109 protein-coding genes, 1 pseudogene and 1 riboswitch (2 of these 111 only partly in view) are annotated in these 113184 nt (G+C 71.1%); of the genes and pseudogenes, 75 read left to right on the top strand and 35 right to left on the bottom strand.

The window, feature by feature from the left end:
- Positions 1-629, top strand: the 3' portion of a protein-coding gene (map, locus tag DEJ28_RS16795; protein WP_502866936.1) for a type I methionyl aminopeptidase. 151 nt of this gene lie to the left of the window's left edge; only the last 629 of its 780 coding nucleotides appear in the window; its start codon lies off the left edge, out of view; it ends in the stop codon at positions 627-629.
- Between the two features lie 155 nt (positions 630-784).
- On the opposite strand, the gene DEJ28_RS16790 is transcribed toward map, so the two are convergent.
- Positions 785-2059, bottom strand: a complete 1275-nt coding sequence (locus DEJ28_RS16790) for an LCP family protein (protein WP_111116983.1) — start codon at positions 2057-2059, stop codon at positions 785-787.
- 304 nt (positions 2060-2363) lie between these two features.
- Here DEJ28_RS16790 and infA point away from each other — a divergent pair, with 304 nt between their 5' ends.
- From infA to DEJ28_RS16740, 10 genes are all read left to right on the top strand, one after another.
- On the top strand, positions 2364-2585 hold the full coding sequence (gene infA / locus DEJ28_RS16785; protein WP_017885509.1) for a translation initiation factor IF-1: 222 nt from the start codon (positions 2364-2366) through the stop codon (positions 2583-2585).
- A gap of 70 nt (positions 2586-2655) precedes the next feature.
- Positions 2656-2772, top strand: a complete 117-nt coding sequence (rpmJ, locus tag DEJ28_RS16780) for a 50S ribosomal protein L36 (RefSeq protein ID WP_111116933.1) — start codon at positions 2656-2658, stop codon at positions 2770-2772.
- Between the two features lie 181 nt (positions 2773-2953).
- The gene (gene rpsM, locus DEJ28_RS16775; RefSeq protein WP_058728274.1) at positions 2954-3328 is read left to right on the top strand and encodes a 30S ribosomal protein S13; all 375 of its coding nucleotides are present in this window, start codon (positions 2954-2956) and stop codon (positions 3326-3328) included.
- Positions 3329-3337: 9 nt separating this feature from the next.
- A complete protein-coding gene (gene rpsK, locus DEJ28_RS16770) occupies positions 3338-3736 on the top strand; it encodes a 30S ribosomal protein S11 (RefSeq protein WP_017885507.1) in 399 nt (132 codons plus the stop codon).
- A gap of 205 nt (positions 3737-3941) precedes the next feature.
- On the top strand, positions 3942-4937 hold the full coding sequence (locus tag DEJ28_RS16765; RefSeq protein WP_022906362.1) for a DNA-directed RNA polymerase subunit alpha: 996 nt from the start codon (positions 3942-3944) through the stop codon (positions 4935-4937).
- 68 nt (positions 4938-5005) lie between these two features.
- The gene (rplQ, locus tag DEJ28_RS16760; protein ID WP_111116932.1) at positions 5006-5593 is read left to right on the top strand and encodes a 50S ribosomal protein L17; all 588 of its coding nucleotides are present in this window, start codon (positions 5006-5008) and stop codon (positions 5591-5593) included.
- Between the two features lie 107 nt (positions 5594-5700).
- Complete coding sequence (locus tag DEJ28_RS16755; protein ID WP_111116931.1) at positions 5701-6819, top strand: FUSC family protein; 1119 nt, start codon at positions 5701-5703, stop codon at positions 6817-6819.
- A gap of 39 nt (positions 6820-6858) precedes the next feature.
- Positions 6859-7263: an ArsR/SmtB family transcription factor gene (locus DEJ28_RS16750; protein ID WP_111116930.1), complete on the top strand. Its 405-nt coding sequence runs from the start codon at positions 6859-6861 to the stop codon at positions 7261-7263.
- Between the two features lies 1 nt (position 7264).
- Positions 7265-7753, top strand: coding sequence for an SRPBCC family protein (locus DEJ28_RS16745; protein WP_111116929.1), 489 nt, complete (start codon positions 7265-7267; stop codon positions 7751-7753).
- A gap of 50 nt (positions 7754-7803) precedes the next feature.
- The gene (locus DEJ28_RS16740) at positions 7804-11034 is read left to right on the top strand and encodes an AfsR/SARP family transcriptional regulator (protein WP_111116928.1); all 3231 of its coding nucleotides are present in this window, start codon (positions 7804-7806) and stop codon (positions 11032-11034) included.
- Here the strand turns inward: DEJ28_RS16740 and DEJ28_RS16735 are convergent.
- Both DEJ28_RS16735 and DEJ28_RS16730 read right to left on the bottom strand, forming a co-directional pair.
- On the bottom strand, positions 11003-11836 hold the full coding sequence (locus DEJ28_RS16735) for an ABC transporter permease (protein WP_181433824.1): 834 nt from the start codon (positions 11834-11836) through the stop codon (positions 11003-11005). The two genes, DEJ28_RS16740 and DEJ28_RS16735, sit on opposite strands and share 32 nt — an antisense overlap.
- Entirely contained in the window at positions 11833-12822 is a 990-nt protein-coding gene (locus DEJ28_RS16730) for an ATP-binding cassette domain-containing protein (RefSeq protein ID WP_111116927.1), read from the bottom strand. Before DEJ28_RS16730 ends, DEJ28_RS16735 begins: the two co-directional genes overlap by 4 nt.
- Before the next feature lie 172 nt (positions 12823-12994).
- Here DEJ28_RS16730 and truA point away from each other — a divergent pair, with 172 nt between their 5' ends.
- From truA to glmM, 6 genes are all read left to right on the top strand, one after another.
- Positions 12995-13918 (top strand): tRNA pseudouridine(38-40) synthase TruA, encoded by a 924-nt coding sequence (gene truA / locus DEJ28_RS16725; protein WP_258368219.1) that lies wholly within the window; start codon positions 12995-12997, stop codon positions 13916-13918.
- Positions 13915-14661: an MBL fold metallo-hydrolase gene (locus DEJ28_RS16720; RefSeq protein WP_111116926.1), complete on the top strand. Its 747-nt coding sequence runs from the start codon at positions 13915-13917 to the stop codon at positions 14659-14661. The genes truA and DEJ28_RS16720 overlap by 4 nt, the downstream gene beginning before the upstream one ends.
- 153 nt (positions 14662-14814) lie before the next feature.
- Positions 14815-17583 carry an ExeM/NucH family extracellular endonuclease gene (locus DEJ28_RS16715; protein WP_111116980.1) on the top strand — a complete coding sequence of 923 codons (2769 nt, stop codon included), beginning with the start codon at positions 14815-14817 and terminating at the stop codon, positions 17581-17583.
- 431 nt (positions 17584-18014) lie between these two features.
- The gene (rplM, locus tag DEJ28_RS16710) at positions 18015-18461 is read left to right on the top strand and encodes a 50S ribosomal protein L13 (RefSeq protein WP_071292521.1); all 447 of its coding nucleotides are present in this window, start codon (positions 18015-18017) and stop codon (positions 18459-18461) included.
- A gap of 38 nt (positions 18462-18499) precedes the next feature.
- On the top strand, positions 18500-18985 hold the full coding sequence (gene rpsI, locus DEJ28_RS16705) for a 30S ribosomal protein S9 (protein ID WP_111116925.1): 486 nt from the start codon (positions 18500-18502) through the stop codon (positions 18983-18985).
- Between the two features lie 22 nt (positions 18986-19007).
- The gene (gene glmM, locus DEJ28_RS16700) at positions 19008-20381 is read left to right on the top strand and encodes a phosphoglucosamine mutase (protein ID WP_111116924.1); all 1374 of its coding nucleotides are present in this window, start codon (positions 19008-19010) and stop codon (positions 20379-20381) included.
- A 242-nt stretch (positions 20382-20623) separates the two neighbouring features.
- On the opposite strand, the gene coaA is transcribed toward glmM, so the two are convergent.
- A complete protein-coding gene (coaA, locus tag DEJ28_RS16695) occupies positions 20624-21568 on the bottom strand; it encodes a type I pantothenate kinase (RefSeq protein WP_111116845.1) in 945 nt (314 codons plus the stop codon).
- A gap of 110 nt (positions 21569-21678) precedes the next feature.
- Positions 21679-22164 carry a glutathione peroxidase gene (locus DEJ28_RS16690; RefSeq protein WP_111116844.1) on the bottom strand — a complete coding sequence of 162 codons (486 nt, stop codon included), beginning with the start codon at positions 22162-22164 and terminating at the stop codon, positions 21679-21681.
- A gap of 70 nt (positions 22165-22234) precedes the next feature.
- On the opposite strand from DEJ28_RS16690, the gene glmS reads away from it, so the two are divergent.
- The 5 genes from glmS to tsaE are packed head-to-tail and all read left to right on the top strand — an operon-like array spanning position 22235 to position 27230.
- The gene (glmS, locus tag DEJ28_RS16685; RefSeq protein WP_111116843.1) at positions 22235-24082 is read left to right on the top strand and encodes a glutamine--fructose-6-phosphate transaminase (isomerizing); all 1848 of its coding nucleotides are present in this window, start codon (positions 22235-22237) and stop codon (positions 24080-24082) included.
- A gap of 7 nt (positions 24083-24089) precedes the next feature.
- Complete coding sequence (locus DEJ28_RS16680; protein ID WP_111116842.1) at positions 24090-24464, top strand: holo-ACP synthase; 375 nt, start codon at positions 24090-24092, stop codon at positions 24462-24464.
- Positions 24461-25564 carry an alanine racemase gene (gene alr / locus DEJ28_RS16675; protein WP_111116841.1) on the top strand — a complete coding sequence of 368 codons (1104 nt, stop codon included), beginning with the start codon at positions 24461-24463 and terminating at the stop codon, positions 25562-25564. Before DEJ28_RS16680 ends, alr (DEJ28_RS16675) begins: the two co-directional genes overlap by 4 nt.
- Entirely contained in the window at positions 25561-26724 is a 1164-nt protein-coding gene (alr, locus tag DEJ28_RS16670) for an alanine racemase (RefSeq protein ID WP_181433811.1), read from the top strand. The genes alr (DEJ28_RS16675) and alr (DEJ28_RS16670) overlap by 4 nt, the downstream gene beginning before the upstream one ends.
- Positions 26721-27230 carry a tRNA (adenosine(37)-N6)-threonylcarbamoyltransferase complex ATPase subunit type 1 TsaE gene (tsaE, locus tag DEJ28_RS16665; RefSeq protein WP_111116840.1) on the top strand — a complete coding sequence of 170 codons (510 nt, stop codon included), beginning with the start codon at positions 26721-26723 and terminating at the stop codon, positions 27228-27230. The genes alr (DEJ28_RS16670) and tsaE overlap by 4 nt, the downstream gene beginning before the upstream one ends.
- 115 nt (positions 27231-27345) lie before the next feature.
- Here the strand turns inward: tsaE and DEJ28_RS16660 are convergent, their stop codons facing one another.
- Positions 27346-29283 carry a glycoside hydrolase family 43 protein gene (locus DEJ28_RS16660; RefSeq protein ID WP_181433810.1) on the bottom strand — a complete coding sequence of 646 codons (1938 nt, stop codon included), beginning with the start codon at positions 29281-29283 and terminating at the stop codon, positions 27346-27348.
- Positions 29284-29458: 175 nt separating this feature from the next.
- On the opposite strand from DEJ28_RS16660, the gene tsaB reads away from it, so the two are divergent.
- The 4 genes from tsaB to DEJ28_RS16640 all read left to right on the top strand — a co-directional run bounded on the left by tsaB (position 29459) and on the right by DEJ28_RS16640 (position 32583).
- The gene (tsaB, locus tag DEJ28_RS16655) at positions 29459-30094 is read left to right on the top strand and encodes a tRNA (adenosine(37)-N6)-threonylcarbamoyltransferase complex dimerization subunit type 1 TsaB (protein ID WP_111116838.1); all 636 of its coding nucleotides are present in this window, start codon (positions 29459-29461) and stop codon (positions 30092-30094) included.
- Entirely contained in the window at positions 30091-30642 is a 552-nt protein-coding gene (rimI, locus tag DEJ28_RS16650) for a ribosomal protein S18-alanine N-acetyltransferase (protein ID WP_111116837.1), read from the top strand. The genes tsaB and rimI overlap by 4 nt, the downstream gene beginning before the upstream one ends.
- A complete protein-coding gene (tsaD, locus tag DEJ28_RS16645; protein WP_111116836.1) occupies positions 30629-31684 on the top strand; it encodes a tRNA (adenosine(37)-N6)-threonylcarbamoyltransferase complex transferase subunit TsaD in 1056 nt (351 codons plus the stop codon). The genes rimI and tsaD overlap by 14 nt, the downstream gene beginning before the upstream one ends.
- Positions 31685-31770: 86 nt before the next feature.
- Positions 31771-32583 (top strand): DUF4190 domain-containing protein, encoded by an 813-nt coding sequence (locus tag DEJ28_RS16640; RefSeq protein WP_111116835.1) that lies wholly within the window; start codon positions 31771-31773, stop codon positions 32581-32583.
- A 66-nt stretch (positions 32584-32649) separates the two neighbouring features.
- Here DEJ28_RS16640 and DEJ28_RS16635 read toward each other — a convergent pair whose 3' ends face one another.
- Positions 32650-33852 (bottom strand): class I SAM-dependent methyltransferase, encoded by a 1203-nt coding sequence (locus DEJ28_RS16635; RefSeq protein ID WP_111116834.1) that lies wholly within the window; start codon positions 33850-33852, stop codon positions 32650-32652.
- Positions 33853-34012: 160 nt separating this feature from the next.
- Here DEJ28_RS16635 and groES point away from each other — a divergent pair, with 160 nt between their 5' ends.
- The gene (groES, locus tag DEJ28_RS16630) at positions 34013-34309 is read left to right on the top strand and encodes a co-chaperone GroES (protein ID WP_110824204.1); all 297 of its coding nucleotides are present in this window, start codon (positions 34013-34015) and stop codon (positions 34307-34309) included.
- A 220-nt stretch (positions 34310-34529) separates the two neighbouring features.
- Positions 34530-35492: an EamA family transporter RarD gene (rarD, locus tag DEJ28_RS16625; protein WP_111116833.1), complete on the top strand. Its 963-nt coding sequence runs from the start codon at positions 34530-34532 to the stop codon at positions 35490-35492.
- A 197-nt stretch (positions 35493-35689) separates the two neighbouring features.
- Here the strand turns inward: rarD and DEJ28_RS16620 are convergent, their stop codons facing one another.
- Positions 35690-37021, bottom strand: coding sequence for an ABC transporter substrate-binding protein (locus DEJ28_RS16620; protein WP_111116832.1), 1332 nt, complete (start codon positions 37019-37021; stop codon positions 35690-35692).
- A 275-nt stretch (positions 37022-37296) separates the two neighbouring features.
- Here DEJ28_RS16620 and DEJ28_RS16615 point away from each other — a divergent pair, with 275 nt between their 5' ends.
- Positions 37297-38097, top strand: a complete 801-nt coding sequence (locus tag DEJ28_RS16615; RefSeq protein WP_111116850.1) for an SDR family oxidoreductase — start codon at positions 37297-37299, stop codon at positions 38095-38097.
- 166 nt (positions 38098-38263) lie between these two features.
- On the opposite strand, the gene DEJ28_RS16610 is transcribed toward DEJ28_RS16615, so the two are convergent.
- On the bottom strand, positions 38264-39136 hold the full coding sequence (locus DEJ28_RS16610) for a hypothetical protein (RefSeq protein WP_111116831.1): 873 nt from the start codon (positions 39134-39136) through the stop codon (positions 38264-38266).
- A 167-nt stretch (positions 39137-39303) separates the two neighbouring features.
- The gene (gene guaB, locus DEJ28_RS16605; protein ID WP_111116830.1) at positions 39304-40806 is read right to left on the bottom strand and encodes an IMP dehydrogenase; all 1503 of its coding nucleotides are present in this window, start codon (positions 40804-40806) and stop codon (positions 39304-39306) included.
- A gap of 265 nt (positions 40807-41071) precedes the next feature.
- Here guaB and DEJ28_RS16600 point away from each other — a divergent pair, with 265 nt between their 5' ends.
- The 7 genes from DEJ28_RS16600 to DEJ28_RS16570 all read left to right on the top strand — a co-directional run bounded on the left by DEJ28_RS16600 (position 41072) and on the right by DEJ28_RS16570 (position 49247).
- Complete coding sequence (locus DEJ28_RS16600) at positions 41072-42490, top strand: branched-chain amino acid ABC transporter permease (RefSeq protein ID WP_258368201.1); 1419 nt, start codon at positions 41072-41074, stop codon at positions 42488-42490.
- 11 nt (positions 42491-42501) lie between these two features.
- Positions 42502-43488 carry a branched-chain amino acid ABC transporter permease gene (locus tag DEJ28_RS16595; RefSeq protein ID WP_111116828.1) on the top strand — a complete coding sequence of 329 codons (987 nt, stop codon included), beginning with the start codon at positions 42502-42504 and terminating at the stop codon, positions 43486-43488.
- Positions 43481-44368, top strand: coding sequence for an ABC transporter ATP-binding protein (locus tag DEJ28_RS16590; protein ID WP_111116827.1), 888 nt, complete (start codon positions 43481-43483; stop codon positions 44366-44368). The genes DEJ28_RS16595 and DEJ28_RS16590 overlap by 8 nt, the downstream gene beginning before the upstream one ends.
- The gene (locus tag DEJ28_RS16585; RefSeq protein WP_258368200.1) at positions 44365-45204 is read left to right on the top strand and encodes an ABC transporter ATP-binding protein; all 840 of its coding nucleotides are present in this window, start codon (positions 44365-44367) and stop codon (positions 45202-45204) included. Before DEJ28_RS16590 ends, DEJ28_RS16585 begins: the two co-directional genes overlap by 4 nt.
- A gap of 359 nt (positions 45205-45563) precedes the next feature.
- Complete coding sequence (locus DEJ28_RS16580) at positions 45564-45746, top strand: hypothetical protein (protein WP_111116826.1); 183 nt, start codon at positions 45564-45566, stop codon at positions 45744-45746.
- 416 nt (positions 45747-46162) lie between these two features.
- Entirely contained in the window at positions 46163-47284 is a 1122-nt protein-coding gene (locus tag DEJ28_RS16575) for a GuaB3 family IMP dehydrogenase-related protein (protein ID WP_111116825.1), read from the top strand.
- A 58-nt stretch (positions 47285-47342) separates the two neighbouring features.
- Positions 47343-49247: a glycerol-3-phosphate dehydrogenase/oxidase gene (locus tag DEJ28_RS16570; RefSeq protein WP_111116824.1), complete on the top strand. Its 1905-nt coding sequence runs from the start codon at positions 47343-47345 to the stop codon at positions 49245-49247.
- Between the two features lie 102 nt (positions 49248-49349).
- Here DEJ28_RS16570 and DEJ28_RS16565 read toward each other — a convergent pair whose 3' ends face one another.
- Positions 49350-49853: a hypothetical protein gene (locus DEJ28_RS16565; RefSeq protein WP_146248904.1), complete on the bottom strand. Its 504-nt coding sequence runs from the start codon at positions 49851-49853 to the stop codon at positions 49350-49352.
- 75 nt (positions 49854-49928) lie between these two features.
- On the opposite strand from DEJ28_RS16565, the gene DEJ28_RS16560 reads away from it, so the two are divergent.
- The 5 genes from DEJ28_RS16560 to guaA are packed head-to-tail and all read left to right on the top strand — an operon-like array spanning position 49929 to position 54733.
- Positions 49929-50459, top strand: coding sequence for a cation:proton antiporter regulatory subunit (locus DEJ28_RS16560; protein WP_071292493.1), 531 nt, complete (start codon positions 49929-49931; stop codon positions 50457-50459).
- 6 nt (positions 50460-50465) lie between these two features.
- Positions 50466-51917, top strand: a complete 1452-nt coding sequence (locus tag DEJ28_RS16555; protein ID WP_111116822.1) for a cation:proton antiporter — start codon at positions 50466-50468, stop codon at positions 51915-51917.
- Between the two features lie 5 nt (positions 51918-51922).
- Positions 51923-52699 (top strand): SURF1 family cytochrome oxidase biogenesis protein, encoded by a 777-nt coding sequence (locus DEJ28_RS16550; RefSeq protein ID WP_111116821.1) that lies wholly within the window; start codon positions 51923-51925, stop codon positions 52697-52699.
- Between the two features lie 10 nt (positions 52700-52709).
- Positions 52710-53156 (top strand): DUF3817 domain-containing protein, encoded by a 447-nt coding sequence (locus DEJ28_RS16545; protein WP_111116820.1) that lies wholly within the window; start codon positions 52710-52712, stop codon positions 53154-53156.
- Positions 53153-54733, top strand: coding sequence for a glutamine-hydrolyzing GMP synthase (gene guaA, locus DEJ28_RS16540; RefSeq protein WP_111116819.1), 1581 nt, complete (start codon positions 53153-53155; stop codon positions 54731-54733). The genes DEJ28_RS16545 and guaA overlap by 4 nt, the downstream gene beginning before the upstream one ends.
- A gap of 605 nt (positions 54734-55338) precedes the next feature.
- Here the strand turns inward: guaA and DEJ28_RS16535 are convergent.
- Positions 55339-56202, bottom strand: coding sequence for a Bax inhibitor-1/YccA family protein (locus DEJ28_RS16535; RefSeq protein WP_111116818.1), 864 nt, complete (start codon positions 56200-56202; stop codon positions 55339-55341).
- Between the two features lie 31 nt (positions 56203-56233).
- Positions 56234-57301, bottom strand: coding sequence for a DUF817 domain-containing protein (locus DEJ28_RS16530; RefSeq protein ID WP_111116817.1), 1068 nt, complete (start codon positions 57299-57301; stop codon positions 56234-56236).
- A gap of 109 nt (positions 57302-57410) precedes the next feature.
- Here DEJ28_RS16530 and DEJ28_RS16525 point away from each other — a divergent pair, with 109 nt between their 5' ends.
- Together DEJ28_RS16525 and DEJ28_RS16520 are read left to right on the top strand one after the other, a co-directional pair.
- The gene (locus DEJ28_RS16525) at positions 57411-58421 is read left to right on the top strand and encodes a glycerophosphodiester phosphodiesterase family protein (protein WP_111116816.1); all 1011 of its coding nucleotides are present in this window, start codon (positions 57411-57413) and stop codon (positions 58419-58421) included.
- 12 nt (positions 58422-58433) lie between these two features.
- Positions 58434-60905, top strand: coding sequence for an ATP-dependent helicase (locus DEJ28_RS16520; RefSeq protein WP_111116815.1), 2472 nt, complete (start codon positions 58434-58436; stop codon positions 60903-60905).
- Between the two features lie 5 nt (positions 60906-60910).
- On the opposite strand, the gene DEJ28_RS16515 is transcribed toward DEJ28_RS16520, so the two are convergent.
- The 5 genes from DEJ28_RS16515 to DEJ28_RS16495 all read right to left on the bottom strand — a co-directional run bounded on the left by DEJ28_RS16515 (position 60911) and on the right by DEJ28_RS16495 (position 64965).
- Positions 60911-61555, bottom strand: a complete 645-nt coding sequence (locus DEJ28_RS16515) for a pyridoxal 5'-phosphate synthase (RefSeq protein ID WP_111116814.1) — start codon at positions 61553-61555, stop codon at positions 60911-60913.
- A 46-nt stretch (positions 61556-61601) separates the two neighbouring features.
- Positions 61602-62426: an oxygenase MpaB family protein gene (locus DEJ28_RS16510; RefSeq protein WP_258368198.1), complete on the bottom strand. Its 825-nt coding sequence runs from the start codon at positions 62424-62426 to the stop codon at positions 61602-61604.
- A complete protein-coding gene (locus DEJ28_RS16505; protein WP_146248903.1) occupies positions 62423-62755 on the bottom strand; it encodes a hypothetical protein in 333 nt (110 codons plus the stop codon). The genes DEJ28_RS16510 and DEJ28_RS16505 overlap by 4 nt, the downstream gene beginning before the upstream one ends.
- Positions 62756-62841: 86 nt before the next feature.
- Positions 62842-63129 (bottom strand): hypothetical protein, encoded by a 288-nt coding sequence (locus tag DEJ28_RS16500; protein ID WP_111116812.1) that lies wholly within the window; start codon positions 63127-63129, stop codon positions 62842-62844.
- A gap of 210 nt (positions 63130-63339) precedes the next feature.
- Complete coding sequence (locus DEJ28_RS16495; RefSeq protein ID WP_111116811.1) at positions 63340-64965, bottom strand: RecQ family ATP-dependent DNA helicase; 1626 nt, start codon at positions 64963-64965, stop codon at positions 63340-63342.
- Positions 64966-65259: 294 nt separating this feature from the next.
- On the opposite strand from DEJ28_RS16495, the gene sucC reads away from it, so the two are divergent.
- The 11 genes from sucC (at position 65260) to DEJ28_RS16440 (ending at position 77664) form a co-directional block, all read left to right on the top strand.
- The gene (sucC, locus tag DEJ28_RS16490; protein ID WP_111116810.1) at positions 65260-66426 is read left to right on the top strand and encodes an ADP-forming succinate--CoA ligase subunit beta; all 1167 of its coding nucleotides are present in this window, start codon (positions 65260-65262) and stop codon (positions 66424-66426) included.
- A gap of 15 nt (positions 66427-66441) precedes the next feature.
- Positions 66442-67329, top strand: coding sequence for a succinate--CoA ligase subunit alpha (gene sucD, locus DEJ28_RS16485; RefSeq protein ID WP_111116809.1), 888 nt, complete (start codon positions 66442-66444; stop codon positions 67327-67329).
- 139 nt (positions 67330-67468) lie between these two features.
- A complete protein-coding gene (locus tag DEJ28_RS16480) occupies positions 67469-67795 on the top strand; it encodes an ArsR/SmtB family transcription factor (protein ID WP_111116808.1) in 327 nt (108 codons plus the stop codon).
- Positions 67792-68289, top strand: a complete 498-nt coding sequence (locus tag DEJ28_RS16475) for an SRPBCC domain-containing protein (protein ID WP_111116807.1) — start codon at positions 67792-67794, stop codon at positions 68287-68289. Before DEJ28_RS16480 ends, DEJ28_RS16475 begins: the two co-directional genes overlap by 4 nt.
- A 57-nt stretch (positions 68290-68346) precedes the next feature.
- Positions 68347-70485, top strand: coding sequence for a cell division protein PerM (locus DEJ28_RS16470; RefSeq protein WP_111116806.1), 2139 nt, complete (start codon positions 68347-68349; stop codon positions 70483-70485).
- A 42-nt stretch (positions 70486-70527) separates the two neighbouring features.
- Complete coding sequence (purN, locus tag DEJ28_RS16465) at positions 70528-71121, top strand: phosphoribosylglycinamide formyltransferase (protein WP_111116805.1); 594 nt, start codon at positions 70528-70530, stop codon at positions 71119-71121.
- Entirely contained in the window at positions 71118-72740 is a 1623-nt protein-coding gene (gene purH / locus DEJ28_RS16460; RefSeq protein ID WP_111116804.1) for a bifunctional phosphoribosylaminoimidazolecarboxamide formyltransferase/IMP cyclohydrolase, read from the top strand. Before purN ends, purH begins: the two co-directional genes overlap by 4 nt.
- Positions 72741-72951: 211 nt before the next feature.
- Positions 72952-73137 (top strand): hypothetical protein, encoded by a 186-nt coding sequence (locus DEJ28_RS16455; RefSeq protein ID WP_146248902.1) that lies wholly within the window; start codon positions 72952-72954, stop codon positions 73135-73137.
- A gap of 322 nt (positions 73138-73459) precedes the next feature.
- Entirely contained in the window at positions 73460-75283 is a 1824-nt protein-coding gene (locus tag DEJ28_RS16450; protein ID WP_111116802.1) for an ABC transporter ATP-binding protein, read from the top strand.
- A gap of 92 nt (positions 75284-75375) precedes the next feature.
- On the top strand, positions 75376-77184 hold the full coding sequence (locus tag DEJ28_RS16445) for an ABC transporter ATP-binding protein (RefSeq protein ID WP_111116848.1): 1809 nt from the start codon (positions 75376-75378) through the stop codon (positions 77182-77184).
- 54 nt (positions 77185-77238) lie between these two features.
- A complete protein-coding gene (locus tag DEJ28_RS16440) occupies positions 77239-77664 on the top strand; it encodes a DUF805 domain-containing protein (RefSeq protein WP_111116801.1) in 426 nt (141 codons plus the stop codon).
- Positions 77665-77726: 62 nt separating this feature from the next.
- On the opposite strand, the gene DEJ28_RS16435 is transcribed toward DEJ28_RS16440, so the two are convergent.
- Both DEJ28_RS16435 and DEJ28_RS16430 read right to left on the bottom strand, forming a co-directional pair.
- Entirely contained in the window at positions 77727-78089 is a 363-nt protein-coding gene (locus DEJ28_RS16435; protein WP_349774937.1) for an MGMT family protein, read from the bottom strand.
- A 2-nt stretch (positions 78090-78091) separates the two neighbouring features.
- Positions 78092-78547, bottom strand: a complete 456-nt coding sequence (locus DEJ28_RS16430) for a GNAT family N-acetyltransferase (RefSeq protein ID WP_111116800.1) — start codon at positions 78545-78547, stop codon at positions 78092-78094.
- A 97-nt stretch (positions 78548-78644) separates the two neighbouring features.
- On the opposite strand from DEJ28_RS16430, the gene DEJ28_RS16425 reads away from it, so the two are divergent.
- The 9 genes from DEJ28_RS16425 to DEJ28_RS16385 all read left to right on the top strand — a co-directional run bounded on the left by DEJ28_RS16425 (position 78645) and on the right by DEJ28_RS16385 (position 90869).
- On the top strand, positions 78645-79886 hold the full coding sequence (locus DEJ28_RS16425; RefSeq protein ID WP_111116799.1) for an ROK family transcriptional regulator: 1242 nt from the start codon (positions 78645-78647) through the stop codon (positions 79884-79886).
- Positions 79887-80293: 407 nt separating this feature from the next.
- Positions 80294-81133: a PhzF family phenazine biosynthesis protein gene (locus tag DEJ28_RS16420; protein WP_111116798.1), complete on the top strand. Its 840-nt coding sequence runs from the start codon at positions 80294-80296 to the stop codon at positions 81131-81133.
- Positions 81134-81255: 122 nt separating this feature from the next.
- Positions 81256-82611, top strand: a complete 1356-nt coding sequence (locus tag DEJ28_RS16415; protein WP_111116797.1) for an extracellular solute-binding protein — start codon at positions 81256-81258, stop codon at positions 82609-82611.
- Positions 82612-82720: 109 nt separating this feature from the next.
- Complete coding sequence (locus DEJ28_RS16410; protein WP_111116796.1) at positions 82721-83671, top strand: carbohydrate ABC transporter permease; 951 nt, start codon at positions 82721-82723, stop codon at positions 83669-83671.
- On the top strand, positions 83671-84570 hold the full coding sequence (locus DEJ28_RS16405) for a carbohydrate ABC transporter permease (RefSeq protein WP_111116795.1): 900 nt from the start codon (positions 83671-83673) through the stop codon (positions 84568-84570). The genes DEJ28_RS16410 and DEJ28_RS16405 overlap by 1 nt, the downstream gene beginning before the upstream one ends.
- 93 nt (positions 84571-84663) lie before the next feature.
- Positions 84664-87807 (top strand): alpha-mannosidase, encoded by a 3144-nt coding sequence (locus DEJ28_RS16400; protein ID WP_111116794.1) that lies wholly within the window; start codon positions 84664-84666, stop codon positions 87805-87807.
- Positions 87808-88144: 337 nt separating this feature from the next.
- Positions 88145-89110: a hypothetical protein gene (locus DEJ28_RS16395; RefSeq protein WP_111116793.1), complete on the top strand. Its 966-nt coding sequence runs from the start codon at positions 88145-88147 to the stop codon at positions 89108-89110.
- 156 nt (positions 89111-89266) lie between these two features.
- Positions 89267-90016: a histidine phosphatase family protein gene (locus tag DEJ28_RS16390; protein ID WP_111116792.1), complete on the top strand. Its 750-nt coding sequence runs from the start codon at positions 89267-89269 to the stop codon at positions 90014-90016.
- Complete coding sequence (locus tag DEJ28_RS16385) at positions 90006-90869, top strand: NAD(P)H-hydrate dehydratase (RefSeq protein WP_111116791.1); 864 nt, start codon at positions 90006-90008, stop codon at positions 90867-90869. The genes DEJ28_RS16390 and DEJ28_RS16385 overlap by 11 nt, the downstream gene beginning before the upstream one ends.
- Positions 90870-91009: 140 nt before the next feature.
- Here DEJ28_RS16385 and DEJ28_RS16380 read toward each other — a convergent pair whose 3' ends face one another.
- A complete protein-coding gene (locus DEJ28_RS16380) occupies positions 91010-91447 on the bottom strand; it encodes a YdeI/OmpD-associated family protein (protein WP_111116790.1) in 438 nt (145 codons plus the stop codon).
- 217 nt (positions 91448-91664) lie between these two features.
- On the opposite strand from DEJ28_RS16380, the gene DEJ28_RS16375 reads away from it, so the two are divergent.
- Genes DEJ28_RS16375 through DEJ28_RS16360 form a run of 4 tightly spaced genes read left to right on the top strand, consistent with a single transcriptional unit; the run spans position 91665 to position 95729 of the window.
- On the top strand, positions 91665-92810 hold the full coding sequence (locus tag DEJ28_RS16375) for an ABC transporter substrate-binding protein (protein WP_111116789.1): 1146 nt from the start codon (positions 91665-91667) through the stop codon (positions 92808-92810).
- 5 nt (positions 92811-92815) lie between these two features.
- Positions 92816-93751, top strand: a complete 936-nt coding sequence (locus DEJ28_RS16370) for an ABC transporter permease (RefSeq protein WP_258368196.1) — start codon at positions 92816-92818, stop codon at positions 93749-93751.
- Between the two features lie 38 nt (positions 93752-93789).
- Positions 93790-94662, top strand: a complete 873-nt coding sequence (locus DEJ28_RS16365; RefSeq protein ID WP_111116787.1) for an ABC transporter permease — start codon at positions 93790-93792, stop codon at positions 94660-94662.
- On the top strand, positions 94659-95729 hold the full coding sequence (locus DEJ28_RS16360) for an ABC transporter ATP-binding protein (RefSeq protein WP_111116786.1): 1071 nt from the start codon (positions 94659-94661) through the stop codon (positions 95727-95729). The genes DEJ28_RS16365 and DEJ28_RS16360 overlap by 4 nt, the downstream gene beginning before the upstream one ends.
- A gap of 144 nt (positions 95730-95873) precedes the next feature.
- Here the strand turns inward: DEJ28_RS16360 and DEJ28_RS16355 are convergent, their stop codons facing one another.
- Positions 95874-96353 (bottom strand): NUDIX hydrolase, encoded by a 480-nt coding sequence (locus DEJ28_RS16355; protein ID WP_111116785.1) that lies wholly within the window; start codon positions 96351-96353, stop codon positions 95874-95876.
- A 61-nt stretch (positions 96354-96414) separates the two neighbouring features.
- Here DEJ28_RS16355 and nagB point away from each other — a divergent pair, with 61 nt between their 5' ends.
- Complete coding sequence (gene nagB, locus DEJ28_RS16350) at positions 96415-97200, top strand: glucosamine-6-phosphate deaminase (RefSeq protein ID WP_111116784.1); 786 nt, start codon at positions 96415-96417, stop codon at positions 97198-97200.
- Positions 97201-97218: 18 nt separating this feature from the next.
- Here nagB and DEJ28_RS16345 read toward each other — a convergent pair whose 3' ends face one another.
- Positions 97219-98406 (bottom strand): MalY/PatB family protein, encoded by a 1188-nt coding sequence (locus tag DEJ28_RS16345; protein ID WP_111116783.1) that lies wholly within the window; start codon positions 98404-98406, stop codon positions 97219-97221.
- 4 nt (positions 98407-98410) lie between these two features.
- Positions 98411-98992, bottom strand: a complete 582-nt coding sequence (locus DEJ28_RS16340; protein WP_111116782.1) for a TetR/AcrR family transcriptional regulator — start codon at positions 98990-98992, stop codon at positions 98411-98413.
- An 83-nt stretch (positions 98993-99075) separates the two neighbouring features.
- On the opposite strand from DEJ28_RS16340, the gene DEJ28_RS16335 reads away from it, so the two are divergent.
- Positions 99076-100239, top strand: coding sequence for an SDR family NAD(P)-dependent oxidoreductase (locus tag DEJ28_RS16335; RefSeq protein WP_111116781.1), 1164 nt, complete (start codon positions 99076-99078; stop codon positions 100237-100239).
- Complete coding sequence (locus DEJ28_RS16330; protein ID WP_258368194.1) at positions 100236-101036, top strand: G5 domain-containing protein; 801 nt, start codon at positions 100236-100238, stop codon at positions 101034-101036. The genes DEJ28_RS16335 and DEJ28_RS16330 overlap by 4 nt, the downstream gene beginning before the upstream one ends.
- A 136-nt stretch (positions 101037-101172) precedes the next feature.
- Here the strand turns inward: DEJ28_RS16330 and DEJ28_RS16325 are convergent, their stop codons facing one another.
- Both DEJ28_RS16325 and DEJ28_RS16320 read right to left on the bottom strand, forming a co-directional pair.
- Positions 101173-101562 carry a tautomerase family protein gene (locus DEJ28_RS16325; protein ID WP_111116780.1) on the bottom strand — a complete coding sequence of 130 codons (390 nt, stop codon included), beginning with the start codon at positions 101560-101562 and terminating at the stop codon, positions 101173-101175.
- A gap of 9 nt (positions 101563-101571) precedes the next feature.
- Complete coding sequence (locus DEJ28_RS16320; protein ID WP_111116779.1) at positions 101572-102270, bottom strand: TetR/AcrR family transcriptional regulator; 699 nt, start codon at positions 102268-102270, stop codon at positions 101572-101574.
- A gap of 97 nt (positions 102271-102367) precedes the next feature.
- On the opposite strand from DEJ28_RS16320, the gene DEJ28_RS16315 reads away from it, so the two are divergent.
- From DEJ28_RS16315 to DEJ28_RS16305, 3 genes and pseudogenes are all read left to right on the top strand, one after another.
- Positions 102368-103033 carry an NADPH-dependent F420 reductase gene (locus DEJ28_RS16315; protein WP_258368193.1) on the top strand — a complete coding sequence of 222 codons (666 nt, stop codon included), beginning with the start codon at positions 102368-102370 and terminating at the stop codon, positions 103031-103033.
- 1 nt (position 103034) lies between these two features.
- A pseudogene (locus DEJ28_RS18085) lies at positions 103035-103133 on the top strand (hypothetical protein); the annotation flags it as partial.
- A gap of 124 nt (positions 103134-103257) precedes the next feature.
- Complete coding sequence (locus DEJ28_RS16305) at positions 103258-103626, top strand: SDR family NAD(P)-dependent oxidoreductase (RefSeq protein WP_258368192.1); 369 nt, start codon at positions 103258-103260, stop codon at positions 103624-103626.
- A gap of 39 nt (positions 103627-103665) precedes the next feature.
- Here the strand turns inward: DEJ28_RS16305 and DEJ28_RS16300 are convergent, their stop codons facing one another.
- The 8 genes from DEJ28_RS16300 to clpS form a co-directional block, all read right to left on the bottom strand.
- Positions 103666-104658, bottom strand: coding sequence for an IS481 family transposase (locus tag DEJ28_RS16300; RefSeq protein WP_284180737.1), 993 nt, complete (start codon positions 104656-104658; stop codon positions 103666-103668).
- A gap of 121 nt (positions 104659-104779) precedes the next feature.
- Positions 104780-105958, bottom strand: a complete 1179-nt coding sequence (nagA, locus tag DEJ28_RS16295) for an N-acetylglucosamine-6-phosphate deacetylase (protein ID WP_258368028.1) — start codon at positions 105956-105958, stop codon at positions 104780-104782.
- Positions 105955-106362, bottom strand: a complete 408-nt coding sequence (locus tag DEJ28_RS16290; RefSeq protein ID WP_111115350.1) for a YrdB family protein — start codon at positions 106360-106362, stop codon at positions 105955-105957. Before DEJ28_RS16290 ends, nagA begins: the two co-directional genes overlap by 4 nt.
- Positions 106363-106370: 8 nt before the next feature.
- Positions 106371-107240 (bottom strand): formyltetrahydrofolate deformylase, encoded by an 870-nt coding sequence (purU, locus tag DEJ28_RS16285; RefSeq protein WP_502866935.1) that lies wholly within the window; start codon positions 107238-107240, stop codon positions 106371-106373.
- A 78-nt stretch (positions 107241-107318) separates the two neighbouring features.
- Positions 107319-108632, bottom strand: coding sequence for an MFS transporter (locus DEJ28_RS16280; protein WP_258368030.1), 1314 nt, complete (start codon positions 108630-108632; stop codon positions 107319-107321).
- Positions 108633-108818: 186 nt separating this feature from the next.
- Positions 108819-109244 carry a MarR family winged helix-turn-helix transcriptional regulator gene (locus DEJ28_RS16275; protein ID WP_111115348.1) on the bottom strand — a complete coding sequence of 142 codons (426 nt, stop codon included), beginning with the start codon at positions 109242-109244 and terminating at the stop codon, positions 108819-108821.
- A gap of 111 nt (positions 109245-109355) precedes the next feature.
- Entirely contained in the window at positions 109356-109832 is a 477-nt protein-coding gene (locus tag DEJ28_RS16270; RefSeq protein ID WP_111115347.1) for a DUF2017 family protein, read from the bottom strand.
- Positions 109829-110128 carry an ATP-dependent Clp protease adapter ClpS gene (gene clpS / locus DEJ28_RS16265; protein WP_111115346.1) on the bottom strand — a complete coding sequence of 100 codons (300 nt, stop codon included), beginning with the start codon at positions 110126-110128 and terminating at the stop codon, positions 109829-109831. The genes DEJ28_RS16270 and clpS overlap by 4 nt, the downstream gene beginning before the upstream one ends.
- A gap of 37 nt (positions 110129-110165) precedes the next feature.
- Positions 110166-110251: riboswitch (ZMP/ZTP riboswitch) on the top strand.
- 111 nt (positions 110252-110362) lie between these two features.
- On the opposite strand from clpS, the gene glyA reads away from it, so the two are divergent.
- Together glyA and DEJ28_RS16255 are read left to right on the top strand one after the other, a co-directional pair.
- Positions 110363-111625 carry a serine hydroxymethyltransferase gene (gene glyA, locus DEJ28_RS16260; protein ID WP_111115365.1) on the top strand — a complete coding sequence of 421 codons (1263 nt, stop codon included), beginning with the start codon at positions 110363-110365 and terminating at the stop codon, positions 111623-111625.
- 20 nt (positions 111626-111645) lie between these two features.
- Positions 111646-112557 carry a bifunctional 5,10-methylenetetrahydrofolate dehydrogenase/5,10-methenyltetrahydrofolate cyclohydrolase gene (locus DEJ28_RS16255; protein WP_502866959.1) on the top strand — a complete coding sequence of 304 codons (912 nt, stop codon included), beginning with the start codon at positions 111646-111648 and terminating at the stop codon, positions 112555-112557.
- Positions 112558-112748: 191 nt separating this feature from the next.
- Here the strand turns inward: DEJ28_RS16255 and galK are convergent, their stop codons facing one another.
- A protein-coding gene (galK, locus tag DEJ28_RS16250; RefSeq protein WP_111115345.1) for a galactokinase crosses the window boundary here: on the bottom strand, positions 112749-113184 show its final stretch. Its footprint extends 701 nt past the window's final position; the window shows 436 of its 1137 coding nt (coding positions 702-1137); its start codon lies beyond the right edge, outside the window; it ends in the stop codon at positions 112749-112751.

The raw sequence follows: 113184 nt of genomic DNA, 5'->3' as shown, positions 1-113184 counted from the left end.
ACCACCACACGTTGTGCGTGTCGGTGAACGACGAGGTCGTGCACGGGATCCCGGGCGACCGGGTCCTGCAGCCGGGTGACATCGTCTCGGTGGACGCCGGCGCCGAGGTCGACGGGTGGAACGGCGACAGTGCGTTCACGATGGTGGTACCTGGCGGTGACGCGGGCCTGACAGCAGCACGCCAGACGCTCTGCGACACCACCGAGCGCGCGCTCTGGCACGGCATCGCCGCGCTCGCGCACACGAAGAACCTGCACGAGGTCGGTGCCGTCATCGAGGACGCCATCGACGAGACGGGTGCCTGGGGCATCGTCGAGGACTTCACCGGACACGGCATCGGCCGGTCCATGCACGAGGACCCGCCGGTCTTCAACTACCGCGTGCGCGGCGCGGGTCCCGCGGTGAAGCCGGGTCTCGTGGTCGCGATCGAGCCGATGGTCACCGCCGGGACGATCGACAGCTCGACGGACGACGACGACTGGACGGTCCGCACGCTGGATGGTTCCGACGCGGCGCACTGGGAGCACAGCATCGCGGTCCACGCGGGCGGCATCTGGGTGCTCACGGCCACCGACGGTGGCGCTTCGGGCTTGGCCCCGCTGGGTGTGACGCCCGTCCCGATCCCGTAGGTCGCGCCTCCAGGCCCGTCCTCCCTGCCTGGAGGCACGGCGCGCGCCCGCCCCGTCGGCCCGGCCACGCGCCGGGCTCACGACCATCCCCGCGGTCCGGTCCGGACGTCCGCCCACCGTCGTGTCCGGTCGGCCGGGCCCGTCGGCCCGGACGATCAGTTGCCGACGGAGCAGGTCTGCTCGGAGGCGCTCTGTCCGGTGATGGACGAGGGGAGCGGCGTCGTCGTCGGCGTCGCGGCCGAGGTGCCGGTACCGGTCGCCGTCCCGGTGGACGTGCCGGCGGACGAGGAACCTGTGGACGATCCGCTGCTCGACGCCCCCGAGGACGGTGCGGTCGTCGCGGTGCCGGTCGACTCCTCCGAGGCGCGACCCGTCGAGGAGTCGCTCAGCGAGGTCTTCTGGTCGTTCTGCAGCGCGACGTTGAGCGTGTGTGCGGTGTCCTGGTCGACGATGACCCGGGCACTGTCAGCGGGGTCGTCGGCGACGGGGTACTGCACGAAGAGCATGTTCGCAGTGCTCATGCCACGGAGTGCTCCGGCGAGGCCGACGAGGGTGCGGGCCTGGGCGAGTCCGTCCGAGAGCGTCATGTTCGACAGCGCGGCACCGGCCAGCTTGTACAGCGTGATCGGGTTGGACAGCGTGCCGTCCGAGGTGACCTTGCGGAGCAGGGCCGACAGGAACACCTGCTGCGAGCTGATCCGCGCGAGGTCGCTGCCGTCACCCACACCGTGGCGCGTGCGGAGGAAGGCGAGGGCGTCGGACCCCTCGAGGTTGTGGGACCCGGCCGTCAGGTGCAGGCCGGTGTAGGTGTCGTTGATCGGGTCGGCCACGCAGACGTCGACGCCCCCGAGCGCGTTCGACATCTCGATGACGCCGTCGAAGGTGATGAGTCCGGCGTACGGGATGCTCAGGCCGGTCAGGTTCTCGACGGTGTCGACGACGCAGGAGACGCCGCCGTTCCCGAGCGCGGTGTTGAACTGGGCCGAGGTGGCCGCCGGGTACGTGGTGCCCGTCTCGGGGTTGGAGCACGCCGGGATCGGCACCATGAGGTCGCGCGGGAAGCTGATCGCGGTCAGCTGCTGGTGGTCCTGCGAGATGTGGATGAGCATCGTGACGTCGTTGCGGGCGCCCTGCACGTCGTCGGCGGAGTCGAACTGCCCGACGCGGGTGTCACTGCCGATGAGGAGGATGTTCGCGCCGCCCTTGATCGCCGTGATGTCGGCGGTCTTCGCGGTGCTCTGGTCGTCGGTGCTCAGCTGCACGGTCTTCGGCGCGCTGGCGAGCTGGGCGCCGGCGATGGCGGCGACGCTCGTGCCGCTGACGAGGACGACGGCGAGGGCGGACGCGACGATCGACGCCAGCGTCGTCCATCCGCGGCGGCGGGGGAGCCGGCCGTGTCGGGCGAGCGGTCGTCGGGTGGCGTCGGGCACGTGGTCTCCGTTCGAGGGTCCGGCTCGGGTGGGAGCGGCCGGACGGTTCAGCGAGGTCACGCTAGGGTCCGGTGACTGGTGACGGCCCAGAACGTGCCGTCAAAGCACTGTGGAACACTCAGACTGCCCGGGGCGGCGCGCTCCGGGAAGCCCCAAACGTGGGGACTTCGCTGTCTCCACTTGGCAATCCTGGGTCTATCACATAAGATCGATCTTTGGTGTGCCATGCCTTCTTGGCGTGGCGCCCGACCCGCAGACCGGCTCGGGGATCACACCGGTAATCCAATCAAGCGACAGTGAGGCTATGGCCAAGAAAGACGGCGTCATCGAGATCGAAGGCTCGGTGCTCGAAGCTCTGCCCAACGCGATGTTCCGCGTTGAGCTGACCAACGGACACAAGGTCCTCGCGCACATCTCCGGGAAGATGCGCCAGCACTACATCCGCATCCTCCCTGAGGACCGCGTGATCGTGGAGCTGAGCCCGTACGACCTGACCCGCGGCCGGATCGTCTACCGCTACAAGTGATCCGCGAGCTGGAAAGGAACGGCTCGGCAACCCTGCCGAGCACGAAGCCAGCGAGCACGAGGAACGAACAATGAAGGTCAAGCCCAGCGTCAAGCCCATGTGCGAGCACTGCCGTGTCATCCGCCGCAAGGGCCGCGTCATGGTGATCTGCAAGAGCAACCCGCGTCACAAGCAGCGTCAGGGCTAGTCCCGCACTGCCTGATGCGGATCGCCTCCGGGCGGCCTGCGCAGGAACCACAACTGAACACCGAAAACGCAGTACCAGAACCCTGGTCCGGCTCCGGCCGACACCAGGGGGACACCTCGGGTCGGAGGCCCGAGCACCGGTACTGCGCCACACCTCCATCGACAACAGGAGCAGCCATCACATGGCACGTCTAGCAGGCGTCGACATCCCGCGCGAGAAGCGCGTGGAGATCGCACTCACGTACATCTACGGCGTCGGCCGTACCCGCGCGGTCCAGGCACTCGCCGAGACCGGTATCTCCGGTGACATCCGCGTCAAGGACCTGACCGACGACCAGCTCGTCGCCCTCCGTGACTTCATCGAGGGCAACTTCAAGGTGGAGGGTGACCTCCGCCGTGAGGTCGCCGCCGACATCCGCCGCAAGGTCGAGATCGGTAGCTACGAGGGTCTTCGCCACCGTCGTGGTCTCCCGGTGCGCGGTCAGCGCACCAAGACCAACGCGCGTACCCGCAAGGGTCCGAAGCGCACCGTGGCAGGCAAGAAGAAGGCTCGATAGGAGACCCCGATGGCTACCCCCAAGACTGCCGCGCGCAAGCCGCGCCGCAAGGAGAAGAAGAACGTCGCTGTGGGCCAGGCCCACATCAAGAGCACGTTCAACAACACGATCGTCAGCATCACCGACCCCTCGGGTGCCGTCCTCAGCTGGGCGTCCTCGGGAGCCGTGGGCTTCAAGGGTTCGCGCAAGTCGACGCCGTTCGCGGCGCAGCTCGCCGCCGAGTCCGCTGCGCGTCAGGCGCAGGAGCACGGCGTCAAGAAGGTCGACGTCTTCGTGAAGGGTCCGGGTTCGGGCCGCGAGACCGCGATCCGCTCCCTCCAGGCCGCTGGCCTCGAGGTCGGCTCGATCAACGACGTCACGCCGCAGGCGCACAACGGGTGCCGCCCGCCCAAGCGCCGTCGCGTCTGACGCGAGGAGCAACCGGCCGCGCCCTGCTCGTCCCCTGATCGGATCCACTCCGACGGGGCCGGGCAGGGCCCGCGGCCATTCCTGGTCGTTCGATCGCGCACATCAGTGCGCGTGATCACAACTCAACAGACCCGTCGGGGCCCGGCTGGCCCCGTCGTACCGCCAAGTGTCATATAGCGGACACTTCGCCGAAAGGAATCCCACAGTGCTCATTGCACAGCGCCCCACCCTGACCGAGGAAACGATCTCCGAGTTCCGCTCGCGCTTCGTCATCGAGCCGCTCGAGCCGGGCTTCGGCTACACCCTCGGCAACTCGCTGCGCCGCACGCTCCTCTCCTCGATCCCCGGTGCGGCTGTCACCAGCATCCGCATCGACGGCGTCCTCCACGAATTCAGCACCGTTCCCGGTGTCAAGGAAGACGTCACCGAGATCATCCTCAACATCAAGAGCCTGGTCGTCTCCAGCGAGCACGACGAGCCGATCACGGCGTACCTGCGCAAGCAGGGTGCCGGTCAGGTCACCGCTGCGGACATCTCCGCGCCGGCCGGCGTCGAGATCCACAACCCGGACCTCGTCATCGCGACCCTGAACGACACCGCGCGCTTCGAGCTCGAGCTGACGATCGAGCGTGGCCGTGGCTACGTCTCGGCGACCCAGAACCGCTCGGAGTTCAGCGAGGCCGGTCAGATCCCGATCGACTCGATCTACTCCCCGGTCCTCAAGGTCACCTACCGCGTCGAGGCGACGCGTGCCGGTGAGCGCACGGACTTCGACCGCCTGGTCGTCGACGTCGAGTCGAAGCCGGCCATCACGCCGCGCGACGCCATCGCATCGGCCGGCCGGACGCTCGTCGAGCTGTTCGGGCTCGCCCGTGAGCTCAACACGGCGGCCGAGGGCATCGAGATCGGCCCCGCGCCGGTCGACGCGGTGCTCTCGAACGAGCTGCAGACCCCGATCGAGGACCTCGACCTGTCGGTCCGCAGCTACAACTGCCTCAAGCGGGAGGGCATCAACACGGTGTCCGAGCTCGTCGCCCTGTCGGAGACGCAGCTCATGAACATCCGCAACTTCGGTCAGAAGTCGGTGGACGAGGTCAAGGACAAGCTCACCGAGCTCGGCCTGTCCCTCAAGGACACCGTCCCCGGATTCGACGGCGCCCACTTCTACAGCGGGTACGACGAGGACGAGTCCAACAACTGACCTCGCGCTCACGCGCAAGCGTGCCGCTGACGTAGCGCGCACAACTCTTTCACCACTGGAGAACTGACATGCCGAAGCCCACCAAGGGCCCCCGCCTCGGTGGCGGCCCCGCCCACGAGCGCCTGCTCCTGAGCAACCTCGCCAACGCCCTGTTCACGCACGGTCGCATCACCACCACCGAGACGAAGGCCAAGCGCCTCCGTCCGGTCGCCGAGCGGCTCATCACGTTCGCGAAGCGCGGCGACCTGCACGCTCGTCGTCGGGTCATCGCCGCCCTCCGCGACAAGTCCGTTGTGCACACGCTGTTCACGGAGATCGCTCCGCAGGTCGCCGACCGTCAGGGCGGCTACACCCGCATCACGAAGCTCGGTTTCCGCAAGGGCGACAACGCTCCCCTCGCGTCGATCGAGCTCGTCCTCGAGCCGGTGTCGGGCACGCCCGCGCCGGTGACGCGCAACGCTGCTCCGGCCGCCGCTGCGCCGGTCGAGGAGCCTGCCGCCGACGAGACCAGCACCGACGAGACCAGCACCGAGGAGGCCCCGGTCGAGGAGACCGAGACCACCGAGGAGTCCGCTCCGGTCGCCGAGGAGTCCGAGACCGAGGCTGCTGCCGAGGTCGAGGAAGACGCTGCTGCGAAGTCGGACGACAGCAAGTAGTCCGAACACCACCACGAGGAAGCCCCCGCGACGCACGTCGCGGGGGCTTCCTCGTGTTCCGGGGATGCGTCCCGTATCCTGTCCGGCCGACACGACGAGAGGAACACATGCCCTTCGAGCACGTCGCGGGGGTCGGTACCCGGATCTGGCGGTGGAGCCGGACCTCGGGGACCCAGCCACGCCTGCTGCACGCCGGCAAGGCCGCCGCCGCCGCGGTGATCGCCTGGTTCGTCGCCCGGCACGTCCCCGGTGTCGCAGCCGAGTACCCGTACTACGCACCGCTCGGCGCCGTCGTGGCGATGCAGACGACCGTGTTCGCCGGGATCCGGAGCGGGGTGCAGACGCTCGTGGGGATCGGCCTCGGGATCCTCATCGCCGGGTTCACGATGTGGGTGGGGGACCCCGGGTTCCTCGCGGTCGCGCTCGCGGTCGGCATCGGGGTGCTCGTGGGCGGCTTCCGCGTGCTCGGGGAGGGCAGCTCGTGGGTGTCGACGGCGGCGTTGTTCGTCCTGCTCGTCGGCGGCGCGCATGCCGAGGGGTACTCGCTCGGGTACCTCGTGCAGATGGCCGTCGGGGTCACGGTCGGACTGCTCGTGAACTTCCTCGTCTTCCCGCCGCTGCACTTCTGGGACGCCGAGCACCGCATCGACGCGGTGAACGAGGTCCTCGCTGACCACCTGGACGGGCTCGCGAACGTGCTCGAGGAAGGCAAGCGCGACGAGAAGGCGTGGGACCACCAGCAGGACCGGCTCGACCGGGCGATCGCCGACGTGCGTTCCCGGGTGTCCATCGCGCACGAGAGCAGACGGCTCAACCCCCGCGGCGCGCTCCGGGGGTCGCGTGCACGGCTGCAGAAGGACGGGGCACGCTTCCGGGCGCTCGAGCGGGTGGCCTGGTACACGACGGACCTCACGGAGCTCGTCGCACGGTCCGGGCCGGTGTCCGAGGGGCTCGGGCGACCCGACCCGGCGTTCGCGGAGCCGTTGTCGAAGGCGATGCGGCAGATCTCCCGGGTGATCCGTGGCGACAGTCCGGAGGAAGCGGGCGACGATGCCATCGCGGAGGTCGAGCGGGCGCTCGACGCCTCGCGCGAGAACCCCTCGCACGTGGCGGTGACCTCCGCGGCGCTCGTCGCGCTCCGGGGCATCGTCGAGTCGGAGCGCCGTGCGACGAGCGACCTCGACACCCGGACCGGCCCGTCGGCGCACGGACGCGCACGGGACTGACCGTCGATTTCTATAACGCTTAGGTTATAGACTGGCGACGTGCACGCATTCGACGTCCTCGGTGACCCGGTCCGTCGACGGCTGGTCGAGCTCCTCGCCGAGGACGACCACACCGCCGGCGCACTGACGGACGTCATCGCCGGAGAGTTCGGCATCTCCCAGCCCGCGGTCTCCCGACACCTCCGGGTCCTGCGCGAGGCCGGGTTCGCGTCCGCTGCACCTCGTGGGACGTCGCGTGTGTACCGGCTGGAAGCCCGCGCGGTCGACGAGCTCGACCACGCCGTCGAACGGTACCGCGCGCTCTGGCGGCAGCGGCTCGACGCCCTCACCACCGAGATCGCCCGCGGCCGCCGCCAGCGACCGGATGCGCCGCGGCCCGAGCACGACGCAGCACCATCCGACGCAGCACCATCCGACGCAGCACGACACGACGAGGAGTCATGACATGCGCACCACCGACGGCACCATCGAGGACTCACCGACCGGCGGGTACCTCCTCCGGTTCGCCCAGACCTACCCGACCACGCCCGAGGACCTCTGGGACGCGGTGACCGACCGCGCGCGGCTCTCGCGGTGGATGGCACCGTACGAGGGTGACCTGCGGCTCGGGGGACGCTGGCTCGCGCGGTACGACGACGGGACCGCCTTCACCGAGGGCACCGTCACGGCGTGCGATCCGCCGCGGTCGTTCACGACCACGTGGCAGGCGCGCGGTGAGGACGAGACGACGGTCGTCCTGACGGTCGCAGCCGTGCCGGACGGGGCTGCCCTCCGACTCGAGCACGACGGCGTCGCGAGCCGGAACTACGGCGCCGGCTGGCACACCTACCTCGAGTTGCTGGAGCTCGACCTCGCCGGCGACCTCGACGGGATCGCGGCGTTCGACTGGGACGCGCGGTACGCCGAGCTGCAGGCCCGCTACCGGGCGGTCTGAGGCCGGTCCGCGCGGTGTCCGACCGGCATCGCCGTCCGTAGACTCGCACTGTGCCCGAGCAGCCCCGCGTCGCCGTCCTCGGACCCGTGACGGTCGCGGGCCCCTCGGGGTTGCCGACGCCCGTCCCCGGGGCCCTCGCGCGGTCGTTCCTCACCGCGCTCGTGCTCGCACGCGGGCACGCCGTGACGACCGAGGCGCTCATCGACGAGCTCTGGCCGGCCGACCAGCCCCGCGGCGCCCGTGCCGCCCTGCAGACGCTCGTGTCCCGACTGCGGCGGACCCTGGCGGACGGCGTCGTCGTCTCCACCAGCACCGGGTACGCACTCGGGTGCGACCCCGACGACGTCGACCTCGCACGCGCCGAACGCTCGGCGGCGGACCACGCGGCACCGGACGTCGTCCGCGCTGCGCTGGACCTCTGGCGGGGGACGCCGGGCGACGACGTCGACGGCGACCTCGGCGACGCGCTCGCCGAACGGGCCGCCGCTGCCCGGCGCGCGCTCCGCCGGTCGCTCGGCACGGCGCTCCTCGACGCCGGCCACGCCGACGAGGCCGTGGACGTCTGGACGACGGAGGCCCAGGCGAACCCCTTCGACGAGGTCGCCGTCGCCGGGTGCATGCACGCGCTCGTCGCCGCGGGACGCACCGCCGAGGCGCTCGCCGTCTTCGCCGCGCACCGCGACCGTCTCGTGGACGAGCTCGGTGCGGATCCCTCCGCCGACCTGGTGCGCCTGAACGCCGACCTGCTCCGTCGATCGGCTGCCGACACCGGGCGGGCCCGCCGCATCGGCCTCCGGGCAGCGCCGAACGCGCTGGTCGGGCGGCAGGACGACGTCGACGCGGTCACGGACCTGCTGTCCCGGAACCGCCTCGTGACGATCCTCGGCGCGGGCGGGCTCGGCAAGACCCGTCTCGCGCAGGCGGTCGCCGCCGACGTGCCGGCGACGTGCGGTGTCGTCGTGTTCGAGTTGGCTCCGCTCGCCGCCGAGGACGTCGTCCCCGCCCTCGGGGCACTGCTCGGGATCGCCGAGTTCCGCTCCGCGCGGTCCCTCCGTGACGTCGTGGTCGCCGACCTGCGGAGCCGGGTCGTCCGAGCGCTCGCCGACGGTCCGACCCTGCTCGTGCTGGACAACTGCGAACACCTCGTCGACGCCGTCGCCGCGATCGCCGCCGACCTGCTCGCCGCCGCCCCGGAACTCCGGATCCTGACGACGTCGCGGTCGCCGCTCGCGATCGCCGGCGAGGCCGTGGCGCCCCTCGCGCCCCTGCCGGTCGAGGCCGACGGCGCTGCGGTCCGGCTGTTCACCGAGCGCGCCCGGGCAGCACGACCCGGTGCCGTGCTGCCCGTCGACGCCGTCCGCCGGATCTGCACCAGGCTCGACGGGTCGCCGCTCGCGATCGAGCTCGCCGCCGCGCGCATCCGCGGCATGAGTGCCGCCGACATCGAACGACGGCTCGACGACCGGTTCGCGCTGCTCCGGGGCGGCGACCGCAGCGCTCCGGAACGGCACCGCACCCTGCTCGCCGTCATCGAGTGGAGCTGGCGGCTGCTCGACACGGGAGCGCAGGACCTGCTCACCCGGCTCGCCCTGTTCCCGGACGGCCTCGCCGTCGACGCCGTCGAGGCCGTGGCCGCGCCGGACCGACGGGACGACGCGCTGGACGACCTCGCCGAACTCGTCGAGCAGTCCCTCGTCCAGCTCGTCGAGCACGAGGGGGAGCCCGTCCGCTACCGCCTGCTCGAGACCGTCCGCGAGTTCGGGGCCGCGCGCCTCGACGAGCGCGGGACCACCGACGCCGTGCGCCGGGCGATGATCGGCTGGGGGCGGGACTTCGCCGCGGACCGGAACCTGTTCACCCTGACCGGGGAAGCGCAGCTCGACCGGTTCCGCGAGGTCGGCCGGGAAGCCGACAACCTCGTGACGCTCCTGCGCTGGGCCCTCGGTTCCGGCGACGGACCCGCGGTCGCGCACCTGTTCGCCGCGCTCGGCGGGTTCTGGACGCTCCGCGGTGCCCACGGCGAGGTCGTCGCGATCGGACCGGAGATCGTCCCGGTGCTCCGGCGGATGTCGCAGCGGCCGGAGGACCGCCCCGCCGTGGTGCTCGGGCTCGTCGTGACCGGTGCGTCGTCGGCGTTCACCGACCGGCGGACGGCCGCGCTCGCGGTGTCGACGCTCCGGCGCACGATGCGTGCGGGGGCGACCGGGTTCGCCGTCCTGGACGCGCAGGCGGCACTGCTCCTCACCCTCGGCCGCCCGGCCGACGGCCACGCCCTGCTCGCCCGGTACCGCGACGACGCCGACCCCGGCGTCGCCTGCCTGGCGAACATGCTCAGCGCGCCGCTCGCCGAGAACGACGGTGACTTCGACGACGCCCTGCGCTACGCGAAGCGGGCCGCAGCGCTCGCGCGGGTCACCGACGACGCCTGGACCACGGGATCCGGCGCGGTCACCATGACCCAGCTGCTCGCGCAGACCGGCCGGCACACCGAAGCGCTGGAAGCCGCCGAGGTCGCCCGGGAGCAGCTCGAACGGTTCGGTGCCGACGACGACCTGTACGAGATCGGCTGGACGATCGGGCTCTGTGCCGCGTCCACCGGCGACGTCGTGCGCGCCCGGTCGATCGCGGCCGACCTGCAGCACCGACCCGTGGAGGCGCGAGGCGGCTTCGACGGCGACCGCGCGCAGATCGGTGTGCTCGCCGTCGCCATCGGTGCCGAGTGCGCCCGGTACGACGGCGACTTCGCCGGCGCAGCCGCCGAGTACGCGCGAGCCTGGGACTTCGTGTTCCCGTACCGGAAGCAGACGCCGCACTGGTCCCTGATGGCAGGCGCGGCACGACTCGCGGCGGAGGACGAGGCGGCGGCGAGCGCGCCCGCCGGAGCCGAGCCGCGCCTCCAGGCCGACGCGAACCGCACCGCGGTCGCCCGCCGCCTGCGTGTCGGAGCCCTCGTGATGCTCCGTGTCCACCCGTGGTGGCTCGACCTGCCCGTCATCGGCACGGCGTTCCTCGGACTGGCGATCGCCGCGGCCCGCACCGGCCGAGCGGACCACGCGGCCCGGTGCTGGTCCTTCGCCACCCGGCTCGGCTCCCGGCAGGACTTCGCCGTGCTGCTGCACACCCGCGTCCGGCCGGTGCTGGCCGCCGTGGTCGGCGACGCAGCGCTCGCCGACGCCGAGACGGCCTCGGCCGGGTGGGACCGGGCCGAGGCCGTCGCGCGGGCGAGGCTCCTGCTCGAGGAGCTGCGGTTCACGCCTTCCGCATGTACGCCCGGACGGTGAGCGGGGCGAACACCGCGACGATCACGGCGGCGCCGAGCAGGCTGATCCAGAGGTCGCCCGTCACGGTGCCGTGGTTGATGAGGTCGCGCACGGCGGTGATGAGGTGCGAGATCGGGTTCACCTCGGAGAACCAGCGCAGCCAGTCCGGCAGGGTGTCGGTCGGCACGAAGGCGTTCGACAGGAACGTCAGCGGGAACAGCACCATGTTCGAGATGCCGGAGACGCTCGACGCCGTGCGTGCGATGACGCCGAAGTAGGCGAAGATCCAGCTGACCGCCCAGGCGACCACGACCACGAGCAGGCCGGCGAGGACGACCGAGCCGAACCCGCCCTCGGGACGGAGCCCCATCGCGAAGCCCGTGACGAAGGTGATCGTCGTCGCGATCGCGTACCGGACCGTGTCCGCCAGCAGGGCGCCGGCGAGCGGTGCGATGCGGGCGATCGGCAGGGACTTGAAGCGGTCGAACACGCCTTTGTCCATGTCCTCGCGGAGCTGGACGCCGGTGACGATCGACGACGTGATGTTCGTCTGCACGAGGATGCCGGGGATGATGATCGGCAGGTAGCTGGCGATGTCGCCGGCGATCGCGCCACCGAAGATGTACGTGAACATCACGGTGAAGATGATCGGCATCAGGGTGACGTCGAACAGCTGCTCGGGCGTCCGCCGGACCTTCACCAGGCCGCGGTACGCCATCGTGAAGGACTGCCGGACCGTGGCGCCGAGACCGGAGCCGCCGACGCCGGGGCGTGGGGCGACCCGTGGTGTGGAGGTGCCCGTGGTGGGGGTCATGGTGGTCATGCGATGCTCCCTTCGAGCTCGCGCTGGGTGTCGTCGTCGGTCGTCGCCGGTGCGCCCGTGATGGTCAGGAAGACCTCGTCGAGCGTGGGCTTCTGCACGCTCATCTCGGCGAGGGAGATGCCGGCCTCGCGGAACGACACGAGGAGGTCGGTCACGCGGTCCGGGTCGGACATCGGCGCGGTGAGTCGGGAGCCCTCGGGACTCGCCACCGCGTCCACGCCGAGGGTGTTCCGGACGATGGCACGAGCGGCGTCGAGTCGGAGCGCATCGGTCAGCCGGAGCTGCAGCGACGCCGAGCCGATGCTCGACTTCAGCTCGTCGCTCGTGCCCTCGGCCACCACGCGTCCGTGGTCGATCACGGCGATGCGGTCGGCGAGCTGGTCGGCCTCGTCGAGGTACTGCGTCGTCAGCAGCACCGTCGAACCGGTCGCCACGAGTTCGCGGATGGTGTCCCACATCTGCGAGCGGGTCCGGGGGTCGAGGCCGGTCGTCGGTTCGTCGAGGAAGATCAACGGCGGCTGGGCGATGAGGCTCGCAGCCAGATCGAGACGCCGGCGCATGCCCCCGGAGAAGTTCTTGAGCGGGCGCGAGGCGGCCTCGGTCAGGCCGAAGCGCTCGAGCAGCTCGACGGCCTTCCGCTTCGACTCGGCCCGGCCGAGGCCGAGCAGGCGCGCGAAGATGACGAGGTTCTCGGTCGCGCTGAGCGTCTCGTCGACGCTCGCGTACTGCCCGGTGACGCCGATGAGGGAGCGGACGACCTGGGCTTCGCGGCGGACGTCGTGCCCGAAGACGCGGGCCTCACCGCCGTCCGGACGCAGCAGGGTCGCGAGCATGGAGATGGTGGTGGTCTTGCCGGCGCCGTTCGGACCGAGCACGCCGTAGACCGTCCCGGCCTCCACTCGGAGGTCGACACCGTCCACTGCCCGGTTCGTCCCGAAGGTCTTCACGAGGCCGATGGCCTCGACCGCGAGCGGTGTGGTGGTCATTCGCCCAGGTCCTTTCGTGCGACTCGACGCGGTTCGTCGATGTCGAGGACGATCGTGCCGCCCGGCGCTCACACCGCACTGACGTGCCGCTGACATCAGTGGACGACGCACGTCAGGCGGGTGCTGTGGAGGACTGCCTGGAGGCGCGGTGCGGCCCCGGTACGGTGGTCGCGTGGACGAGACGGTCAGCGTGGACGGCGGCAGCGACGGCAGCGGCGTGCGGCTCCGGCTCGACATCGCGTACGACGGGGCCGCGTTCTCCGGGTGGGCCCGGCAGCCGGGCCTCCGGACCGTGCAGGGCGCCCTCGAGAGCGCGCTCGCCACGGTCTTCACCCGATGGGGCCGGCCGCCGCAGCTCACCGTCGCCGGACGCACCGACGCCGGCGTCCACGCCGCCGGCCAGGTCGCCCACGTCGACCTCACGCCCGAGCAGTGGGGCGCCCTCACCCGTCCGCGTCGATCCGCACCGGACGGGCCGCCGCGGACCTCGCTCGACGGACTCGTCAAGCGCGTCAACGGCCTCGCCGCTCCCGACGGCGACGTCGTCGTCACGCGGGCATCGGTCGCCCCGGACGGGTTCGACGCCCGGTTCTCCCCGCTCTGGCGGCGTTACGAGTACCGGATCGCGGACGCCGACGCCCCCCGCGATCCACGTCGGCGCGGGCACACCGTCTGGCACCCGTCGCGTCTGGACCCGGCGGCGATGGAGCGCGGTGCGCTGCGGTTGCTGGGGTTGCACGACTTCGCGACGTTCTGCAAGCCGCGCGAGGGCGCGACCACGATCCGGACGTTGCAGGAGTTCCGCTGGGACCGCGAGCCGGACGGCGTCCTGGTGGCGCGCCTCCAGGCCGATGCGTTCTGCCACTCCATGGTGCGTGCGATGGTCGGGGCGACCATCGCGGTGGGTGACGGACGGTTCGGGCCGGAGCGTCTCGAGGAGCTGCGGAGCGCGCAGGCGCGGACGAGCGAGTTCAAGGTGGCGCCGGCGAAGGGACTCACCCTGACCGAGGTCGGGTACCCGGCGGACGACGAGCTCGCCGCGCGCGCGGAGCAGACGCGGGCGCGGCGCACGGCGGACGGTACCGTCGAGGGATGACCTCCCGCGAACCCCGCTCCGTCGTGTCCGTCGCACCCGGAGTGGTCTTCGTCGAGGGCCCCGTGTCGAACTGGGTCGTGCTGGCCGAGGAGGACGGCGTCGCCCTCATCGACGCGGGCTACCCCGCCGACACCGACCTCGTGCTCGAGACCGTGCAGTACGCCGGCCACGACCTCGACGACCTGCGCCGCGTCTACGTCACCCACGGGCACGTCGACCACGTCGGCGGCCTCCCGGGGATCCTCGCGCGGTACCCCGACGTCGAGGTGCTCGCCCACGCCGACGAACTCGACAACGTGCGCGGACCGGGCCGACAGCAGGTCACCCCGGCCGAGATCGGTGGACGCCTGGCGTCGCCGCGGGTCCTCCGGTGGCTCGCGCGGGCGATCCGCTCGGACGCGCTCCGGCCCACCACCGTGTCGTCCGCACGCGCCTTCACCGGCGCCGACTTCGACGGGCGGGCCATCACGCCGCTGCCCGCTGAGGGGCACACCGACGGGTCCACGGCCTACCTGCTGCCCGCCGCGAACGCGATCGTCACGGGGGACGCGGTGGTCTCGCGGCACGACACGCAGCCGGCGTCCTGGTCGCCGCGGCCGCGGATGATCACGCCGTTCTTCACCGCCGACCAGGACCGTGCGATCGCCTCCGCGCGGGCGCTGCCGATCCCGGAGATCCTGCTGCCGGGGCACGGTCCGGCGGTGCACCGGGTCGGGTCGGAGTGGGTGCCGGTCAGCGCCTGAGCGGCACCGCTGTCGGCACCGCCCCGTCGGCGCCGCTGCCGCACCGCCCCGTCGGCGTCGGACCCGACCGCGGCTGCACCCCGATCAGGGGTGGAACGGATCGTTCACCCGCCGGAAACCTGAGCGGCGCCGCAGGTCGGTAGCGTGCGGACCATGCACAGATCCATCGCGCGCACTGTGCTGTGCGCCACAGCCGCCGCAGCGTTGCTCGCGGCCCCGCTCGTCTCCGTCGCCGCAGCCTCCGCGAACCCCGCCGGCACCGGCCTGGTCATCGCGGAGGCCTTCCTCAAGGGCGGCAGCGCGAACCAGCCGTTCACCGACAAGTTCGTCGAGCTCGGGAACCCGACCGACAGCGCCGTCAGCGTCGACGGCTGGTCGGTGCAGTACCGCGCCGCGACGGGCACCGGTGCGCCCGCGGTCGGGAAGCTCAGCGGGTCCGTCCCGGCCCACGGCACCTACCTCGTCCAGATGGGGTCGAACGGCACGACCGGTGCCGCGCTGCCGACGCCGGACGCCGTCACCGGGCTGAACCCCTCCGGCTCCACCGGCACCCTCGTGCTCTCCGACCAGGCGACGGCGCTCTCGCTGCCCACCGGCTCGGTGACGTCGGGGACCCCGGGAGTCGTCGACCTGCTCGGCTACGGCACGTCGAACACCTTCGAGACCGCGGTCGCGGCGGCCGGCACGGCGAACTCGGTGCCGGACGGCCTGACCCGCACGGGCACCACGGGCACCACGGACACCGACTCGAACGCGGCGGACTTCACGCTCGGTGCGTCGATCACACCCGAGAACGCCGCGGGCGAGACGGGCGCGACGCCGACCGACCCGACGGACCCGACCGACCCGACGGACCCGACCGACCCGACGGATCCCACTGACCCCACCACGCCGGCCGAGCCCATCTCGATCGCGCAGCTGCAGGGCACGGGCGACGCCTCGCCCTACGCCGGCAAGGCGATCACGACCGACGGTGTCGTGACCGCGGTCTACGCCACCGGCGGCTTCAACGGCTACACGATCCAGACGGCCGGCACCGGCGGGGCGCTGGACCTCACCACCCACACCGCGTCGGACGCCGTCTTCGTCTACTCCTCGGCGACCGCCGGCAGCGTGGCGATCGGCGACGCAGTGCGCCTGACCGGCACCGTGTCGGAGTTCAACGGCCTGACCGAGCTGACGGTGCCCACCGCCGCCGGCCTGACGACGCTCCCCGCCGAGGGTGTCGTCCAGCCCGTCCCGGCCACCCTCGCGTTCCCGCGCACCGACGCGCAGCGGGAGTCGCTCGAGAGCATGCTCGTCGCACCGCAGGGCGACTACACGGTCGCCGACAACTACACGACGAACCAGTACGGCGAGGTCGTCCTGGCCTCGGGCACGAAGCGGCTCCTCCAGCCGACCGAGGTGGCCCGACCGGGCAGCGCCGAGGCAGCGGCGGTCACGGCGGACAACGCGGCACGCAAGGTGGTCCTCGACGACGGGGCGAGCACGAACTTCCTCACCGCGGCGAACCAGTCGATCCCGGTGTCGTGGCTCACCCAGGGCCCGGTGACCGTGGGGGCAGCGGCGACGTTCGGCCGGCCGGTGGTCCTCGACTACCGGAACGACTCGTGGAAGTTCCAGCCGACGTCGCCGATCACCGGCGCGACCCCGGCGGCCGACCTGCCGGCGTCGTTCTCGAACGTTCGAACTGCCGCCCCGGAGAACGTCGGCGGAGACATCCGCCTCGCCGGCTTCAACGTCCTCAACTACTTCCCGACGACCGGCGACCAGCTCACCGGCTGCACCTACTACACGGACCGCGACGGCGACCCCGTCACGGTGCGCGACGGCTGCGACGCCCGAGGTGCCGCGAACGCGGACGACCTGGCCCGCCAGCAGGTGAAGATCGTGAAGGCGATCAACGGCCTCGGCGCCGACGTCGTCTCCCTCGAGGAGATCGAGAACTCCGCCCGGTTCGGCCAGGACCGTGACGCAGCGGTCGCGACGCTCGTCGCGGCGCTCAACACCGCCACCGGCAAGGACACCTGGGCGTACGCGAAGTCGCCCGCGAAGGTGCCGGCGAGCGAGGACGTCATCCGTCTGGCACTGATCTACAAGAAGGACCGCGTCCAGCCGGTCGGCGCCTCGACGATCCTCACCGACTCGGCGGCGTTCGTGAACGCCCGGCAGCCGCTCGCCCAGGCGTTCGCCCCGGTGCCCACGAAGCCCGGCAAGGGGAAGGCCCCGAAGCCGTCGGCGAAGGACACGTTCCTCGTGATCGCGAACCACTTCAAGTCGAAGGGGTCCGGCACGGGTGCCGATGCCGACCAGGGCGACGGCCAGGGCGCGTCGAACAACTCCCGCGTCGAGCAGTCGAAGGCGCTCGTCGCGTTCTCGACGGCGATGCAGCGACAGGCCGGCACCGACAAGGTGTTCATGCTCGGTGACTTCAACGCCTACAGCCAGGAGGACCCGGTCGCCGTCCTCGACGCCGCCGGCTACACCGACCTCGGGCCGACCGAGGACGCCTCCGAGTGGTCGTACGTGTTCAGCGGCCTGAGCGGTTCCCTCGACCACGTGTTCGCATCACCGGCGGCACTGGGGACCGTCACCGGCGTGGACATCTGGAACATCAACTCGGTCGAGTCCGTCGGACTGGAGTACAGCCGGTACGACTACAACGTCACGGACCTCTACCAGGGCGACGTGTACCGCGCGAGCGACCACGACCCGATCCTGGTCGGCATCGACCTGCCCGGCGTCACCGCGCCGGGTGACGGCGGGGACCCGGGTCACGGGGGCGACCCCGGAAACGGTGGGCCCGGTCACGGTGGGAACCCGGGTCACGGTGGGAACCCTGGTCACGGCGGTGGCACGATCGCGGACGCGCTCGCCGCACTCGCGGCGCTCATCGCCTGGTTGCGCAGCCTGTTCGGCTGACGGACCGGACCAGCCGACGGCCTGGAGGCGCGGTGCCAGCTGGCACCGCGCCTCCAGGCCGTGTGCTCGGTCGAGTCATGACGTTCCTTCCCATCACAACCGCGGTAGGAAGCGGAATCGCGCATGGGATGCAGGAAATCCCTGCCCCCTACGCGCGGAAGCGCTTCCCATGAGCGGAACGGCCCCCTACGCGCGGAACGGCTGCCCATGCGCGGAACGGCTTCCTACGCGCGGAAGGGGGCGAGCCGGCGCCGCGCGGGTTTGACCGGGGCGACGGGCGTCCGGTAGGCTCTCACATTGGTCTGCGTGCCCCGCGCGCAAGACAGTCAGATGAGCCCTCCACCCGGGTGTTCCACCGGCTTCCGCCGCACCGAACCCCGACCGGAGTGGGATTCACGGACTCCTCACCTCGACACGAAAGCAGCACTCCTGTGACTCGCACGTTCTCACCGAAGCCGGCAGACGTCCAGCACGACTGGATCGTCATCGACGCTACCGACGTCGTCCTCGGCCGCCTCGCCTCGCACGTCGCCGCGCTCCTGCGTGGCAAGCACAAGGCCACCTTCGCCCAGCACATGGACATGGGTGACTACGTCATCATCGTGAACGCGGACAAGGTCGCCCTCACCGGCTCCAAGCTCGCCAAGAAGGTCTACTACCGCCACTCGGGCTACCCGGGCGGCCTCACGGCGACCTCCTACCCGGAGATGCTCGAGAAGCACCCGACCCGCGCCGTCGAGAAGGCGATCCGCGGCATGCTCCCGAAGAACACGCTGGGCCGCGAGCAGCTCAAGAAGCTCAAGGTGTACGCGGGTGCCGAGCACCCCCACGCCGCGCAGCAGCCCAAGACGTACACCTTCGACCAGGTCTCGCAGTAACAGCGGCCACGACGACTTCCAAGGACTAGAGAAAACTCATGGCTCAGATCGCTGACTCCCTCGACCAGACCCCGGAGAGCTTCACCACGGAGAGCGCACCTGCCGCTGCCGAGGCCGCTCCCCGTCAGATCCTCAACGTCTCCGGCGGTGCCGTCGGGCGCCGCAAGGAGGCCATCGCGCGTGTTCGCCTCGTGCCGGGCTCCGGCACGTTCGTGGTGAACGGCCGTTCGCTCGAGGACTACTTCCCCAACAAGCTGCACCAGCAGCTCATCAACGACCCGTTCAAGGTCCTCGAGCTCCTCGGCTCGTACGACGTCGTCGCCCGCATCACCGGTGGCGGCCCCTCGGGTCAGGCTGGCGCGCTCCGCCTCGCCATCGCCCGCACCCTGAACGAGATCGACCGCGAGAACAACCGCGCGGCCCTCAAGAAGGCCGGCTTCCTCACCCGTGACGCCCGCGTCATCGAGCGCAAGAAGGCCGGTCTCAAGAAGGCCCGCAAGGCTTCGCAGTTCTCGAAGCGCTAGTCGTCACCGGCTGACGATCGCCATGCCGCGTCTGTTCGGTACCGACGGGGTTCGTGGTCTCGCCAACGGCGAGCTGACGGCCGCGCTCGCACTGGGTCTTGCCCAGGCGAGCGCGGCCGTTCTCACACACGGACACCATGCGGACGCCCGGCGGGCGTCCGGTCGACCGCGCCCCCGCGCGGTCCTGGCGCGCGATCCGCGCGTCTCCGGCGAGTTCCTGGGTTCCGCGGTCGCGGCCGGGCTCGCCTCCGCCGGCGTCGACGTGCTCGACGCCGGGGTCATCCCGACCCCCGCAGCCGCGTTCCTCGTCGCGGACATCGACGCCGACTTCGGCGTGATGATCTCCGCGTCGCACAACCCCGCGCCCGACAACGGGATCAAGTTCTTCGCCGCCGGCGGCCGGAAGCTCCCGGACGAGGTCGAGGACCGCATCGAAGCGGCCATGCACGACCACTCCGCGCCCACGCCCACCGGTGGTGACGTCGGCCGGATCACCCGCTTCGCCGACGCCGAGGACCGCTACGTCGTCCACCTGCTCGGCACGCTGCCGAACCGGCTCGAGGGCATCCACGTCGTGCTCGACTGCGCGAACGGTGCCGCGGCCGGTGTCTCGCCCGAGGTGTTCGTCAACGCCGGGGCCAAGGTCACGCTGATCGGTGCCGACCCGGACGGCATGAACATCAACGACGGTGTCGGCTCCACGCACATCGACAACCTCGCCCGCGCGGTGCTGTCGCACGGTGCCGACGTCGGCATCGCCCACGACGGCGACGCGGACCGCTGCCTCGCGGTGGACGCCGCCGGCAACGCGATCGACGGCGACCAGATCATGGCGATCCTCGCGCTCGCGCTGCAGGAGCGCGGACACCTCAAGGACGACACGCTCGTCGCCACGGTGATGTCGAACCTCGGCCTCAAGCGGGCCATGGCGAACGCCGGCATCACGGTGATCGAGGCCGGCGTGGGCGACCGTTACGTGCTCGAGAAGATGACCGAGGGGGACTTCTCCCTCGGTGGCGAGCAGTCCGGCCACATCATCTTCAACGAGTTCGCCACGACGGGCGACGGCATCCTCACGGGGCTGCACCTCGTCGCCGAAATGGCGCGGACGGGCAAGTCCCTGCAGGAGCTCGCCTCGTGCATGACGGTCTTCCCGCAGGTCCTCGTCAACGTGCGCGGTGTCGACCGACACGGGCTCGCCGACCAGGGTGTGCAGGACGCCATCGCTGCCGCCACCGAGGCCCTCGGGGACACCGGCCGCGTGCTGCTCCGTCCGTCGGGCACCGAGCCGGTCGTCCGCGTGATGGTCGAGGCCGCCTCACAAGAGGCCGCGCAGCGCATCGCCGACGAGCTCTCCGCCGTGGTGCAGGAGCGCCTGACGCTCGACGCCGCGTAGGTGCCGGCCGCCGGCCGCCGGCCGCCGGCCCGCCGGCTGGCCGGCTGCCGGCCGTCGGCCCGCCGCACTTCGCACCCCCGTACGAACATCGCGCCCCGTCACACCGGGGCGCGATGTTCGTGTGGGGGTGCGATCGCAGCTCCCGCCGCCCGCGCCCCGCCGCCCGCCCGCGCACGGCGCGGCGCGCGCCGCCGCCCGCCGCCCGCCCGCGCACGGCGCGGCGCGCGCCGCCGCCCCCGCGCCTAGATCTTGCGGAGCAGGACCGACGACACCTTGTGGTCCGCGGCCTTCTTCAGCACGAGCGTCGCCCGCGACCGGGTCGGCAGCACGTTCTCGATGAGGTTCGGCTCGTTGATCGCGCGCCACACCTCGGTCGCGGTCCGCACGGCGTCCTCGCGGGAGAGCGACGCGAAGCGGTGGAAGAAGGAGTCCGGGCTCGCGAACGCCTCTTCCTGCAGGGCGAGGAAACGATCGACGTACCAGGCCTCGATGTCCTTCGTCTTCGCGTCGACGTAGATCGTGAAGTCGAACAGGTCGGACAGGGCCAGCCGTCCGTGCACCGGCGGCGCGAGCACGTTGAGGCCCTCGACGATGAGGACGTCCGGCTGCCGCACGACGATCTCGGCGTCGGGCACGATGTCGTACACGAGGTGCGAGTAGTACGGCGCCCGCACCTCGGCCGCGCCGCTCTTCACCTGGCTGACGAAACGCAGCAGGGAGCGACGGTCGTAGGACTCCGGGAAGCCCTTCCGGTCCATGATCCCGCGCCGCTCGAGCTCGGCGTTCGGGTAGAGGAAACCGTCGGTCGTCACGAGCTCGACACGCGGGGTGTCCGGCCAGCGCTTCGTGAGCTCCCGCAGCAGACGCGCGACCGTGGACTTGCCGACCGCGACGGACCCGGCGACACCGATCACGAACGGCGTGCGTCCGGCACGGTCCCCGAGGAACCGACTGGTCTCGGCGTGCAGGTTCCGAGCCCCGGCGGCGTACAGCGTCAACAGCCGGGAGAGCGGCAGGTAGACCTCCTGCACCTCCTGCATGTCGAGCCGGTCACCGAGACCGCGGAGCTGCACGATCTCCGTCTCGGTCAGGGAGAGGTGCTCCTTGGGGGCGAGCTGCGACCACTCGCCGCGCGGGATCTCCACGAAGGGGGTCGGGTGCGCGACGGCGGTGTCCGGGATCGGCATGGGAACGAGCGTACTGACTGGAGGCGCGGATCACGTGAGCGGATCCGCTCACGTGATCCGCGCCTCCAGGCCGACCACCGTGGGCGCGCACGTCCCGCAGCCTGCGCTGATCAGGCGGGGAGGGCCGCCTCGATGGCGGCGATGACCTGCGGGGCATCCGGCTTCGTGGTCGGACGGAAGCGAGACACGGTGCCGTCCGGTGCGATGAGGAACTTCTCGAAGTTCCACGTGACGCGACCGGCCTTGCCGTCGGCGTCCGCGGTCTCCTTGAGGGCCTGGTAGAGCGGGTGCGCACCCTTGCCGTTGACCTTCACCTTCTCGGACATCGGGAAGGTGACACCCCACGTGGTGGAGCAGTACTCGTCGATGGCCTCGGAGGAGCCGAGCTCCTGCAGGAACTGGTTGCTCGGGAAGCCGAGGACCGTGAAGCCCCGCGGGCCGTACTCCTTCTGCAGCGCCTCGAGCTGCTCGTACTGCGGCGCGAGACCGCACCGGGACGCGACGTTCACGACCAGCACCGCCTTGTCCGCGTAGGCGCCGAACGTGGTGTCCTCGCCGTGCAGTGTCGTGATCGCGATGTCGTCGAACCGTCCCATGGCCCAAACGTTATCCCCAGCCCCGCCGGTTCGCAGGGTCGTCGCCCAGGCAGACCGTAGGATCGTCCCCATGTGTGGAATCGTCGGCTACGTCGGCAGCAACAGCAGCCAGGACGTGCTCCTCGGTGGTCTTCGTCGTCTCGAGTACCGCGGCTACGACTCGGCGGGCATCGCCGTCGTCGACGGGTCGCAGGAACTCGCCTCCGCCAAGAAGGCGGGCAAGCTCCAGGCCCTGGTCGACGAGCTCGAAGCGCACCCGATCGCCGACGGCGGCACCGGCATCGGCCACACGCGGTGGGCGACCCACGGCGGGCCGACCGACGGCAACGCGCACCCGCACCTGGCGGACGGCGGCAAGCTCGCCCTCATCCACAACGGCATCATCGAGAACTTCTCCGAGCTCCGCGCGGAGCTGCAGGCCGAGGGTGTGCAGTTCCTCAGCGAGACCGACTCCGAGGTCGCCGCGCACCTCGTCGCGCGGGCCTTCCGCGAGACCGGTGACCTGACGTCCGCGATGCAGCAGGCCGTGCAGCGACTCGACGGGGCCTTCACGCTCCTCGTCGTGCACGCCGACCAGCCCGGCGTCGTCGTCGGTGCCCGCCGCAACTCCCCGCTCGTGGTGGGGCTCGGCGACGGCGAGAACTTCATGGGCTCCGACGTGGCCGCGTTCGTCGCGTACACGCAGCGCGCCCTGGCGATCGGGCAGGACGAGATCGCCACGATCCGCCCCGACGGCGTGGACGTCATCCACTTCGACGGCACCCCGGCGACCCCGAGCGAGTTCGAGGTGAACTGGGACGCCTCCGCCGCCGACAAGGGCGGCTGGACCTCGTTCATGGCGAAGGAGATCAGCGAGGAGCCCGAGGCCGTCGCGAAGACGATCCTCGGCCGCGTGCACGACGGCGCCGTCACCCTGACCGACCTCGACCCGATCGCCGAGCGTCTCACCACCGTCGACCGCGTCATCGTCATCGCCTGCGGCACCGCGGCGTACGCCGGCATCCTCGGCAAGTACGCCATCGAGCAGTGGGCCCGCGTGCCCGTCGAGGTCGAGCTCGCGCACGAGTTCCGCTACCGCGACCCGGTGCTCGACGAGCGCACCCTCGTCGTCTCGATCAGCCAGTCCGGCGAGACGATGGACACGCTGATGGCCGTCAAGTACGCGCGTGAGCGGGGCGCGCAGGTCCTGTCGATCTGCAACACCCAGGGGGCGACGATCCCGCGCGAGTCCGACGCGGTGATCTACACGCACGCCGGACCCGAGGTCGCCGTCGCGTCGACGAAGGCCTTCATCGCGCAGGGCGTCGCGCTCTACCTGCTCGGGCTGCACCTCGCCACCCTGCGCGGCACGATGACGGCCGAGCAGATCGCGGAGCAGGTCGCCGAGCTCGAGGGCCTCGCGCCGAAGCTGCAGCAGACCATCGACGACGCGTCCGGCATCAAGGACCTCGCGCGCTGGATGGCGGACACCCGCAGCGTGCTGTTCCTCGGCCGCCACGTCGGGTACCCGATCGCGCTCGAGGGCGCCCTGAAGCTCAAGGAGCTCGCGTACATCCACGCCGAGGGCTTCGCCGCCGGTGAGCTCAAGCACGGACCGATCGCCCTCATCGAGCCCGGCCAGATCGTCTTCGTGATCGTGCCGTCCCCGCGTGACCCGCGGTCGCTGCACCCGAAGGTCGTGTCGAACATCCAGGAGATCCGCGCCCGGGGTGCCCGGGTGATCGCCATCGCCGAGGAAGGCGACGCCGCCGTGCTGCCCTTCGCGGACGAGGTCCTGCGCATCCCGCTCGCGACGCCGCTGTTCGAGCCGCTGCTCGCCGTGGCGCCGCTGCACATGTTCGGCATGGAGCTCGCCGCGGCCAAGGGCCTCGACGTCGACCAGCCGCGCAACCTCGCGAAGTCGGTCACCGTCGAGTAGTCGCACGATGATCATCGGCATCGGTGTCGACGTCGTCGACCTGGAGCGGTTCGGGCGTGTGCTCGACCGCACGCCGGCGATGCGCACGCGGCTCTTCACCCCCGCCGAACTGGTGCGGGACGGGGAACCGCGCCCGATCGCCTCGCTCGCCGCACGGTTCGCGGCGAAGGAGGCCCTGATCAAGGCCTTCGGGTCGAGTGCCGGACTGAGCTGGCAGGACCTCGAGGTCGTCTCGGACGACCAGCGGAACCCGTCGCTCACGCTGCGCCGCGGAGCGCAACAGGTGGCGGAGGCACGTGGCGTCGGGTCCGTGCACCTGTCGCTCTCGCACGACGGCGGGATCGCGACCGCGTTCGTCGTCCTGGAAGGGGACCAACAGTGAGTGCGTTCACCGGCATCACGCTCGACCGAGAAGCCCTGATCGCCAACTACGCGACGGTCGCCGAACGGGTCGCGCCGTCCGGCGTCATCGCGGTCGTCAAGGCGAACGGGTACGGCCACGGTGCCGCCGAGGCCGCGCAGGCCTTCGTGGACGCCGGTGCGGAGTGGCTCGGCGTCGCGGACATCGACGAGGCCGTCGCCCTGCGGCAGGCGGGCATCGACGAGGGGGTCCGCATCCTCGCGTGGCTGCACGCCCCCGACGAGGACTTCCGCCGCGCTGCCCGGTACGGCGTCACGCCGGCGGTGTCGAGCGCATCGCAGCTGGCGGCCGCCGCGGACTCCGAGGTCCCCGCGGTGCACATCTGCGTCGACACCGGCCTCAGCCGCAACGGCGCCGTCGAGTCCGAGTGGGCCGAGCTCTTCGCCACCGCGGGTCGTCTCGCCCGGAGCGGCGCCCGAACGCGTGTCGAGGGCCTCATGTCACACCTGTCGAACGCCTCGCGGACGGACGACCTCGACCAGGACGCCGCACTGCAACGAGCGCTCGACGGCCTCGCCGCGAACGGGATCGTGCCGGACGTGGTGCACCTCGCCGCCAGCGCCGCGAGCATCGCCGTCCCCGAGACCCGGCACGACCTCGCGCGGGTCGGGCTCGCGCTGTACGGCCTCAGCCCCTTCCCCGACCGGACGTCGGCGGACCTCGGCCTCCGGCCCGCGATGCGGGTCACGGCCGCGGTGCTCCGGACCGTGCCGGTGCGCGCGGGCGAGGGCGTCAGTTACGGCTACACCTGGCGGGCCGAGGCCGACACCCGTCTCGCCGTCATCGGGCTCGGCTACGCCGACGGCTTCGACCGCGACTTCGGCAACCGCGTCTCGGTCCGGATCGGGGACCGGACGTTCCCGATCGTCGGCCGTGTGGCGATGAACGCGATGCACGTCGACGTCGGCGACGCGGACGTGGAGATCGGCGACGAGGCCGTGCTCTGGGGCGACCCGGCGAACGGCGACCCCGCGGTGGAGGACTGGGCCGCCGCGGTCGGCACGATCAACTACGAGGTGGTCGCCCGGGTCGGCCGCAGCGTGGAACGGAGGACGACGTGAACGCGCCGCTGCGCCGGGCCGAGATCGACCTCGATGCCTACCGCGCCAACCTCGACCTGGTCCGTGAGTGGATGGACCCCGTCGAGGTGATGGCGATCATGAAGGCCGACGCCTACGGGCACGGCCTCGAACCGATCGCGCTCGCCGCCGTCGACGCCGGCATCCGCTGGATCGGGGTGCTCACGGTCCCCGCCGCCCTGCGGCTGCGGTCGATCGGCGTCGGCGAGGACGTGCACCTCTTCACGTGGCAGCACGACCCGGCCCTCGACTTCCGCGACGCCATCGACTCCGCGGTGGACCTCGGCGTCTCGAACGTCGCTGAACTGCAGCGCGTGATCGACGCCGTCGACCAGCGTCCGGCGCGGGTGCACCTCGGCGTCGACTCCGGGCTGCACCGTGACGGCGCCACCCTCGAGGCCTGGCCCGGGCTGGTGTCCCTCGCCGTCGACGCCCAGCGCGCCGGCCGGATCGAGGTCGTCGCCGCGTACACGCACCTCGCCGAGTCCTCGGACGAGGACGACGCGTCCGCGGTCGCCCTCTTCGACGCCGCCGTGGAGCAGGCCGAGGACCTCGGGCTCGACGTCCCGATGGAGCACGTCGCCGCCTCGCTCGCCGGCCTGGAGCGCAAGGAGTTCCGGAAGGACATGGTCCGGATGGGTGCCAACCTGTTCGGCATCCCCGGGGCCGACGGGGTCTCGGCGTCGGACCTCGGTCTCGAACCCGTGATGACCCTGACCGCCTCGGTCGCGAAGACGAAGCGGGTGCCCGTCGACACGGGTGTCTCGTACGACTACACGTACCGGACCGCCAACGAGACGACCCTCGCCCTCGTGCCCGTCGGCTACGCGGACGGTGTGCCGCGACTCGCACAGGGCCGGATCGAGGTCACCATCGGCGGCACCCGCTACCCGATCGCCGGTCGCGTCGCGATGGACCAGTTCCTGGTGGACGTCGGCGACGACGACGTGCAAGTTGGGGACACCGTGGTGCTGTTCGGCACCGGCGAGCACGACGAGATGACCGTCCTCGAGTGGGGTCGGGCGCTCGGCACCATCGGCGAGGAGATCGTCTGCCGGATCGGCACCCGTGTGCCGCGGGTCTACGAGGGGCACCGCGTCGAGGGCCACGTCGCCGAGTACCTGCGGGGCGAGCGGCCGTGACCGAGTCGGCCCGTGTGCTGCTCGACACCACCGTCGCGACCACCGACGAGATGGGCGCCCTCGGGGCACGTCTGGCCGCGGTGCTCCGGGCCGGTGACCTCGTCGTGCTCACCGGACCGCTCGGCGCCGGCAAGACCACGCTGACCCGCGGTCTCGGTGCCGCGCTCGGTGCCCGGGGACAGGTGTCGAGCCCGACGTTCGTCCTCGCCCGCACCCACCCGACGACCGCCGGCCCGGACCTCGTGCACGTGGACGCGTACCGGTTGTCCGACCCGCTCGAGCTCGACGACCTCGACCTCGACTGGGACGCGTCGATCGTCGTGGTCGAGTGGGGCCGGGGTTTCGTCGACGGCATCACCGACAGTGTCCTCGACGTCGAGATCATCCGTGCGACCGGAGCGGACGCGCCCGCCACCGACGACGTCGACCCGGACGACGTCCCCGACGAACCCCGTCGTGTGGTCGTCACGGGCACGGGTCCGCGCTGGGACGACGCCGCCCTCTGACCGGACTCCACCGGGGACCGCGGACGACGCCGAGCGGGGCGCGGTGCCTGCCGGCTCCGCGCACGCCGAGCAGGGTGCGCGGAGCCTTCCGGCTCCGCGCACCCCGCTCGCGATCTCAGCCCTTCGAGACCATGATCCAGCTGACCTGGACCCCGTACTTCGTCGCCGGCGCGATGCGCAGGTCCACGATGCCGTCGGAGCCCACCTTCGTGGTCGTCGAGAGGGTGCGGAAGGTGCCGTCGATGACCTGGTCCTTCGCGACCGTCGTCCCGTCGACGCTCACGGCAGCGGCTCGGCCCGGGGCGCTCTTCGTCCAAGGGTCCCAGAAGCCGACGTCGACGCGGTACTTCCCCTTGCCGAGGCCGCCGAGTGCGTACTCCAGGTCCGTCGCATCCGCCTGCCAGCGCACCGTACTGGTCACGGTGCCGCCGCTCGTACCGGAGGTCCCACCGGTCGTGCCGAAGTACCCCCAGTGCGCGCGGCTGCCGGGATCGACGCCGAAGCGCTGGTCGGCGGCGGTGTTGACGAGCCGGTCACCGCGGTGCTTCGCGAAGGCGAGGTCCGCGGCGTAGTCGGCGGTGCCCTGGCCGCCGGCGTCGACGAAGTACGACAGCCGCTCGGGGAGGACGGTCACCGGGCGGGTGAAGGTCCGTCCGTCGTCGAGCGTCCCGGTCACGGTCTGCTCGCCGGCAGTCGCGAGGGCGTCCTTCGCCCAGCGCACCGTGTGCGTCCGCTCCGCACCGTCCTCCTGCACCGTGACCCGCTTCGGCAGCACCTTCGTGTCGCCGAGTGTGGCCTGCCCGGGGACGGCCGTGGTGACGGTCCAGATGGTCGATGGCTGGAGGTCGTCGAGGGTCCACGAGGTCGTGTCGCACGAGAAGGACATCGCGCCGCCCTCGCCGAACGTCACCGGCAGCCAGACCGACGGAGCCGTCTCGAGGTCCGTGGCGTTGTTCCACCGGTCGCCGATGTACAGGACCCGTCCGCCGCCGAGGTCGAGCAGGGAGGTGCTCTGCGAGTTGCACGTCGTGTCCGCGCCGGTGCCGGTCGCCGGGTTCCCGTGTGCGGTCCACGTGCCGAGCAGGTCCGTCGCGGTGGCGTAGGCGGCGGCGTTCGGTGCCCAACCCGTCGCCCCCGAGGTGACGAGGTAGTACGTGCCGTCGACCTTGGCGAGCGCGGGGGCCTCCCGCTGCCCGCCGATCCACGGCTGCGGCCGCCGGAAGTCAACGCCCTCCACCGCTTCCGCCGGGTCCGCGGACAGGTTGGTGTAGTCCGCGTCGAGCTTCGAGATGTAGAGGGTGAGGTTCTCCTCGGACGCGTAGACGATGTACGCGGTCCCGTCGTCGTCGACGAACAGGTTCATGTCCCGGGCCATGCCGGGACTGTTCGGCTGGTGGTTCGTCGGGTCGTCCGCGGCGACGTGGTCCAACCGGTACGAGTCGATGTACCGGAACGGTCCCGTCGGGGAGTCGGAGACGGCGACCCCGGCCGTGGCCTTCGCGTACTGCGCGTCCGAGGTGTCGGTCGGTCCGTCGGCGTGCACCCACATCACCCACTGGCCGGTGCGCGCGTTGTGGATGACCTTCGGCCGTTCCAGGATCGCACCGGGACGCGTGGCACTCGGGGCGGTGACGCCGAGGTCGCGGTAGACGGCGTCCTGCTGTGCGGAGTCGTACCCGCCGTAGAGCGCCGAGAAGTACGGGTCGGCGAAGTCCGACCGGTTCGTCATGGTCCGGAGCGCGAGGCCCTGGTCCTTCCAGTTGTACAGGTCGTAGGACGAGTACACGTGCACACCGCGGGTGTCGCTGTACCCGTTGACCCGGTCCTCGCCGTACCAGTAGTAGATCGTCTTCCCCGCGGCGTCCTCGGCGGTGACCACCTGGCCGCCGTGCCCTTGGATCGGTTGACCGGTGTCGTCGTTCCACTGCTGACCCGGTGTGAAGGACGTGCGTGCGGTCTCCGCGACGGCGGGCGCTGCGGAGAGCCCCCCGATCGCGAGTGCGGCGGCGGCGACCCCGGCCACCACACCCCATCGGCGTCGCCTCGGCGACATCGTCCGGTCTGTTCGTCGAATCCCCATCGATTCGGCCCCTTCGGCTCCTGCTGCCCCCTATGGCAACGTCAACATGATGGGGGGACGAGCCTCGGCGCGCAAGGGTGTGCCGCAACCGGGCACCCCGACACCGCCGCCGACCCCGACGTCCCAGCACCACGCCTACGATGGACGGGTGCTGCTCGCGATCGACACCTCCGCCGGGACCTCCGTCGCCGTCGTGGACCCGGCGACCGGCCAGGCGCTCGCGACCCGCAGCACCGAGGACAGCCGCCGTCACGCCGAGGTGATCGGTCCGTTCCTCGCCGAGGTCCTCGCCGAGTCGGGCATCACCGGCGCCGACGTCACGGGCGTCGTCGCCGGCATGGGCCCCGGCCCCTTCACCGGCCTGCGCGTCGGCATCGCCGCCGCCCGCACCTTCGCCGCGGCACGCGGCGTCCCCGTCCTGCCCCTCGTCAGCCACGATGCGGTCGCCGCCGACCAGCGGGCGGCGGGCCAGGACGGCCCGTACGTCGTCCTGACGGACGCCCGCCGGCGCGAGGTCTACTGGAGCGCGTACGACGGAACGGGCGCGCGGGTCGCGGGCCCGGGCCTCGCCAAGCCGGCCGATCTCGACGAGGCGATCCGCGCCTCCAGGCCCGAAGCGGTGGACTGGGACCGCGTGACGGTCACGTCCATCCCCGCCTGGAGGCTCGGCGCACTCGCCGTGGACCGGCTCGCCTCCGGCACGCCCTTCGCCGACGACACCCCGCTCTACCTGCGCGATCCCGACGTCACCATGCCGGGCGCACCGAAACGGGTCAAGCAGTGACCCTGCCCGACGGGCTGCGCCTGCGGCGCGCCCACCCGCATGACCTCGACGAGGTGATGTGGCTCGAGCACGCCTCGTTCCCGACCGATGCGTGGTCGGCGTCGCAGATGTCCGGCGAGTTGTACTCGCCGCACGGGTACTACATCGTCGTCGAGACCACCGGGGACGGAGCGCCGACGGTCGTCGGCGCTCCGTCCATCGTCGGCTACGCAGGACTCTCGTCGCTCTCGGGCAACCCCGTGGCCGACGTGCAGACGATCGCGGTCGCCGCCGACCAGCGGGGGAAGGGCATCGGCCGGGTGCTGTTCACCGAACTGCTCGACGAGGCGGCACGTCGCGGCGTGCACGAGGTGTTCCTCGAGGTCCGCGCCGACAATCCAGTCGCCCAGGCGATGTACACGGCGTTTGGGTTCGAACGGATCGCGGTGCGGCCGCGCTACTACCAGCCGGACGGGGTCGACGCGTGGGTGATGCGGGCGGAGCTCGCGCGCCGCGCCACGGACGGCCCGGGACCGATCGGACAGGAGACCCTCGATGAGCGCGACTGAACCACTGGTGCTCGGCATCGAGACGAGCTGCGACGAGACCGGCGTGGGCATCGTGCGCGGCAGCACCCTGCTCGCGAACGTGATCGCGTCGAGCATGGAGGAGCACGCCCGCTACGGCGGCGTCGTGCCGGAGGTCGCCGCGCGTGCGCACCTCGAGGCGATGACCCCGACGCTCGAAGCGGCACTCGAGCAGGCGGGTGTCACGCTCGACGAGCTGGACGCGGTCGCGGTGACGGCAGGCCCGGGCCTCGCCGGCGCGCTCATGGTCGGCGTCGGTGCCGCGAAGGCGCTCGCCGTGGCCACCGGCAAGCCGCTGTACGGCGTCAACCACCTGGTCGGACACGTCGGGGCCGACGTCCTCCGCGCCGACGGCAGCGAGATCGACCTGCCGACGATCGCGCTGCTGGTCTCCGGCGGGCACACGTCCCTGCTGCTCGTGCGCGACCTCGTCGGCGACGTCGAGCTCCTCGGCGAGACGATCGACGACGCCGCGGGCGAAGCGTTCGACAAGGTGGCACGGCTGCTCGGCCTGCCCTACCCGGGCGGGCCGCAGATCGACCGGGCCGCTGCCGACGGCGACCCGACGGCGATCCGGTTCCCGCGCGGCCTGACGCTGCCGAAGGACATGGCCGCGCACCGCTACGACTTCTCGTTCTCCGGCCTCAAGACCGCGGTCGCGCGCTGGGTGGAGCGCTGTCGCGACGAGGGCCGCGAGGTCCCGGTCGCCGACGTGGCGGCCAGCTTCCGCGAAGCCGTGGTGGACGTCCTCATCACCAAGGCGCTGAACGCCTGCCGCGACACCGGGGTGGACCGGCTGCTGCTCGGCGGCGGTGTCGTGGCGAACGCCCGGCTCCGCTCGGTCGCGGCCGAGCGGTGTGCGGCCGCCGGGGTCGAGCTCCGGATCCCACCGCTCGACCTCTGCACCGACAACGGCGCCATGATCGCGGCGATCGGTGCGCGGCTCGTCGCCGAGGGCCACGCGCCGAGCGACCTCGGGATCGCAGCGGACTCGACGCTGCCGGTCACGACCGTCCAGGTCTGACGTCGCCCGCCGCCCGGGGCGGCCCGGAGTCGCGTGTGGGAGGATTCACAGGGCACCGACGACCGAGGTGCCGAGAGGGGTGGACGGTGTCCGATCAGAACCAGTGGCCGAAGCCGGGCGAGACGAATCCGGAGGGGGACGCGTCCGCGAACCAGCCGCAGGGCACGCAGCCCGACGCCGGGCAGCCGCAGCAGTACGGCGCGTCGGCACCCGAGGCTCCGGCATCAGCACCTGCGCCGACCGACCCGTGGGCACAGTCCGGGCAGGGCTCGGCCGCGCAGGGCGTCTCCGGCGGGTACGCGGCACCGCAGAACCCGTACGCAGCACCGAGCCAGCCGAGTGGCCAGAGCGGCCAGTACGGCCAGCAGAACCCGTACGCAGCCCCGGGTCAGCAGTCCGGCCAGCAGTACGGCCAGCCGGGCGCCGGCGCCCCGCAGAACCCGTACGCGGCCCCCGGCCAGCAGTACGGTCAGCAGTATGGCGAGCCGGGCGGCGCCCCGCAGAACCCGTACGCCGCCCCAGGCCAGCAGAACCCGTACGCGGCCCCCGGCCAGCAGAACCCCTACGCCCCCGCCGGCTACCAGCCCTACGCCCAGCGCCCGAAGACGAACACGCTGGCGATCCTCTCGATCGTCTTCGCGTTCGGCGGCATCATCATCTGGCCGCTCGTCATCCTGACCAGCCCCGCCGGCGCGATCATGGGCCACATCGCCCTCGGCAAGATCAAGCAGTCGGGCGAGGGCGGCCGCGGCCTGGCGCTCGCCGGGGTCATCGGCGGCTGGATCCTGACGGGCCTGTTCATCCTCATCGTCGGGCTCATCGTGGTCCTCGGCTCGATCGCAGGGTCGTACTCGTCGGACTACGACTCCGGGTACAACTCGGGCGCCTTCGTCCTCTGACCGCACCGCGACCACGAGACACCGCTGGCTCGGCGGTGTCTCGTCGTCGTTGCAGCGCCCCGCGCCCTACCCGGCCACGTCGGTGAGTCGCTCGCACAGGACCGCGGTGTGGCGTCCCTCCAGGCGGGTGAGCACGAGTGTGACGCGACCGCTGCCACGCAGCCGCAGCCGCTTCCGGAACTGCGCCGGGTCGACGTCGACGCCGCGCTTCTTGATCTCGACGGTGCCGATGTCATCGGCGGCGAGGCGGGCGGCGAGCTTCTTCACGTCGAGGGGCATGGTGTCGACCACGCGGAACCCCTGGGCGAACGGCGTACTGACGGCCTGGTCGGAGCTGATGTACGCGATGCCGTCGGAGAGCATGCGGCCGTCGATCGACCGGGCGAGGTCGCCGATGAGCCGTGCACGGATGACGGCCCCGTCGGGCTCGTAGAGGTACGCGCCGAGCGGGCCGACCTCCACGTCGTCCGAGTCGGCAGCGCCGACCAGTTCGGCGATGCCGTGGGGTCCGATCACGGTGGCCGCACGTCGGATGCCCGGTCGTGCCAGGGGGCCGAACCAGAGGGCGAGCTCGACGACCTCACGGTCGACGGACGTCCACTGCGCCTCGGCCGTGTCCGGGATGAGGTCGCGGTCGACCCCCGGTCCGAGCTTCACACCGGTGGGGGTGGTCGTCGCGGCCGCGAACACGGTGTCGAGCGACGGTGACCAGTCGTCCGGATCGGCGAGACGGCGGGTGTCCGAGTGCCCCGCGGTCCGACGGGCCGGGTCCATCCAGACGCCGTCCACCGACGACAGGTCGAACGACGCTGCGTCGCCGAGCTCGACCCGGGCGTTCGGCCAGAGCGCGAGGTTGTGGGTGGCGACGGCGGCGGTGACCTCGTCGCGGTCGACTGCGGTGACGTCGAGGTCGAGTGCGGCCATCGCCATCGCGTCCCCACCGATGCCGCAGCCGAGGTCCGCCACGCGCGTCAGCCCGGCGGCGGCGAAGCGTCCGGCGTGCTGTGCGGCGACCTGCAGCCGCGTCGCCTGCTCGAGGCCCGCCTCGGTGAAGAGCATGCGGGCGGCGAAGTCGCCGAACTTCCCGCGGGCCTTCTGCCGGAGCTTGGCCTGGTTGAGGACGGCCGCGACGAGCCCGGGATCGTGCCCCTCGGAGCGCAGGCGCGCGACGACCCTCACGATCTCACCGCCGTCCGAGACGGCCGGGGTACGGTCGAGCAGGGCCATCCCCTCCGGGGTGAGCAGCTGGGCGAGGTCGTCGGCTTCCACCCGTCGATCCTCCCAGGTCGCCGTGGAACCCGACATGTGCTGGCACTCGGATTGACCGAGTGCCAACGACCTCCTAGAGTTGGCGTTGGCACTCTCCTGTGCGTAGTGCCAACCCGGTTTTCATCAGTACCGAGTCTCTACCGAGAAAGAAGAGGTCACCGTGGCCGTCAGCATCAAGCCGCTCGAGGATCGCATCGTCATCCGCCAGGTCGAGGCGGAGCAGACCACCGCTTCCGGTCTGGTCATCCCGGACACCGCGAAGGAGAAGCCCCAGGAGGGCGAGGTCGTCGCCGTGGGACCGGGTCGTATCGACGACAACGGCAACCGCGTCCCGCTGGACGTCGCCGTGGGTGACAAGGTCATCTACTCGAAGTACGGCGGCACCGAGGTCAAGTACTCGGGCGAGGACCTCCTCGTCCTCTCGGCCCGCGACGTGCTCGCGGTCATCGAGAACTGAGACCCGTCTCCGTCACGAACGCCCCGCTCGGCTCCGGCCGGCGGGGCGTTCGCGCGTCCGGCGCCGGGTTCTGCAAGCGCCCGGCACGTGCGTTCTGCGTGCGTCCGGCACGTGCGTCCTGCGTGCGTCCGGCGCGTGCGTCCTGCGCGTGGCCGGTTCGCGTCGGCCTGGAGGCGCGGTGCCGCTCCGCCCCGTCGTCGGCCGTTCCTAGGATGGTTCCGTGAGTGCACCGAGTCCGACGCGTCCGCCCCGCAGCGAGGCATCCGTCGGTGTCGTCCAGGCGATCGTCGCCTACGGGCTCTGGGGCCTCATGCCGCTGCTGTTCGTGGCCATGGCCCCCGCGGGCGCGTTCGAGATCGTCGCCTGGCGCATCGTGTTCGGCCTCGGGTTCTGCGTGATCGCCATCGCCGTGACGCGGTCGTGGCTCCGCACCCGGTCGCTCATGGTGCAGCGCCGGGTGATGGGGGTGATGGCGATCGCCGCGGTGCTCATCGTCGTGAACTGGACGGTGTACGTCATCGCCACGACGACCGGCCACACCGTCGAGGCCGCCCTCGGCTACTTCATCAACCCGCTCGTCACGATCGCGCTCGGCGTCGTGCTGCTCCACGAACGGCTCCGGCCGGCGCAGTGGACGGCGGTCGGCATCAGCATCGTGGCCGTCGTCGTCATCGCGGTCGGGTACGGGCAGATGCCGTGGATCTCCCTGGCGCTGGCCTTCTCGTTCGGGCTCTACGGGCTCGTCAAGAAGCGTGTCGGCGGCACGGTGGACGCGTTGTCCGGTCTCACGATCGAGACGATGTGGCTGACGCCGTTCGCGGTCGTGGCGCTCGTGGTCCTCGGGATCACGGGCATCGGTGGCGGGATCACCTTCGGCGGCGAGGGCTGGGTGCACGCGCTCATCATGATCGGGGCGGGACCGGCGACGGCCGTCCCGCTGCTGCTCTTCGCGTCCTCGGCCCGGCGGCTGTCGCTGTCGACGCTCGGACTGACGCAGTACCTCACGCCCGTGATGCAGCTCATCGTCGGGGTGACGATCCAGCACGAGGCGATGTCGACGTCGCGCTGGATCGGCTTCGCGATCGTGTGGCTCGCCCTCGTCATCCTCAGTGTCGACTCCTTCGCGGCGGCCCGGGCATCGCGGCGCCGGGCGCTCCCGTCCACGGCGGCCGAGCCGGTCTGACGGGGGCGCGCCGCGCCTCCAGGCCCAGCGGTCCTGCCGTCTTCCCGCGGCCGGCCCGCGTGCCGAGACTCGGCCCGGCGGACACTTTCGCGGCCCACCCGCCACGAAACTGTCCGCGCGCCCGAGACTCGGCCCCCGTCCAACGCACCAGCGCCCCGCGGCTCGGCCGCGGGGCGCTGGTGACTGGGTGCTGCTGACTACTTCTTGACCGCGCCCTGGATGGCGCTCTGGTAGACGGGCTTGTTGTCGCCGTCGAACTTGTAGATGCCGATGTAGGCGCTCGACGGGTCGTTGTTGTCGTCGAACGGACCGATGCCCGACGGACCCGTGTAGTGGATGTCCTCACCCTTGTCGAGCAGGGCCACACAGTCCTTGTACGTCGAGCACTCGGTGCCGCCGTCGGCTCCGGACACCGCGGCCATGTTGGCCTGGATCGTGCCCGAGTCCGTGCCCTTGCCCTTCACCGCGGCCAGCGCGGCGAGGATCGTGCCGTCGTAGGACTCCGCCGCGTACGAGTAGTCGGCGAGGTCCTTGCCCGACGACTTCTTGTAGAAGGCGGCGAGCTGCTGCTTGAACTCGTCCTTCGGGGAGGCGCCGGGGATCGTGCCCTGCGCACCCGTCAGCGTGCCCTTGTCGAAGTCCTTCGAGTAGTCGGCCGTGTTGCCGTCCGACATGTAGATCTTCGACGTGTCCCAGCCCTGCGAGACGAGCTCGGGGATGATCGACTTCGTCTCGTCGAAGGCGAGGACCACGATCGCGTCCGGCTTCGAGGCGACGGCAGCGGTGACCTCGGACGAGAACGTCGTCTGTCCGGGCGGGAACTCCTGGCCCTTGCCCTTCGCGCCGTAGACGACCGAGCCACCCGAGGCCTCGACGGCCTTCTGCACGGTGTTGCGGAGGCCCGTGCCGTAGGTGTCGTTGAAGACGAGGAACGCGATCTTCGCGTTGCCGTCACCGGTGATGAGCTGGCCGAGCGCCGAACCCTGCACCGAGTCCGGCGGAGCGGTCCGGTAGTAGTACGACGAGTACCCCGAGAGGTCGGACGCCGTGTTCGCGGGGGAGATCTCCACGATGCAGTTGCTCGTCAGCTGGTCGATGACGTTGAGCGTGACGCTGGAGGACTCGGCGCCGATCGCGACCGGGACCTTCGCGTTCACGAGCTTCGTCGCGGCCGAGCTCGACACGGTCATGTCGTTGCTGTCACCGGAGTCGGTGGCCGGGGAGATCGTGACGTCCTTGTCGAGCACGCCGCCGGCGGCGTTAATGTCCGACACCGCGAGTCCCACACCGGACTCCGCGGGCGGGTTGAGGTACGCCAGCGAGCCGGTCAGCGGGAGGATCGTGCCGATCTTCAGCGCGTCGGTGCTGGGGGTGTCCGGGGCCTTGCAGCTGGCAGCCGGGTCCTTCTTCGCGTCGCTGGACGCGGAGGAGGACGGTGAAGCGCTACCTGTGGTGGAACACGCGGCGAGCAGGAGCGCCGCCGCTCCCGCCACTGCCAGTGCCGATGTGGCACGGGTGGTTCTGATCATCCGTGGAGCCCTTTCTCTGCGCGGAACCTCAGGTCCCGCTGGGGATGTGAGAGAACGTATGGTCAGGGTGTTTCAGCCGTGTGACGGGGTAGTACGCAAAGTGTTTCGTTACCCAGACGTGACGCGCGGCTGCGGGACTCCGCAGGATCGGTCCGGCGTCTGATCGGGATCGTCGGTCGGCGTCGGTCGCGTCTGGTGGGTGGTCCGCCGGCGTGGGTCGCGTCTGGTGGATGGTCCGGCAGGGCGTCCTGGAGGCGCGGCGTACGTTCCGCCGCATGAGCGAATTCGAGCCCTCCCGGGCGATCATCACGGGATCAGAATCAGGGATCGGCCGCGCGAGCGCGGTCGCGCTGGCCTCGGCCGGCATGGACATCGGGATCACGTACCTGTCCGAGCCGCAGCGGGCCGAGGAGACCGCGGAGGAGGTGCGTTCCCTCGGCCGCAAGGCCTTCGTCGAGCAGATCGACGTGTCCGACCTCTCGAGTGCCGGCAGTGTGATCGATCGCCTCGTCGAGCAGCTCGGCGGCGTGGACGTCATCGTCGCCGACGCCGGCACGGGTGACAACGCGCCGTTCCTCGAGATGACCCTCGACCAGTGGCGGCACACCGTGTCGACCGACCTGGACGGCGCGTTCGTCACGATCCAGGCCGCGGCGAAGCACATGGTCGAAGCCGGGAACGGCGGGCGCATCATCGGGATCACCAGCGTCCACGAGCACCAGCCGCGGTACGGGTCGAGCGCGTACGACGCCGCGAAGCACGGACTCGGCGGCCTGCTCAAGACCGTCGCGATCGAGTTGGCGCAGTACGGCATCACCGCGAACGCCGTGGCGCCCGGGGAGATCGCGACGCGGATGACCGGCGCCGAGGACGAGGACCCGCACACCATCGACCGTCCCGGGGTGCCGCTCGGCCGTCCGGGCAACGCGTGGGAGATCGCCGCCGCGGTGGCGTTCCTGGCCTCGCGCGCGTCGTCGTACATCACGGGTGTGTCCCTGCCGGTCGACGGCGGCATGCTGCAGATGGGCCCGCACGGCGGCTCGCACATCACGTCGAACGACTGGCGCTCGGCGTAGCGCGCGCGGCCGCGCCGCCGCCCGCTCGCCGCCCGCCGCCCGTGCGATTTCGCAAAACGCAACTTCGGCGGTTGCCCGCAGAGCTACAACGCTGCGGGCAACCGTCATCGTTGCGTTTTGCAGCCGGCAAGCGGGCCGCCGAGCGGGCGGGCGTCCGGCCGCACGATCAGCACCCCGTCGGGAGACCCGCCGACCGCAGCAACGTCTGGAATCGCCCGCGCGCGCCGAGGTCGGACCACCCCCACCGAACGACGCGGCGAACTTCGGGTCGCATGAGGAGTTCCTGCTCCCGCTGCTTCTCCGTGCGTATCGCGCCGGTGTCCTGCTCGTACTTCACGAGTCCGTCGAACTCCCCGACGATGCCGAACCGCGGCCACCAGAAGTCGACCCTCGAGCGCCCCATCCGCTGCTGCAGCACGGGCGGCGGGAACCCCTCGTGGTCGGCACGGACCCGGCTCACCGATTCTCCTGGAGACTCGGCGAGCGGATCCGCGAACAGGAGCGCCCGACGAGCCCTGGTCATCCCTCGAGGTGAGGGCCACGCAGCGAAGGCCCGCCGCAGCGCCGTCTCGTCGACGAGGCGGAGCCGGAGGACGTGGTCGAGCACCGCGACGACGTTCTCGTAGCTCGTGCTCCGAGCGAGGTCGACGACGGTGCGGAGGAGCGACGTCACCCGGCGTCCGTCGATGGTGGTGACGTCGTCGTCCGACAGCGGTGCCGCGTGCCGGACGACGCGTCGTCCCGAATGGGTCGTCGCGAGCAGGGGGTCCGTGACGTGCACCCGGCGATCGGGACGGTCGACGTCCGGCAAGTTCCAGAGCAGCGCGGCCGACCGGTGCGACAGCGTTCGCCATTCGCCGACCGCAGTGACGACCGCCTCGAGCTCGATCCGCGCGCGTCCCCGGACGCCGGCGTTGACCCAGTCGTCCTGATCGACGGCGATGCCCCGGGTCACGCGGACCAGTTCGCCTCGACGGACGGCATGTTGCGCATCCCGGTCATCGGAGCGGAGGAGCTGGAGTCGGATCGGCTCGTTCATCCCCCGAGCGTGTCCGGGTAGCCGGTCGCACGGGACCACTCGCCGGGATCTGTGGATAAGCCTGGCCGGAAACGCAACGAAGGCGGTTGCCCGCAGGGATGGAGCTTTGCGGGCAACCGCCGAGGTTGCGTTTTGCGGAAGGGAGCGCGCGGCGGGCGCGCGGACCCCTACCGGTTGTAGTTCGGCGCCTCGACGACCATCTGCACGTCGTGCGGGTGCGACTCCTTCAGGCCGGCCGCGGTGATCCGGACGAACTTGCCGCGGGCCTTGAGCTCCGGCACGGTCCGGCCGCCGACGTAGAACATCGACTGCCGCAGCCCACCGACGAGCTGGTAGACGACGTTCCCCACCGAGCCGCGGTAGGGCACCTGTCCTTCGATGCCCTCGGGGATGAGCTTGTCGTCCGTGGGGACGTCGGCCTGGAAGTACCGGTCCTTCGAGTACGAGGTCTTCTTGCCACGGGTCTGCAGCGCTCCGAGGGAGCCCATCCCGCGGTACGCCTTGAACTGCTTGCCGTTCACGAAGACCAGGTCACCGGGGGACTCGTCCGTTCCCGCGAGGAGCGAGCCGAGCATCACGGTGTCGGCACCGGCGACCAGGGCCTTGGCGATGTCGCCGGAGTACTGCAGCCCACCGTCGGCGATGACCGGCACGCCGGCTTCGCGCGCGGCGAGGGAGGCCTCGTACACGGCGGTGACCTGCGGCACACCGACACCCGCGACGACGCGCGTGGTGCAGATCGAGCCGGGGCCCACACCGACCTTGACGGCGTCGACGCCCGCGTCGATGAGCGCCTGGGCGCCTGCACGGGTCGCGACGTTGCCGCCGATGACGTCCACACCGGCGAACGCCGGGTCGGCCTTGATGCGACGGACCATGTCGAGCACGCCTTCGCTCTCGCCGTTGGCGGTGTCGACGACGAGCACGTCGACGCCGGCATCGACCAGTGCGACCGCGCGCTGCCAGGCGTCACCGAAGAAGCCGATCGCGGCACCGACGCGCAGTCGACCGCCGTCGTCCTTCGTGGCGTCCGGGTACTTCTCGCTCTTGTCGAAGTCCTTGACGGTGATGAGGCCCTTGAGCTTGCCGTCCGCGTCGACGAGCGGCAGCTTCTCGATCTTGTGCTGGGCGAAGATCGCGACGGCGTCGTCCGGGTCGATCCCGACCGGGGCCGTGATGAGCGGGGTCTTCGTCATGACGTCGCGCACGAGCGTGGTCTGCTGCTCGAACGGCGCCACGAACCGCATGTCGCGGTTGGTGATGATGCCGACGAGGGTGCCGTCGCCCTCGACCACGGGCAGGCCGGAGACGCGGAACTGTCCGCAGAGTGCGTCGACCTCGGCCACGGTCGCGTCCGGGCTGGTGGTCACCGGGTTGGTGATCATGCCCGACTCGGAGCGCTTGACCTTGTCGACCGCTGCGGCCTGGTCGGCGATCGACATGTTGCGGTGCAGGATGCCGATGCCGCCCTGACGGGCCATCGCGATCGCCATGCGGGCCTCGGTGACGGTGTCCATCGCGGCGGAGAGCAGCGGGACGTGCACCTCGATGCGCTTGGTGAGGCGGGACGTCGTGGACGCCTCGCTGGGGATGACGTCGGTGTGCCCGGGCAGGAGCATGACGTCGTCGTACGTGAGTCCGATGAATCCGAACGGATCCGGCTGGTCCATGGGTCCCCTTCGTGGGCGAGTGAAGCGGTCGAGACACCGGGAACGCAGCGACGGGTTCCGGATAGACCATGGTAACGCGCACGTGCTCTGCCGCATTCCGGATGACGGGTCCTGTGGACAGCCTGGAGGCACGGTGCCGCCCCGCCTGTCGTCTCTCCTCCACAACGTCACAGTTGCAGTACGAATCACACAGGGAACGTGATGGAAACACGGGTGACACACAATCCCCATAGCGTCACTCGACATCCGAACGAGAGGCTCTTCCGTGGGATCCATCACTCCTCCGGGACCGGCGCTGACGCGCCGGTTCCGCCTCCGCCCCGGGCGCTGGCGACCGGTCATCATGGCCGTCCTCGTCGCCGCGTTCCTGGCGACCTTCCTCATCGACTGGGCGGTGACGCTGCCGGCGGTCGGCGCCACCCCGGCCCCGACCAGCAGCGCGACCAGCGCACCCGCCAGCACGCAGCCCTGCACGGTGAGCCCGACGAACGGCTGCATCCAGGGCACGATCACGGACTCCGAGCGGAAGCCGGTCGAGGGCGTCGACGTCGACGTCACGGGGCCGGCCGGGTTCGCCCAGACCGCGACCACGGCCGACACCGGCCGCTGGTCGATCCGGGTCGAGACCGCCGGGCAGTACACCGTGAGCGTCGACCAGGACACGCTGCCGAAGGGTCAGTACCTGACCAACGCGGCGGATGCCGAACGCAAGGTGTCGGCCAGCCTGAACGCCAACGTCGGGCAGATCTTCCAGCTCTCGGACCAGAAGGGCGCGACCACGACGGACGCGACCTCGAGCGTCAGTGCCGCCCGCGTCTGGCAGCAGTTCGCCTCCGGGATCCGGCTCGGGCTCCTCATCGCACTGGCGTCGGTGGGACTCTCGCTCATCTACGGCACCACCGGCCTGTCGAGCTTCTCGCACGGTGAGCAGGTGACCCTCGGTGGTCTCCTCGCGTACCTGTTCGCGAACCAGCTCGGCTGGAACATCTGGCTCACCGGCATCGTCGTGACGCTGCTCTGCGCGGCGACGGGGTGGCTGCAGGACGCCGGCATCTGGCGGCCGCTGCGGCGCAAGCGCATCAGCCTGACGCAGCTCATGATCGTGACGATCGGTCTCTCGATCGCCGCCCAGTACGCGTTCCAGTTCTTCTTCGGCGCCGCGACCGTGCGGATCCAGCAGGGGAACCCGGAGACCGTCTCGTTCGCGGGCGTCACCCTCACGGTGCAGTCCTACGTGGCGATGGCGATCGCGCTCGTGGTGCTCGTCGCCACCGGGCTGTTCCTCGCGAAGACCCGGTTCGGCCGGGCGACCCGGGCGGTGTCGGACAACCCGGCACTGGCCAGCGCGTCCGGCATCGACGTCGACCGCGTGATCCGGTTCGTGTGGACGCTCGCCGCCGGCCTCGCGGGACTCTCCGGCGTCATGCTCGGACTCGTCCTCAACGGCGTGAACTGGCAGACGGGCCTCCAGCTGCTCCTGCTCATGTTCGCCTCGGTGACGCTCGGCGGTCTCGGGACCGCGTACGGGGCGCTCGTCGGGTCAATGATCATCGGCATCGTCGTCGAGCTCACGAACCTCGTGCTCCCCGGCGACTTCAAGTACGCCACCGCCCTCGTGATCCTCATCCTCATCCTGCTGTTCCGGCCGCAGGGCATCTTCGGTCGCGCCGAGCGGATCGGCTAAGGAGCGCCGCCATGGACTACATCCTCAACCTGCTGTCCTCGCTCACCCAGGAGGCACTCGCCCCGACCACGGCCGCGTTCGCGCTCGCCGCGATCGGCCTCAACGTCCACTTCGGGCTCACCGGCCTCGTCAACATGGGCCAGGCGGCGTTCCTGCTGCTCGGCGCCTACGGCTTCGCGATCTCGATCACCAACGGCTTGCCGTTCGTGATGGCGATCCTGGTCGCCCTGCTGGTGTCGATCGTGTTCGCGATCATCCTCGGCATCCCGACCCTGCGGCTCCGCGGCGACTACCTGGCGATCGTGACGATCTCCGGCGCCGAGATCGTCCGCATGGTGGGCCGCTCGAGCCTGCTCACCACGACGACCGGCGGTTCGAACGGCATCACCGGGTCGAGCTACCGCGACTCGTTCAACGCCCTCAGCCCGCTGCCCGACGGCACCACGACGATCCTGTGGTTCACGTACTCGAACAACGGCGTCAACGGCTGGTGGATCCGCATCGCGGCGTGGGGCCTCGTCGCCCTGTTCACCCTCGTGCTGTTCCTGCTCATGCGCAGCCCGTGGGGCCGTGTCGTGAAGGCCATCCGTGAGGACGAGGACGCCGTCCGCTCCCTCGGCAAGAGCGTCTACTCGTACAAGATGCAGGCGCTCGTGTTCGGTGGTGCGCTCGGAGCCCTCGCCGGGATCATCTACGTCCTGCCGAGTTCGGTGCAGCCGGACGCGATGGGCCGTTCGATGACGTTCTTCATCTGGACGGCGCTCATCCTCGGTGGTGCCGCGACGGTGTTCGGTCCGGTGCTCGGCGCCGTGCTCTTCTTCGTCGTCCGGCTCTTCATCCGCACCCTCGCCGGCGACTTCATCCCGAACTCGATCATGAACGCACAGCAGGCGGAGCAGTTCTCCTACGTGCTCGTCGGCGTCGCGCTCATGCTCCTCATCGTGTTCCGTCCACAGGGCCTGCTCGGCAACAAGAAGGAGCTGACGTTCAGTGTCTGAGTCGTACGCCCACACGAAGTCCGACCCGATCCTGGTCGTCGACGACGTCACCCGCCGCTTCGGTGGCATGACCGCGGTCGACGTCGACCACCTCGAGGTCCAGCGCGGCTCCATCACCGCACTCATCGGCCCGAACGGCGCCGGCAAGACGACGTTCTTCAACCTGCTCACCGGGTTCGACAAGCCGAGCCCCGGTGCGACCACGCAGTTCAACGGCAGCACCCTGCAGAAGACGAGCGCCACGCACATCGCCAACCGGGGCATGGTCCGCACGTTCCAGCTCACCAAGGCGCTCAGCCGCCTGACGGTGATGCAGAACATGCTGCTCGGTGCCCGCGACCAGCCCGGCGAGAACTTCTTCGCCGCACTCGTCAAGCCGGTGTGGGCGAAGCGCGAACGGGAGATCACCGCCAAGGCCGAGGACCTCCTCGCCCGGTTCAAGCTCGACACGAAGGCGGACGACTACGCCGGGTCGCTCTCGGGCGGCCAGCGGAAGCTCCTCGAGATGGCCCGGGCGCTCATGTCCGACCCGACGATGATCATGCTCGACGAGCCGATGGCCGGCGTGAACCCAGCACTGACCCAGTCGCTGCTCGGGCACATCCAGTCCCTCCGCGACGACGGCATGACCGTGCTCTTCGTCGAGCACGACATGCACATGGTCCGGCACATCTCGGACTGGGTCGTCGTGATGGCCGAGGGCAAGGTCGTCGCCGAAGGGCCGGCCGACACGGTGATGGACGACCGTGCGGTCATCGACGCGTACCTCGGTGCGCACCACGACACCGACCTCGGTGACGACTCGCTCCTCAACGAGGAGACCTACGAGGAACTCGCCGAGGAAGTAGCGGAAGAAGACGAGCAGGAGGCGACCCGATGACGGACGCAAGCGACCCCACCAACGCGAGCAGCGCCTCCAGGCCCGGATCGGCGCCGGAGACGCAGCCGGCGGCACCAGCCGCCACCGCGACGCTGGAACGCGAGCCGGTGCTCAGCGCCAAGAACCTCGTCGCCGGGTACCTGCCGGGGGTGAACATCCTGAACGGCTGCGACCTCGACTGCTACCCGGGCGAGCTCATCGGCATCATCGGCCCGAACGGTGCGGGCAAGTCGACGCTCCTCAAGGCGCTGTTCGGCCTGGTCTCCATCCGTGAGGGATCCGTGACCCTGCAGGGCGAGGACATCACGAACCTCAAGGCGAACAAGCTCGTGCAGGCCGGCGTCGGGTTCGTCCCGCAGACGAACAACGTCTTCCCCTCGCTGTCCATCGAGGAGAACCTGCAGATGGGGCTGTACCTCCGGCCCCGGAAGTTCGCCGAGCGCCTCGAGGTCATCTACGACCTGTTCCCCGTCCTCGGGCAGCGCAAGGGCCAGCGTGCCGGATCGCTGTCCGGTGGTGAGCGGCAGTCGGTCGCGATGGCGAGGGCACTGATGATGGACCCGAAGGTGCTGCTGCTCGACGAGCCCTCCGCGGGACTGTCGCCGGTGCGCCAGGACGAGACGTTCATCCGCACGCGCCGGATCAACAAGGCCGGTGTGTCGATCGTGATGGTGGAGCAGAACGCGCGACGCTGTCTGCAGATCTGCGATCGTGGGTACGTGCTCGACCAGGGCAAGAACGCGTACTCGGGCACGGGGAAGGAGCTCGCCGACGACCCCAAGGTCATCGAGCTCTACCTGGGAACGCTCGCCAAGGACGTCGACTCCGCTCGCTGAGCGGGGTCGGCCGTAGACGTCGGTTCTGCCCGCTGTGCGGGCAGGGTCGACTGTAGACGTCGGTTCTGCCCGCTGTGCGGGCGGGGTCGACTGTGGGTGCCGCTGTGGGGGCGACATCCACGCCGAGGAGGGTCGTGCGTTGACGCTCAGCGCCGCACGGCCCTCCTCCCACGCGCCGTTCCGGCGAGACACCGCCGGCCCGGCGAGACACCGCCGGCCCGGCGAGACACCGCCGGCCCGGCGAGACGCCGCCGGATCGCGCGGTGTCTCGCCGTTGGCAGGGCGTCTCGCCCCCGCTGCGGTGTGTGCGACTGCCTGGAGGCGCGGCTCCTCCCCGCAGGATCGGTATCGTTCCGGACGTGCGCACTCCCGGCCCCCTCGTGCTCGACGCCCTCGTCTGGCTGGTGTTCGCCGCGCTCTTCGTCGGGGCCGCCCTGCTCGTGAAGGTCGCCGCGGCGCTCCTCGGGGTCCTCGTGGCGCTGGCGCTCCTGCTCGGCCTCGTGCTCCGGATGCTGCGGAGGCGCCGCGCCCGCCCACGCTGAGGTGCAGCGCCGCACGTCCGCGCGCCCGTCCGCGTCCCCGTGCGCGTCCCCTCGCACCGTGCGACCCGCGCCACCTCGCACCGTGCGAGGGGTGCCATCCCGTGCGAGGTTCCATGCTCCGTGCGACCCGCGCCCCCTCGCACCACGCCCGCAACCTCGCACCGTGCGACCCGCGCCACCTCGCACCGTGCGATGAGCGTCCGCGCGTCGCACGTGCCGCGCGTCCGTGCGCGTCCCCTCGCACGGTGCGAGGTGTGGCATCCCGTGCGAGGTTCCATGCCCCGTGCGACCCGCGCCACCTCGCACCACGCCCGTAACCCCGCACCGCCCGCGCACCGCCCGCGCGCCGCCTCGCACCGTGCGAGGTGTACCGGCCGCCCGTGCCACCCGGGGGACACGACCGCTAGGCTTGCCGGGTGAGTGAAGTCGAGATCGGTGCTGGCAAGCGCGGACGTCGGGCGTACGCGTTCGACGACATCGCGGTGGTCCCCTCGCGACGGACGCGTGACCCGCGCGACGTCAGCGTGCAGTGGTCGATCGACGCGTTCACGTTCGAGTCGCCGATCCTCTCGGCCCCGATGGACTCCGTAGCCTCGCCGGCGACGGTCATCCAGATGGGCAAGCTCGGCATGCTGGGTGTGCTCGACCTCGAGGGGCTCTGGACCCGCTACGAGGACCCGACGCCCTACTACGACGAGATCAAGGCGCTCACCGACGGCAACGTCACGAAGCGCATGCAGGAGATCTACTCCGAGCCGGTCAAGGCCGAGCTGATCTCCGCACGCCTGGCCGAGATCCGCGCGGCCGGGGTGCCGGTCGCGGGCTCGCTCAGCCCGCAGCGCACGCAGGAGTTCTCGCAGACCGTCGTCGACGCCGGTGTCGACCTGTTCGTGATCCGCGGCACCACGGTGTCGGCGGAGCACGTGTCGCAGAACACCGAGCCCCTCAACCTCAAGAAGTTCATCTACGAGCTCGACGTCCCGGTGATCGTGGGCGGTGCCTCGACGTACACGGCGGCGCTGCACCTCATGCGCACCGGTGCCGCGGGCGTGCTCGTCGGCTTCGGCGGCGGCGCGGCCTCGACGACCCGTGCGGCGCTCGGCATCCACGCCCCGATGGCCACGGCCGTCGCGGACATCGCCGGCGCTCGCCGCGACTACATGGACGAGTCCGGCGGCCGGTACGTGCACGTCATCGCCGACGGCGGGCTCGACACCGCCGGCGACGTCGTGAAGGCGATCGCGATGGGTGCCGACGCCGTGATGCTCGGCACCGCGCTGGCCCGTGCGGCCGAGGCGCCGGGCGGCGGGTTCCACTGGGGTGCCGAGGCGCACCACCCGGAGCTGCCCCGTGGTCGCCGCGTCGAGGTGGGCACGATCGGCCCGCTCGAGAACGTGCTGCACGGCCCGACGCCCACGTGGGACGGCCGCGCGAACATCGTCGGCGCCCTGCGTCGGTCGATGGCGACGACCGGATACTCCGACGTCAAGGAGTTCCAGCGAGTAGAAGTGGTCGTGGCGCCGTACCACCAGCAGTGACGGTGGCACCCGTGCAGCGCGGGTGACGCCTCGGCGCCGTCCCGGCTCGGAGGCGACGATGGCGAAGACGACCAGCAGCAGCACCAGCACGTCGAGTGCGACGAGGCCCGCGCGGGCGGAGAACGCCGCACCGGGGGTGGGGTTCGACCCGGCGGCGAAGCTCGGCCCGGACGAACGCGACGCCGCGATCGAGGCCCTGAAGACCAAGGAGCTCGACGTCCTGGTCATCGGCGGCGGGATCGTCGGCGGTGGCAGTGCGCTCGACGCGGTGACCCGCGGTCTGAGCGTCGGCATCGTCGAGGCGCGCGACTGGGGCTCGGGCACGTCGAGCCGGTCGTCGAAGCTCGTGCACGGTGGCATCCGCTACCTCGAGCAGCTCAACTTCGCCCTCGTCCGCGAGGCCCTGACGGAACGCGGCCTGCTCCTGCAGCGGATCGCCCCGCACCTGGTGAAGCCGGTGCGGTTCCTGTACCCGCTCAACCACCACGTGTGGGAGCGCTTCTACATCGGCATCGGCATGGCGATGTACGACGCCTTCAGCTGGAGCGGCGGACGGCCGCCCGGGGTCCCGCACCACCGGCACCTCAGCCGCAAGCAGGTGCTCCGTGCCATGCCGGGGCTCAAGAAGGACGCCTTCGTCGGCGGCATGACGTACTACGACGCCCAGGTCGACGACGCCCGGTACGTCGCCTCCCTCGTCCGCACGGCCGCGTCCTACGGCGCACACGCCGCGGCGCGGGTCCGGATCGAGGGCTTCATCAAGGTCGGGGAGCGCGTGGTCGGCGCCGAGGCGCACGACATCCAGACCGGAGAGAAGTTCGAGATCCGGGCGAAGCAGGTCGTCAACGCCACCGGCGTGTGGACGGACGACACGCAGGCGATGATCGGCACCCGCGGCCAGTTCAAGGTGCGGTCGTCGAAGGGCGTGCACCTCGTCATCCCGCGCGACCGGTTCCAGTCGAACACGGGCATGATCCTCCGCACCGAGAAGAGCGTGCTGTTCGTCATCCCGTGGGGCCGGCACTGGCTCGTCGGCACGACCGACACCGACTGGTACCTCGACAAGGCGCACCCGGCGGCGACCGCGGCGGACATCGACTACATCCTCGAGCACGTCAACAAGGTGCTCGCGGTCCCGCTCACGCGCGAGGACGTCGAGGGCGTGTACGCCGGGCTCCGGCCGCTGCTGGCGGGGGAGTCCGACCAGACGTCGAAGCTCAGCCGCGAGCACGTCGTCGCGCACACCGTGCCCGGGCTGGTGGTGGTCGCCGGCGGCAAGTGGACGACGTACCGCGTGATGGGCAAGGACGCCATCGACGAGGCGGTCGCGGCGATGGACGGGAAGATCCCGGCGTCGACGACCGAGGACATCCCGCTGCTCGGCGCGGAGGGCTACCCGGCGGCGTGGAACCGACGTGGCCGGACGGCCAGGACGTTCGGCGTGCACAAGGTCCGGATCGAGCACCTCCTCAACCGGTACGGCACCCTCGCGACCGAGGTCCTGCAGCTCGTGCAGCAGGACCCGTCCCTCGCCGAGCCGCTCCCCGGGGCTGATGACTACATCGGCGCCGAGGTCGTCTACGCAGCGTCGCACGAGGGAGCCCTCCACCTGGAGGACGTCCTCGCCCGCCGCACCCGCATCTCGATCGAGGCCTGGGACCGCGGCGAGTCGGCGGCCCCCGTCGCTGCGAAGCTCATGGGCGACGTGCTCGGCTGGGACCAGGAGACGACCGAGAACGAGGTGTCGAACTACCTCAAGCGGGTCGCCGCCGAGCGGGAGTCGCAGCTGCAGCCCGACGACGAGTCCGCGGACCGGGTACGCCTCGAGGCGCCGGACATCGCGTTCGGCTTCGACGAGGACGACGTCAAGGTCGGCGGTGCGCCGACGCGCGGCGGCTCCACGGAGGGTGCGAAGGCCTCGGACGAACAGGTGATCGGCGAGAAGACGACGGAACCCGAGTAGCCGCATCCGCACGGGACGGAACCCGGGTCGGACGCGACCAGCGTCGACGACGGGTGTTGCGCCTCCAGGCCGTCGACCGCCTGGAGGCGCGACCCGCCTCCGTCAGGCGACCAGCGTCTCCGACGTGGCCCGGAGGGCACGCCGCCGCTCGCCGAACACGAGCACCACCGGGATCGCGACCAGCGCGATCGCGCTGGTGACGAAGAGGACACCGGCCCAGACGGTGTGGGCGCCGCCGCTGACGCCGTAGCCGTCGGCGACGTCCATGCCGAGCTGGAAGCCCGCGAAGAAGAACGGGACGGCACCCGCTGCGATGATGCCGAGCATCCAGGCGGCGACGAAGTGCGGTTCCACGTGCTTCCACAGCGTGGTCGTGGCGACCACGATCGCGAGGGCGACGCCGATCGCCGCGGTGACGATGACGGCGACGACGTCACCTCGGACGTCGAACCCCTGGCGTTCGAGGTGCGCGTGGATCGCGCCGAGGGAGGTTCCCGGCACCGCTGCGAGCGGATCCAGCACCAGTTGCTGCACCGCGAGCAGCACCGCGTACAGCGTCACGACCACCACCCCGACGACGGCCACGACGATCCGTGTTCTCCCCATCCACAGAACTCTAGTGAGCGGAATGCGCGGGCCGTCCTGGTGGTTATCATCGGGGTACTCGAAAAGGGAGCCATCATGGTCGACGTCCATCGCGTCAAACTCCCCGGAGTCGGCGTGCTGCACAGCTTCTACACCGACGACGGTGGCAAGTGTGGTGTCATCACGCACCGGTCGGGGCATTCCGACCTCATCTCGTTCGCCGACGTCTCGGACGGCGCGGACAAGTCCGAGAAGGTCTCGCTGCGTCTCAGTGAGGACGAAGCACACACCCTCGCCGAACTCCTCGGCGGCACCCGGATCACCGAGGGCCTCGACAAGCTCGACGAGATCCCCGGTCTGTCGATCGACTGGTTCTCGGTCGACTACGACGACGCCATCGCGGGCAAGCCCCTCGGTGACCTCCACGACTCGGGCTTCATCGGCCTGACGGTCGTCGCGGTGGTCCGTGGCGACAGCGCCAACCCGGCGCCGTCCTCGGACTTCGTCGTCTTCCCCGGCGACACGATCGTGGTCGCTGGTGCCCCGGAGAAGGTCGCCAAGGCCTTCTCGTTCTACCGCAGCGGACAGCTCGCGGCCGCGGCCGCCGAGGCGCCGCCCAGGAGCTGACCCCCGGTGCACCTGGGTGGTGAGCTGCTGACCATCGGCGGCCTGTTCCTCATCGCCTACGTCCTCGGACGACTGGGCAAGACCATCGGCCTGCCCGCGATCCCGATCTACATGATCGTGGGCCTCATCGCGAGCCCGCACACGCCGTGGATCGGTCTGAGCGTCGAGTCGCACACGATCGAGCTGATCGCGACGTTCGGGCTCATCCTGCTGCTCTTCAACCTCGGGTTGGAGTTCGACCAGGAAGAGTTCTACGGCAACGCGGGCAAGCTCCTGGTGTCCGGCGGCACGTACGTCGCGATCAACATGGGCGTCGGGTTCGCGTTCGGGTTCTCGCTCGGCTGGGGCACTCGTGAAGCGCTGATCATCGCGGGCATGACGGCCACCTCGTCGAGCGCGATCGTCACGAAGCTCCTCATCGAGCTGCGACGGCTCGCGAACGACGAGACGCCGATGATCCTCGGCGTGACCGTCATCGAGGACGTCTTCATCGCGATCTACCTCGCGATCGTGTCCGTGGTGCTCTCCGGCGACACGAACGTCTGGGCGGTGGTCGGCAAGCTCGGGCTGGCGTTCGGGTTCCTCATCGTGATGTTCACCCTCGCCCGGTTCGCCGGCAAGTGGGTGTCGAAGATCTTCGCGACCCGTGACGACGAGCTCTTCACCGTGCTGTTCTTCGGCCTCGCGGTGATGTTCGGCGGCATCGGCGACCTGCTCGGTGTCACCGACGCGATCGGCGCATTCGTCATCGGGCTGCTCTGCGGTGCGACCCGCTACCGCGACCGCATCGAACAGCTGGCGCTGCCGATGCGCGACGTGTTCGCGGCGTTCTTCTTCGTGAACTTCGGCCTCGGGCTCGACCTGTCGACGTTCGGCGAGGTGCTCTGGCCCGTGCTCGGCGCCATCGGCATGACCGTCGTGCTCAACGCGGTCGCCGGGCAGCTCGTCGCCCGCATGAACGGCTTCAACGTCCAGCAGGGCATCAACACCGCCGTCATCCTCGTCAACCGCGGTGAGTTCGCGCTGATCCTCGCGACGCTGTCGGCGGCCGCCGGGCTCGAGGGACGGATCACCGCGTTCGCCGGCCTCTACGTCCTCGTCATGGCGATCCTCGGACCGCTCCTCGCCGTGAACTCGGACCGCATCGGTCGCCTGGTGATCCGTCCGGCCCGCCTCGCACGACTGCGGTCGCGGCTCGGCGGGCGCCGGGCCGCTGCCGCGGCCGCCGCAGCCGCCGCAGCAGCCGAGGTCGAGGCGGACGCGGCCGACGCCGCTGCCGTCCGACGCGCGGAGCGGGACCGCCAGTTCGCCGAGGAGTTCGCCCTCGTGGAGGCAGCGGGCAGGGAAGAGCGGGAGAATGGGTCCCCGGAGCCGGATGACGAACCCGTGACGTCGTCCGTCGAGATCCCCGCCGAGCGTCCCGAACGCCCGGTGCGACAGCGCGATCCGGAGTACTGATACGAATGTGGGCCGTAGCCCGACGACCGAGGTGGATCGCGCTGCTGTTGCTGGCGCTCGTGCTCGCGGCGGTGTTCGCGGGGCTGGGCAAGTGGCAGCTCGAGCGCAGCATCGCCAACGGCCAGCCACTGCCGGCGACCACCGAGACCCGCAAGACGCTCGACGCCGTGACGAAGCCGATGCAGCCCACGACGGAGACGCTCGCCGGCCAGAAGGTGACCGTCACCGGCACGTTCGTCGCCGGTGACACTACCGTCCTGACCGGTCGCAGCGGGGGTGGGACGTACCAGACCGTCGGACACCTGGTGGACGCCGGAAGCGGGGCGAGCCTCCCGGTCGTGATCGGATGGTCCGACCAGCGGAACGACGCCGTCGCCGGTGGTGACCGTCTGACCGACGGCGCACGCATGACGATCGAGGGCCGGTACTACCCGGCCGAGTCGCCCGACCAGGACACCTACGACAAGGGCGAGTACTCGGCTGTCGCGCCGGCCCGGTTCGTGAACACGTGGAAGTCCTTCGACGACCGGGTGTACCTCGGGTACGTCGTCGCCGACGGCACCACCGCGAAGGCCGCCGACCTCGGCACCATCGCCGACCGTGCCCCCACGCGTGAGGTCCAGTTCGACTGGCTCAACCTCTTCTACGCGATCGAGTGGGTCGTGTTCGCCGGGTTCGCCGTGTTCCTCTGGTACCGGTTCGTGAAGGACGCCTGGGAGCGCGAGCAGGAGGACGAGCGCGATGCCGCGCTCGCCGCCGAAGCCGCTGCGCTCCGACGGTAGGATGGCCGATATGGCTCTGACCGTCCGAACCCGCGACATCCCGAAGATCCCGGGCGCGGTGAAGTGGTACCGCGTCTCCGCGTACATCACCGGTGTGCTGCTGCTGGCCCTCGTGATCGAGGTCATCATCAAGTACACGCCGCTCCAGCTCGAGATGCAGCTCGGCAACGGTCCGTTCTTCGTGCCGAACGGCACCGCGGGTGAGACACCGGGGACGTTCAACCTGTCGATCGCGATCCTCATCGCGCACGGCTGGCTCTACGTCCTGTACCTCTTCACCGACTTCCGCCTCTGGAGCATCATGCGTTGGAGGCCGTCCCGCTTCCTGCTCATCGCCCTGGGCGGCATCATCCCGTTCATGTCCTTCGTGGTCGAGCACCGCATGCAGCAGAAGGCCATGCAGACCTACCACGAGCTGACCGCTGCACAGCAGCGTGAGAAGGAGGCCGCTCGGTGAGCGAGACCGAACAGCGTCCCGTCCTCGTCGTCGACTTCGGAGCCCAGTACGCGCAGCTCATCGCGCGTCGGGTCCGCGAAGCGAACGTCTACAGCGAGATCGTCCCGCACTCCATCACGGCGGACGAGATCCGCGCGAAGGACCCGGCGGCCATCGTGCTGTCCGGTGGTCCGTCGTCCGTGTACGAAGCGGGCGCGCCCGCGCTCGACGGCGACATCCTCGAGCTCGGCGTCCCCGTGCTCGGCATCTGCTACGGCTTCCAGGCCATGGCGTCCGCGCTCGGCGGCGAGGTGGCGAACACCGGCCTCCGCGAGTACGGCGCGACCGACGTCACGCTCGTGCCGGGCACGAGCACGCTCCTCGGCGACCAGCCGGGGTCGCAGGTGACCTGGATGTCCCACGGCGACTCCGTGGCGAAGGCGCCGGAGGGCTTCGAGGTCCTCGCGTCGAGCGCCTCGACCCCGGTCGCCGCGTTCGCGTCCGACGAGCGCAAGCTCTACGGCGTGCAGTGGCACCCCGAGGTGAAGCACTCCGTGTACGGCCAGGCCGTGCTCGAGAACTTCCTGCACCGTGCCGCCGGGCTCCCGGGCGACTGGAACTCCGCGAACGTCATCGAGGAGCAGGTCGAGCGCATCCGCGCCCAGGTCGGCTCCGCGCGCGTCATCGCCGGGCTCTCCGGTGGGGTCGACTCCGCCGTCGCCGCGGCCCTGGTGCACAAGGCCGTCGGTGACCAGCTCACGTGCGTCTTCGTCGACCACGGGCTCCTCCGCGCCGACGAGCGCAAGCAGGTGGAAGAGGACTACGTCGCCTCCACCGGCGTCCGGCTCATCACGATCGACGCCGAGCAGCAGTTCCTCGACGCCCTCGCCGGAGTCAGCGACCCGGAGCAGAAGCGCAAGATCATCGGGCGCGAGTTCATCCGCACGTTCGAGGGCGCAGCCGAGGCACTCGTGCTCGAGGCGAAGGCCTCCGACGAAGCGGGGGAGGTCAAGTTCCTCGTGCAGGGCACCCTCTACCCCGACGTCGTCGAGTCAGGCGGCGGCGCGGGCACGGCGAACATCAAGTCGCACCACAACGTCGGCGGCCTGCCCGACGACATGACGTTCGAACTCGTCGAGCCGCTCCGGACCCTGTTCAAGGACGAGGTCCGTGCGGTCGGTCGCGAGCTCGGGCTGCCCGAGGTCATCGTCGGCCGCCAGCCGTTCCCCGGCCCGGGGCTCGGCATCCGCATCGTGGGCGAGGTCACCAAGGACCGCCTCGAGCTGCTCCGTGCCGCCGACAAGATCGCGCGCGAGGAACTGACCGCGGCCGGCCTCGACGAGGAGATCTGGCAGTGCCCGGTCGTCCTGCTCGCCGACGTCCGGTCCGTGGGCGTCCAGGGTGACGGCCGCACGTACGGGCACCCGATCGTGCTCCGTCCGGTCTCGTCGGAGGACGCCATGACCGCCGACTGGACCCGTCTGCCGTACGACACCCTCGCGAAGATCTCGAACCGCATCACGAACGAGGTGCCCGACGTGAACCGGGTCGTGCTCGACGTCACGTCGAAGCCGCCGGGGACGATCGAGTGGGAGTAGTCCTCCCGCGCTGAAGGGCCCGGCACGCGTCACGCGTGCCGGGCCCTTCCGCGTCCGGGCGCCCGCCCGCCCGCCCGCCCGCCCGCCTGCCGGACGGAGCGCGCCGAGATCGCACTTCGTGCCGCATCGGCGCCGGCGTCGCCCGCCGAAGTGCGATCTCGGCGACGCGCACGCAGCGTGTCCCGTGACCTCGTGCCGGCCGGCTGGTCCGCCCGCCCGCCCGCCGCGCCCGCCCGCCGCCGCACCGGACGGGGCGCGCCGAGATCGCACTTCGTGCCGCATCGGCGCCGGCGTCGCCCGCCGAAGTGCGATCTCGGCGACGCGCGCGCAGCGTGTCCCGTGACCTCGTGCCGGCCGGTCCGCCCGGCCGCCGCGCGCGCCCGCCTGCCCGCCGCCCGCCGGACGGGGCGCGCCGAGATCGCACTTCGTGCCGCATCGGCGCCGGCGTTGGCCGCCGAAGTGCGATCTCGGCCGGTCCAGAGGCCCGGCAGGTGCCGGGCGCCGGGCAGGCGCCGGGCACGCGCCGGGGCGCCGGGCACCGGGACGGCGCCCGGGGACGACGAAGGGCCCCGGCGTGTTCGCCGGGGCCCTCCGAGTCGGGGTCGCTAGTTGCGCTGGCTGCTCGCGATGATCGCGAGGATGCGCAGGATCTCGAGGTAGAGCCACACGATGGTGACGATGAGCCCGAAGGCCGCCGTCCACGCGTAGATCCGGGGAGCGCCGCGCCGGACGCCGGTCTGGATCTGGTCGAAGTCGAGGATCAGCGAGTACGCCGCCATGACCACGACGAAGATGCCGATGATGACACCGAGCGGGATGCCGAACAGCTCGATGCCGAGGGCACCGAACGCCGTGCTCGTCACGCCCGTCCACATCAGGACGAGATTGATCAGCGAGAACACCAGGTAGCCGACCATGGCGACGAGGAAGAAGCGGGTGGCCTTCGGAGTCGCGCGGACCTTGCCGGATGCGAAGAGTGCGAGCGTGACGGCGAAGACACCGAGCGTGCCGAACACTGCCTGAACGACGATTCCGCCGAACGCGTCCTGGTAATAGTGCGAGATGCCACCGACGAACAGGCCCTGCGCGAAGGAGTACGCCAGCACGAGACCGGGAGACGGCTTTTTCTTGAAGGTGTTGACGAGTGCCAGGACGAACCCGGCGACCGCGCCGATGATCCAGACGATCATCGGTGCGTTCCAACCGGCAATCGCACCGACGACGAGCACGCCGAAGGCGAGGAGCGTCTTGACGATGGTGTCCTCGTACGACATGCGGTCGGTGTCGACCGTGCTCGCTGCCGGACGGTCGTACATGTACTGCAGCTGCTCGGGGGTCATGCCGCCCTGTGCCTGCTGCGGGGTCTGTCCCCAGCCGGCCTGCTGCTGACCAGCGCCGCGTCCACCCCAGGTGTTGGGCCCCTGGTTGTTGAAGGCGGGGGACTGGTCGAAACCGGGCTTGAAGGCCATGGTGTCCTCTTCCTAGGAAATTAGAGTCCTCTCAGCCTAGGGGCGCTCGATCGCGGAAGGCTGAGGATTCGCGGCGAGCGGAAGCGGCCCCGGAGGACCTCGACTCCGCGAGCCTATGGGGATCCGCTGCGCGCGCGCCCCGAAGACGTCGTGAACCAGCCGACCGCCAGCCAGCCGTCCGGGAGCCGGCCGACCGCGAGCCAGCCGACCGGCGGGCGAGACGAGCAGGGCGGGCGTGATCCGTTCCTCCAGGCGGAAGGGCGGGGGAGACCCACGTGACCAGCGCGACCGAGATGAGCATGAGCAGGAGCCAGGCCACGATCTTCGTGGGCGCGACCGGCTGCCAGGCCGCAGCCTGCGCCGGGTAGGACCACGCGCCCGCCCAGGTGGCGACGTTCTCGGCGAGCCAGATGAACAGGGCGACGAGGCCCATCGCGACGAGGACCGGCATCCGCAGCACCGTCCGGTGGATCCGCACGTGCATCGTCGTCCGGGCGAAGAGCAGCACCACGAGGGCGAGCAGGACGTACCGGGCGTCCCAGACGAAGTGGTGGCCGAAGAAGTTCGCGTAGACGGCGCAGGCGAGCACCGCGAGGAGCCACTGCCGCGGGTACCGGTCGAACCGCAGGTCGAACAGCCGGTACACCCGGACCATGTAGGACCCGACGGCCCCGTACATGAAGCCGGAGAACAGCGGGACGCCGAGCACGACGAGGACGCCGGACTGTTCGTAGGTCCACGAGCCCATGTGGGTCTTGAAGACCTCCATGACGGTGCCGACGACGTGGAAGAGCAGGACGACGCGGAGCTCCCGGACGGTCTCGAGCCCGAAGACGAGCATCCCGACCTGCAGGAGCACGGCCGCGACGGTGAGCACGTCGTTCCGGGCGTCGGCGGGCACGGTGAGGTGCACGATCGCCATCGTCGCCAGCAGGAGCGCGCCGAACGTGCACGCCCACGCCTGCTTCGCGCCGAACACCAGGAACTCGGTGACGAACACCCGGACGGGCCGGTGCGGCTGGTGCCCGGCGTCGAGCATCCGTCGCGCGGCACGGTCGATGCGGTGCTCGACGGCGGTGGAGAGGGAGTGGACGGTCATGCGGCCGATGCTCCGGCCGGCCGCTGGGAACCGGGGCCTGCGAACACCCGCATGTGACTCCGGACACACGGTCACCCGAGTCGTCATCGGCGGACAGTAGGGTCTCGGCATGACCCTGGTGATCGCCCACCGTGGCGCGTCCGGCTACCGTCCCGAGCACTCGCGGAGCGCGTACGAGCTCGCGGTCGAGCTCGGCGCCGACGCCATCGAGCCGGACCTCGTGCCGACGAAGGACGGCGTGCTGGTGCTCCGGCACGAGAACGAGGTCTCGGGGACGACCGACGTCGCGGACCACCCGGAGTTCCGGCACCTCCGCACGACGAAGACCATCGACGGCGCGCAGCTGACGGGCTGGTTCACCGAGGACTTCACGTGGGCCGAGCTGCAGACGCTCCGGACCCGCGAGCGGTTGCCGTCGTTGCGACCGGACTCCGCGGAGCACGACGGCGAGGAGCCGATCCTCCGGCTGGAGGACCTGCTCGCGATCCTCGACGCGGCACCGCGGCCGGTCGGCCTCGTCGCCGAGGTCAAGCACGCCGACTTCTTCGACCGCGCCGGCTTCCCGATGGGGCAGCTCGTCGACGGCGCACTCGGCGACGCGGGGTGGCGCGGGGACGCGCGGCTCACGGTCGAGTGCTTCGAGAAGGGCGTGCTCCGCGACCTGCGGGAGCGCGGCACCGGGGGGCGGCTGGTGTACCTCCAGGAGGCGCGGGGCAGCGCCCCGGACGAGGTCGCGTCCCACGGGTCGCTGGCTCCCACCTACGCCGCCGAACGCTCCGAGGACGCGCTCGCGTCGTTCGCGACCGAGTTCCACGGGATCAGCGTCGCGCTCGGCACGCTGATGGCCGGGGTGGACAGCGTCGCGCTCGACGACCCGACGCCGGTCCGGAGCGCGATCGTCGACCGGGCGCACGACGCCGGCCTGGCGATCTACACCTGGACCCTGCGGCCGGAGAACCGGTTCCTGCCGGAACCGCTCCGGCGCGGCGGTGAGGTGGCGGCGTTCGGCGACTGGGAACGCTGGTTCACGTCGGTCATCCGGACCGGGCTCGACGGCGTGTTCGCGGACCACACCGACCTGGCCGTCCTCGCCCGCTCGGCTGTCGGGGGTCGCGCTTAGACTGTCGCGGACATGACGATCGTGCTGGACCCCTTCGACTCCGCGCCCGACCAGGGTGCGGGCTCCCGCGCCTACGACGACCCGTTCACCGCGGGTCTGAACCCCCAGCAGAAGGAAGCCGTCGAGTACCGCGGCGAGTCCCTGCTCATCGTGGCGGGTGCCGGTTCGGGCAAGACGAGCGTGCTCACGCGCCGCATCGCGCTGCTGCTGGCGAACCGTGAAGCCTGGCCGTCGCAGATCCTCGCGATCACGTTCACGAACAAGGCCGCGGCCGAGATGCGCGAGCGGGTCCGGGCACTCGTCGGGCAGGAGTCCGACGGCATGTGGATCTCCACGTTCCACTCGGCGTGCGTGCGGATCCTCCGGGGCGAAGCCAAGCGCTTCGGGTTCCCGCAGTCGTTCACCATCTACGACTCCGCCGACTCGCGGGCGCTGCTCAAGCGGATCATCAAGGAGCTCGAGGCGGACTCGCTCGGGCTGACCGTGGGCGCCGCGGCGTCGAAGATCTCGAAGCTCAAGAACGAGCTGCAGGACATCGACACCTACGCTCGCAACATCAACGTGAACGACCCGCAAGAGGTCATGTTCACCGAGGTGTTCCGCCGCTACACGAACGACCTGCGCCGGGCGAACGCGTTCGACTTCGACGACCTCATCGGGCAGACGGTGTTCCTGTTCCGGGCCTTCCCCGACGTCGCCGCGCTCTACCAGCGCCGCTTCCGGTTCATCCTGGTCGACGAGTACCAGGACACCAACCACGCCCAGTACTCCCTCATCCGCGAGCTCACCCGGCCGGTCCCGGTCGAGCAGGTCGACAAGCTCGAGGACTCCGGCCAGCACGTCGCCCGCATGCGCGAGAACGACGGGTCGATCGCCCCGGCGTCCCTGACGGTCGTCGGTGACTCGGACCAGTCGATCTACGCCTTCCGCGGTGCGGACATCCGGAACATCGTCGAGTTCGAGCGGGACTTCCCGAACTCGAAGGTGATCCTGCTCGAGCAGAACTACCGGTCGACGCAGAACATCCTCGACGCCGCGAACTCCGTCATCGCGAACAACTTCGACCGGCAGGCGAAGAACCTGTTCACGGACGTCGGCGCCGGCGACAAGATCATCGGCTTCACCGGGTACACCGGCCACGACGAAGCGCAGTTCGTCGCCGACGAGATCCAGCGCCTGCACGAGGACGGCATGTCCTACCGCGACATGGCCGTCTTCTACCGGACCAACTCGCAGACCCGTGCGCTCGAGGAGATCTTCATCCGCGCGGCGATCCCGTACCGGGTGCTCGGCGGCACGAAGTTCTACGAGCGCGCCGAGATCAAGGACGCCATGGCGTACCTGATCACCATCGCCAACCCGGCGGACCCGATGGCGCTCCGGCGGATCCTCAACGTGCCGAAGCGTGGGATCGGCGCCGTCACCGAGACGGCTCTGCAGCGCTACGCGGACGAGCACGAGACGACGATGCGCGACGCCCTGCGTCACGCCGACGAGCTCGGGTTCGGCCCGAAGGTGCGGAACGCGATCACCGCGTTCGCCGCCCTGCTCGACTCGGTGTCCGAGAAGGCGACGTCGCAGCCGGTCGTCGACACCCTCACGGACCTGCTCGACGGCTCGGGGCTCCTCGAGAACCTCCGGAAGTCGCCGGACGCGCAGGACGCCGCACGCGCCGACAACATCGACGAGCTCGTCGCGGTGACGCGGGAGTTCCAGAAGAACAACCCCGAGGGCACGCTCTCCGACTTCCTGACCGAGGTCTCCCTCGTGGCGGCGGCGGACGAGCTCGACGACTCCTCGGGCACGGTGTCGCTGATGACGCTGCACACGGCGAAGGGCCTCGAGTACGACGCGGTGTTCCTCACCGGCGTGGAAGAGGACCTGCTGCCGCACCGGATGTCCGCGAACGAGCCGGGTGGCCCCTCGGAGGAGCGCCGGCTGTTCTACGTCGGCATCACCCGGGCGAAGAAGTCGTTGTTCCTGTCGCTCGCGATGACCCGGGCGCAGTTCGGCGAGGTGAACGTGGCGATGCCGTCGCGCTTCCTGCAGGAGATCCCCGAGGGACTCATCGAGTGGAAGCAGTCACCGGGCATGGCGAACAGCCGTGGCGGCACCGAACCCCGTGCGATCAACGCCCGTCGGGGTGGCATGGGCGGCCCCGGTGCGGGCGGCTCCGGTGGCGGCGCAGGCTCCGGCGGTGGCTACCGCGGCGGTGGCGGTTGGGGCGGCGGCTCCTACGACCGTGCTGCGGCTGCGTCGAAGACCCGCCCGAAGACCGAGTGGGCGAACCGGGTGTCCGGGCAGGTCCGTGACAACGGCGACATGGAGCTGGCGGCGGGCGACCGCATCTCGCACGTCGACTTCGGCGAGGGCACGGTCTCGGCGGTCACCGGGCAGGGCGCCAAGCGCATCGCGGAGATCGCGTTCGACTCCGCGGGCCGCAAGAAGCTCCTCATCAAGATCGCGCCGATCGAGAAGCTCTAGGAGCCCTACGGCTGCACGCGGTCGACGGCCCAGCCGTCCTCGCCGAGCCGGTACTGCAGCCGACGGTGCATGCGGTCGCGGCTGCCGTGCCAGAACTCGACCAGGTCGGGCTCCAGCCGCCACGCACGCCAGCTGCTCGGCCGCGGGACGTCGTCGCCGTGCTCGTCGAGCAGCGTGTTCGCGTCGTCGATCAGGCGCTGCAGGGTGCGGTCGCCGAAGGGCTCGGACTGCTGCGCGACGGCGGTCGCGGCGCGCGACTTCGGCGACCGGTCGGCGAACAGCGCGTCGGACTCGGCGTCGGAGAGCGCCACGATCCGCCCCTCGAAGCGGAGCTGCTGCATCGTCTCCCGCCAATACACCTGCAGCGCACCGAACGGGTTGCCGCCGAGCTGCCGGCCCTTGGGGCTGTCGGACGACGACCCGAACACGAGTCCGGCGTCGTCGAGCCGCTTCACGTCGACGGTCCGCGCGGAGACGCGGCCGTCGGCACCGGCGGTGGCGAGCGTCATCGACATCGGCTCGGAGACGGCGCCGTCACCCTCCTGCGCGGCGTCGAACCACGACCGGGCGACGGTGAAGGGTGACGACGGCGGGTCGGTGAACTCCGGGAACGAGAACGACGAGTCACCGGACAGCGGAGCAGTGGGCATGTGCCCAGCCAACCGCGCGGGCCCGGTCGGCACCCAGGTGGAACCGTCAGGCGTGCGCGTACCGCCGCATCTGCCGGAGCAGCAACGGCCCCGGCAGCCGCAGGGCCCACCCCGGCACGACGGCGCGGACGGTGCGCACCAGGCGCACGGCTCGGCGGAAACGACGCTGTTCGCGCGGCCCCCAGGGGAAGCGGTACTGCTGCCGCAGGGCCTCCGGCAGCATGCCGACGGTGACGATCCGCACCAGGGGCATCGCGGCGCGCACCCACAGCGGCGCGAACCGGGGGTGCAGCAGGTCCCGGACGACTCCGCGGGCGTCGTCCGTGACCTCGAGGTCGTCGAGTGTCGCAGCCCAGTACGCGTCGAACGCGGCGACGGACGCGGGCCACCGGTCGGCCGGCACCCGCAGCGCGGTGCCGATCGGGGCGTAGGCGTCGAGGACGGCGCCGGCGAGGGCGTCGTCGACGGGGTCGCCGAACAGTTCGTGCGCACGACGCGCGGAGTCGTACAGGGTGGCCGCGACCCAGAGCTGCCGGTCCACGTCGTCGGCACCGGCGACCGGTCGGTGCGCGCGCTGGACGAACGACGCGGCGACGGCAGCGTCGGCCTCGGTGCCGACCACGACGGCGAAGACGAACATGAGGGTGTGGGCGAGCCGCTGCTGCGGCCGTCGGGCGAAGTCCGAGTGCCGACGGACCCCCGCTGCGACCACCGGGTCGGCGATCTGCAGCAGGATCGCGCGGCCGCCCGCGGCCACCGGCGTGCTGTCGGCGAGGAACCGACGCAGGTGACGGTCTGCGACGTGACCAGTCGACGGACTGGAGGCGCGGTGCCGGTCGTGCGCCGTGCCTCCAGGCTGTGGAGCGGTCACGTCCGCGTCCGTCGGTGACGGTCCCGGAGGACGGGGCCGAGGTCGACGGCGACCGCCGCGAGGAGCGCGACCCCACCGGCGGCGAGGGAGACCGCGAGCACCGCCGGGTCGAGGGGGACGTCGGTGGTCGTGACGAGGAGTGTGGCGACGAGCCAGATGGCCGGCAGCGGCCAGAGTCGGGTGGGTGCACCCGCGACCACCGCGCCGGCCACGGCGACCACGAGCAGCGGGAGCCACTGGGCGACCGGACCGGACCGAGCCGCGAGGTTACCCGACGCGGCGACGAGCAGGAGCGCCGCGATCGCGATGAGCCGCGGCGCTGCGGGCATGCGGCGGACACTGGCACGGACACGGCGGAGCACGGCCCGATGGTAGCGAGCCGTGCTCCGTGGCACCCGTGTCGGCGGGACCGGTGTCAGAGGGGGCCGGAGCCGTCCTCGGTCGCGAGGTTGCGGCCGTCTTCGTCGCTGTCGTGTTCGAACGTGTCGGGGGAGCCCTCGCGGGGAGCTCCGCCGGTCGGGCCGTCGTCCGTGCCGTCGCCGGGCTGCGGTTCGACGGTCTCGCCGGCGACCGCGTCGTTGGTCACGGTCTCGAGGGACTCCTCGCGGAGGTCCTCCTCGTAGGGGCCGGTGTGTTCGGTGTCCACGTCGTCGTCGCGGAACTCGTCGGTTCCGTCGTCGGGCGTGATGCCGGGATCGCTCACTGCGCGCTCCTCTCGGTTCGGGGAGTCCTGTCTACGCCGCGGGGCTGCGGACGCGTTCGGTTCGCACGGTGGACACCGTTCACCTGGCGGACACCTCCGGGTCATGCCGGCGGGGCACACTCGCCGTGCTCGGGGGAGTGGAGCGCGGTCGCCGACGGGTGGTCGAGCGACCGCGCCTTCCCCTGCTGTCACGGGCCCCGTCGCCCGTTCTCAGACCCGCTCGAGGAGCTTCCGCTCCACGACGTCGGTGAGCGCGAGCGTGCGGTAGCCGGCGGACTCGAAGAACACCGTGAGCCGGTCGTCCTCGGTGCTCATCACGGTGCCGCGTCCCCACTCGGTGTGCTCGACCTCGGCGTCCGGCGGCCACTCGGCGTCGTGCGACCCGTCGGCCGCGTGCGTCTCGTCGGCGGACCCGGAGGTGCAGGTGTCGCAGTTGCCGCAGGGCTCCGGCAGCTCGTCGCCGAAGTACCCGAGCAGGAACTGCCGACGGCACTCGTCGGTCTCGGCGAAGCGGCGCATCATCGCGATGCGGGACTCCTCGATCCGTTCCCGGTCCTCAGCGCGCTCGGACGCGGCACGGACGGCGGCGTCGGCCGACGCCGGGGCGCCTGCGGCACGCGCCAGGCCGTCCCGCTCGTCGACCAGGACACCGGCGTCGACGAGGGCGTTCGCCGCGCGACCGGCGGTCCGGCCCGAGAGGCCGCTCGCAGCCGGCAGGTCCGACCGCGCCACCGAGCCGTCGGCGGGGACGGCGTCGAACACCGCGCGGAGGGACGCCGGCCGCGGCCCGCCCGAGGCGAAGAAGCGTCGCAGCCCGAGGTCCTCGGCGCGGTAGTGGAGCGTCGCGAGCCCCGGCTGCCGGTCCCGTCCCGCCCGGCCGACCTCCTGGTAGTAGGCGTCGACGGACTCCGGCACGTCGGCGTGCACGACGAAGCGGACGTCCGGCTTGTCGATGCCCATGCCGAAGGCGCTCGTCGCGACGACCACGTCGACCTCGCCGTCGCGGAAGGCGTGGTGCACGGCCTCGCGGTCCCGCACCCGGAGACCCGCGTGGTACGGCGCCGCGCGCCGCCCTTCCTCGACCAGGGCGTCGGCGTACTCGAGCGTCTCGGCCCGGGTCGCGACGTAGACGATCCCGGCGCCGTCGAGTGCACCCACCTGCTCGGCGACGGCCTGGCGCTTGGCGTCGTCGTCGGTGTGCCGCACGACCTCGAGGCGCAGCTCCGGCCGGTCGAACCCGGTCGCGAGCACGAGCGGGTCCCGCATGCCCAGCCGCTCGACGATCTCGGAGCGGACCGGTGATGACCCCGTCGCGGTCATCGCGAGCACCGGCGGCCGGCCGAGCCGCTCGATCACCTCGCCGAGGACCAGGTAGTCCGGGCGGAAGTCGTGCCCCCACGAGGACACGCAGTGCGCCTCGTCCACCGTGACGAGCGCGACGCCGGCCGTGCGCAGCCGCTCGACGACGTCGTCCTTCGCCAGCTGCTCGGGGGCGAGGAACACGTAGCGCGCGGCACCGCTCTCGACGGCGTCCCACGCCTCGTCGAGGTCGCGGCGGGCACGGGTGGCGTTGATCGTCACCGCCCGGGGCGCGTCCGGGTGGTCCTCGAGCCCGACGACCTGGTCCTCCTGCAGGGCGACCAGCGGCGACACCACGACGAGGACTCCGTCGAGTGCGAGGCCGGCGACCTGGTAGATCGCGGACTTGCCCGAGCCGGTCGGCATCACGGCGAGGGCGTCGCGCCTGGCGAGGACGGCGTCGATGACGGTCTCCTGCTCGGGGCGGAGGTGCCAGCCGAACACGTCGGTGGCGCGGGAGCGGAGTGCGGTGTCCATCGCGTCCACCGTGCCGGGGCGTCGCTGGGGTCCCTGTCGGGAGTCGCGCGCAGCGGACGAGGGCCCACGCGCGCGGACCCGCGCGCACCGGGATGCGTGCGCACCGGGACGCGTGCGCACCGGGACGCGTGCGCACCGGGACGCGTGCGCCGGACGAGCCCGCGCACCGGACGTCCACCGACCAGCGCTAGGCTCGGGTCCGGCCGTTGTCTCGACATCGAGCGACCCTCGATGGTGAGTGCGCGACCGGGAAACCGATGCCGATCGCACGAACCGTGCGGGAAGAAGAACAGCGTGGATCTTTTCGAGTACCAGGCCAGGGACCTCTTCGAGTCCTACGGCGTCCCCGTCCTCCAGGGCATCATCGCCGACACCCCGGAAGAGGCACGAGCGGCCGCCGAGAAGATCGGTGGCGTCGTCGTCGTCAAGGCGCAGGTGAAGGTCGGCGGTCGCGGCAAGGCCGGCGGCGTCAAGGTCGCGAAGACCCCCGACGAGGCGTTCGAGCACGCGCAGGCGATCCTCGGCCTCGACATCAAGGGCCACACCGTGCAGCGCGTGATGATCGCCCAGGGCGCCGACATCGCCGAGGAGTTCTACTTCTCGGTGCTGCTCGACCGGGCGAACCGCTCCTACCTCTCGCTCACCAGCGTCGAGGGCGGCATGGAGATCGAGCAGCTCGCGGTGGAGAAGCCCGAGGCGCTCGCCCGCGTCGAGGTGAACCCCCTCACCGGCATCAACAAGGAGGCCGCGCTCGACATCGCGGCCCAGGCGAACTTCCCCGAGGAGCTGCGCGACCAGGTCGCCGACGTCTTCGTGAAGCTCTACGACGTCTACGCCGGCGAGGACGCCACCCTGGTCGAGGTGAACCCGCTCGTCCGCACCGCCGACGGCCAGATCCTGGCGCTCGACGGCAAGGTCACGCTCGACGAGAACGCCGACTTCCGCCACAAGGGCCACGCGTCGCTCGAGGACACCGCGAGCGAGGACCCGCTCGAGGCCAAGGCGAAGGCCCACGGCCTCAACTACGTCAAGCTCGACGGCGAGATCGGGGTCATCGGCAACGGTGCCGGGCTCGTCATGTCGACGCTCGACGTCGTCGCGTACGCCGGTGAGCGCCACGGCGGCGTGAAGCCCGCGAACTTCCTCGACATCGGCGGCGGCGCCTCGGCCGAGGTCATGGCCAACGGCCTCGACGTCATCCTCGGCGACCCGCAGGTGAAGAGCGTCTTCGTGAACGTCTTCGGCGGCATCACCGCCTGCGACGCCGTCGCGAACGGCATCATCGCCGCGCTCGGCATCCTCGGCGACGCGGCCACGAAGCCGCTCGTCGTGCGCCTCGACGGCAACAAGGTGGACGAGGGTCGCGCGATCCTGGCGGAGGCAGCGCACCCGCTCGTCACCGTCGCCGCGACCATGGACGATGCGGCCGAGCAGGCCGCCGAGCTCGCCGCATCGGCGTAAGGAGCGCTCAGAACAATGTCGATCTTCCTCAACAAGGACTCCAAGGTCATCGTCCAGGGCATCACCGGTGGTGAGGGCACGAAGCACACTGCCCTGATGCTCAAGGCCGGCACCCAGGTCGTCGGCGGCGTGAACGCGCGCAAGGCCGGCACGACCGTCACCCACGACGACGTCACCCTGCCGGTCTTCGGCTCGGTGCGCGAGGCCATCGACACCACCGGTGCCGACGTCTCGATCGTCTTCGTCCCGCCGGTGTTCGCGAAGGACGCCGTGATGGAGGCCATCGACGCCGAGATCCCGCTCGTCGTCGTGATCACCGAGGGCATCCCGGTGCAGGACTCCGCGGTGTTCTGGGCGCACGCCAAGGCGCTCGGCGGCAAGACCCGCATCATCGGCCCGAACTGCCCCGGCATCATCACGCCCGGTGAGTCCCTCGTCGGGATCACCCCGGCCACGATCACCGGCAAGGGGCCAATCGGTCTCGTCTCGAAGTCGGGCACCCTGACCTACCAGATGATGTACGAACTCCGTGACCTGGGCTTCTCGACCGCCATCGGCATCGGCGGCGACCCCGTCATCGGCACGACGCACATCGACGCGCTCGCCGCGTTCGAGGCCGACCCGGAGACCGAGGCCATCGTCATGATCGGTGAGATCGGTGGCGACGCCGAGGAGCGTGCCGCCGACTACATCAAGGCGCACGTCACCAAGCCGGTCGTCGGCTACGTCGCGGGCTTCACCGCGCCGGAGGGCAAGACGATGGGTCACGCCGGCGCGATCGTGTCCGGTTCCGCCGGCACGGCCGAGGCGAAGAAGCAGGCCCTCGAGGCGGCCGGCGTGAAGGTCGGCAAGACGCCGTCCGAGACGGCCGCGCTGCTGCGCGAGGTGGTCGCGAGCAAGTAGCGCTCACGACCTGGGAGCAGTCGAACGGGAGGCACGGTGCCAGCTGGCACCGTGCCTCCCGTCGTCCCCGGTGCAGGACCGGGCGTCCGTCGCGTTGCGTACCCTTGTGGTTACGTAACCATGGTGGTACACATGGCTCATGGACGCGATCTGGGGAGCCCTCGCCGACGGACACCGCCGGACGATGCTCGCCGCGCTCCGCGAACGACCGATGACGGTGAACGAACTCGCCGACCTCGTGCCGATTGCGCGGCCCGGCGTCTCCCGTCACCTCCGCGTGCTGCGTGAGTCCGGACTCGTCGAGGCCGAACAGGACGCGCAGCGGCGGGTGTACCGGCTCCGGACCGAGCCCCTGACCGAGATCGACGACTGGCTGCGGCCGTACCGCGACCGGTGGGAGCAGCGTCTCGACGCGCTCGACACCGAGGTCGCTCGTGGCCGACACGAACGGAAGGCACGAGGATGACGACGACGACGTCCGGCACGGTCCGGATCGAGGACGACGGCACCGGCACGGTGCACATGGACCGGGTCTACCCGGCCGGGATCGACGACCTGTGGGATGCCGTGACGGCTCCGGAGCGGCTCGCGCGGTGGCTCGTCGTGGCGATGGACGGCACGCCTGCGCTCGGCGGCACGGTGCGCGCGGATTTCACCAGCCAGTGGGACGGGTCGGTCCGCGTGGACGTGTGCGAGCGACCGGACCACGTCCTCGTGACGATGACGGACGACGACGGCGGTTCCACGGTGACCGAGGCGTGGCTGACGCCCGTCGACGACGGAAACACCCGGCTCGTGCTCGAGGAGCGCGGGTTCACGGCGGACGAGGTCGCCGACCACGGCGCCGGCTGGCAGGTGCACGTCGAGGACCTCGCCACGGTGCTCGGCGGCGGCGAACCGGAGCAGTGGCTGCCGCGGTGGCGTGCGCTGCAGCCCGAGTACGTCCGCTTGCTCTCCTGAGGCGCTCTGCCGCGCGGCAACGCCCGCCACGGCTGATCGGCACGTATCCTCGCTGCGATGAACCGCCTGGGAACCGCACTGCTGGCCGCCGTCGAGGCGGTCGTGACGGTCGGCGTCGGCCTCGGGATCGCCCTCGTCCCGCTCACCCTGCTGTGGGGCTTCGAGTACGGGCTGCAGATCGACTGGGACGTCTTCTGGAAGGCCACCGGCAGCATCTGGCTCGTCGGGCACGGGGTCGACGTGTCGTTCGTGCTCGGTGCCGCGCTGGCGAAGTCCTCCGGGGTGAGCGGTGCCGCAGACCCGATCCACATCACGCTCGCGGCGCTCGGCTTCGCGATCGTCACGGCCTGGCTCGCCGGACGCGCCGGACGCCGCTTCGCCGAGACCGAGCACCGGACGACGGGACTCCTGGTCGGCACGGTGGTGGCCGCGGGACTGGGACTCGCGGTCGCGCTGTCGTCCCGCTCCGCCGCGATCGACCCGACGATCTGGCAGGCGGTCGTCCTGCCGGCGCTCTGGTTCGGCATCCCGGCGCTGGTGACCTCGGAGGTCTGCCGTCGTCGGCGCGGACTGCCGGCCGACCCGGTGACCCAGCGCGTGCTCGACCTGCTCGAGCGGATCCCCGGGACCTGGCGGGCCGTGGCCGCGTTCGGCCTCCGCGCGGGCACCGCCGCCACCGCTGCGGTCGTCGCCGTCGCCGGGGTCCTCGTCGCGCTCCTGCTCTTCACGTCCTTCGCCGAGGTCATCTCGCTCTACGAGCGCTCGCACGCCGGGGTCGTGGGCGGTATCGCGCTCACCGTCGGGCAGCTCGCGTTCCTGCCGGACTTCGTGGGCTGGACGACCTCGTGGCTCGTCGGACCCGGGTTCGCGATCGGCACCGGGTCGAGCGTCTCCCCGATCGGGACGGCCCTCGGGCCGATCCCCGGGATCCCGGTGTTCGGTGCGCTGCCGGCATCCGGCCACACGTTCGGACTCGTCTGTGTGCTCGTCCCCGTCATCGCCGGGTTCGCCGCCGGTGGACTCCTGCGGCCCCGGCTCGTGCAGGCGCTCGGCGGCGCGAACTCCGCGCTGCACCGTGCGCTCGGCGGCGTCGCGGCGGGCCTCGTCGCCGGCGTGCTCACGGGCGTGGTCGCCTGGCTCACCGCTGGGTCGTTCGGACCCGGGCGGCTCGCCGAGGTCGGTCCGCACGCCCTCGTCGTCGGCGCCTTCGCCGCGCTCGAGGTCGGGGTGCCCGCGATCGTGGCGCTCGCGGCCGGCAGCGACCTCGTCCGGATGCCCGAGCGCGGATGGACGCGCGAGCGGTGGCACGAGGACGAGGACGAGTCCGCGGACGCCGTCGCCGAGCACGAGGGATCGCTCCTCGCCGCGCTCGACCAGGCCGGAGCGGGTCGGACGACGAACGTCCACCGGTTCGTGGTCGAGGAGACCCACGGCGGCGCGACCGAACCGGCCGCCGGACGAGCGACGTCGACGTCGACGTCGACGTCGACGTCGACGTCGACGAGCGTGGACCAGCCGACCGAGCCGATCGACGACCAAGACCTGCCCGACCTGCGCGACGACCGCGCCCTGCGCGACGACCGCGACCTGCGCGACGACCGCGACCTGCCCGACGACCGCGACCTGCCCGACGACCGCGACCTGCCCGACGACCGCGACCGAGGCACTGCCGCCGACGCCGTGGCGGAGCCGAGGGACGTGCCGGAGGCGAGCCGTGCCTCCAGGCCGTCGACCGAGCGCGATCCGGATGCCGACGTCGAGCTGCCGGAGTGGGCGCGAACCGACGTCGTGGCGGCGGACCGTGTCACCGATGCCCCGCGTCCCGCGCGTGGCGGGGTCGGCGCGATCCGCGACCGCCTGCGCGGAGCGGCCGGCGGCGTCCGCGAGCGCGCCGGCGAACTCCGCGACCGTGTGACCGGAGCCGACGCCGACCGTGCTGCGCCGGGGACGGCCGCCGCGCCCGCACCGACCGCGCCCGGGACCGACGCCCAGCCCGCGTTCCCGTGGAGCACCGAGGAGTTCGTCGCGGGGCGGGACGACGCGGATGAGACCCGGGCCGGCGCGGCCGAGGCGACCGACGTGACCGACGCGGCCGCCGTTCCGCAGGCGCGGAAGCCCGACCGGAAGTGGGACACCACCGACCAGATCCCCGAGGACGAGCTGCCGTGGTGGCGTCGCCCGAAGGACGACGGGTAGCGACTTCCGTCGCACGCCGAGCGGGCCGGTAGGGTTGTCCCCGTGCTCGAACTGGTCGTCCTGATCTCCGGTGCCGGCTCGAACCTCCGGGCCCTGCTCGACGCGACCCTCGACGCGGAGTACCCCGCCCGGGTCGTCGCGATCGGCGCCGACCGCGACGCCGAGGGGCTCCAGCTGGGCGAGGACTACTCGATCCCGACGTTCACGGTGCCGTTCTCGCGGTTCGACTCGCGCGCGGAGTGGGGCCGTGAGCTCGCCGCGCAGATCCGTCCGTGGACGCCTGACCTCCTCGTGCTGTCCGGGCTGATGCGCCTGCTGCCGCCCGCGGTGGTGTCCGAGTTCGGGCCGGCGATCATCAACACCCACCCCGCGTACCTCCCCGAGTTCCCGGGCGCCCACGGCGTGCGGGACGCCCTCGCGGCTGGAGTGACCGAGACGGGCGCCAGCGTGATCAAGGTCGACGACGGTGTCGACAGCGGTCCGATCCTCGCGCAGGAACGCGTCCCGGTGCTGCCGGGCGACTCGGCGTCGACGCTGCACGACCGCATCAAGCCGGTCGAGCGACGCCTGCTCATCCAGACCATCCTCGACATCGCCAACGGCACCACCGACCTGAAGGGCACCCCGAGCGCATGAGCGTGCACGCAGCCGACCCCAGCCTGTACCGCGACCGGGACCTCGTCCCCGTGCGGCGGGCGCTCATCTCGGTGAGCGACAAGTCCGGGCTGCTCGAGCTCGCCGGAGCCCTCGCCGAGTCCGGCGTCGAGATCGTGTCGACGGGTTCCACCGCCCAGACGATCCGCGACGCCGGGTACGACGTGACCGACGTCGCGAGCGTCACGGGCTTCCCGGAGTCCCTCGACGGCCGCGTGAAGACCCTGCACCCGTCCGTGCACGCGGGGCTGCTCGCCGACCTGCGCCTCGAGTCCCACGAGCAGCAGCTCGGCGAGCTCGGCATCGAGCCGTTCGAGCTCGTCGTCGTCAACCTGTACCCGTTCGTCGAGACGGTGGCCTCGGGCGCCGACGCGGCGACCGTGGTCGAGAACGTCGACATCGGCGGTCCCGCGATGGTCCGCGCCTCGGCGAAGAACCACCCGAACGTGGCGATCGTGGTGTCGCCGGCCTCCTACGCCGAGGTCGTCGAGGCCGTGCGCGCCGGCGGCACCATGCTCGAGCTCCGGAAGCGGCTCGCCGCGCAGGCTTTCGCGCACACCGCCGCGTACGACACCGCGGTGGCGTCGTACTTCGCCAGCGAGGTCGTGACGGTCCCCGGTGACGCCACGCTCGAGACGCCGGGCGCCTTCGACGAGCACCTGTCCTTCGGTGCCGACCTGGCCGCCACGCTCCGCTACGGCGAGAACGCGCACCAGGCCGCGGCGCTCTACACGTCCGACGGCGGGACCGGCATCGCGCAGGCGACGCAGCTGCACGGCAAGGAGATGTCGTACAACAACTACGTCGACGCCGACGCCGCCGTCCGTGCCGCGTTCGACTTCGACGAGCCGGCCGTCGCGATCATCAAGCACGCCAACCCGTGCGGCATCGCGATCGCCCCGGCCGACGCCGTGGACCCGATCGCCTCCGCCCACGCCGCCGCGCACGCCTGCGACCCGCTGTCCGCGTTCGGCGGGGTGATCGCCGCGAACCGTCCCGTGACGGTGGCGATGGCCGAGAGCGTGAAGGACATCTTCACCGAGGTCGTCGTCGCGCCGGCGTTCGCCCCCGAGGCGATCGAGATCCTCTCGCGCAAGAAGAACATCCGCCTGCTCACCCTGCCGGCCGACTTCTCGCTCGCCCCGCGCGAGGTCAAGCAGATCTCCGGCGGCTTCCTCGTGCAGGACGCCGACCGCTTCACCGGGTTCGACCAGTCGACGTGGAGCCTCGTCGCCGGGGAGCCCGCGGACGACCAGACCCTCGCGGACCTCGCGTTCGCGTGGAAGGCGAGCCGTGCCGTGAAGTCGAACGCGATCCTGCTGGCGAACCAGGGCGCGAGCGTCGGCGTCGGGATGGGTCAGGTCAACCGGGTCGACTCGTGCCACCTCGCGGTGAACCGAGCCGGGGACCGTGCCATGGGCAGCGTCGCCGCCTCGGACGCGTTCTTCCCGTTCGCCGACGGCCTGCAGGTGCTCCTCGACGCGGGTGTCCGTGCCGTGGCGCAGCCCGGCGGGAGCGTCCGTGACGACGAGGTCATCGCCGCCGCGAAGGCCGCGGGCGTGACGATGTACTTCACGGGCGAGCGGCACTTCCTCCACTGACGCGCGGACCGGGCGCGGCCGGAGCGGCGCGCCCGGAGCCGACCCGCGCGGATCGGCGAGGGAATGTCCGGCACCCTATTGCGCGCTGTGAGTCACTGTGAATAGTCTGGAAGGCTCCGCGACAGGCACGCCGACGACCCTGCAACACCGCAGTACACGGGTCGGCGGCACCGCGGACACAACGGTGACGAAGACGACGACTGGAGTGACGATGAACACGACGACCGGAATCGCGGCGACGGATGCCCGTGCGGAAGTCGTGTCCCTCGTGGGGACCGCTCCCGACGCACGACTCTCCGGGGGTGCGTCCGTGACACGGGGCCGCGCCGCCGAGCGAGCCGTCGCGCCGCACCCGTACCGGGGTGCGCCCGCCGTCACGGCACCGCTGTCCGCGTAGGGCTGTCTCCCACAGCCACCGGACGGTGATCGTCGGCACTGCCGGCGACGTCGACCACGGGCCCGCGCGAGCCCACGCCTGAACCCGGGGGACACCTGTCCCTCGGTGCACTCCGACCGAACCGACGCCGCGCGAGACGCGGTGGCGGGCGACCGCGACGAGACCGCAGCGCACCTGACCACGGTGCGCACGGCACGAGTCGCGACCGACCTGCTCGGCCGACGACCACCACGCAACGGACACCGAGCCTCCAGACCGGACCTGCCGCGACAGCGGCACCCGGCCAGGCGGCCCCGGCACGACGCACGAGGACGCAACCCCCATGTCCAAGACGCCAGAACAGGCGCGCCCGTCCACCGACCGCCCCTCTACCTTCCGTGCGATCGCGCGGATCTACCCCTACGTGAAGCCGTACCGCAACCGCCTCATCGCCGGCATGGCCGCGGCGATGGGCGCCTCGCTCGTCGCGCTCGCGATCCCCTACGTCCTGCAGTGGCTCGTCGACGGCCCGCTGTCCTCGAAGGACTCGTCACAGATCTGGCCGGCCGGCCTCGGCGTGCTCGCCCTCGGCGTGCTCGAGGCGTTCTTCATCGCCTCGCGTCGCCGGATGGTCATGCGCCCGTCGACCCGCATCGAGACCAGCATGCGGAACGCGCTCTACGCGAAGCTGCAGGACCTGCCGGTGGCGTTCCACGACCGCTGGGAGTCCGGGCAGCTGTTGTCCCGTTCGGTCTCCGACCTGTCGCTCATCCGCCGCTGGCTGGCGTTCGGCGTGGTCCTGCTCGTCGTCAACATCGTGACGATCGTCGTGGGCTTCGTCGTGCTGTTCACCTTCGGGTGGCTGCTCGGCCTGATCTTCCTCATCGCGTCGATCCCGCTGTGGATCAACGGCCTGCTGTTCGAACGCCGGTACTCCGTCGTCGCGCGCCGCAGCCAGGACCAGGTGGGTGACCTCGCGACGAGCGTCGAGCAGTCGGTGCACGGCATCCGCGTGCTGAAGGCGTTCGGTCGCGGCGGGCACAAGCTCGAGGAGTTCAGCGAGCAGGCCGAGGCCCTCCGCGGGACCGAGATCAAGAAGGCCAAGGCCATCGCGAGCATCTGGCTCTGGCTGCTGCTGGTGCCGGACGTCGCGTTCGCGCTGTGCCTGCTCGCCGGCATCTACCTGGCCAGCCAGGGTCAGCTGAGCGTCGGGCAGCTCTTCGCGTTCTTCGCGACCGCGACGGTGCTCCGGTTCCCGATCGAGTCGATCGGCTTCCTGCTCTCGATGACGTTCGACACGCGCACCGCGGTCGACCGGTTCTTCGAGGTCATGGACTCCGAGAACACGATCACCGACCCGGAGCACCCGAAGACGATCGCGGAGCCGCACGGTGCGCTGTCCTTCAACGCGGTGCACTTCCGCTACCAGGACTCGCCGCCGCAGTTCCCCGACCTCATCAACGGGGTCGAGCTGCAGCTCCGGCCGGGCGAGACGATGGCGCTCGTCGGCCTCACCGGCTCCGGCAAGACCACGATGCTGTCGCTCGTCCCGCGGCTCTACGACGTGACCGGTGGATCGGTGACGATCGACGGCGTCGACATCCGCGACCTCACCCGCGAAGAGCTGCGGCGCCACGTCGGTGTCGCGTTCGAGGACGCCACCCTGTTCTCGACGACCGTGCGGCAGAACGTGCTGCTCGGGCGTCCGGACGTCACGGGTGACGAGGCCGAGCAGCTCATGCGCGAGGCGCTCGACATCGCGCAGGCCTCCTTCGTGGACGACCTGCCCGAGGGCGTCGACACCCGTGTCGGCGAAGAGGGCCTGTCGCTGTCCGGTGGGCAGCGGCAGCGGTTGGCACTCGCCCGCGCGATCGCGGCGCGGCCGTCGGTGCTCGTCCTCGACGACCCGCTGTCCGCGCTGGACGTCGACACCGAGGCCCGGGTCGAGGCAGGGCTCCGCCGCGTCCTCGACGAGACCACGTCGCTCATCGTGGCGCACCGTCCGTCGACGGTGACGCTCGCGGACCGCGTCGCGCTCATGGAGAACGGCGTCATCACCGCCGTCGGCACCCACTCGGAGCTGATGGCCACCAACGACCACTACCGCTACGTCATCTCGTCGCTCGACGAGGACGACGCCACCGCACGAGAGGAGGCGATGGCATGACCCAGCAGACAGACCAGAACCTGCCTGGAGGCACGGCTGCCGTCGACGACACCGCTGAGGCATCGCAGGCTTCCGCGCCCGTCACCGCATCGATCACCACCCTGGGCGTGCGCGGCGAGGAGCGTGAGGACTTCACCAAGGCGGAGAGCAAGCGCCTGCGGCGTCGCTCCCTCGCCCTGCTCGGTTCGCTCGCGGCCCCGCTGAAGCTGCGCCTGGTGCTGCTCGGCATCGTCGTGGTCGTCTCCACGGCGGGCACCGTCGCGGGCCCGGCGCTCATCGCGTGGGGCATCGACAACGCCCTGCCGGCCGTCCTCGACGAGAACGACTGGGTGCCGGCGTTCGGCGTCGTCGCGACGTACATCGTGATCGCGGTCCTCGGTGCGGTGCTGACCGCCTGGTACACCGTGCTCGCCGCGCGGATCAGCCAGGCGATCCTGTTCGACCTGCGCAAGCGGGTGTTCCTGCACACGCAGCGGCTGTCGCTCGAGTTCCACGAGACCTACACGTCCGGCCGGATCATCTCCCGCCAGACGAGTGACCTCGACTCCATCCGGGAACTGCTCGACTCCGGCCTGAACCAGCTCATCCAGGGCGTGCTCTACATGGTGTTCACGGCGGTGGCGCTCATCGCCCTCGACCCGACGTCCGGGCTCGTGCTCGCGGTGTCGCTCGTGCCGCTGTGGTTCCTGATCCGCTGGTTCCAGACGAACTCGCAGACGCTGTTCCGCGCCACCCGTGTCACCTCGGCGCGCGTGATCGTGCACTTCGTCGAGACGATGACGGGCATCCGTGCGGTGCAGGCCTTCCGCAAGGAGACCCGCAACCGCGACGAGTACGGCGGCTTCGTCGAGGACTACCGGGTGGCGAACACGAAGGTGTTCAACCTGTTCGGGACCTTCGACCCGGTGCTCGTGCTGATCGGGAACGCCACGCTCGCGGCGGTCGTGATCGTCGGCGGCTTCCGGATCGTCGGCGGGACGCTCGAGGTCGGTGCGCTCCTTGCGGTCGCGCTGTACGCCAAGCGCTTCTTCGACCCGGCGCAGGAACTCGCGATGTTCTACAACGGGTACCAGTCGGCCTCGGCGGCGATGGAGAAGATCTCCGGCGTGCTCGAGGAACGGCCGAGCGTGCCGGATCCCGCGAAGCCGGTCAAGCTCGCCGACGCCACCGGCAAGATGGACTTCGACGACGTCGAGTTCGCCTACAACAAGGGCAAGGTCGTGCTCCCCGAGTTCGACCTGCACATCCCGGCGGGGCAGACCATCGCGCTCGTCGGGTCGACCGGTGCGGGCAAGTCGACGCTCGCCAAGCTCATGGCGCGCTTCTACGACCCGTCGAAGGGCTCCGTGCAGCTCGACGGCGTGGACCTGCGGGAGCTCGACTCGAAGGACATGCGCCGCGCGATCGTCATGGTCACGCAGGAGGCGTACCTGTTCTCCGGCACGGTGGCGGACAACATCGCGCTCGGCAAGCCGGGGGCCTCCCGCGCCGAGATCGAGTCGTCGGCGAAGGCGGTCGGCGCGCACGAGTTCATCATGGCGCTGCCCGACGGGTACGACACCGACGTGAACAAGCGCGGCGGTCGTGTCTCGGCGGGCCAGCGACAGCTGCTCTCGTTCGCGCGGGCGTTCATCGCGGACCCGAAGGTGCTCATCCTCGACGAGGCCACGGCGTCGCTCGACATCCCGTCCGAGCGGCTCGTGCAGGAGGGCCTGGAGACCCTGCTCGCGGACCGCACGGCCGTGATCATCGCGCACCGGTTGTCCACCGTCGCGATCGCCCACCGGGTGCTCGTGATGGAGTACGGCCGGATCGTCGAGGACGGCACGCCGGACGACCTCATCGCCGGCACCGGACGGTTCGCCCAGCTGCACGCGGCCTGGCGCGACTCGCTCGTGTGACGCACCGCCGGGCTGCACGGCTGTCGTGCCCCTGCTCGTGGTTGGCTTGACCCCATGAGCAACGACAGCGTGCAGCCCGGCGGCGTCGCCCTGCGCGACCCCTTCTACGGGGCACCCTTCGCCGAGGCCGTCCGACGGTTCTGGAGGAAGTACACCGTCTTCACCGGGCGGGCGTCCCGCTCCGAGTTCTGGTGGTGGTGGATCACCTCGTTCGCGATCGGCCTGGTGCTGCAGCTCGTGCCGCAGGCGTTCTCGCCGAACACCCCGCTGCTCGAGAACTCCGTCGGCTCGTACCTCTTCGTGCTGTGGGCCATGGCGACGCTGATCGGCTCGCTCGCCCTCGGCGCCCGACGTCTGCACGATGCGAACCTGTCCGGCTTCTGGCAGTTCCTGCACGTGCTCGTCGGCATCGGGTCGCTCGTGCTGTTCGTGATGTTCCTGCTGCCCTCGAACGCCCGCGGCACGCGCTTCGACCTCTGAGCGGCGGCGGAGGTCACCCTTCCCGATTCGCCTGCCGGAACGCACCCCTGCGGGCCGTCACGTCAGAACGGGTCGTCCGCATCCGTGGCGGGTGACCAGCGGGCACGACGCATGTCGATCCTCCAGGCGGTCGTCCCCTGCACGAGTGGCGTCCCCTCGGCGCGGTAGTGCTCGTGCGCCCGGGCCTCGTGGTGGACCGGGGGCAGCCCGCCGGACCGCACCACCCGCCACCAGGGCAGGTCGGCGCCTTCGTGGGCCATCACCTTGCCCACCGCTCGGGAGGCGCGGGAACCCAGCGCGGCGGCGACGTCGCCGTAGGTCATCACGTGCCCCGGCGGGATGAGCCGGACGACCTCGGCGACCGCTGCGCCGAAGTCCGCGCCGTCGTCCTCGGGCACCGCCGGGGCGCCGTCGTCCTCGGGCACCGCTAGAGCGTCAGGACCGCGAAGTGGTCGCCGTACTGCGTCTCGCGCACGACCTCGAACCCGACGGCGCGGAAAAACGGCTCGGGGCTGTCTTCGCCCCCGGGCTCGTACACGACGGTGAGCCGCTCGAGCCCCCGGCTGCGGGCTTCGTCCGCCAGGCCGTGCACCGCGAAGCGACCGACACCACGACCCTGCGCCGTCGCCGAGACGTTCACGCGCCAGATCGCGCTGCGGAGCTCTTCTTCGGAGTTGTCCTCGTCGAAGGTGCCGATGATCATGCCGACGACCTCGTCGCCGTCGAGCACGACACGGGTCCAGGCGGAACTCGGCTTCACGTCGGACTCTGCGACACCGTAGGTCGTCGGCTGGACGAACTGCTCCTGACCCGGCTTGAGCGTCAAGGAGTTGGCCGCGGCAGCGGTCGAGGCGGAGAGTTCTTCGAGGCGGAGGTCCGTCATGCCGCTCAGGCTAACGGTGCGACCCGTGTGGGGGCCAGAGCGACCCGGAGACCGATACCGCACCGTTGTCGGTCGAGCAGCGCGGTATGGTCGCGGCATGGCAGAGCATCGGCGTGGGGCGAACCTGCCGTCGATCGGCGGGTTCAACCGCACCGTCGTGCTCGACGCAGTCCGCCGCTCACCCGACGGACTCAGCCGCGTGGAACTCGCCTCGCGCACCGGTCTCAGCGCGCAGACCGTGTCGAACGTCACGCGGTTCCTCATCGAGGCGGGGATGATCGCCGAGTCGGGCACGATCGTGTCCGGACGCGGCAAGCCCCGGACCATCCTGCGGCTCGAAGCCGGCAGCCGGTACGCCGTCGGGGTGCACATCGACCCGGCGGTCGTGACCTACGTGCTGCTCGACCTCGCCGGCACCGCGGTCGCCGAGTCCACCACCTCCACCCCGACGGCGGACGACCCGTCCGAGGTGGTCCGGACCATCGCCACCGCCATCGACCGACTCGTGTCCGACGCGGAGATCGACGTGGACGCCGTCCTCGGCGTCGGCATCGCCAGCCCCGGGCCGATCGACGTCGACGCCGGCGTCGTGCTCGACCCGCCGTTCCTGCCGCGCTGGCGCGACGTCCCGCTGCGGGACGCGCTCGCCGAGGCCACGGGTTACCCGGTCCTGCTCGAGAAGGACGTCACCGCCGCGGTCGTCGGCGAGATGTTCCTGGCGGGGGAGTCCTCGGCGCGGAACTTCGCCTTCGTCTACTTCGGCACCGGCTTCGGCGTGGGCCTCGCCGTCGACCACGAACCCGTGCGCGGCGCCGGGTCCAACGCGGGCGACGCCGGACACATCATGGTCGACCAGGGCACCCTCGCCGGGACGCCCGACGGCGCCGGCACCCGTGGCGAGGTCGGCGCGGCAGTTGCGCCGGACCGGCTCGTGCAGATCGCGCGGCAACGCGGACTCCCGCTCGGCGAACCCGACGGCGTCGCCGCGGTGGACCGTGCGTGGGACGAGCTCGCCGCGGCGATCGAGGCCGGCGACCCGGTCGCGATCGGCCTGGCGCAGGATGCCGGAGCGGTCATGGGCAACGCGGTCGTCCTCATCGTGAACCTGCTCGACATGGACCGCGTCGTCTTCGGGGGGCCGTTCTGGTCGCGGGTCGCCAGTGCCGCGCTGCCTGCTGCGCGTGCGGCGATCGTCGACTCGCCGTTGCTCGTGCCGAAGCACCCGGTGGTCGTCGACGACAGCGACCGAGGTGCCGACGTCGCGGCGGTCGGTGCGGCGTGCCTCGTGCTCGATGCGGCACTGTCCCCGCGGGCGAGCTCGCTCCTCATCCGTCGCTAGCGGGCGCGGCCTGCCGCGCCCCGCGAGGAGCGACTCCGCCGATGTCGTACGACTGCGACGATGTCGTCCCGGTGCGCAGCAGGGCCGGCGCGGGCCCTGCAGATGACCAGCTGACGGCCTGGAGGCGCGGTGCCAGCCCGCACCGCGCCTCCAGGCCGTCCCGCGGTCGCGTCGTGACGTTCCTGCCCATCGCACGCGCAGTAGGAAGCCGAATCGCGCGTAGGAGGCAGGAATTTCCGGCCTCCTACGCGCGGAACGACCCCCTACGCGCGGAACGGCCCCCTACGCGCGGAAGGGCCCCACGCGCGGAACGACCCCGTACGCGCGGAACGGCCCCACCCGCCGCAGGCCACGGGGCGGGAACCGGCCCGCGCGGGCGCCCGCACGCCGGGGCTACGGTCGGAGGGGTGAGCATCGAGATCCTCCGGTACACCGCGTTCGCCTCCGAGCCAGGGGGAGGGAACCCCGCCGGCATCGTGCTCGACGCAGCGGGCCTCTCCGAGGACGAGATGCTCGACATCGCCCGCCGGGTGGCCTACCCCGAGACCGCGTTCGTCGTCGGGGAGACGCCCACCGGCCCCCGCGTCCGGTACTTCTCGCCCGGGGCCGAGGTCCCGTTCTGCGGCCACGCCACGATCGCGACCGCCGTGGTGCTGGCGGAGCGGGACGGCCTCGGCCGCCGGGTCTTCACGACGGCCGCGGGCGACGTGGCCCTCGACGCGACGACCGGCCCAGACGGCGCCGTCCAGATCGCGATGACGAGCGTGGAGCCGTCCGTGCGGCCGATCGACGAGGGCCTCCGCGAGCGGCTGTTCGCCCTGCTCGGCCTCACCCCCGACGACGTCGCCGAGGGGTTCCCGGTCCTCGAGTCCTCCGCCGGGAACCGGCACCCGGTCGTCGTCCTCGCTGACGAGGAGCTCTTCCACCAGTTCCGCTTCGCCCCGGCCCCGCTCGCCGACCTCATGCGCGACGCCGGGTGGGCCGGGACGGTCACGGTGCTGCACCGCACCGGGGCCCTGGAGTACGAGGCCCGCAACCTCTTCCCGGTCGGCCGCATCACCGAGGACCCGGCGACGGGATCGGCGGCGGCGTCGACGGGCGCGTACCTCCGCGAGGTCGGGGCCGTCGCGCCGGGCGACCGCGTCGTCATCCGGCAGGGGCGGCACGTCGGGCGACCGAGCGTGCTGCTGGTCGACGTGCCCGCCACCGGAGGGATCACGGTCACCGGCGGGGCCACCCCGATCTGACTGACGGTCCAATCGTGACCGACCGTCACGAAGATCTCCTTGACAGCATTAAGTCAATACGGTGGACTAACTGTGCGCGCGGGCGAAGGGGCCCGCCACATCACCCGTGCAAAGGAGCACCGATGAAACGCACCCGCATCATCGCCGGAGTGGTAGCCGTGGCCGTCGCCGCGGTCGGTCTGGCTGGCTGCTCGAGCTCGGGGTCCGCCTCGAGTGACACGATCAAGATCGCGTACCAGAAGTTCGGTGCCTTCCAGCAACTCGACGCCCAGATGAAGGTCGTCAAGAAGGAGTACGAGAAGGACAACCCCGGCAAGAAGGTCGAACTCGTGCCGATCCAGGCGCAGGAGAACGACTACTACACGAAGCTCGCGCTGATGAACAAGGCGCCGGCGACCGCACCGGACGTCATGTACGAGGACACCTTCCTCGTCAAGGCCGACGCCCAGGCCGGCTACCTCCTGCCGCTCGACAAGTACACGGCGAAGTGGAAGGACTGGGACCAGTTCTACGACAACGCCAAGCAGGCCGGTGAAGGCGTCGACGGCAAGACCTACGGCGTCCCGATGGGCACCGACACCCGGGCCCTCTGGTACAACAAGGACATCTTCAAGGAGGTCGGGCTCCCGGTCCCGTGGCAGCCGAAGACGTGGGACGACGTCCTCGCCGCCGCGAAGACCATCAAGGCGAAGAAGCCCGACGTCATCCCGTTCAACGTCTACTCCGGCAAGCCGCAGGGCGAGGCGTCGACCATGCAGGGCTTCGAGATGCTCCTGTACGGGGCGGACGGCTCCGGCAACGCGCTCTACAAGGACAAGAAGTGGGTCACCGGCTCGAAGCAGTTCGAGGACTCGCTGAAGTTCATCAAGGACGTGTACCAGGGCGGCCTCGGCCCGACACCGCAGCAGGCGCTCGACTCGAACGTCGGCACGACGATCGCGCAGACCTGGCTCCCCAAGGGCCAGCTCGCGATCGACCTCGACGGGTCGTGGCAGTCCGGCACGTGGCTGAAGTCCGGCACCGCGCCGTGGGCTGACTGGTCCAAGACGATGGGCCAGGCACCGATGCCGACGCAGAACGGTCAGGACCCGGGCTACAACTCGATGTCCGGTGGCTGGACGCTCGCGGTCGGCAAGAACTCGAAGAACCCGCAGGCCGCGTTCGACTTCATCTCGACCTTCCTCAACAAGGACGGCTCGCTGAAGTACGACATCGAGAACAGCCAGATCGCGGTCCGCAAGGACGTCGCCGAGGACCCGTCGTACGACGCCTCCAACCCGACGTTCAAGTTCTTCTCGGGGCTCGTGGAGCACACGAACTTCCGACCGGCCACGAGTGACTACTCGCAGATCTCCAACGCGATCCAGGTCGCGATGGAGTCCGTGATGACCGGGCAGCAGACGCCGAAACAGGCGGCGGCCGCGTACGACAACGCCGTGACCGGCGTGGTCGGGAAGAAGAACACGGTCTCCGGCTGACGCAGCCGGACCACCTGACGGACTGGAGGCGCGTGGCGGCGCCGTCACGCGCCTCCAGTCCGCTCCACCCCACCTTCGGAACCCCCTCCGCACCCGGAAGGCAACCACCTTGTCCAGCACCCCCCTCGCGCCGACGCTGTCGGCGCCCGGTGCGCCGAAGCGCACCGACCCGCCGGTCCCGCGCAAGCGGAAGCCGCTGCGGAACGTGGGTCGAGCGGTCCCGCTCCTCCCCGCAGTCGTCCTCCTCATCATCTTCCTGCTCGGCCCCGTCATCTCGTCGTTCTACGGGTCGTTCACCAACTCCGCCCTCACCGGCGCCGGCGCTGCCGACCAGCAGTTCGTCGGCCTGAAGAACTACGTCGAGCTGTTCCAGGACCCGGACTTCCCGAAGTCCGTCATCCTCACGATCGTGTTCCTGCTCGCCTCCGCGGTGGTGGGCCAGAACGTGCTCGGACTCGGCCTCGCGCTGCTCATGCGCTCCGCCACCGGAGTGGTCCGCGCGATCGTCGGGACGTTCGTCGTCGCGGCGTGGGTGCTGCCCGAGATCGTCGCGTCGTTCGCGGCCTACGCGTTCTTCAACGACAAGGGGACGCTCAACGAGGTCCTCGCGTCGATCGGGATCAGCGGGCCGAACTGGCTCTACACGTACCCGATGCTCGCGGTCATCCTCGCGAACATCTGGCGCGGCACCGCGTTCTCGATGCTCGTCTACTCCGCCGCCGTGCAGGAGGTCCCCGAGGAGATCACCGAATCGGCTGAGGTCGACGGCGCCACCGGCTGGCAGCGGCTCGTGTACATCACGTTGCCCGTCATCCGCCGGTCGATCTCGACGAACCTCATGCTCACGACGCTGCAGACCCTGTCGGTGTTCACGCTCATCTACGTGATGACCGCCGGCGGCCCCGGGACGAACTCGTCCACGCTGCCGATCCTCGCCTACCAAGAGGCGTTCAAGTTCTCGCAGCTCGGCTTCGGGACGGCGATCGCCACGATCCTGCTCGTCGTCGGCGCGGTCTTCTCGATCATCTACATCAAGGCACTGAAGCCGGAGGTGGACTGATGGCACTCACTGCCGACCGTCCCGTGTCCAACGCCACCCGATCGGTGACCGCCCCGGGCGCGCTCCACATGACCTCCCCACGCGGGCGGACGATGCGCTGGGTGTCGAACATCGTGCTGCTCGTCATCGCGCTCTGCTTCGCGGTGCCGCTCCTCTGGCTCGTGCTCGCCTCGGTCGACTCCGACGCGTCGCTGTCCGTGAAGCTGCCGACGCACTTCACGCTCGACAACTTCGCGAAGGTGCTCACCCCGGAGCTGGCGTTCATCCCGCTCGCGAACAGCCTGCTCATCTCCGGCGGGTGCGCGCTCGTGACGGTCGTCGTCGCGATCCTGGCGGCCTACCCGCTGTCCCGCTACAAGATGCGCGTCAACAAGCCGTTCCTGTACGGGATCCTGTTCGGCACCGGCCTGCCGATCACCGCGATGATGGTGCCGGTCTACGCGCTGTTCGTGTCGCTCAACCTCATCGACAACGTGTGGGGCTGCATCTTCTTCCTCGCCGCGACGTCGCTGCCGATGGCGATCTGGATGGCGAAGAACTTCATGGACTCCGTGCCGATCTCGCTCGAGGAAGCGGCGTGGACCGACGGCGCGTCGATGATGGCGACGCTCATGCGGATCGTCGTCCCGCTCATGCGTCCGGGCATCGCCGTCGTCTTCATCTTCGTGTTCATCCAGGCGTGGGGGAACTTCTTCGTCCCGTTCGTCCTGCTGCTCTCGCCCGACAAGGTGCCCGCCGCGGTGAGCATCTTCAACTTCTTCGGGCAGTACGGGGCGGTCGCGTACGGGCAACTGGCCGCGTTCTCGATCCTCTACTCCGTGCCCGTCATCGCCCTCTACGTGATCGTGTCCCGAGGCCTCGGCGGCGGCAACGCCCTCGCCGGTGGCATCAAGGGCTGACGCCCGCTCCCTGCGGGCCGACGCCCGCTCCCTGCTGGCCGGTCCGTTCACTGCGGGCCGACGTCCGCTCCCTGCTGGAAAGGAACCAACTCCATGCACCACGACGAACCACTCGTCGAAGCCCGGATCGCCCGGCTCGTCCGGGACCGCATCGACCCCGCTGTCCACCGCAGGTCGGCCCCGGTGTCGATCGAGGCCTGGACCGTGCCGGACGAACCGGTGCCGTTCGAGGTCGCCCGCGACGCCGAGTACGAACCGTTCGCGGTCGGCGGGTCATGGGGCGGCCGGCCGTGGGGCACCACGTGGTTCCGGATCCGCGGCACCGTGCCGGAGGACTTCGGCACCACGCCGGGCACCACCGCCGAGGTCCTGGTGAACCTCGGGTTCACCAAGCGACACCCCGGGTTCCAGGCCGAGGGACTCGCCTGGCGTCCGGACGGCTCGACCATCAAGGGCGTCGAGCCGAAGAACGACACCGTGCCGCTCGAGGTCGGCCCCGGAGAGTCGTTCGAGTTCTACGTCGAGGCCGCGGCGAACCCGGACATCGGCGGCGACAGCTTCCAGGGTGCGACGCCGCTCGGGTCGCGGTCCACCGCCGGGTCGAAGCCGATCTACGAGCTCAAGGCGCTCGAGCTCGTCGAGCGCGACGACACCGTGTGGGAGCTCCAGCAGGACTTCTGGGTACTGCGCGGACTCATGGCCGAACTGCCCACCGACGGCACCCGCGGTGCGGACATCCTCCGCGTCCTCGAGCGCGCCGCCGACGCCCTCGACCCCGACGACGTCGCCGGCACCGCGGCCGACGCGCGGGAGGTCCTCGGGCCCGTCCTCGCCGTCCCCGCCAGCGCCGCCGCCCACCGGGCGATCGCCGTCGGGCACGCGCACATCGACTCCGCCTGGCTGTGGCCGGTCCGCGAGACGATCCGCAAGTGCGCCCGCACCTTCTCGAACGTGCTCGACCTGATGGACCGCGACCCCTCCTTCACCTTCGCGTGCTCCTCCGCGCAGCAGTACGCCTGGATCCGGGACGGCTACCCGTCGATCTGGGCACGCATCAAGGAGCGCGTCGCCGAGGGCCGGTGGATCCCGGTCGGCGGCATGTGGGTCGAGTCCGACACGAACCTCCCCGGCGGTGAGGCCCTCGCACGGCAGTTCGTCGCCGGGAAGCGCCTGTTCCTCGAGGAGTTCGGCGTCGACACCCCCGAAGCCTGGCTGCCCGACTCGTTCGGCTACTCCGGAGCGCTGCCGCAGATCGTCCGCGCCGCGGGCTCGAAGTGGTTCGTGACGCAGAAGCCGTCGTGGAACGAGACGAACGTCATCCCGCACACCTCCTTCCACTGGGAGGGCATCGACGGCTCGCGGGTCCTCACCCACCTGCCCCCGGCCGACACCTACAACTCGGACGTCTCGCCCGCCGACCTGCACCGCGGCGAACGCGGCAACAAGGAGCGCGGCGTCGCGAACACGTCGATGCTGCTCTACGGCTTCGGTGACGGCGGCGGCGGACCCACCCGTGAGATGGTCGCCGCCGCCCGTCGCCAGCACGACCTCGACGGCTCGCCCCGGGTCGACCTCGGCACCCCCGCGCAGGTGTTCGAGGAGCTCGAGGCGGCACTCCCGACGCCGGCCGTGTGGTCGGGCGAGATGTACCTCGAGTTCCACCGTGGCACCTACACGTCGCAGATCCGGACGAAGCAGGGCAACCGCCGCTCCGAGCACCTGCTCCGTGAAGCCGAGCTGTGGGCGGCGACCGCCGCGGTCCGGCTCGGGCTCGACTACCCGTACGAGGAGCTCGAGGAGGCCTGGCACACCGTTCTCCTGCAGCAGTTCCACGACATCCTGCCGGGGTCCTCGATCGCCTGGGTCTACGAGGTCGCCGAGGAGAACTACGCCCGCGTGGCAGCCGTCCTCGAGGGGCTCATCGGCAACGCGACGACGGCGCTCGCGAACGGTGGTGCCGCGGCGCTCGCCGGGGTCGGCGCCTCGTCGACGTCCCTCGCGGGCAGCAGCAGCGGCGGTCTCGACGGCGGCTCGCAGGGCGGCAGCGCCCTGCTCGACGCCCCGTCCTCCGGCGCCGTCGGCGGCAGCGCCACGGTCGGCCGCGTGGTGCGGTTCAACGCGTCCCCGGTGACGGCGGACGGCGTGAGCGGGCTGGGTGGTGCACCGGTCGACGCGAGCCGACCCGTGCCTCCAGTCCGGAACGGCGACCACTTCGTCTTCGACACCGGCGTCGTCACCGCGACCATCGACCAGGCCGGACACGTGGTGTCCCTCGTCGAGCACGCAACCGGTCGCGACGCCGTCGCGCCGGGCTCCGTCGCCGCCGAGTACACCGTGTTCCGGGACACCCCGAACCAGTGGGAGGCGTGGGACATCGACCGCGCCTACCAGCGGAGCGGGACCGTGGTCGAGGCGTCGTCCGTCGACGTGTCCGGCGACCAACTCGTCGTCACCCGCCCGTTCGGCTCGTCGTCGATCACGACGCGGTACTCGGCCGTCGCCGGCCAGCCGGAGCTCACCATCGAGACCGAGGTCGAGTGGCACGAGCACCAGAAGCTCCTCAAGCTGGCGTTCCCGCTCGACGTCCGAGCGGCATCCGCCTCGAGCGAGATCCAGTTCGGGCACATCGACCGCCCCACGCACCAGAACACCTCGTGGGACATGGCCCGCTTCGAGACCAGTGCGCACCGCTGGGTGCACGTCGCCGAGCCGGGGTTCGGCGTCGCCGTCGCGAACGACTCCACGTACGGGCACGACATCACCCGCTCGACCCGGGCGGACGGCGGCACCACCACGCTCGTGCGCGAGTCGCTGCTGCGTGCGCCGACGTTCCCCGACCCGAACGCCGACCAGGGGCACCACGTGTTCCGCACGGTGCTGCGTGTCGGCGCGTCGGTGCTCGACGCGGCCGACTCCGGCTACCGGCTCAACCTGCCGGTGCGGACGGTGGCCGGTTCGTCGACCGTCGAACCGATCGTCACGGTGTCGTCGCCGCAGGTGTTCGTCGAGGCCGTGAAGCTCGCCGAGGACCGCTCCGGCGACGTCGTCGTGCGGCTCTACGAAGCCTCGGGCGGACGCGCGTCGAACGTCGGCATCGACTTCGGGTTCGACGTCGCGTCCGTCGCGGCGGTCGACCTGCTGGAACGCCCGCTCGGCGACTCGTGGGAGTCGGGGGAGCCGGTCGTGCTCACCCTGCGACCCTTCGAGATCGTGACACTGCGGGTACGACGGGCCTGAGGCAGCGGGCCCGCCGTGTGAGACCGCGGCGCCGGACGGGACACGGGTGCGTTCCGTCCGGCGCCGTGTCGCGTTGGCGCGCGCGTGCGCTTGCGGGGTGGGGTGTGGGGTGCCGTTCCGCGTTGCCGTTCCGCGCGTAGGGGGCTGAATCGCTCGTAGGATGCCGAATCGCGCGTAGGAGGCAGGTTTTTCCTGCTCCCTATGCGCGATTGCGCTTTCCACTCCGGTTGCGATGGGCAGGAACGTTCGTCCTCCACAGGGGCGCCTGCCTGGAGGCCCGTCAACAGATCGCCTCGCTCCTCGCCGATCGACACGGCTGGTCCGGCACCGTGGGGACATGGAACTGCCACTCGCGATCTACCGCTCGAGCGCACTTCGAGAGGCGGGGCGCTCAGGTGCCACGCTGCGTCGGAGAGCCGCCGGCGACGGACCGGACCGCCTCGTCCGGGTCGGCCCGAACGCCTTCGTCACGGGTGCCGACTGGGATGCCGCCGGACCCCGGCAGCGATACGTCACGAGGGTGTTCGCGCGCCTCGGGCGGCGGAGCACTGCGGCGGTCGGATCGCACGTTTCCGCGGTCGCCGTGCACGGACTTCCTTGGCTTTCCCCCTGGCCGGAGGACGTCCACCTCACCGTGCCGAAGTCCCAGTACCGCTCGGGTTCCAATTCGCTGGTCCTCCACACGCGTCCGTTCGGGAGCGGCGAGGTGGTCCCGCACGGCGAACTGCGGTTCACCTCGCTCGCCAGGACCGTCGCCGACGTCGCTCTGGCCGGCGATGCACGGGCCGCCGTCGTCGTGGCGGACGCCGCCCTCCGTTCCGGCGCGACCAGGTCGGAACTCGTGCGGGCGCTCGGCGGGCTCCCGCACCACCGCGGGCACGCCACGGCGACCCTGTCGCTCGAGCTCGCTGATGGTCGGTCCGGGTCACCGGCCGAGTCGCTCGCGCGGGTGGTGTTCCGCGAGCTCGGGCTCCCCGCACCGGTCCTCCAACAGGCGTTCCTGGTCGACGGTCGCCGGTACGACGTCGACTTCTGGTTCCCGGAGCAGGGGGTCGTGATCGAGTTCGACGGCCGGGGCAAGTACACGCAGGAGCGGTACCGCAACGGTCGATCGGTGACCGAGGTGCTCCTCGACGAGAAGCGTCGACACGAACGGCTCCTGACCGTCCCTGGCATCCGGACGATCGTCCGACTGGAATGGCGGGACCTCTGGGACCTCGACCGCCTCAGCCAGCGGCTCCGTGCCGCCGGCCTCCCGTGTGCGGTGCGCCCGTTGCGGAGTGCGCGGGGCGTGCGGAAGTGACGGTGCGGTGGCGCGGCGAACCGGGTCGGCTCCGGTCGGCTCCGGTCTGGTCGGGTCGGCTCCGGTCGGGTCGGGTCGGGAGAGACGGAGTGACGGAGTGGCGGACCCCGTCTGCACCGGGAACGGCCTCAGCGGGGGCCGTCTACGGTCGAGGTCATGGCTGTCACGGAGATCTGGCTCGTCCGGCACGGGGAATCCACCGCCAACGTCGCAGCCGAACACGCGGAGCGCGTCGGGGCCGACGTCATCGAGGTCGACCACCGTGACGCCGACGTCCCGCTCAGCCCGCTCGGCGAGGAACAGTCGGCGGCGCTCGGGCCGGAGCTCGCCGATCGTGGTGTCGACGACGTCGCGGTGGCGCTGTGGGTGTCCCCGTACCGCCGTGCGCAGCAGACGATCGAGATCGCGCTCGCCGCCGGTGGGCTGACCGATCCCCCGAGACGGGTGGACGAACGGCTGCGGGACCGAGAACTCGGCGTGCTCGACCTGCTCACCCGGACCGGCGTGCAGCACCGGTACCCCGACGAAGAGCGTCGCCGGCAGTGGCTCGGCAAGTACTACCACCGACCCGCGGGTGGAGAGTCCTGGGCGGACGTGATGCTCCGGCTCCGCTCGGTGCTGGCCGATGTCGACCGTCTCGAGGGCGTCGACCGGCTCGTCGTCGCGGCACACGACGCGGTCGTCATGCTCACCGTCGGCGTGTGCCTGGACCTCGACGAACCGGCGCTCATGGACTTCGCCGCCACGCACACCGTCGCGAACGCCTCGTTGACGAGGCTGCGCCGCGACGGGACCGGGTCACCGTGGACGCTCGAGGAGTTCTCCGCCGTGGAGCACCTCGCGGAGACGTCGGGCGCCGAGGTCACCGAGCACCCCGGCCGGAAGGACGACGTCCATGCCGGCTGAGGCCATCACCCCGAACACCCTGCGCGACTGGCCGCTCCCCGAGCCTGGTGCTGGCAAGTACGGCCGCGGACAGGTCCTCGTCATCGGCGGGGCTGCCCGGACGCCGGGAGCGGCGATGTTGTCCGCGCTCGCCGCGCTCCGGGTCGGCGCAGGACGCCTCACCCTCGCCGTCGCGGAGGGCGTCGCCACCGAGGTCGCAGTCGCCGTCCCCGAATCCGGGGTCCTCCCGCTCGACCAAGACGACTCCGGCCACATCGCCGTGGGTGCGTTCTCCGCACTGGCCGACGATGCCGGCAGCGCCGACGCGGTGCTGGTCGGTCCGGGGCTCGACGAACCGGACGGCACCCGAGACCTCGTCGCGCACATCGCGGAGCTCGTCGGGGAGGAGACGTCCGTCGTGCTCGACGCCTTCGCGCTGGGCGTCGCGGCCGACGTCGCGGAACAGCTCGAACCGCTGCGCGGACGACTGGTGATGACGCCGAACAGCGGCGAGGCGGAACGGTTGCTCGGTCGACCGTGCGGGGACGACGACGAGGCCGACGCGCTCGAGATCGCCGACCGGTACGGGGCGGTCGTGGCACTGTCCGACGTGATCGCGACGCCGGACGGCCGGACCTGGGCGAAGGGCACCGGTGCCGGCGGACTCGGCACGAGCGGCAGCGGGGACGTGCTGTCCGGCGTCGTCGTCGGCCTGCTCGCGCGGGGAGCGGACCCGGCGCAGGCGGCCGCGTGGGCCTCGTCGGTGCACGCCACAGCCGGAGACCGACTGGCGGTGCAGGTGGGACCGCTGGGGTACCTGGCGAGCGAGCTCCTCATCGAGATCCCGCGGGTCCTGGTCGAACTCGGGCGCTGAGCAGCTTCCGCCCGGGTCGTTCGAGCCCATCGCGCGTGCAGTAGGAAGCGGATTCGCGCATAGGAAGTCGGAAGTTTCGACCTCCTACGAGCGATTCTGCCTCCTACGCGCGGAACGACCCCCTACGCGCGGAACGACCCCTACGCGCGGAGCGACTCCACGGCCTTCTCGATGCGGCGCTGCCGGGTCTCCGGCGCCTTCGCCTGCTCGACGGGGTCGACGAGCGCCCGCTGCCGCGAGTTCGAGAGCGCGTCGAACGCCGCTCGGACCCCGGCCTCGTGCAACGCAGCATCGAGGTCGGCCGGCATCTCGACGACCCGCGGCAGGGCGTCGATCTCGAGGGTGACCTCGACGCTGTCACCGGCCGCGATCCCCGCGGCCGAGCGGTGCGCCGCCGACAGGGGGACGAGGAACTGTTCGAACATGACGCCGACGGTCGAACGGTAGGTGTACCCGCCGTTGATCGTGACCACCACGGACGGGCGCTTCCCGGAGCCGAGCGCCTCGATGACGGACGGTGGGACGGGCAGCCCGGTGGCCGTCTTCTTCGCTTGCAGGACCGTCGTCGTGAACTGCATCCGTGCCTCCAGGCAGTGGAAATCCCACGCCGACCAGCGCGGGCCGACAGGCGAAACCGTACAGGCGCACCCGCTGTTCCGCCACCGTTCACCACCGCAGCACGGGCTGGAAACCGGCCGCGTCCACGATCGTCCCGAACCCGAAACCCCCGGGCCACACGGACGCGACGAGCAGCACCCGCACCGCATCCGCGCCCCCACCCGAAAGGCAACTCCCGTGCAGCACAAGCGCACCCTGGTCGGCATCGCCCTCGCCGCCGCCGCGATCGTCACCCTCGCCGGATGCTCGGCCACGAGCTCCGCGACCGCCGGCGCCGACGGCGACGCCGACTGGAAGACCGCCACCAGCGCCCGGTCCGCCGGCGGCATGGACGCCCTCGTCAAGGCCGCCAAGGCCGAGGGGCAGCTCAACGTCATCGCCCTGCCGCCGTCGTGGGCGAACTACGGCAAGATCATCGACGGCTTCACCAAGGAGTACGGCATCAAGGTCAACTCCGCGAACCCGAACGGCTCGAGCGCCGACGAGGTCGCCGCGGTGAAGTCGCAGAAGGGCCAGTCGACGGCGCCGGACGTGCTCGACCTCGGCAACGCGGTCCTGCAGCAGAACCTCGACCTGCTCGCGAGCTACAAGGTCGCGAACTGGTCGGACATCCCGGACACGCTCAAGGACGCGAACGGCGCCTGGACCCGCGACTACACGGGCCTGATGTCGATCGGGTACGACTCGTCGAAGATCTCCGACGCCCCGAAGGACCTGCAGGACCTGCTCGGCAGCGAGTACAAGGGCAAGGTCTCGATCGCGGGTGACCCGACGCAGGCCAACCAGGCCGCCTCGGCCGTCTACCTGGCGGCGCTCGAGAACGGTGGCTCGGCCGACGACATCACGAAGGGCGTCGACTACTTCGGCGACCTCAAGAAGGCCGGCAACTTCCAGAACGTGCTGCCGACGCAGGCCACGGTCGCCTCGGGTGAGACCCCCGTGGTCATCCAGTGGTCGTACAACAACCTGGCCTGGGGCCCGGCAGCGGGCGCGAGTGGCAACAAGGACTGGAAGACCGTCGTCCCGAAGGGGCAGGCCCTCGGCTCGTACTACTCGCAGGCCGTCACGAAGGACGCGCCGCACCCCGCGGCCGCGCGCCTGTGGCAGGAGTACATCGCGAGCCCGGCCGCGCAGAACCTCTACCTGCAGGCCGGTGCGTTCCCGTCGACCCTCGCCGCGCTCGAGAAGTCGGGCAAGGTCGACGAGGACGCCCTCGCCGCCGCCGGTGGCGCACCGAAGGACTCGGTCGAGCTGACCGACGACCAGGTCGCAGCGGCAGCCAAGGTGCTGTCCGCCAAGTGGTCCTCGACGATGGGCTCCTGAGCAGCATGACCACGGCACCGGCCGTCGCCGCGACGCTCGTTCCGAGCGAGCAGGCCGATGCCACCACCCGCCGCGTCGCCGGACCCCGCGTCCGGCGTCGCGGCGGCGTCGCGTGGCTCGGCCTCACCCCGTTCGCGCTCTACGTCGTCCTGTTCCTGGCCGTCCCCGCGGTGATCGCCGTCGGCAGCGGCTTCTTCGACGGGGCCGGGCACGTCACGTTCACGAACCTCGCAGCGTTCGCGGACCCGTCGGTCCTCCGCGCGTTCGGCGGTTCGTTCGCCCTGTCCGCGGTCTCCGCCGTGCTCGGCGCGGTCATCGGCGCGGTGGTCTGCTGGGCGCTCGCCGCACTCCGTCCCGACGGCGTCGTCCGCTCGATGATCGACTCGGCCGCGAGCGTCCTCGCCCAGTTCGGCGGCGTCATGCTCGCGTTCGCGTTCATCGCGACGATCGGCGCGCAGGGGCTCATCACGACGTGGCTGGTGTCCGTGTTCCACGTCGACCTCAACGCGAACGGCGCCTTCCTCTACACGGTGCCCGGGCTCGTCATCCCGTACGTCTACTTCCAGGTGCCGCTCATGGTGCTGACGTTCATGCCCGCCCTGGAGGGGGTCAAGACCCAGTGGGGCGAGGCAGCCGCCACCCTCGGCGCCTCCCGCCTGACGTTCTGGCGCCGGATCGGACTGCCCGTGCTCGCGCCTGCCTTCTGGGGATCGCTCCTCCTGCTGTTCGCGAACGGGTTCTCGTCGTTCGCGACCGCCGCGGCACTCATCTCGCAGGGCGGGATCGTGCCGCTCACGATCCGCACGCAGCTCACGAGCGAGACGATCATCGGGCTGCAGAACGTGGCCGGGGTGCTCGCCCTCGGCATGGTGGTGGTGATGGCCGTCGTGATGGGCGGGTACGCGCTGCTGCAGCGTCGTGCCGCCAGGTGGCAGCGGTGAGCGCGGGGCCGGCAGCGCATGCGTCGCGTCCGACACGCATGACTGCTCCCAGGCCTGGAGGCGCGACCCGCGTCGGCCGCTTCGGCGCGGCCCCGTCACGGGTCACCGCCACGATCGTGCTCGTCGTCATCGGCCTCGTGTTCGCCGTACCGCTCGTCGCCCTCGCCCAGTTCACGTTCCGGCAGGGAACCGACGGCAGCCTGACGCTCGCGCACTACGCGGCGCTCGCGGACCCGGTGAACGCGGCGACCTACCAGCCCGTGTTCGACGGCCTCGGCGCCTCGCTCCTCATCGCCCTCATCACCGTGGCGATCGTGCTGCTCGTGCTGCTGCCGGCGCAGATCATCACCGCGCTCCGGTACCCGAGGCTCCGCCGGGTCCTCGAGTTCGTGTGCATCCTGCCCATCACCGTGCCCGTCGTCGTGCTGGTGGTGGGCTTCATCCCCGTGTACCAGGTCGTCGCGCAGGTCTTCGGCTCCGGGGCGTGGACGCTCGCCTTCGCGATCGGGATCATCTCGCTGCCGTTCGCGTTCCGGCCGATCGCCGCCGCCATCACCGCGATGGACATGGCCGTCCTCACCGAGGCCGCGCGTTCCCTCGGCGCCTCGTGGTGGACCGTGACGTGGCGGGTGCTGCTGCCGAACCTCCGTCGGGGCATCACGGCCTCGTGCTTCCTCACCATCACGGTCGTCCTCGGCGAGTACACCCTCGCCTCGTTCCTCTCGCGCACGACGTTCCAGACGGCGCTCGTGCTCGTGCAGCAGACCGACCCGTACGTCGCCGCGGTCTTCTCGCTCGGCGCGCTCGTGTTCGGGTTCGTGCTGCTCGTCGTCATCGGCCGGATCGGGGCGCGTCGCCCCGGCACCCGCAGCTCCGGCGCTCGCCGCGCCGGCAAGAAGGAGTCCGCATGACCGTCACCGCCCCCGCCGCCCCGGCGTCGCTGTCCCGTGCCGGTGCGACCGTCGAGCTCGTCGCGGTCGAGAAGCACTACGGCGCCCACCGCGCCCTCGCCGGGCTGTCCCTCCGCATCGAGCCTGGGGAGTTCGTCTCGCTGCTCGGCCCGTCCGGCTGCGGGAAGACGACCGCGCTCCGGGCGCTCGCCGGCCTGGAGGGCATCGACTCCGGTTCCATCCGCATCGACGGCGAGGACGTCGCGGGCACCCCCGTGGACAAACGGGACATCGGCATGGTGTTCCAGCAGTACTCGCTGTTCCCGCACATGACGGTGCGGCAGAACGTCGCGTTCGGACTCGAGATGCGCCGGGTCCCCGCGGCCGAGCGTCGCACACGGGTGGTCGACGCGCTCGACATGGTCCACCTCGCCGACTTCGCGGACCGCTACCCGCACCAGCTGTCGGGAGGCCAGCAGCAGCGCGTCGCCCTCGCCCGTGCCCTCGTCACGCGTCCCCGGGTGCTGCTGCTCGACGAACCGCTGTCCGCGCTCGACGCGAAGGTGCGGGTGTCCCTCCGCGACGAGATCCGCCGCATCCAGAGCGACCTCGGCATCACCACGGTGTTCGTCACCCACGACCAAGAGGAAGCGCTCGCCGTCTCGGATCGCATCGCGGTGATGCACGCCGGGGACATCGAGCAGGTCGGCACGCCGGAGGAGCTGTACCGCTCCCCGTCCTCGGCGTTCACCGCGGACTTCGTCGGCCAGTCGAACCGCCTCCGTGGCGACCTGCGCGGCGGCGACGTCTTCGTGTACGGCTTCCGTGTTCCCGCCCTCGACGGTTCGGTGCCGGACGGACCGGTGCTCGCCTACGTCCGGCCGGAAGACGTCGCCTTCGCCGCGGAGGGCGTCACCGGCACGGTGGTGTCCTCGAGCTTCCTCGGCTCGATCCGGCGCACCACGGTCCGGCTCGACGACGACACCGTCGTGACCGTCCAGCACGAGGTCGGTGACCGCCGCGCCGGCGGCGACGCCGTCGCCGTGCGCCTCCTCGGCGCTCCCGTGGCGGTCGAGCCGCTCGCGTAGCCAGCGCCGCCGGCTGCGGCCCTTCGCGGTCAGCGACAGTCCACGCGCGACTCGTCCCGTGCACTGTCGCTGGGCCCGAAACGCGGACCGCAGGCGGACTGGAGGCGCGTGGCGGCGCCGCACCGCGCCTCCAGGCCGTGACGCTCAGCGCTGGAAGCGCGCCGCCGGCTCGTCGGCGAGGGCCGCCTCGACGCGGGCCAGCATGTTCGCCGGCATGTCCGGCAGGGCGTCGAGGGGTGCCCAGAAGGCCTCGGTGTTCTCGCCGTCGGCGGGGAACGGCTCCCCGGACACGTACCGGCAGGCGAACACCAGGTCGAGGTACTGGGCCCGGTCGCCGTTCGCGTACGTCATCTCCGGCAGCACCTGCACCCACGCGAGGCGTTCGGCGACGGCGACGACGTCCGCTTCCTCGAGGACCTCGCGTTCGGCGGCGACCGCCGGCTCCTCACCGGGGTCGACGATGCCCGTCACCGGCGTGAACACCTGGTTGTCGGCGCGGCGGACGACGAGGAGCTCCCGGTCGGCCCCGGTCCCGCGGGTGACGACGGCCGTGACGCCGGTGAGCCAGAGCGGCTCGGTGCCGATCCTCGAACGCAGGGACAGGACGAAGTCAGGCGTGGGCATGCCGCCACGCTACCCACACCCGGCCCTGTCGCGGACTGGTCATGACCAGTACAGTGGGGGTGTGGAGATCATCATCCTGCCCACGCCGGCTGAGGTCGGTCGCGTCGCCGCGGCCAAGATCGCCTCCGTCGTCGCGAAGAAGCCGTCCGCCGTCATCGGAGTCGCCACCGGGTCCAGCCCGCAGGGCATCTACGCCGACCTGCAGCGTCGTGTCGAGGCGGGGGAGATCTCGTTCGCCGAGGCCCGCGCGTTCGCCCTCGACGAGTACGTCGGCATCCCGCTCGACCACCCGGAGTCCTACGCCAGCGTCATCGCGCGCGACGTCACCGCACCGCTCGGGTTCGACCCGTCGCGGGTTCGCGTGCCGGACGGCCGTGCCGACGACCTCGAGTTCGCGGCGAAGGAGTACGACGCCGCGATCCGTGCCGCCGGTGGGGTCGACGTGCAGATCCTCGGCATCGGCGCCAACGGGCACATCGGGTTCAACGAGCCGACGTCCTCGTTCGCGTCCCGCACGCGCATCAAGACCCTCGCACCGTCGACGCGCGAGGCGAACGCGCGCTTCTTCGACCGTCCCGAACAGGTCCCGACGCACTGCATGACGCAGGGGCTCGGCACCATCCTCGACGCCCACCAGCTCGTCCTGGTGGCGCAGGGTCCGTCCAAGACCGACGCCGTCGCGGCCGCGATCGAGGGGCCGCTCAGCTCCTTCGTCCCCGGCTCCGCGCTGCAGCTGCACGAGCACGTCACCGTCGTCGTCGACGAGGAAGCCGCCGCCGGCCTGAAGCTCGCGGACTACTACAAGTACACGTACGCCAACAAGCCGGCCTGGCAGCTGTTCGAGTAGCCACCCCGGTCCGGCACCTCAGCCGTCTGCACGCCGTTCGTACGCGGCCTGCAGGCGGCTGAGTCCGTCTTCGAGGGTCTCCGCCGAGCAGCCGAAGTTGAGCCGCGCGAAGCCGGCGCCCTGTCGGCCGAAGTCCGGGCCGCTGCCGAGCGCGACCTTCGCCTCGTCGACCAGCAGCCGGGCGGGGTCGTCGCCCCACGGCAGCGCACGCAGGTCGAGCCACGCCAGGTAGGACGCCTGCGGCTGCCGGTACCCGGTGCCGGGCAGGGCTTCGCCGAGTCGTTCGGCGAGCGTGCGCCGGTTCGCGGCGAGCTCGGTGAGGAGCGACGCCAGCCAGGGTCCGCCCTCGCTGAACGCCGCCACGCTCGCGGTGTAGCCGAGGATCCCGGTGCGTTCGACGACCTCGGTCGGCATCCCGTCGAACCAGGTCCTCGCGCGGTCCGAGGCGCCGATCATGAGCGCGCACTTCGTGCCGGCGAGGTTCCAGGCCTTGCTCGCGCTCGTCAGTGAGACCCCGAGCCCGGCGGCCTCGGGGCAGGAGTCGAGGAACGGCGTGAAGGTCGCGTCGGCGTGGACGAGCGGGGCGTGGATCTCGTCCGAGACGACCACGGCGTCCCACTCGGCGGCCAGTCGGGCGAGGGCGGCGAGGTCCTCGCGGGGATGCACGAGCCCGAGCGGGTTGTGCGGGTTGCAGAGCAGCACGGTGCGGGCACCGTCGGCGAAGGCCCTGGCGATGCCGTCGAGGTCCATCCGCCAGCCGGCCGTCGTGTCGAACGGGTCCGCGGTGCCCTGCGGTGGGAGCAGCGGCACCTCGGTCACGGAGCCGCCGGCCTCGGTCACGTACTCCCAGAACGGCGGGTACACCGGCGGCATGATGACGACCTGGTCACCCGGCTCGATGACCCGGCGGAGCGTCTCGACCGCGGCGACCGACACGTCCGTCGTGGTCCGGACGAGATCGGGGTCGATGCGCCACGACCAGCGGCTCTCGGCGAAGTCGACGAAGGCCTCCGGCAGGGCGCGGCCGTGCCCGACGTACCCGGTGTCCCCGTTCGTGACGGCGGCCACGAGGGCGTCCCGCAGGGGTTCGGCGAGCATGCTGTCCATCTCCGCGACGAACATCGGCAGCACGTCCGGCGGGTAGGCCGTGTACTTCTCGCTGGTGCGGGTGCGGCGTGCATCGAAGAGGGAGACCATGACGCTCATGGGGTCATCCTGGCAGCGTCCCCTGGATCCCGGCGAGCAGCACGTCGGCGTAGCGGTCCGGGTCCTCGACGACGACACCACCGGCGACCGCCGCGCTCCGCATCCCGCACAGCAGCCGTCGGAGGTCGTCGGCGCCGATGTCCGCACGGACGAGCCCCTCGGCACGCCCACGGGCGAGGAGCTCGTCGATCGAGACGACCAGGTCGCCGGCGAGCTCGAGGGTGTCGGCGCACGAGAACCCACCGCCGGTGAGCAGGTCGCCGAGCGCGGGGTCGCGGAGCATGCCCCGGAAGGCCTCGCCCACGACACCGCGCAGTGCTTCGGCGGTGTCGGGCAGTGCGACGGCGTCGCGGACGCGGTCGAGCATGTCCCCGAACGCGTCGATGGCGAGTGCCTCGAGCAGGTGCTGCTGCGAGGGGAAGTGCCGGTACGCGGTTCCGACGCCGACGCCCGCCTCGTGCGCGACGGCGTTGAGCAGGGCGGGCTCACCGCGGTCGAGGTGGGCCCGCGCGACGTCGAGGAGCGTCGTCCGGTTGCGCAGGGCGTCCGCACGGAGCGAGTCGGGTCGTGCCATCGCCGTGGTCATGTGGACACTCTATCCGGTTGTGCTACCTTTCGGATACGTCATCCGATTCGAGACGACGGCAGCGTGACGAGCAGGAGACGACGATGGACACCTTCGAGTGGGAACCCCGGGACCTGCCGGACCAGGACGGTCGCACCGTCGTGGTCACCGGCGCGACGGGCGGGCTCGGCCTGGTGGTCGCCGCCACCCTCGCCGCCGCCGGCGCGCGCGTCGTCGCCGGGGTGCGCGACCTCGACAAGGCGGCTCGCGTCCTGCCGTCCACCGTCGGCCTGGAGGCGCGGCTCGTCGACACCGCGTCCGTCGCCTCCGTCACGGCGTTCGCCCGGCGACTGGCGGACGACGGGGTCGTCGTGGACACCCTGGTCAACAACGCGGGCGTGTCCGCGTCCCGTTTCGCGCTCGGCGTGGACGGGGTCGAGCGCACCTGGGCGACGAACGTCGTCGGCCCGGCGGTGCTCGCCGACCTGATGCTGCCCGTCCTCGGTGGTCCGGCGCCGCGTGTGGTGCTCGTCGGCTCGAACCTGTCGCAGCGGTCCTCCCGGGTGCCGGACCTGGACGCCGTCGGCGACCCGGCACGCTACCGGCAGTTCGCGGCGTACACGGCGTCGAAGACCGCGGCGGCGGCGCTCGCCGTCGAGCTCGGGGAGCGACTGGGGGCGTCGGGGGCGTCGGGGACCTCGGGCGCGCCGGTGCGGTCGGTGATCGCGCACCCCGGCATCGCCGCGACGGGGATGAACGGGCAGGCGGAGACCCGGCTCGCGCAGGTCGCGGGCCGGATCGCACGGCTCGCAGCCCGCACGCCCGAGGACGGCGCACGGTCGACGCTCTGGGCTGCCACAGCACCGGACGTCGAAGAGGGGGGTGTTCGTCGGCCCGGCCCTCCGGCGATCGGACCGGCGGCTGCACGTCGTGCCTGTCCGTGGCGCAGCGGCGGACCCGGTCTTCCGTGCGAGGGTCCGTGCGTTCGTCGAGCAGGTCGCCGAACGCGCCGAGGTCTGACGCGGGCTCGACCTGTGCCCGTGAGTCGCAGAACGCGGATTCTCGAGGTCGTTTCCTATCCACTCGCGGAAACCCGGGCCGAGCGGTGGACACCCCGTGAACGGGGGGCTGGGCGCGTCGAGCCGTCCACCGCAGACTGGCGCAGTTCTCGACCCGAAGGAGCGCCGTGTCCGTTCAACCATCCCAGCCGCCGAGCGCCCGCACGCGTCGGCGGATCCCGGTCAGCTCGTGGGTCGGTATCGTCATGACCGGACTCCTGGCGTTCGTCGCCCTCGCGTCGACCGGCTTCTGGGGGATGGTCCTCATGGTCTCGTTGGTCATCCTCATCACAGCCGTCTACGGCGTGGTCTTCCGGCGGACGACGTGGCTCCGACTGCCTCGGAGGCGATCTGCGGCGGCCATCGGCGCAGGTGTTGCCTTCGCCCTGCTGATCGGGTCGACCTCGGCGTACGGCGCGACACACCCGCAACCGGCCGAGCCTGTCGTCGCCGCAGCCACCCACGCTTCGCCGAGCGCCCCGTCGAGCCGTCCCCACGCGCTCGTCGCCGAGGGAACTCCCACCCCGACACCGACCCACACCACCGCACCGACTCCGACTCCGACGCCTGTCGTCGTGACGAAGATGGTCACCGAGACGATCTCGGTACCCTTCGCGTCGCAGACCGTTCAGGACGCCACGCGTGCGACGGGAACGTCGGCGGTCACGACGCCTGGCCACACCGGGGTCCGGACGAAGACCTGGCGCATCACCACGAGGAACGGGGCAGAGACCGGCCGTACCCTCGTGAGCGACGCGGTCACGACGCTGCCGGTCGCCCAGGTCACGTCGGTCGGCACCTACGTCGCTCCGCCGCCCCCTCCTGCGCAGCCCACCTGCACGAACGGCACGTACGTCAACAGTGCCGGCAACACCGTCTGCCGTCCCGAGGTGTCGAGTACTGCGCCCAGCGGCGCGACCGCCAAGTGCGGCGACGGCACCTACAGTTTCAGCCAGTCGCGCAGCGGCACGTGCTCGCGGCACGGCGGTGTGGCTGCCTGGCTCTGACCCTGCCATCGAGACGCAGCCTCGAACCGACGGTGAACAACAGGGAAGTGCTCGTTGAGCGGCCGAACGACTCCCATTCGGCCGAGACTCGGCGGCTGCGTTCGTGCCCTGCCGGACCCTCCCGGTCGCGCTGGATCTACACGTCGACCCGGTAGTCGAGCGCCAGGTCTTCAGCGTTCACGCCGCGGATGCCCCAGTTCACCTTCGGCGTCTCGGTGATCGTGATCTCGACGCTGTGCGGCGGGATGCCTGCTCCTGACGCGATGCGCGCGAAGAGCTCGCGGACGAGTGCTCGCTTGGCGGCATCGCTCCTGCCCTGGAACATCGAGATCTCGATGATCGTGTACTCGTCCCCCCGGTCCTCGGGATGGATGAAGTCCGCGGCCTCAAGACCCACGAACCGGTGGAAACGCTTCTCGGGCGGGTAGTCCAGTGCTGCCATCACCGCGCCGTGGATCGCGTCTGAGAGTGCCTCCCGATGGGCATCGAGAGCGGCCCGTCGCCCGTACACGATCACCTGCGCCATGGAGGAACGCTACCGAGCGGTGGGGGCGCGCGGCGGAAGCGGTGGCTCCTCCGCTCCGCTGAGGCGGACCATGGCGGCGTAGAGCTGGTCGTCGGTCATGGGTGGTTCCGGGATGGCGTGTGCACGCTCGGCTCGGTAGGCATCGAGCATCAGGTGGAGTTGCCGTCGCCACGCATCGGGCGCCGTGGTGCTCGTCGCGTCGATCATGCGGCCGTTCGACCAGATGAGGTTGACGATGTCGGCCAGGGCGATGTCCGGACGCACCCGTCCGGCGTCCTGCGCACGCGTGAGGACGTCCTCGATCTGCTGACACATCCGGTCGTGCACCTGTTCGATCTCCGCGCTGTCGGGGAACCGTCGGGACAGGAAGTCGTTGAAGCCGCGGTCCCCCGCTTGGATGCGGAACAGGTTCTCCAGGTACGAGACGAACCCGTCCCACGGGTCGGTCTTCTGCAGGGCGGCATCGGCGCCGTCGAGGAACTCCCGGAGTCGGGGCTCGAAGGCGGCCGTCAGAAGGTCGAGTCGCGTCGGGAAGTGGCGGTACAGCGTGCCGATCGCCACGCCAGCGTCCCGCGCGACCTGCTCGAGCGAGGCGTCGACTCCGCGGACGGCGAACTCCTGCTGCGCGGAGCTGACGAGCCGTGCTCGACGTTCTCGAGCATCGCGGCGCAGCGGAGCTCGCGACTGCTGTCCCTCGTGGATGCTCACCCCGTCAACCTACCGGGCCGGTCAGGGAATGAACTGAGGCACCCCTCCGGTTGTGGCCTTCTAACCGGAGGGGTGCCTCACATTACGTGCTCGTCCGGTGCAGTGTCGTCAACGGCACTGCTCGTCCAACACGAGGAAGCACACCATGACCACCATCAGCATCATCGGCTCCGGCAACATGGCGGAGGCCATCGGCACCCGAGCGGCGAAGCACGGCCACATCGTCGAGCTCCTGAGCCGCAGCACGGACAAGGCGCAGGCGCTCGCCGAGCGCATCGGTCACGGGGCCTTCGTGGGCACCTACGGGTCGCAGCCCGCAGGCGACATCGTGATCGTCGCGATCCTGTACGCCGACGCCGTCGACGTCGTCGCGCACCACGGCGAGGCACTCGCCGGCAAGGTCCTCGTCGACATCACCAACCCGTTCAACGCCGATGCGTCGGGCCTCGTGACCACCCCCGGAGACTCGATGGCCCACCGTATCGCTGCCGTCGCGCCGGCCGACACGCACGTGGTGAAGGCCTTCAACACGATCCTCGGCACCGTCCTCGCCGAGGACGGACCCCTGGACGGCTTCATCGCCGGAGACGACGCAGCGTCCAAGGCGATGGTGGCGGAGTTCCTCGAGAGCATCGGCATGCAACCGCGGGACGCCGGCGGGATCGGCATGGCGCACGCCCTCGAGTGGGCCGGGATCCTGCTGGTCGGACTCGCGAACAACGGTGCCGGTTTCAACTCGGCACTGGGGCTCGAGGTCCGCTGACATGGGCAAGCTCGAGGGGAAGGTCGCCGTCATCACCGGTGCGACGAGCGGTATGGCGCTCGCCGGGGCGCAGCTCTTCGTCGATGAAGGGGCCCACGTCTTCGTCATGGGCCGTCGGCGCGAGGCGCTGGACGCAGCGGTCGCGCAGATCGGACGAAACGTGACCGTTCGACGCCGCGTTCGCCCTCAACGCGAAGGGCACGCTGTTCACCGTCCAGAAGGCGTTGCCGCTGTTCCGGGAGGGGGGATCGATCATCATGACCGGATCGAACGCTTCGCTCCGCGGGTACCCGGGGTGGAGCGTCTACGCGGCGAGCAAGGCGGTGCTGCCCGCGTACGCGCGGGTGTGGGTGGCGGAACTGCGCGACCGGAAGATCCGGACCAACGTGCTCACCCCCGGCCAGGTCGCCTCCCCGATGATGGAGGGCGTCCTGTCGGCGGAGGTGCGGGCGGCGTTCGAGTCCGTGATCCCGAGACGGGAGATGGGCCGTCCCGAGGAGATCGCATCGGTCGCGCTGTTCCTCGCCTCGGACGACTCCAGCTACGTGAACGGCATGGAACTCGTGGCGGACGGGGGTGCGACGGTGATCTGAGCGACGGCAGGTTCCCCGAGCGGACGTCCGCCCCGTGGGCTAGCTGTACTGCCCAGGGACGTTGGTCAATCGTGTGATGGGTGACCGGTTCCCGATGGCGGTGTGGGGCCGGTGGTGATTGTAGTGATGCAGCCATCCCGGGAGCGCGTTCCTGCGTGCAGCTTCGGTCGGGTAGTGGCGTGAGAATGCCCATCCGTCGGCGAGTGTGCGGTGGAATCGCTCGATCTTGCCGTTCGTTTGTGGCCGGTATGGGCGGGTCTTTTTCGGAGTGATCCCGAGCTCGGTGCAAGCATCACGCCAGGCGTGGGATTTGTAAGCCGACCCGTTGTCGGAGAGAACGCGTTCGACTCGGACGCCGCGAGCTGCGAACCACGACACCGCGCGGCGGAGCACCCCGATCGCGGTGACCGCTTTCTCGTCTTCGTGGATCTCGGCGTAGGCGACGCGGGAGTGGTCGTCGATGACGGTGTGCACGAACGCAGTTCCGACGAGGACTCCGCGGTACTTGCTGCGGCCTGTCCCTGGAGTCGCTGCTCGGTTCTTCCCGCCCTGGGCTCGGCCGACGAAGCGCCATCCGCCGCCGTCAGGGATGTTGCCGAGCTTCTTCACGTCGACGTGGATCATCGAGCCGGGATACTCGTGCTCGTATCGGCGCACCTGCTCCCCGGTCCGGACGTCGATGTGGTGCAGCCGGTTGACCCGGCACCGTGTCAGCACGGCATGCACCGTGGACGCCGGCATGCCCAGGCGTCCGCCGATAGCGACAGGCCCCAGCCGTTTGCGCCAGCGGAGTCCGACGATCTGTTTCACGAGCGCTTGTTGGGTGCGGTTCGGCGATCGGTGTGGTCGAGAGGACCGGTCCTGCATGCCGGCCTCGCCCATTGCCGCGTACCGATCGGCCCACCGCTTCGCCGTCGGCCAGGACACGTGGAAGAACACGGCTGCGTGTCGGATGGGCCAGCCATCCTCGACGATGAGGCGCGCGAGCCGGAGACGCGCGCGCGGTGTCAGCGCAGCGTTAGCGTGGGACATGAGGACCTCCTGCGGAGAGTGCGTGAACTAAGCAGCTCCACTCCACCGCAGGAGGTCCTTCTCACGCTGCTATGACAACCGCGAGTCCCCGCAGATCAACCAACGTCCCTGGGCAGTACAGCTAGCGCAGCTCGCGCCCCGCGCCCCACACCCGCTGCACCTCGAGCGACGGGGACAATGCGACGAGGTCCGCGGCGAAGCCCGGCGCGAGCCGACCCAGCCGGTCGCCGAGCCCCAGCGCGGCGGCCGGCACGCTCGTCAGCGCCGCGACGGCCTCCGGCAACGTCCGTCCGGCACGGGTCACCGCGTTCCGCAGCGCCACGTCCTGCGTCAGCGTCGACCCGGCGATCGTGTCCGTCCCCGCGACGTGCGCGACGCCGTCGGTCACGGTGACGTCGAGCGACCCCAACCGGTAGGAACCGTCGGCTGCACCCGCAGCGCCCATCGCGTCGGTGATGAGTGCCACGCGGCCCGGGGCAGCTCGGAACAGGGTGGTCGCCACCACCGGGTGCACGTGCACGCCGTCGAGGATGAGCTCCAGCGCCACGCGGTCGTCGGCCACGGCGGCACCGATCGGCCCGGGCGCTCGGTGGTGGAGGCCCGGCATGGCGTTGAACGCGTGCGTCAGCAGCGTCGCTCCGGCGTCGAACGCGGCCCGGGCCTGCTCGTACGTGCCGACCGTGTGCCCGACGGCGACGGTGACCCCGGCGTCCACGAACCGGCGGACGGCGTCGAGTGCACCGGGCAGCTCGGGGGCGATGGTGACCTGGCGGAGGACGCCCTCGCCGGCTTCCAACAGTGTCGAGACGGCGGCGGGCGACGGGTCGATCAGGAACGACTCGTTGTGGGCGCCCTTGTTGTGCGGGGAGAGGAACGGCCCCTCGAGGTGGACGCCGAGCACGAGCGGGTCGGTGGCCATCACGGAGCGAACCCGTGCCAGCGACCCAGCGAGCGCGTCCAGCGGGTTGGCGACGAGCGACAGGACCGAGCGGGTCGTGCCGTGCGACCGGTGCATCGCGAGGGACGCCGCGAAGGAGTCGTCCTCGTACGCCTCGGTCGACCCGCCGTGCCCGTGCAGGTCGATGAAGCCGGGCGTCAGGACGGCGTCACCCAGGTCGACGACCTCGTCGGCCGCGGGAGCCTCGGGACCGGAGCCGACCGCGCGGACGGTGTCACCGACGACGAGGACCCAGCCGTCCGCCGTGGACCCGGCCGCGTCGACGACGCGCGCCGCACGGACCAGGGTGCTGCGCGCCTCCAGGCCGTCCGACGAGACCGACGAGACGCCTGCCCCGCTCACCGCGTCTCCTTCCGGAACTGCACCACGCCGGAGACCGCCGCGACCACGATGAAGACCAACCCGACCACCGGGTACCCGATGGAGATCCAGCAGCCGCCGGCCGCGATCACCAGCGCGACCTCGACGATCGTCTTGCCCACCACGTCCGTCTCGATCGGCGAGGCCGGCGACCGGAAGAAGTACCAGACCAGCGCCGCGAACACCGGCGCACCGACCATGAACAGGATCGCGGGCATCGGGAACGGCCACGCGAAGTAGCCCCACGTCGCCAGGGACAGCAGCCCGACCGTGCAGACGAGGATGCGCAGCACCCGCCACGCGTCGAACTCCCGGCGCGGCTTGCCGATCGCCGAGGGATCGGGGACCTCTCCCCAGTCGACGGGGGACTGCGGGGCGTTCGTCATGGTGCGGCCTACTTGAAGATGATCGTGCGGGCACCGTCGAGGAGGACACGGTCCTCCGCGATCCAGCGCACCGCCTGGGTGAGCGTGCGGGACTCCTCGTCCTGCCCGATCGAGACGAGCTCGGCCGGGTCCTTCGTGTGGTCCACGCGCACGACGTTCTGCTCGACGATCGGGCCCTCGTCGAGGTCGCTCGTCACGAAGTGCGCCGTCGCACCGATGAGCTTCACCCCGCGGGCGTGCGCCTGCCGGTACGGGTTCGCACCCTTGAAGCCGGGCAGGAACGAGTGGTGGATGTTCACCGCGCGGCCCTCGAGGGCGGCGCACAGCCCCGGCGACAGGATCTGCATGTACCGGGCGAGGACGACGAGCTCGATGTCGTGCTCGTCGACCGCCTCGAGGATGCGCTGCTCCATCTGCTGCTTCGACTCGGGGCCGGTGACGGGACGGTGCTCGAACGGGACGGAGTAGAACGACGCCAGCTCGGCCAGGTCGGAGTGGTTCGACAGGACGAGCGGCACCTCGATCGGCAGCTGCCCGCCGCGCTGCCGGTAGAGCAGGTCGTTGAGGCAGTGGCCCGCCTTCGACACGAGCACCAGCGTGCGCATCGGACGGCCGACGACGTCGAGCTGCACGCGGGCGTCGTAGCGTTCGGCGACGGGGGCGAGCGCCTCCTCGAAGGTGGCGCGGTCGACGGGTGCCATGACCTGCAGCCGCATGAAGAACGTGTTCGTGTCGACGCTCGAGAACTGCTGCGACTCGGTGATGTTGCCGTTCGCCGCGACCACCGCTCCGGAGACGGCGTGCACGATCCCGGGCTGGTCGTCGCAGACCAGCGTGAGGGTCCAGTGCGTGGGGGTCGGCAGGGTCGGGTCGGTCACCGGATCAGGCTACCGGGGTCCGGTCCGCGGAGCGGCCGGGCCTGGAGGCACGGCGCGGCCCCGGCAGGCACGCCCGCGTCACCGGGGGAGCGGCTTCGCGAGCGCCCGGTCGCCGATCGTGAGCACGCTCAGCAGCACCGCGACCCCGACGATCACCCACGCGAGCACGTGCAGGTCCGGCGTGGTCGGAGCCTGCCCGAAGACGCCGCCGATCAGCGACGAGGCCGCGATCGCCCCGATGTAGACGCTCGTCCGGGAGAGCCCGGCCGCGGTGCCGATGTACTCCGCGGGCACGACCCGGTACAGGGCGGCCTGGTTCGACACCGAGGCCAGGGCCTGCGGCACCCCGAACAGGGCGGGGGCGAGCACGAGCAGGAACAGCGGCGACCCGGTGTGCAGCAGCAGCAGGAGCAGCCCGCCGACGATCGGCACGACGGCCGCGATGACGAGCGGCCCGCGCACGGCGGTCTTCCGGGCGATGAGGAACGACGCGACACCGGCGACGATCGCGGCGGGCAGCTGCATGTACCCGGCGACGTCGCTCGGGTACCCCGCGACGTCCTGCACCCACTGCGAGAACCCGTAGGTCATCGTGTAGGCGAGCAGGTACACGAGGAACAGCCGCATGTACGTCCGCGACAGGGCACCGTTCCGTGCGAGCATCCGGACGTCGACGAACGGCTTCGTGGCGCGGAGCTCCCACAGGACGAGCGCGACGAGCAGCACGATCGCGACCCCGAGGAGCCACCACAGCCCGGCGGACAGGTCGAGCAGGAACACGAGCAGCGCGGACACGGTGCCGGTCATGAGGACCATGCCGAACGGGTCGAGCGCGGTCAGGACGGGCACGTCCTCGTCGGTCCGGGGCCGCAGCCGGTCGGACGGCAGCCAGAGTGCGGACACCACGATGCCGAACGCGGCGAGGGGCACGTTGACGAGGAAGATCGCGTGCCAGCCGAACGCCGCGATGAGTGCACCGCCGAGCGGCGGGCCGGCTGCGGCGGACACGAGCGAGGTGATCGACAGCGCCCCGAGCACGAGCGGCGGCGTGGGCCTGCCGATCCGGAGCGAGTGCTGCCGCAGCGTCGTCAGCGCCGCGGGGTACGCCGACGAGGTGCCGATCCCGATGAGCACACGGGCGAACACCGCTCCCCCGAACCCGGTGAGGATTTCGGGGACGACACCGGCGACGCCGACGATCACGAGTCCGGTGAGGAACACCTTCTTCGGGCCGAACCGGTCAGCGAGCTTCCCCATCGTCGGCTGCGCGATCGCACTCGCCAGGTAGAGCGCCGCGACGAGCCAGATCGCCTGCGCTGCCCCGATCCCGAGGTCCCGGGAGATCGGTGCGAGCGCGACCGACACCATCGTCGTGTTGATCGGGTTGAGCAGCGGTCCGACGAGGACGGGGACGAGCAGCTTCGGGCCGAAGCCGCTGCCCCGGCCCTGGTCAGCGGGCGTGGTGGGGACGGATGCGGTGGACGTGGACGTGGTGGCCTGCCTTGGTGGGGTGGCCGGGGCGTGACGGGCCTGGAGGCGCGGCGGGCGTCCGTGACGGACGTCGCGTCTCCGGGACGGTCACGACTCGACGAGGGGTCTGAGGACGGCGATGGAGCGCGCGACGGTCGCGCGGTCGTCGGGATCGAGGGCGGCGAGGCGCTCGGCGAGGAGGCGGGTGCGGGAGCGGTGCGAGTCCTCGCGGGCGGCGCGGCCGGCGTCGGTGGCGCTGACGATGGTGCGGCGGCCGTCGGTCGGGTCCTGCTCGCGGTCGACGAGGCCGAGGTCGACGAGTGCCTGGATCGTGGCGCCCATCGACTGCGGGCGCACGCCCTCCGCTCGGGCGAGGTCGGCGGTCGTCGTGGCACCGTCGCGGACCAGGCGGCCGAGCGCTGCCGACTGCGATGCGGTGACCTCGTCGACCTTGCCGACGAGGGTGGTCCGGCGGATGCGGCCGTAGAGCGTCAGCAGCTCGCCGGCGAGCTCGACCGAATCACGTGAATCCATACCATGACGGTACTACTTCGGCAGGGCAACTTGCAAGGCAACCTGTCGATGACGTGCGGAGCGTGGCGGAGCCGAGCCGCGCCTCCAGGCAGTCACCGTGCCGGACGTGCGTCAGCGCGCGGAGGTGAGCGTCTCGATCAGGTGTTCCTGCACGTACCCGAGCCAGTCGTAGACGTCCCGCAACCCGACCCCCGCGTCCGACGAGTACGACCGTTCCTCGGTGGCGGAGTCCACGATCCCGAGGCGATCCGCGATCGTCAGCCGCAGGTCCGTCAGGCAGCGGAGCCAGGCCTGCTCGTCCTCCGGCCCGAACGCCCCGTCGCGCGCCCCGGTCGACCAGGCGTGCACCGTCGACGCGTTCGTCGTCTTCTGCGCGACCAGGTCCGACTCCGTCCAGCGACGGAACTCCGCACTCGCGTCGGCGTCGCCCGGGTACGCGTCCGGGAACATCCGCGCCGACACCGGATCGGACGCGAGCTCACCAGCGAGCACCTGCTGCAGCTGCTCGGTGAGCGAGGTGAGCACCGAGCGCTCGCCGGAGGACATGCCGAGGTGGACGCCGTCGGCGCGGCGGACGAAGGGGATCACGGCGTCGGGGCCTTGTCCACGGAGGCCTGCAGACCGTAGCCGTGCATCGCCTCGACGTGGGCCTCCATCGCCTCGCGCGGGCCCGTCGCCACGATCGCCCGCCCCTCGTCGTTCACCTGCTGCATGAGCCGCTCCGCCTTGCCGCGCGGGAACCCGAAGTACTGCTGGAACACGTAGGTGACGTACGACATCAGGTTCACCGGGTCGTCCCACACCACCGCGACCCAGGGGGAGTCCGGGCGCACGTCGACGCGGACGTCGGTTCGCTCGTCCACGTCGGGCGTCAGCAGGGTCATGCAACCAGGGTGACACGAACCGGCTGCCTCGGTACGATCGTGGGGTCGCGACTGGCGTTGGATGGGTCACCATCGGGGAGCGACACCTGACACGGTGCGCGGCCGTACGCCTGGGCTGCACCGACCGATCGTCCGCGCGACCTCCACGGTCGTCGCCAACAACGTAGGAGAACCGTGTCCATCACCGATCTGCCCCCCGTGGCCGCCGACAGCGCTTCCGACAGTGCGTCCGACATCGAGCGCGTTGCCTTCAACGCCCCGCTCAGCGAGGTCGACCCCGAGATCGCCGCCGTCCTGCAGCAGGAGCTCGGCCGTCAGCGCGACACCCTCGAGATGATCGCGTCCGAGAACTTCGTGCCCCGCGCCGTGCTCGAGTCCCAGGGCTCCGTGCTCACCAACAAGTACGCCGAGGGCTACCCGGGCAAGCGCTACTACGGCGGCTGCGAGTACGTCGACGTCGCCGAGCAGCTCGCCATCGACCGCGCCAAGGCGCTCTTCGGTGCCGCGTACGCGAACGTGCAGCCGCACTCCGGTGCCACGGCCAACGCCGCCGTCCTGCACGCCATCGCCTCGGCCGGCGACACCATCCTCGGCCTCGAGCTCGCGCACGGCGGTCACCTGACCCACGGCATGAAGCTCAACTTCTCCGGCCGCATCTACAACGCCGTGGCCTACGGCGTCGACCCGGAGACGTTCGAGGTCGACTACGACGACATCCGCGCCAAGGCCATCGAGCACCAGCCGAAGGTCCTCATCGCCGGCTGGTCCGCGTACCCCCGTCAGCTCGACTTCGCGAAGTTCCGTGCGATCGCGGACGAGGTCGGCGCGAAGCTCTGGGTCGACATGGCGCACTTCGCCGGACTCGTCGCCGCCGGGCTCCACCCGTCCCCGGTCCCGCACGCCCACGTCGTCTCCTCGACCGTGCACAAGACGCTCGGCGGTCCCCGGTCGGGCATCATCCTGTCCAACGACGAGACCCTGTTCAAGAAGCTCAACTCCGCGGTCTTCCCGGGTCAGCAGGGCGGCCCGCTCATGCACGTGATCGCCGCCAAGGCCACCGCGTTCCTGCTCGCCGGCACCCCGGAGTTCAAGGCCCGCCAGGAGCGCACGATCCGCGGTGCCCAGGCGCTCGCCGCCCGCCTGACCGCGGACGACGCGAAGGCCGCCGGCATCGACGTCCTCACCGGCGGCACCGACGTGCACCTCGTGCTCGTGGACCTCCGCACGTCCGAGGTCGACGGCAAGCAGGCCGAAGACCTGCTCCACGAGGTCGGCATCACCGTGAACCGCAACTCCGTGCCGTTCGACCCGCGGCCGCCGATGGTCACCTCGGGTGTGCGCATCGGCACCTCGGCGCTGGCCACCCGCGGGTTCGGCGACGCCGAGTTCACCGAGGTCGCCGACATCATCGCGCTGACGCTCATGCCGAACCCCGACATCGCGGCGCTCTCGGCCCGGGTGAAGACCCTGACCGACGCGTTCCCGCTGTACGCGTGAGCGGTCCCGTGGCCGCGCCGCTGCCGCGCACGCTCTGGGACGGTGCCGGTTCGGCGGTGCGCATCGACGGCACCGCCCTCGCCGCCCGCACCCTCGACGAGCTCCGCGTCCGGATCGACCGGCTCCACGAGCACGGCATCCGGCCGGGCCTCGGCACGATCATGGTCGGGTCCAACCCGGGATCGATGTCCTACGTCGCGGGGAAGCACCGCGACTCGGCGCAGATCGGGCTCGACTCGGAGCGGATCGACCTGCCCGAGACTGCGTCCGCCGCCGACATCCGCGCGGCGATCCTGCAGATGAACGACGACCCCCGGGTCACCGCGTTCATCGTGCAGCTCCCGCTGCCGCAGGGCATCGACCCGACGCCGATGCTCGAGCTGATGGACCCCGCGAAGGACGCCGACGGCCTGCACCCGACGAACCTCGGTGAGCTCGTGCTCGCCGTGCCCGGGGGCGCCGGCTCCATCGACGCGCCCCTGCCGTGCACCCCGCGCGGCATCGTCGCGATGCTCGAGGCGTACGAGATCCCGATCCGGGGTGCGCACGTCACGATCATCGGGCAGGGGCTCACGGTCGGGCGCCCGCTCGGCCTGCTGCTCACCCGGCTCGAGGCCACCGCGACCCTCACGCACTCGCTCACCGCCGACGTCGCGGCCGAGTGCCGACGTGCCGACATCGTGGTCGCTGCGGCCGGTGTCGCCGGACTCGTCAAGCCGGACTGGGTACGCCCGGGCGCCGCGGTCATCGACGTGGGCATCACGCGTGTGGTCTCCCCGGAGACGGGCAAGGCCAAGCTCCACGGGGACGTCGACCCCGCGGTGGCGTCCGTGGCCGGGTTCATGTCGCCGGTGCCCGGTGGCGTCGGGCCGATGACCCGCGCGATGCTCATGAAGAACGTGGTCGAGGCCGCGGAGCGCCGGTTGCAGTAGGGCGCGCACGCGTCGTGAGCAGAAATGGTCGGGTTCCCTCGTGGGACCCGACCATTTCTGCTCACGACGTGCGTCCTGCCGGTGCTACGGCGGTCTTTCGCGCTGAGCGACAGCTCACGGGGCCTCGACCGCGTGACCTGTCGCTGAGCGCGAAACGAAGCCCCGGAGCACGGCCGCCCGCGGCGTGAGCGTCAGTCGCGCCGGGCGCCCTGCGCGGCGTGCACAGTGAAGACGTTCGGCTCGCGGTACCCGGCTGCCGCGAAGGCGGCGGTGACGGCCGCGGTGATCGCACCACGGGCCTCCCGGTCGACCAGCGCGATGGCAGCACCACCGAACCCGCCACCGGTCATCCGTGCGCCCACCGCACCGTGCTCCATCGCGGTCGCGACCGCGAGGTCGAGCTCCGGCACGGAGATCTCGAAGTCGTCGCGCATGGACTCGTGCGAGGCGACGAGCAGCGAGCCGATCGCCCGCGGGCCGTGCTCGCGGAGCGTGCGGACCGTGTCGAGGACGCGCTGGTCCTCGGTGACGACGTGACGGACGCGGCGGAAGGTCTCGTCGTCCAGGAGCTCCTGCGCACGCGGGAGGTCGTCGACCGACACATCACGGAGCGCCTCGACGCCGAGC

It is taken from the genome of Curtobacterium sp. MCPF17_002 (genome assembly GCF_003234115.2).
In the GTDB taxonomy this organism is placed as follows: Bacteria; Actinomycetota; Actinomycetes; order Actinomycetales; family Microbacteriaceae; genus Curtobacterium.
Note: the sequence above shows the minus strand (reverse complement) of the source record. Positions and strands in the feature narration are given on the sequence as shown.

What these genes read in the sequence shown, in the direction of transcription:
- infA (WP_017885509.1), top strand. Translation starts at nt 2,364, where the DNA reads ATGGCCAAGAAAGACGGCGTCATCGAGATCGAAGGCTCGGTGCTCGAA.
- rpmJ (WP_111116933.1), top strand. Translation starts at nt 2,656, where the DNA reads ATGAAGGTCAAGCCCAGCGTCAAGCCCATGTGCGAGCACTGCCGTGTC.
- rpsM (WP_058728274.1), top strand. Translation starts at nt 2,954, where the DNA reads ATGGCACGTCTAGCAGGCGTCGACATCCCGCGCGAGAAGCGCGTGGAG.
- rpsK (WP_017885507.1), top strand. Translation starts at nt 3,338, where the DNA reads ATGGCTACCCCCAAGACTGCCGCGCGCAAGCCGCGCCGCAAGGAGAAG.
- rplQ (WP_111116932.1), top strand. Translation starts at nt 5,006, where the DNA reads ATGCCGAAGCCCACCAAGGGCCCCCGCCTCGGTGGCGGCCCCGCCCAC.
- DEJ28_RS16755 (WP_111116931.1), top strand. Translation starts at nt 5,701, where the DNA reads ATGCCCTTCGAGCACGTCGCGGGGGTCGGTACCCGGATCTGGCGGTGG.
- DEJ28_RS16745 (WP_111116929.1), top strand. Translation starts at nt 7,265, where the DNA reads ATGCGCACCACCGACGGCACCATCGAGGACTCACCGACCGGCGGGTAC.
- DEJ28_RS16735 (WP_181433824.1), bottom strand. Translation starts at nt 11,836, where the DNA reads ATGACCACCATGACCCCCACCACGGGCACCTCCACACCACGGGTCGCC.
- DEJ28_RS16730 (WP_111116927.1), bottom strand. Translation starts at nt 12,822, where the DNA reads ATGACCACCACACCGCTCGCGGTCGAGGCCATCGGCCTCGTGAAGACC.
- DEJ28_RS16720 (WP_111116926.1), top strand. Translation starts at nt 13,915, where the DNA reads ATGACCTCCCGCGAACCCCGCTCCGTCGTGTCCGTCGCACCCGGAGTG.
- DEJ28_RS16715 (WP_111116980.1), top strand. Translation starts at nt 14,815, where the DNA reads ATGCACAGATCCATCGCGCGCACTGTGCTGTGCGCCACAGCCGCCGCA.
- rpsI (WP_111116925.1), top strand. Translation starts at nt 18,500, where the DNA reads ATGGCTCAGATCGCTGACTCCCTCGACCAGACCCCGGAGAGCTTCACC.
- glmM (WP_111116924.1), top strand. Translation starts at nt 19,008, where the DNA reads ATGCCGCGTCTGTTCGGTACCGACGGGGTTCGTGGTCTCGCCAACGGC.
- coaA (WP_111116845.1), bottom strand. Translation starts at nt 21,568, where the DNA reads ATGCCGATCCCGGACACCGCCGTCGCGCACCCGACCCCCTTCGTGGAG.
- DEJ28_RS16690 (WP_111116844.1), bottom strand. Translation starts at nt 22,164, where the DNA reads ATGGGACGGTTCGACGACATCGCGATCACGACACTGCACGGCGAGGAC.
- glmS (WP_111116843.1), top strand. Translation starts at nt 22,235, where the DNA reads ATGTGTGGAATCGTCGGCTACGTCGGCAGCAACAGCAGCCAGGACGTG.
- DEJ28_RS16680 (WP_111116842.1), top strand. Translation starts at nt 24,090, where the DNA reads ATGATCATCGGCATCGGTGTCGACGTCGTCGACCTGGAGCGGTTCGGG.
- DEJ28_RS16660 (WP_181433810.1), bottom strand. Translation starts at nt 29,283, where the DNA reads ATGTCGCCGAGGCGACGCCGATGGGGTGTGGTGGCCGGGGTCGCCGCC.
- tsaD (WP_111116836.1), top strand. Translation starts at nt 30,629, where the DNA reads ATGAGCGCGACTGAACCACTGGTGCTCGGCATCGAGACGAGCTGCGAC.
- DEJ28_RS16620 (WP_111116832.1), bottom strand. Translation starts at nt 37,021, where the DNA reads ATGATCAGAACCACCCGTGCCACATCGGCACTGGCAGTGGCGGGAGCG.
- DEJ28_RS16615 (WP_111116850.1), top strand. Translation starts at nt 37,297, where the DNA reads ATGAGCGAATTCGAGCCCTCCCGGGCGATCATCACGGGATCAGAATCA.
- DEJ28_RS16610 (WP_111116831.1), bottom strand. Translation starts at nt 39,136, where the DNA reads ATGAACGAGCCGATCCGACTCCAGCTCCTCCGCTCCGATGACCGGGAT.
- guaB (WP_111116830.1), bottom strand. Translation starts at nt 40,806, where the DNA reads ATGGACCAGCCGGATCCGTTCGGATTCATCGGACTCACGTACGACGAC.
- DEJ28_RS16595 (WP_111116828.1), top strand. Translation starts at nt 42,502, where the DNA reads ATGGACTACATCCTCAACCTGCTGTCCTCGCTCACCCAGGAGGCACTC.
- DEJ28_RS16585 (WP_258368200.1), top strand. Translation starts at nt 44,365, where the DNA reads ATGACGGACGCAAGCGACCCCACCAACGCGAGCAGCGCCTCCAGGCCC.
- DEJ28_RS16570 (WP_111116824.1), top strand. Translation starts at nt 47,343, where the DNA reads ATGGCGAAGACGACCAGCAGCAGCACCAGCACGTCGAGTGCGACGAGG.
- DEJ28_RS16565 (WP_146248904.1), bottom strand. Translation starts at nt 49,853, where the DNA reads ATGGGGAGAACACGGATCGTCGTGGCCGTCGTCGGGGTGGTGGTCGTG.
- DEJ28_RS16560 (WP_071292493.1), top strand. Translation starts at nt 49,929, where the DNA reads ATGGTCGACGTCCATCGCGTCAAACTCCCCGGAGTCGGCGTGCTGCAC.
- DEJ28_RS16550 (WP_111116821.1), top strand. Translation starts at nt 51,923, where the DNA reads ATGTGGGCCGTAGCCCGACGACCGAGGTGGATCGCGCTGCTGTTGCTG.
- DEJ28_RS16545 (WP_111116820.1), top strand. Translation starts at nt 52,710, where the DNA reads ATGGCTCTGACCGTCCGAACCCGCGACATCCCGAAGATCCCGGGCGCG.
- DEJ28_RS16535 (WP_111116818.1), bottom strand. Translation starts at nt 56,202, where the DNA reads ATGGCCTTCAAGCCCGGTTTCGACCAGTCCCCCGCCTTCAACAACCAG.
- DEJ28_RS16530 (WP_111116817.1), bottom strand. Translation starts at nt 57,301, where the DNA reads ATGACCGTCCACTCCCTCTCCACCGCCGTCGAGCACCGCATCGACCGT.
- DEJ28_RS16525 (WP_111116816.1), top strand. Translation starts at nt 57,411, where the DNA reads ATGACCCTGGTGATCGCCCACCGTGGCGCGTCCGGCTACCGTCCCGAG.
- DEJ28_RS16520 (WP_111116815.1), top strand. Translation starts at nt 58,434, where the DNA reads ATGACGATCGTGCTGGACCCCTTCGACTCCGCGCCCGACCAGGGTGCG.
- DEJ28_RS16515 (WP_111116814.1), bottom strand. Translation starts at nt 61,555, where the DNA reads ATGCCCACTGCTCCGCTGTCCGGTGACTCGTCGTTCTCGTTCCCGGAG.
- DEJ28_RS16505 (WP_146248903.1), bottom strand. Translation starts at nt 62,755, where the DNA reads ATGCCCGCAGCGCCGCGGCTCATCGCGATCGCGGCGCTCCTGCTCGTC.
- DEJ28_RS16495 (WP_111116811.1), bottom strand. Translation starts at nt 64,965, where the DNA reads ATGGACACCGCACTCCGCTCCCGCGCCACCGACGTGTTCGGCTGGCAC.
- sucD (WP_111116809.1), top strand. Translation starts at nt 66,442, where the DNA reads ATGTCGATCTTCCTCAACAAGGACTCCAAGGTCATCGTCCAGGGCATC.
- DEJ28_RS16480 (WP_111116808.1), top strand. Translation starts at nt 67,469, where the DNA reads ATGGACGCGATCTGGGGAGCCCTCGCCGACGGACACCGCCGGACGATG.
- DEJ28_RS16475 (WP_111116807.1), top strand. Translation starts at nt 67,792, where the DNA reads ATGACGACGACGACGTCCGGCACGGTCCGGATCGAGGACGACGGCACC.
- DEJ28_RS16470 (WP_111116806.1), top strand. Translation starts at nt 68,347, where the DNA reads ATGAACCGCCTGGGAACCGCACTGCTGGCCGCCGTCGAGGCGGTCGTG.
- purH (WP_111116804.1), top strand. Translation starts at nt 71,118, where the DNA reads ATGAGCGTGCACGCAGCCGACCCCAGCCTGTACCGCGACCGGGACCTC.
- DEJ28_RS16455 (WP_146248902.1), top strand. Translation starts at nt 72,952, where the DNA reads ATGAACACGACGACCGGAATCGCGGCGACGGATGCCCGTGCGGAAGTC.
- DEJ28_RS16450 (WP_111116802.1), top strand. Translation starts at nt 73,460, where the DNA reads ATGTCCAAGACGCCAGAACAGGCGCGCCCGTCCACCGACCGCCCCTCT.
- DEJ28_RS16440 (WP_111116801.1), top strand. Translation starts at nt 77,239, where the DNA reads ATGAGCAACGACAGCGTGCAGCCCGGCGGCGTCGCCCTGCGCGACCCC.
- DEJ28_RS16430 (WP_111116800.1), bottom strand. Translation starts at nt 78,547, where the DNA reads ATGACGGACCTCCGCCTCGAAGAACTCTCCGCCTCGACCGCTGCCGCG.
- DEJ28_RS16425 (WP_111116799.1), top strand. Translation starts at nt 78,645, where the DNA reads ATGGCAGAGCATCGGCGTGGGGCGAACCTGCCGTCGATCGGCGGGTTC.
- DEJ28_RS16415 (WP_111116797.1), top strand. Translation starts at nt 81,256, where the DNA reads ATGAAACGCACCCGCATCATCGCCGGAGTGGTAGCCGTGGCCGTCGCC.
- DEJ28_RS16405 (WP_111116795.1), top strand. Translation starts at nt 83,671, where the DNA reads ATGGCACTCACTGCCGACCGTCCCGTGTCCAACGCCACCCGATCGGTG.
- DEJ28_RS16400 (WP_111116794.1), top strand. Translation starts at nt 84,664, where the DNA reads ATGCACCACGACGAACCACTCGTCGAAGCCCGGATCGCCCGGCTCGTC.
- DEJ28_RS16395 (WP_111116793.1), top strand. Translation starts at nt 88,145, where the DNA reads ATGGAACTGCCACTCGCGATCTACCGCTCGAGCGCACTTCGAGAGGCG.
- DEJ28_RS16390 (WP_111116792.1), top strand. Translation starts at nt 89,267, where the DNA reads ATGGCTGTCACGGAGATCTGGCTCGTCCGGCACGGGGAATCCACCGCC.
- DEJ28_RS16385 (WP_111116791.1), top strand. Translation starts at nt 90,006, where the DNA reads ATGCCGGCTGAGGCCATCACCCCGAACACCCTGCGCGACTGGCCGCTC.
- DEJ28_RS16380 (WP_111116790.1), bottom strand. Translation starts at nt 91,447, where the DNA reads ATGCAGTTCACGACGACGGTCCTGCAAGCGAAGAAGACGGCCACCGGG.
- DEJ28_RS16370 (WP_258368196.1), top strand. Translation starts at nt 92,816, where the DNA reads ATGACCACGGCACCGGCCGTCGCCGCGACGCTCGTTCCGAGCGAGCAG.
- DEJ28_RS16365 (WP_111116787.1), top strand. Translation starts at nt 93,790, where the DNA reads ATGACTGCTCCCAGGCCTGGAGGCGCGACCCGCGTCGGCCGCTTCGGC.
- DEJ28_RS16360 (WP_111116786.1), top strand. Translation starts at nt 94,659, where the DNA reads ATGACCGTCACCGCCCCCGCCGCCCCGGCGTCGCTGTCCCGTGCCGGT.
- DEJ28_RS16355 (WP_111116785.1), bottom strand. Translation starts at nt 96,353, where the DNA reads ATGCCCACGCCTGACTTCGTCCTGTCCCTGCGTTCGAGGATCGGCACC.
- DEJ28_RS16345 (WP_111116783.1), bottom strand. Translation starts at nt 98,406, where the DNA reads ATGAGCGTCATGGTCTCCCTCTTCGATGCACGCCGCACCCGCACCAGC.
- DEJ28_RS16340 (WP_111116782.1), bottom strand. Translation starts at nt 98,992, where the DNA reads ATGACCACGGCGATGGCACGACCCGACTCGCTCCGTGCGGACGCCCTG.
- DEJ28_RS16335 (WP_111116781.1), top strand. Translation starts at nt 99,076, where the DNA reads ATGGACACCTTCGAGTGGGAACCCCGGGACCTGCCGGACCAGGACGGT.
- DEJ28_RS16330 (WP_258368194.1), top strand. Translation starts at nt 100,236, where the DNA reads ATGACCGGACTCCTGGCGTTCGTCGCCCTCGCGTCGACCGGCTTCTGG.
- DEJ28_RS16325 (WP_111116780.1), bottom strand. Translation starts at nt 101,562, where the DNA reads ATGGCGCAGGTGATCGTGTACGGGCGACGGGCCGCTCTCGATGCCCAT.
- DEJ28_RS16300 (WP_284180737.1), bottom strand. Translation starts at nt 104,658, where the DNA reads ATGTCCCACGCTAACGCTGCGCTGACACCGCGCGCGCGTCTCCGGCTC.
- DEJ28_RS16290 (WP_111115350.1), bottom strand. Translation starts at nt 106,362, where the DNA reads ATGACGAACGCCCCGCAGTCCCCCGTCGACTGGGGAGAGGTCCCCGAT.
- DEJ28_RS16275 (WP_111115348.1), bottom strand. Translation starts at nt 109,244, where the DNA reads ATGGATTCACGTGATTCGGTCGAGCTCGCCGGCGAGCTGCTGACGCTC.
- clpS (WP_111115346.1), bottom strand. Translation starts at nt 110,128, where the DNA reads ATGACCCTGCTGACGCCCGACGTGGACGAGCGAACCGACGTCCGCGTC.